We start from the raw sequence: 111,894 nt of genomic DNA on the forward strand, positions 1-111,894 counted from the left end.
GGCTTGTCCACGACCTGATCGGTGACCGTCACGACCGGCCTCTCGATCCGGCGACCCACCGTCATCGGCTTGTCCACGACCTGATCGGTCACGGTGACGACCGGCTTCTCGATCCGGCGCGAGACATTCACCGGCTTGTCCACGACCTGATCGGTGACCGTCACGACCGGCCTCTCGATCCGGCGACCCACCGTCATCGGCTTGTCCACGACCTGATCGGTCACGGTCACCACCGGCTTCTCGATCCGGCGGGTCATCTTGACCGGCTTGTCCACCACCTGATCGGTGACCGTGACAACGGGCTTCTCGGTCGTACGCGTCATCTTGACCGGCTTGTCGATCACCTGATCGGTCACGGTGACAACGGGCTTCTCGGTCGTACGGGTTACCTTGACCGGCTTGTCGATCACCTGATCGGTCACCGTCACGATCGGCTTCTCCACCCGGCGGCTCACGGAGACGGGCTTGTCCACCACCTGATCGGTGACGGTGACGCGCGGCCGCTCGACCACGCGGCTGATCTTGACCGGCTTGTCGCGAACGTCGTCCGTCACCGTGACCACGGGCCGCTCGACCATGCGGCTGACCCGGGCCGGCTTGTCCACCACCTGATCCACGGTGTCCACGACCAACCGCTCGATCACTCGCTCCATCTTGACCGGCTTGTCGACGACCTTTTCGACGGGATGCTCGACCAGTCGTTCGACGGTGTAGGGGCGATCCACCACCTTGTCGACTACATGCAACGGTTCATTGAGTGGCTTACGGCGTTCGCTGTTGGCCATGATGCCTCCATTGATCAGTTGGTCCCGGCCTTTGCCCGCGTCCCCTTGTTGTGGGCAAATGAGAAATTGCTGAAAATCTGGTTCCGCACTCGGCCATTCAAACACAGAAGCCGACTTTGTCCAGGAAACGTTTTGGCTACCTTTCTGCATACTGACGTTGCATTTCGCATCTCCGAAGCACACAGGATGCCCTGTATCACGTGGGTCATAGGTGGGTTCCGGAATATGGGGCGTACACCAGTCAGTGTCGAACTTCGTGGAAATGCCGACACGAGCAGGGAGAATTAGTGAAATAAATACTCCGGAACCGCTTCCGAATCACAAATATGTAATTCGATTCAAAGGGAGGATAACCCTGCCCTAACGACCTGTCGATGAAATTACATCGGTGCAATTATCTGCAAAGAAATAAGGCCACAGGCGCATTTCTCGCAAATGGAGAAATCGGGCGATCGACGGCTCGAAACCTCAAGCCGGACAGCCGAAGCAGGGTTCCGGATCCAGTCCCGAACTGCTACGGTCGGTCTCGAAATAGAACTAGTTCCCGGCCCGCGCCGGGTCGACGCAAAGGGGTGGGCCCATGCCCGGCCACGATCAGACCGCCGACGCCACCACCCTGGCCCGGCTGCTCGACGACCGCTGGACCTGCCGGCAGTTCCGGCCCGACCCGGTCCCCCGCGCCACCATCGAAGCGCTGCTGCGCCTGGCCCAGCGCACCCCGTCCTGGTGCAACACCCAGCCCTGGCAGGTCACGGTGACCGAGGGCGCCGGCACCGACCGCTTCCGCAAGGAACTGCTCGAGCACATCCAGACCGCGGGCGCGGAACCCGATCTGCCCTTCCCGGCGCAGTACACGGGCGCCTACCGGGACCGGCGCAAGGCGTGCGGGCTACAGCTGTACGAGAGCGTGGGTGTGGTCAAGGGCGACCAGGCCGGCACGATGCGGCAGATGGTGCGCAACTTCGAACTCTTCGACGCACCCCACGTCGCGATCATCACCACCGAGGACGACCTGGGCGTCTACGGCGCCGTCGACTGCGGGCTCTACATCGGCAACTTCCTGCTGGGCGCGCAGGCGCTCGGACTCGGGGCCGCGCCCCAGGCGGCGCTGGCGACCTACGCGCCGTTCCTGCACAGCCACTTCGGGATCCCCGCGCAGCGCAAGGTGGTGGCGGGCATCTCGTTCGGCTACCCGGACCGCGAGCACGCCGTGAACGGCTTTCGCACCGCCCGCGCCGATCTCGACGAGGTCGTCAGCTGGCGCACCGACTGAGCGCCCTCACCCCGCCTGGGCGGAGAGCCCGGGGCCCGGCTCGGGCGTGACCTCGCGCGCGGTGAGTTCGCTTCCGCAGCAATCACATTCGAGCCGGATGTGGGCCTCGCCGGTGCAATCCCGGTGCCGGTAGTGCACCGGCGGCCCCTCCGGCGCCATGTAGGCGTCGCCCCAATCCCGGATGGCCATCAGGATCGGGTAGATGTCGTGGCCCTTGGGGGTGAGCCGGTACTCCTCGTAGACGCCGACCGCGGCCTTCTGCTTCACCAGGATGCCGTGCTCGAGCAGCCGGTCCAGCCGATCCTGCAGGCGCCCGCGGGAAATGCCGAGCGCGCTCTGGAAAGCGTTGAAGCGCCGGATACCCGAGAAGGAGTACTTCAGGATCAGCAGCGTCCACCGGTCACCGAAGATCACCAGCGGCCGTGTGATCGAGCACGGCTCCTCGGCAAGTTCTTCGTAGCGCACGCAGACGATGCTACCCAGACCGAGCGGCGGTGGCGGCACAAAAGGACTGGGCCCCGGGGTTTGCCCCGGGGGCCCAGTCCGTTACGTCACGTTACAGCGGAATGTTCTTGTGGTGGCTGGCCCGCGCGGGCGCGGCGGCCAATGCGGCGGCGATGATGCTGCGGGTCTTGGCCGGATCGATGACCTCGTCCACCACACCGATCGCGACCGCGCGGTCGACGCCGCCGGCGATCTGCTCGTGCTCGAGGGTCAGGCGCTCGTGCAGGGCCTCGCGCTCGTCCTCGGGCGCGGCGGCCAGCGCCTTCTTGTGCAGGATGCCGACCGCGGCCTTGGCGCCCATGACGGCCACCTCGGACCCGGGCCAGGCGTACACCGCGGTCGCGCCCAGCGAGCGGGCGTTCATGGCGATGTAGGCGCCGCCGTAGATCTTGCGGGTCACCAGGGTGACGCGCGGGACGCGGGCCTCGGCGAAGGCGTGCAGCAGCTTGGCGCCGCGGCGCACCACGCCCTCCCACTCCTGACCGACACCGGGCAGGTAACCCGGGACGTCGGTGACCACGATCAGCGGGATACCGAACGCGTCACACAGACGCACGAAACGCGCGGCCTTCTCGGCACTTTCGGAATTCAGGCAGCCGCCCATGCGCAGCGGGTTGTTGGCCAGCACGCCGACGGTGCGGCCGCCGAGCCGACCCAGACCGACCACCATGGAACGGGCATACCCGGCCTGGATCTCCTCGAAGGTGCTCTCGCCGTCGACGTTGTCGAGCAGCTCGTGGATCACCGGCTTCACGTCGTAGGCGCGCTTGGCCGACTCCGGCAGCATGGCCTTGAGGTCGATATCGCCGTGCGCGGCGGCGACCAGGTCGAACTCGCCCTGCTCGGCGAACATCGAGACCAGCCGGCGCGCCCGATGCATGGCATCGGTTTCGCTGTCGGCCACGATGTGGCAGACGCCGGACTTCTTGCCGTGGGTGACGGGACCGCCGAGGGTCTCCATGTCGACGTTCTCGCCGGTCACCGAGCGCACCACATCGGGACCGGTCACGAAGATCCGGCCCTCGGGCGCCATGATCACCAGATCGGTGAGCGCGGGACCGTAGGCGGCGCCGCCGGCGGCGAAGCCGAGCACCACCGAGAGCTGGGGCACCCGGCCGGACGCGCGGACCATGGCCTCGAAGACCAGGCCGACCGCGTGCAGGGCCTCCACGCCCTCGGCCAGACGGGCGCCGCCGGAATGCCAGATGCCGACGACGGGAACGCTGGAATCGATGGCGGTGTCGATCGCGTCGACGATGTGCTTGCACCCTTCCACGCCCATCGCGCCACCCATGACGGTCGCGTCCGAGCAGTAGGCCACGGTGCGCACACCGTCGACCTCACCGATCGCGGCGAGCACGCCGGACCGGTCGCGCGGGTGCAGCGGCAGCACGGTGCCGGGGTCGAAGAAACGCTGGAGCCGGCCCATCGGATCGCGGGGGTCGGTCGCGGTATCTGGTTGCAACGCGGGTGCCATGATCGTCATCGCGTTTGTCTCCTCGAATGAGAGTGCGCCGCTGCCGCGGCTGCTTATGGCGATCCCCGGTCAGGGTCGGACATGAGGTGCCCGACCCTGACCGGGGATCGTTGTATATGCAGTCGTGCCAGCCTGTGAAGTCAGGCCCCGGAGGCGGTAGCTTGCGTAACCATGTAGGGGCCCTGAGCAGGCTGAATCGGCGACAGCCTATGCGCGACCGAAGGTGAGCGCGACGTTGTGCCCACCGAAACCGAAGGAATTGTTGATCGCGTACTCGATCTCCTGGCGCCGGGCTTCCCCGTGCACCACATCGAGATCGATCTCCGGATCCTGGTTCTCCAGGTTCAGAGTCGGCGGCACGATGCCGTCGCGGATCGCGAGCACGGTGAGCACGGACTCGAGGGCGCCGACAGCGCCGATCGAATGGCCCAGCGCGGACTTCGGCGCGTAGACCGACGCGTGGTTGCCCACGGCCTTGCTGATCGCGTTCGCCTCGGCGGTGTCGCCGATCGGCGTCGCGGTGGCGTGCGCGTTGACGTGGGTGATGTCCTTCTTGGTCAGACCAGCGGTCTGCATCGCCCGGGTCATCGCGCGTGCCGCTCCGTCGCCCGAGGGATCGGGGGCGACGAGGTGGAAACCATCGGAGGTGATGCCCGCGCCGAGCAGGCGCGCGTGGATGGTGGCTCCACGTGCCTTGGCGTGCTCCTCGGTCTCGATGACCATGAGCGCACCGGCCTCACCGAATACGAACCCGTCACGATCCCGGTCGAAGGGACGCGAGGCGCCCTTCGGGTTGTCGTTGTTGGTGCTCATGGCACGCATCATGCTGAACGCCGCGATCGGAATCGAGTCGATGTAGCCCTCGACGCCACCGGTGACAACGATGTCCGCGTCACCCATGACGATCATCCGCCATGCGTTGGCGATGGCCTCGGAGCCGGACGAGCATGCCGAGACCGGAGTGACCACTCCTGCCCGGGCCTTCAGTTCGAGACCGACCACGGCCGACGGGCCGTTCGGCATGACCATCTGAACGGCCAGCGGCGAAATCTTGCGATAGCCACCGGTCTTCAGCTTGTCGACCGAATCGATGAGGGCATCGCCACCACCGAGTCCGGTACCGATAGCCACACCCAGCCGCTCCGGATCGACCTCCGGGGAGCCCGCGTTGCGCCAGACCTCGCGGCCCAGCACCATCGCGAGACGTTCGACATACGCCATGCGACGGATCTCGACCCGGTCGAGCAAGGTGTCCGGGTTGACCTTCAGGTGTCCGCCGATGCGGACCGGAAGGCCGTATTCCTCGACGAAGGAATCCTCGAGAACGTCGATGCCGCTCTCGCCGTTGAGGAGTCCCTTCCACGTCGCATCGACGTCGCCCGCGATCGACGTGGTCGCCGCCAGGCTAGTGACGACGACGTTGGGGAAATTCCCATTCAAGGTGGAAGGAGTGGTCACAGTGTCGGCCCTACTCGGAGTCGAACTTGGCCTTGAGCTCCGCGGCGGCTTCGCTGTTCTCCGCCTCGAGCTTCTGGATGTAGTTGACGGCGTCGCCAACGGTCTTCAGGCTGGCCAGATCCTCGTCCGGGATCTTCACGCCGTACTTGTCCTCGGTCTGCACGGCGATCTCCACCATGGACAGGGAGTCGATGTCCAGGTCGTCGACGAAAGACTTCTCGACGGTCACCTCGGAGGGTTCGATACCCGTAACCTCTTCGATGATCTTGCCGAGTTCCTCGACGATTTGTTCCTGGGTCAGAGCGGCCACTGGGTGGCTCCCTTCTTGTTTCCTATTGCAGGGTCTTGGTGTGTTTCGTATCGAGCGCGGCGATGGTTATCACCGACTCGGTCACAACTGCGCGCTCGCACGCAGTCGCCGGAGGAAAGCTAACCGGAGGTGGTGAACCCCGCCAACGCGGGGAGGTCTTCCGGAGTCTTCAGGGCCAGTGTGGGCGTGCCCTTCAGTTCCCGCTTCGCGATGCCGACCAGCGTGCCCGCCGGCGGCAACTCCCACACCGCGGAAACACCGGCGGCGCGGACGGTTCGGGTGCACAGATCCCACCGGACGGGCCGGGTGACCTGGGCCGCGAGTTTATCGATCGCGTCCTGGCCGGAGGTTACCGGCTTGCCGTCGAAATTGGAGAGCAGCGTCCGGACCGGCGCGTTGGGGACGATCTCGGCGATCGCCTTCGCCACCGCGTCCTGGGCCGGAGCCATGAACTCGGTGTGGAAAGCACCCGCGACGGGCAGGGCCCGCACACGCGCCTTCTCCGGCGGGTTGGCGGCCAGTTCGGCCAGTGCCTCGAGCCTGCCCGCGGCCACGATCTGCCCGGCCGCGTTGCGGTTGGCCGGAACCAGATCGAGTTCGGCGAGCCGGGCGAGCACGGTGGCCTCGTCGCCACCGAGCACCGCGGACATGCCGGTCGGCTCGAGCGCGCACGCCTTGGCCATCTCCGCACCACGGAGGGCGGCCAGGGCTACCGCGGCGTCGGAGGAGATGACTCCGGCGACCGCGGCGGCGGCGAGCTCGCCGACCGAATGTCCGGCGACGATGGTATCGGCCGGGATCACGTCCTGGTCGATACGGGAGAACGCCAGCAGCGCGGCGGCAACCACCAGCGGCTGGGTGACGGCAGTGTCGGTGATCTCCTCGGCCGTCGCGGTGGTGCCGAGACGGACCAGATCCAGGCCGGAGGCCATGGACCAGAGGGCAAGTCGATCGTTCGCGCCAGGAAGGTCGAGCCAAGGCGCGAGCATGCCGGGTGTCTGGGACCCCTGTCCAGGGGCGAACATCGCAATCACGCCTCTAAGAAAACACTGTGTGGTGCGTCTCGAGAGATGTCGACGCGAATGAAGGTTTGGAAGGGCTTTTGTGGGGGTCCCACAAAAGCCCTAGTGGGTTGTCCGGATCGACCGACTCCACGAATGCGTTACACGCCCTCGTGACCCACTGGTAGATGCGGGGTTTCTGGGGCTGAAGTAGACGGTTCGTTACGAGTTCGTGTCAAACGACCCACTGTTGCCGCGATCCGGAGCACATAGGCATCCCGCGGATTCATCGGATCGCGACCCGTGACCTCGCCGATCCGCTTGAGGCGATACCGCACCGTATTTGGATGGACGTACAGCTGACGGGCACACGTCTCGACCGCGCCACCGCAATCCAGATAGGCATCGAGCGTGTCCGCGAGCGACGATCCCGCTGCGGCCAACGGGACCACAAGATACTCGTTCAGCGCGTCGACCGCAGCCCGATCACCCAACAAGGCGCGTTCGGGCAACAACTCCGTGGCGTGCACCGGACGCGGCGCTCCGCGCCAGCCCACCACGGCCTCCATTCCGGCCAGCGCCTCGACCGCCGAGGCATGCGCGGCGCCGAGGGTGCGCATGGTCGGGCCGATGACGACCGGGCCGTCGGAGAAGACCTCACCGAGGAGATCGGTGAGAAAGGGCGTGGCGTAACCGTTCTCGCCGAGATGCCCGCTCACCACCATCACCAGCCGGGCGCCCTGCACCACGGCCAGCGCGGAACGCCCGTGCTTGGCCGCGATGGTGTGCACCGAGCCCACCATGCCCACGCCCTGATCACCCGGCGGCGTACCGACGAGCACCGTGGCCGCGGCGGCCGCGTCCCAGTTCAAGGTGGCGGCCCGCGAGAGCATGTCGGGGCCGGTGTCGCCGCGCACCACGGCGTCCACCACCAGGGCCTCCAGGCGGGTGTCCCACGCGCCGCGCGACTCCGCGGCGCTGGCGTACACCGAAGCGGCCGCGAAGCCGAGCTCTCGCCCGTATCGCAGCACCGCCTCGGTCAACGCCACCAGCTGGCGGTCGTTACGCGCCAGCGCGGGCAGCCACTGCTCGAAGAACTCCATGGCCACCCGGACCATGTCCACGGTCTGCCGCAGCGTCAGCCGCCGCGCCAGATCCTGCGGAATCACCTGGAAGGCATCGAGGGAGAACCGGATATCGCTATCCGGATCCTGTAGCCACTCCAGGAAGTTCACCACCGCGGTCTGCACCAGCATCTGGACGCCGGCCCGCTGGGCGGCGTCCAGATCGGCGAAGAACGGCAACCGATCCTGCATCGACCCGACCGCCTCGGTAGAGAGGCGTCCGGAGAACTGCTTCACACGTTTGAGCAGCGTGTCCGGGAGTGGGTCACGGGTTTGCCGGTTCGGGGAGAGCGCGCCCGTTGGCAGATACACCTCGTGCTCGGAAGAGCCCTCGGAGATCCTTCTCGGCCGCGGCGGTTTACGGTCCACGTTCCTAATAGTCCGCTACGCCAGATCTTCCGCGGAATCCACGGCCGGTTTCGGCGCGGCGTCGACATCGGCGATGCGGTACTTCGCGGCCGCCTCGACCACCTTGGCCGGGTCCAGCCGACCCGTGCGGGCCAAGCCGTCCAGGGCGGCGACCGCGATCGACTGTGCGTCGACGTTGAACACGCGACGCGCGGCCGGGCGGGTGTCGGAGAAGCCGAACCCGTCGGTGCCCAGGGTGGTGAAATCGCCCGGCACCCACTTGCGGACCTGGTCCGGCACCGCGCGCATCCAGTCGGTCGCGGCGATGTAGGGACCTTGGACGCGCGACAGCGCCTCGGTCACATACGGCTGCTCGATGTCGGCGCTCGGGTCACGCAACTGGGCGATCTCCTTGCCCAGCGCCTCCTTGCGCAGCTCACCCCACGAGGTCACCGACCAGACATCGGCCTGCACACCCCAGTCGGCGGCGAGCAGTTCCTGCGCGCGCAGACCGTCGGGCACCGTGACGCCCGAGACCAGGATCTGAGCCCGCACGTCACCCTCGCCACCACGCTTGTAGAGGTAGAGGCCCTTGAGCAGACCGGCGATGTCGAGGTCTTCCGGCTCCGACGGCTGCTGGTATGGCTCGTTGTAGAGGGTGATGTAGTAGAAAACGTCCTCGCCACCGAAGGTGTCGGTCTCGGGACGCTCCCGCAGCTCGGTGCCCGGCACCGCGTAGGGCAGGGCCTCGGGCTTGCCGCCGCCGTACATCCGGCGCAGGCCGTCGCGCACGATATGGGCCAGCTCGAAGGAGAAGGCCGGATCGTAGGTGACGACCGCCGGATTGGTGGACGCCAGCAGCAGCGAGTGGCCGTCGTTGTGCTGCAGGCCCTCACCGGTGAGCGTGGTTCGCCCGGCGGTAGCTCCGAGCACGAAACCGCGCGCCAGCTGATCGGTGGCGGCCCACAGGCCGTCGCCGGTGCGCTGGAACCCGAACATCGAATAGAAGATGTAGAGCGGGATCATCGGCTCGCCGTGGGTGGCGTAGGAGGTGCCCACCGCGGTGAACGACGCGGTCGAACCGGCCTCGTTGATGCCCTCGTGCAGAATCTGCCCGACGGTGCTCTCTTTGTAGGCAAGCATCAATTCCGCGTCCACGGAGGTATACAACTGCCCGTTGCGGTTGTAGATCTTCAACGAAGGGAACCACGAGTCCATACCGAAGGTCCGGGCCTCGTCGGGGATGATCGGCACGATCCGCTTGCCGATCTCCTTGTCCCGCAGCAGCTCCTTCATCAAGCGGACCAGCGCCATGGTGGTGGCGACGCTCTGCTTGCCCGAGCCCTTGCGCACCGACTTGTACGCCTCGTCGCCCGGGAGTTGCAGAGGCTTTGCCGAAGGCCGGCGTTCGGGCAGGAAGCCGCCCAGGGTCTTGCGCCGATCCAGCATGTACTGGATCTCCCGCGCCTCCATACCGGGGTGGTAGTACGGGGGCAGGTACGGATCCTTCTCCAGCTCGGCGTCCGAGATCGGGATGCGCTGCAGATCGCGGAAGTCCTTGAGGTCCTGCAACGTCAGCTTCTTCATCTGATGCGTGGCGTTGCGACCCTCGAAGTGCTTACCGAGGGTGTAGCCCTTGATGGTCTTGGCCAGGATCACCGTCGGCTGGCCCTTGTGCGCCATCGCCGCCGCGTAGGCCGCGTACACCTTGCGGTAGTCGTGGCCGCCGCGCTTGAGGTTCCAGATGCCGTCGTCGGACAGATCCTGCACCAGCGCCTTGGTGCGCGGGTCCCGACCGAAGAAGTGATCGCGGACGTAGGCGCCGTCGTTGGCCTTGTAGGTCTGGAAATCGCCGTCGGGCGTGGTGTTCATCAGATTCACCAGCGCGCCGTCGCGGTCCGCGCCCAGCAGGGCGTCCCACTCGCGGCCCCAGATCACCTTGATGACGTTCCAGCCGGCGCCGCGGAAGAACGACTCCAGCTCCTGGATGATCTTGCCGTTGCCGCGCACCGGGCCGTCGAGACGCTGCAGGTTGCAGTTGATGACGAAGGTCAGATTGTCCAGGCCCTCGTTGGCGGCCACCTGGATGAGGCCCCGCGACTCCGGCTCGTCCATCTCACCGTCGCCCAGGAACGCCCACACATGCTGATCGGTGGTGTCCTTGATGCCGCGATCGTTGAGGTAGTGGTTGAACCGGGCCTGATAGATGGCGTTCATCGGGCCCAGGCCCATGGACACCGTCGGGAACTCCCAGAAGTTGTTCAGCAGCCGCGGATGCGGGTACGACGGCAGGCCGTGGCCCGGACCGCCGTGGCTGTACTCCTGGCGGAAGCCGTCCATCTTGTCGGTGGACAGCCGGCCCTCCAGGAAGGCACGCGCGTAGATGCCCGGCGAGGCGTGACCCTGGATGTAGATGGAGTCACCGCCGCCGGAGTGATCCTTGCCGCGGAAGAAGTGGTTGAAGCCCACCTCGTACAGCGCGGCCGAGGACGCGTAGGTCGAGATGTGGCCGCCCACGCCGATACTGGGCCGCTGCGCGCGATGCACCATGATCGCGGCGTTCCAGCGGATCCAGGCGCGGAAGCGCCGCTCCACCTCCTCGTCGCCGGGGAACCACGGCTCGTTCTCGGTGGGGATGGTGTTGACATAGTCGGTGGACGTCAGCGACGGGATGGCGACACGACGTTCGCCGGCCCGTTCCAACATGCGAAGCATCAGGTAGCGCGCGCGCCCCGGGCCCTCCCGGTCGAGCATCTCATCGAACGACTCGAGCCATTCGCTGGTCTCCTCCGGGTCGATGTCCGGTAGGTAGGACGCCACCCCTTCGCGGATCACCCGAACCCGGGCCGCCGCCTGGTGCGCCTTGGGCGCGCCGTCGGCGGTGGCGGGGTCGGTATTCGGCGCAGCGGGTTGCGCTGCGGCGGAAGAGTGGATCAGGTCGGTCAAATCTGCTCCTCGTACAGGGGGTGGACAAGCTGGTTGGCGTCTGTATCCCCGAGCGGGTCGCTGTGGTGTGCGAACCACCCGTCTACGTAAGGTTCGGGCGCACCCTCCATCCTTGCCGAAGGCGCGTCCCAGGTCATCATGTCAGCAGGAAATCCAGTACGGTTTCCTCCGCAGCGGGTTACCCGGTAGTTTTCCGGCGCGAGCTTGTGCTGATCGATACCGCCCAGACACCCAAGAGCGGGGAGAGTGATGAAGCTGCTGGATCCACGCCGATTCGGACTGCTATGCGCGGCCACTGCCGTCGTCGCAGGCCTGACCGTCGCGGGCTGTGCGAATCGGGTTGACGGCGTGGCCAATCCGAACACCGCCGATCTGGCCGCGTATAAGACCGAGGCAGCGGCCTCCTCGGCCGCGGCGACGTCTTCCCGGCAGGCCGCCGCCCAGGCGCAGGCGGTCACCGAGAATTGCGCGCAGTTCCCTACGACGACCGGGGTCGGCGTCAAGGCCTACAACGATTTCGTGGACGCCCACGATTCGAACGCCCCCGACTACGCGGCCAAGCGCGACGGCGCCGCGCAGACCCTCGACGATGCCGCCAACAAAGTCGAAGCGGGCATGCACAGCATCGCCGGCGGCGCGCTGCCGGATGATCTTGGCGGTAAATTTTCGGCATACGTTTCCGCGGCGCGTCTGCTCGCCGAGGAGACCCGGAAAATGACCTACACCGCGCCCGTCGGCGGCCTCAACGAGGCAAGTAAGCAGGTCAACGACGCACGCACCGCGGTGCGCGACTCCTGCCCGAAACGGTGAAAACCGACCAAAAGCCCGAGATTCACCCGCGACATTCGGTAGTAATTCGGGCGATCGGCTTGCGCTCGGGGCGATAACCATGTTCGCTTGCAACTACTTATTGTCTCGGGAGTTGAGGAGGACACCACCGTGGTCGCCGCGGCGGACGCGCAGAACTACGCTCAGAAGCTTGGCATTACACACGGCATGGTTGTCCAGGAACTGGGATGGGACGAGGACACCGACGACGACCTGCGGGCCGACGTCGAGGAAGCCATCGGCAGTGAAATGGTCGACGACGACACCGATGAGGTGGTCGATACCGTTTTGCTCTGGTGGCGCGAAGGAGACGGCGATCTGGCCGACGAGCTGATGGAAGTCATCAGCCCGCTGGCCGACGACGGCGTCATCTGGGTCCTCACCCCCAAGACCGGAAAACCTGGCCATGTCGATCCGAGCGAGATCGCCGAAGCCGCGCCCACGGCGGGCCTGACGCAGACCTCTGCGATCAGCTTGGGTTCCTGGACAGGCAGTCGCCTGGTCCAGCCCAAGGCGCCAACCAAGCAGCGCTGAGTACAGGCAACGCTGACCCATTCGCTATGGTTTTCGCCGGGCGGTGCTACACCGCCCGGCGAAACTCGACACGATGGAGGACTCGCGGATGCCCCTGGAGGGACCCTTGGAGATCGGTGCGCTCGCACCCGATTTCACGCTGAAGGATCAGAACAACCAGGACGTCACGCTTTCGTCTTTCCGGGGCACGAAGAACGTGCTCATCGTGTTCTATCCGCTCGCCTTCACCGGCATCTGCCAGGGCGAGCTGTGCAAGGTGCGCGACGAGCTGCCCAAGTTCCAGAACGACGCCGCCGAGATCCTCGCGATCTCCGTCGGCCCGCCGCCCACCCACAAGATCTGGGCGGCCGAGCAGGGCTACGTCTTCCCGCTGCTCTCCGATTTCTGGCCGCACGGGGCCGTCGCCCAGTCCTACGGCGTCTTCAACGAGAAGTCCGGCTACCCCAACCGCGGCACCTTCGTCGTCGACAAGTCCGGTTACATCCGCTTCTCCGAAATGAACGGCCCCGGAGAGCCCCGTGACCAGGCGGCTTGGGAGAAAGCGCTCGCCGCGCTAGATTCATAAACCGCACCGTCGGTCCGCCGACGGAAGTACGGGCGTATAGCTCAGTGGTAGAGCTCTGGTTTTACACACCAGCGGTCGGGGGTTCGAAACCCTCTGCGCCCACCATCAGGTCGCCGTTCCGGCGACCGCCATGCCTGCTTTGCCCGGTTCGGGTGCAGGATGACACCTGTGACGAATCGTGTTCAGGAGTTGCTCGGGGTCGAGTTTCCCGTCGTTCAAGCGCCGATGACCTATATCGCCCGGGCCGAGTTGGCGGCGGCGGTGTCCGAGGGCGGTGGGCTCGGGATGATCGAGACGCTGACGCCCGAGGGGCGGGCGGATCTGCTGCGGGTGCGGGAACTGACCGATCGGCCGGTGGCGGCGAATCTGATGATTCAGGGGTGGAAGCGGGATCCCTCGATCGTCGAGGTGCTCGCGGCGGCCGGGGTGCGGCATGTGTTCACCTCGGCGGGCGATCCCGCGTTGTTCACCGATCGCCTGCACGACGCGGGGATGACCGTCGTGCACGTGGTGGGGTCGCTCAAGGGCGCGCTCAAGGCGGTCGACGCGGGCGTCGACGCGTTGGTGGTCGAGGGGGTCGAGGGCGGCGGGTTCAAATCGGCGCTCGGCGCCTCGACGATGGTGCTGCTGCCCTTGATCTCTCAGCGCGTCGAGCTGCCGCTCATCTGCGCCGGTGGCATCTGCGATGCGCGGTCCGGGGCGGCGGCCGTCGTCCTGGGGGCGGAGGGGGTGCAGATGGGCACGCGGATGCTGGCCAGTATCGAGGCCGCGGTGCACACCAACTTCAAAGACGCGATCGTCGCCGCCGACGACGACGGGACGGTGCTGCTCGATCTCCCGGGCAATCCGACCATGCGGGTGCTCCGGGTCGGGATGGCGGCCCGGGTGCGCGAAAACCCCGCCGACGCACGGCTGCTCGGCGGGATCACCGAGCTGTACTTCGCCGGGGACATGGAAGCCAGCGTCGCCAACACCGGCCAGGTCTCGGCGCGGATCACCGACCTGCAGCCTGTCGCGGACATCGTGCGGGACACGTGGGGCGAGATCGAAGCGGTGCTCGACGGGGCTCGGGCCCGGCTGGGCTGAGCCGCTGAGCCCATCACTCAGGCGGGCGCGCCACGCGGCCTGCGGTGCGGCCGTGCGGGTCCCGAGCCAGCGCGCCACCGGCCCGCGTCGTGCGACTGCCACAGCAGCGCCCAGACCACCAGAACGAGCACACCGTAGACCATGCCGAGCGGGCCGATGCGCGGAGCGAACACGCCGAGCAGCACCGCACCGAGTGCGCCGGGGATCGGATAGGCGATCGCGGTGCGTCGGCCCGATCCGCTGCGCAGCACACCGAGAGTGAGCACGGCGAAATACGCTGCGGCGCCGCCGCACAGCACCCAGCCGATACCGCTGCTGAGGTGGCCGTCCGCGTGCTCGACGCACATGCCGAGCCCTGCGGCGACGGTGGCGATCGCACCGGTGAGCGCGCAGTGGGTGGCCATGATGTGCTGCCACGGCACCCGCTCGGCGGGCTCCGCGCCGCTGATCAGCCGCGGCACCGGGCCGAACCCGAGCGTCAACTCCCACAGCCCGGCCAGGATCAGGAAACTGCCGAAGCCCACGGCGAGCACCGGGAAAGTCCAGGCCGCCACGCTCACCGCGGCGATCACCACGATGACGCCCTCACCGAGCACGATGATCACGAACAGGCCCAGCCGCTCACCGAGATGTTCCGGATCCGCGTGGATCGCTTCGAGTTTCGGCGCGTCGACGCCGGCGAACCGGGACGATCGGCGCAGACGCTGTCGCATGACGCGCCGGCCTCGGGCCAGCATGCGGTCGCCGCTGATGGCGAACATCAGGTACAGGTCGATGATCAGCCCGGCGGCCCAGAACCAGTATTTGCCGGGCTCCCCCACCCACAGCGAGACGACCCACGGCAGCACACCGGTTCCCATCTGCACGGTCGGCCAGTCCACCAGGATCCGCCCGTTGTGCCACACCTGCTTGATACCGACCCGCACCATCACATACACCGCCGCGAAGGTGGTGGCGTGGCGATCCGGTATCCCCGCCACCGCCGCCGCCATCACCCCCAGCCCCAGCATCGCCGAGAGGATGAGCCCGGTCTGGGTGTGGTCCCCGGCGATGTCCCCGTACACCGTGATGCACGCCCACGCCATCCAGAACGCCACGTAGAGCACCACATACAGCGCGATGTCGCCCGCCGCCGGCCCGCCGTGCAACAGGTGCGTCAGCTGCCCGATCCCGGCCACCGCGACCAGATCGAAGAACAACTCGATCCAGCTCGCATGCCGCCCGTGCACCGCCTGCGATTCCGTACTCCCGGCGATGACAGCCTCGCTCCCTGCACCATGAAAGAGCCCCTGACCAGCGCACCCTAGCCACGCCGCCGAGCCCGCAGCGACGCAACACGCGCCACTGCCCAGTCACGGTCCCGCGCCGCTGAGCGAGCGATTTCAGGACAGCAGGACCGTCGCGGTGGCGCGGCCGAAGATCTTGCGGTCCTGGTGGGTCGCGGTCATGGCGATTACCGCGGTGCGGGTGGCCGGGTCGAGGGATTTGACGCGGCCGGTGAAGACGACGTCGCTGGGGATGTCGGTGACGTAGACGGGGCTGGTGAAGCGGACGCTGTAGTGGCGCAGGGCGGTGGGGTCGCCGAGCCAGTCGGTGAGGTAGCCGGCGCCGAGGGACATGGTGAGCATGCCGTGGGCCACTACGCCGTGTTCGAGGCCGACGAGGTGGGCGGCGCGGGTGTGCCAGTGGATCGGGTTGGCGTCACCGGCGACACCCGCGTAGTTGACGAGGTCGCCCAGGGTGAGAGTGCGGGTGCGGGTGGGTATTTCGTCGCCGGGGGCGAGACCGGCGAGGGGGCGGGCGTGCGCGCCGATGCGGGGGTCGATCGGCGGGACGGGCAGGTCGTCCGCGAAGTGCCGGGTGATGTCCGGGGCGCGCGGCGAGAGATCGTGGCGCACGACGCCGGCGACCAGGGTGTTCAGTTCCGCGTTGGCTTCGGGCTCCGACCGCGCGATCAGGCTGGTGTCGCTGATCAGCACGATCTCGTCGTGCTGGTTGGTGATGGTGTTCCGCAGCACGATCAGATCGCCGCCGAACGCTTGGCGGAACGAGCGCAACCCGATGCAGCTGTAGAGCCGGTCGCCGACCAACGCCGGACGGTGCAACTCGAGCACCTGATCGGTCTGCACGCACGCGCCCAGGTTGTAGCCGGCCAGCAACCCGGCCAGCGCCCGCTGCACGACCCCGGCGAGCAGCGAGGTGAAGGTCGGCGAGCAGACCAGCGCCGGGTACCCGTAGTCGGCGGCCGCGGCCTCCTCCCAGTGGATCGGATGTGTGCCGCGCACCGCGGCGGCGTACTCACGCACCTTTTCCCGGCCCACCTCGTAGTAGTCGGTGAGACGGTAGGTTTCGCCGACTATCGAGCGAGCGTGCGCGGCCGGGTCGAATGCGCCGTCGATTTCGGGGTGCGCGGTTTCGGCGACATCCACGGTGGACTCCTGACAGGGTGAGCAACGGATGAGCAACCGGACGGATTCTGCCGGACCCGCGCGCTCGCGACGCCTTGGGCGCGCCGATGTTTCGAAGGCGTCCACCCGGCGGACCGCGAGCGATACATTGGAACCGGCCCGGCCAGGGGGATGGAGGCTCAGTGATGAAGCGCTCGTTCGGCAGGAAGCTCGTAGCGATCTGGATTGCGGCGGTGTTGCTGGCTGCGCTCGGCTGCGATTCCAGCAGCGGCGATCAGGCGTTCCGGTTCCAGGTCCAGGAGGGCCAGAACCTCAACTACCTGTTCCGCGATGGCGATACCGCGGCGCATCTGGTGCTGCGCTCGGGTCCGAATCCGCGGATCATCGTGGCGTTCCCCGCCGGGAACAGCGGCGTCGGAGCATGGTTCGAGCCGCTGGGGGCGCCGGCCGAGTGGGCGTTGGACGCGCCGCCGAAGGCGGTGGCGGACAAGGATTCCCAGGGCCGTCCGCGGACCGGCATCCAGTTCACCGTCTCGATCAAGACCCAGAACCTGGAGTTGCGCGAGACCGTGCTGTCCAACCTGCGGGTGCTGCGCGACTACAACCAGAAGGGTGTCGCACCCGCCGAAGTCCTGGTCCGGCCACAGTCTTCGGACAACCCGATCGTCTGGGAGCGCAATCGCCTGGACGGCGGCCCCGGCTATCGCCTGGAGATCGACGTGCTGAGCGGCACGTCGACGGCGGGCAAGTTCTTCACCGCGGGCCGGGACGGCATCCGGCTGCGCGTGACGGCCGCCACCGGCGACACTCCCCTGACCCCGCTGTCGGGCGACGCGCTGTTCAACGGCTCCGAAGCGGAAAACGACAGCGCGCGAAACACACTCACCTTCCTCAGCTATCGGGAGAAGTTCGTCGGCGGGTCCTGGCAGTACCTGACCTACTTCGGGCGCGACACCTTGATCTCGACCATGCTGCTGCTGCCGGTCCTGGCCCCGGAGGCGGCGGAGGCGGGAATCCACTCGGTGCTGGCCCGGCTCGGGCCGAACGGGGAAGTCGCGCACGAGGAGTCGCTGTCGGAGTACGCGCTGCTCGCCCGCGAGCAGGAGCACGCGCCGCCGGGCGACGCGCCGATCCTGGACTACACGATGGTCGACGAGAACTATCTGCTCGCGCCGGTGGCCGCCGCCTACCTGCTGGACGACCCGACGGGCACCCGGCGCGCCGCCGACTATCTGAACGGCGCGAACGGCGCGGCGCTGGTCCGCAATCTGCGACTCGTGGTCGCCAGTGCGGCGGCCTTCGCCGGGGAACCGCGCTACCAGAACCTGATCGGCCTGCTGGCGGGCCGCGATTCCGGCCAGTGGCGCGACAGCGATATCGGCATCGGCGGCGGCCGCTATCCGTATGACGTGAACGCCATCCTGGTGCCCGCCGCCCTGGAGGCCACCACCCGGCTCCTGGAGAGCGGGCGGCTCGACCGCTTCCTCACCGACGCGGATCGACTGGACCTGTCGGCGGCGGCCGCCCAGGCGAAGGTCTGGCGCGCGGAGGCGCCGCGCCTGTTCACCGTGACGCTCGACCCGCGGCAGGCGCAGGCGGCGGTCACCGGGTACGCGGCGCAAGTCGGTGTGCCGGCGGCCGAGGTCGGCACCGAACCCGTGGTCTTCCCGGCGGTTTCGCTCGCCGCCGACGGCAGGCCGATACCGATCGTGCACTCCGACGACGTCTTCGAGCTGCTGTTCGCCCGGCCCGCGCCCGCGGATCTGGACCGGCGGGTCGCCACTCTGATCCGCCCGTTCCCGCTCGGCCTCATGACGGGTGCCGGAATGGTGGTCGCCAACCCGGCTTTCGCCGATCCCGGGCTCCAGGCCCAGTTCACCACGCACGACTATCACGGCACGGTGGTGTGGTCCTGGCAGCAGGCCGCCTTCGCCGCCGGACTGGAACGCCAGCTGCGGCGCACCGATCTCCCCCAGCCGATCCGCGACCGGCTGGTCAGCGCGCAGCGCACCCTGTGGGACGCGATCGACGCCGCCCGGGCGATGCGGAACTCCGAGTTGTGGACCTGGAGTTTCGACGACAACGCCTTCCGGGTGGTGCCCTTCGGCGCCCGCACCGCCGACGTCACCGAATCGAACGCGGCGCAATTGTGGAGCAGTGTCTATCTCGCAGTGCGGCGCCCGCACTGACACGGCCCAGTGCCCGATGTCCTGAGCACAGGCGGGACGGGGTAGAAAAGGGGTGGGGCGCGGTTCGCGCGGCCAGCAACGACACCTGAAGGAGAGAAACTCTTCATGGCGACCTCTGAAGCGCGCGCACAGATCGGTGTGACCGGCCTCGCGGTGATGGGCAGCAACATCGCCCGCAACTTCGCCCGCAACGGCTACACCGTCGCGCTGCACAACCGCAGTGTCGGCAAGACCGACGCACTGCTGGACGCGCACGGCGGCGACGGTGATTTCGTGCGCACCGAGACCATCGAGGAGTTCGTCGGCGCCCTGGAGAAGCCGCGCCGCGTGCTGATCATGGTGAAGGCGGGCGAGGCCACCGACGCGGTGATCGAGGAGCTGGCCGCGGCGATGGAGCCGGGCGACATCATCATCGACGGCGGCAACGCGCTCTACACCGACACCATCCGCCGCGAGAAGGCCATGTCCGAGCGCGGCCTCAACTTCGTCGGCGCGGGCATCTCCGGTGGCGAGGAGGGCGCGCTGAACGGCCCCGCCATCATGCCGGGCGGCCCGAAGGAGTCCTACGACTCGCTGGGCCCGCTGCTGGAGTCGGTGGCCGCCGAGGTCGACGGCGTGCCGTGCTGCACCCACATCGGCCCGGACGGCTCCGGCCACTTCGTGAAGATGGTGCACAACGGCATCGAGTACGCCGATATGCAGCTGATCGGCGAGGCCTACCACCTGTTCCGGGACGCGCTCGGCTTCGACGCCAAGCAGATCGCGGACGTGTTCACCGACTGGAACTCCGGTGACCTGGAGAGCTACCTGATCGAGATCACCGCCGAGGTGCTCAATCAGGTCGACGCGAAGACCGGCAAGCCGCTGGTCGACGTGATCGTGGACGCCGCCGAGCAGAAGGGCACCGGCCGCTGGACCGTGAAGTCGGCCCTGGATCTGGGCGTGCCGGTGACCGGTATCGCCGAGGCCGTGTTCGCGCGCGCCCTGTCCGGTTCCCGCGCCCAGCGCAAGGCCGCGGTCGGCCTGGCGTCCGGCACGCTGGCCGAGAAGCCGACCGACGTCGCGCAGTTCACCGAGGACATCCGCCAGGCGCTCTACGCCTCGAAGATCGTGGCCTACGCGCAGGGCTTCGACCAGATCGCGGCCGGTAGCGCCGAGTACGACTGGAATCTGCAGCCGGGCGACCTGGCGACGATCTGGCGTGGCGGCTGCATCATCCGGGCCCGCTTCCTGAACCGCATCAAGGACGCCTACGCGGAGAACCCCGAGCTGCCCAGCCTGATCCTGGCCCCGTACTTCCGCGAGGCGATCGAGACGGCCATCGACAGCTGGCGGCGCGTGGTGTCCGCGGCCACCCTGCTGGGCATTCCGGTGCCGGCCTTCGGCTCGTCGCTGTCGTACTACGACGCGCTGCGCGCCGAGCGCCTCCCGGCCGCGCTGACCCAGGGCCAGCGTGACTTCTTCGGCGCGCACACCTACGAGCGTGTCGACGCCGAGGGCAAGTACCACACGCTGTGGAGCGGCGACCGCTCCGAAGTCCAGGCCTAGCCGGCCGTTGCGATGGCGGGGCCGCGCGGCCCCGCCATCGAGCCGCCAGCCGCCGTGTGTCGCGGATTCATCCGGTGTTACCCGCCGTGGCTACCCTCACGGGTACTCCTGAGGAGGCGGCATGGAATTCCGGCATCTCGTTTCGTTTCTGGCGATCGCCGAAGAACTGCATTTCGGCCGGGCCGCGCAGCGGCTGCATCTGACCCAGCCGAGTCTGAGCGCGCAGCTGCGCAAGCTGGAGGGTGCGCTCGAGGTGCTGCTGGTGGAACGCAATTCGCACGAAGTCCGGCTGACGCCGGCCGGGCGGGAGTTCGAACTTCAAGCCCGGCAGATCGTCGCGCAGCTGGAGCGCGCCGCGCAGGCGGCCAAAGCGACCGCGGCGGGGCGGGCGGGCACGCTGAGCGTCGGCTACAACCTGCCGGCGAGCCGGCATGTGCTGCCGGAGGCCTTGGCGCGCATGACCGAGCGCCACCCCGATATCGCGGTCTCGCTGTGGGAGAAGCGCACCGGGCCGCAGTTGACGGCGCTGGCGGCGGGCTCGCTCGATATCGCGCTCGTGTACGGGCATCCCAGCACCTCCGAGTTCCGCTATCAGCGACTGCTGGCGCGGGTGCCGCTGGTGGCGGTGGTGGGCCGGCGGCATCGGTGGGCCGAACGGGCGAGTGTGCCGTTCGCGGAGTTGCAGGGCCAGGAGTGCGTGCTGTTCGCGCGCGACCAGTGCCCGGCCATGTACGACTCCATTTTCCGTGCGGCGGCGCAGAATCGGATCTCGCTGACGGTCGCCCGGCATGCCGACGATCCGGGCGCGACCGCGCACATGGTGTCGGTGCGCCCGCTGGTCGGGTTCGCCTCCGCGGCCCGCGCCACGGCGATGGGGCTCGGCGTGCACGGCAACGGCCCGGTGGCGGTGCGACTCTCGAACCCGGTACCCACCCTGGATCTGTACGCGGTGTGGCGGGCCGAGCAGACCAATCCCGCGACGGCGCTGTTCCTGGACTGTCTGGCCTCACTTCAAACCCGAACGGACGAAGGCGTTCACGATGTGGCGCTGGAGCACCAGGTAGAGCAGTAGCACCGGCAGGCAGGCCAGGCTCGCCAGCGCCATCAGCGGCCCCCACTGGTCACCCTCGGTACCCATGAAGCTGCGCAACCCCAGTTGCAGGACGCTGTTGGATTGACGCAGAACCACTGCGGGCCAGAAGTATTCGTTCCAGGCGTTGATGAACAGCAGGATGCCCAGCGCCGCGAGTGCGGGCCGCAGGTTCGGCACCACCACGGTCCACAGGATCGACCACGAGGAGCGCCCGTCGATCTTGGCGGCGGCGATCAGCTCCTTGGGGAAGGCGGCCATGTGCTGGCGCAGCAGCAGCACTCCCAGCGCCGAGCACAGCGTCGGAAGCACCACGCCGATCAGCGAATTGATCAGCCCCAGCCGGGTGAGCAGGATGTAGTTGGGCAGCATGGTCACCTGGAACGGCACCAGCCAGGTACCGACGAAGGCCAGGTACAGCAGCTTTTGCAGGGGGAAGGTGTACATCGCGAAGGCATAGGACGCCAGCAGCGCGATGAGCAGCTGGCCCACCGCCGACAGCACCGCCACGAAGAAGGTATTCGCGATCAGCCCGGTGACATCGACCTTGTGCGCCGCGTCGGCGTAGTTGCCCAGTGACAGCGGCCACGGGATGGGCGCGAGTGAGGTGACGTCCTCGGGGCGGCGCAGGGCGGTGGCGAACAGCCAGTAGATCGGCAGCACGCACAGCAGCGAGGTGGCCGCGAGGAGCAGGTGGCTGCCCGCGGCACGGAGGCGGTCAATCATCGTGGAACGCCACCTTTTCCGAGATCCAGACCAGAATTCCGGCGATGACGCCGAAGCCGAGGAACAGCAGCACACCCGCCGCCGCGCTGAGCCCGGCGTCGAAACTGTGGAAGGCGTAGTCCCAGAGCAGGTAGTAGATATTGGTGGTGGCCTGCGCCGGACCGCCCTGGGTCATCGCGTCGATGAGCGGGAAGGTCAGTGTGGGACTGAGCAATACGGTGGTCAGCACGAGGAACATCAGGGTCGGGGTGAGCAGCGGCAAGGTGATCCACCGCCGGATCTGTCCCGGGCTGGCCCCGTCGACCCGGGCCGCCTCGTCGTAATCGCCACTGATACCGGCCAATCCGGCCCACACCACCAGCACCGCGAAGCCCAGCAGCTGCCACCCGGTGATCCCGATGATCACCGCGTGCGCCGTGCCCGCGTCGTACACCCAGTTGCGGTGCGACCCGAGCACCTGGTCCACGAACCCGCTGCCCGGGTGCAGCAGCCAGCGCCACACCGCCGCCGCCGCGACCGGGGCCACCAGGAACGGCGCGAAAACCAGTGCGTGATAGACGGTCCGGGCACGTCCGCGTACCCGGCGGCTGGCCAGTGCGAGCAACACCGGCAGCAGCACCGTGAACGGCAGCAGACCGGCGATGAGCGCGGCGGTCCGTCCCAGCGAGGCCCGGAACGCCGGAAGCTCCAGCAGGCGGGCGTAATTCGCCGCGCCCACCGAGGTCATCGGCGAGCTGGGCAGCAGGTTCCAGGAGTAGGTGGACAGCTGAAAGGCCTGAACCAGCGGCTGATACGTCCAGACGACAAGGAGGAACAGGGCGGGTGCGAGGTACAGATACGGCACACACCCGCGCCCGATGCGCCGCCATCGCGGCGACGACACCGCAGCGCCACTGGACACCGCAACCGCTTCGGGCCGCTCATCGATCACGAACACCGGTGCCCTCGCATGGTGCCCCGCGTAGCTCGAACAGCACGATGCCCCCGGAGGGAAGTCCTCGTCATCGGACCTCGACCCGGTCGATGGCTCGCAGGCGCGCCACCATCTCGTCCTCGGTGCGTTCATAGACCGCCGCGGCCGGGGTGGCTTCCACCGCGCTCACCACGAAATCCAGGCCCAGGACATCGATCCTGCTGTAGCCGAAGCCCTGCACGGCGCGGATCCGGCCGACCGGCGGCATCGCGTCGAAGCGGTAGGCCAGGGCCGGGCCGATCCACACCGGAATGCCGGCCAGCGTCCCGGCCGAGGTCATGTGGTTGTGCCCGCACAGGACCAGGCGCACATCGGTGCCGGCGATCACCTCGGCCAACCGGTCCGGCTGCTCGAGATTCAGCAATTCGGCGGCCGGCAGGCCCGACGGCAGTGGCGGATGGTGCAGGACCAGCAACGTCCCACGCGCGGCGGGCCGGCGCAGCTGCTCCCCCAGCCAGGTGAGCTGTCCGCCGTCCAGTACGCCCAGGTGCCGGCCGGGAACAGTGCTGTCCAGCACGATGATGCGCAAGCCGGAGACCTCGACGACCTGGTCGTGCGGCTGCTCCACCGGCACCGAACCCGGTGCATGATCCAGCAATTCGACCCCGAAGGCGGTGCGCTCGTCGTGATTGCCCATGACGTAGACCACCGCCGCCCCGAGCTCGGCCGCCACCGGCTCGACGGCCGCCCGCAACCTGCGATAGCCCGCCGGCGCGCCGCTGTCGGTGAGGTCGCCGGACAGCACCAGCGCATCGACCGGACCCGAGGCGCGCAGCCGGTCCAGCACGTGGGTCAGGTTCGCGTAGGTGTCCACCGTGTCGTAGAGCAGTTCCCCGGCGGGGCGGATGTGGGTGTCGGTGAGCTGCACGATCCGCAGATCCCGCATCGACGCGGACCTCATGTCGCGGGGAGGAGTTTCGCGCCCTCGGCGCGGGCGGCGGACAACGTCGACTGCGGGTCACTGCCCTGGAACACGATCGCCTCGACCGCGTCCATCATGCCGTCCCGGACTTGCAGATAGTTGTTGCCGGGCATGGCGACCCAGGGCTCCATCGCGGCCAGCTGTGCGACGTTCGGGGCCAGCAGCGGATTGGCCGCCGACCAGGCGCCGAGCGACGCCGCTTCGTTCAGCAGGCCGGTGCGCAGCGGCAGATAGCCGATGTTCTGCGAGATCTTCACGTAGGACTCCTCGCTGCTGAGAAACTTGATCAGCTCCCAGGCCGCGCGCTGCTTGGCCGGGTCGTTGGACAGGATGTGCAGGCCCGCACCCGAATTCGTGGATACCGCCGGCTTGTCGCCGAACCGCGGCATGACGGTCGAGCGCAGGTCCCACTTGTCCTTGGCCCCTGTGACAAATGTGCCTTGGACAGCGCTACTTTCGAGGATCATGCCGATCTCGCCGCGCGCGAACGACTCGTAACCCTGCTTCTGCGCCAGCTTGGGCATGCCGCCGGTGTTGACGAGATCCTGTGCCATCCGCGTGACTTCGACCGCGGGCGCGTCGGCATAGGTGAGCGTGCGCCGGTCCGCGGCGATGACCTGCCCGCCGTTGGACCGCACCAGCGACTGGAAGCACCAGTCCTTGGCCGCCTTGGTCAGGCAGTCGATGTAGACGCCGCCCTTACCGGTCTTGGCGTTGATGGCCCGCGCCGCCTCGCCGACCTGCTGCCAGGTGGCGGGCGGCTGGTTCGGGTCGAGTCCGGCCGCGGCGAACAGGCTGGCGTTGAAATACAGCACCGGCGTGGAGAAGACGAACGGCACGCCGTAGGTGTGCCCGTCGGCGTCGTCGAGGGTGCGGGCCCGCGGGTGGTAGGGCAGGCGCCCGTCGAAGTTGCGCTGCACCGCCTCCTTGCCGAACAGCGCGTCCAGCGGTTTGGCGCGCAGCTGCTGAATGGTGAAATCCAGGTCGCTGAAACCCAATTGGGCCACATCCGGCGGGGTGCCCGCGACCATTTGGTTCTGGATGCTGGAGACGGTGTCGGTGGCCGGGTTCGGGCTGTTGCCCTGCGGCTTCTGCGCGGTCACCTCGATGTTCGGGAACTTCTTGCCGAAGTCGGCGATCAGGGTGTTGAAGGTGTCGGTCCAGGCCCCGGCCAGGCCGTAGTTGTAGGACTCGAAGACGATCGAAACCTGCTGTCCCGGTGCCAGTTCCGGCACTCGATCGGCGGCGGAGGGGTCGCTGGCGGTGGTGCCGCCGAGGCCGCAGCTACTGACTGCGACGACGGTGGTGAACACCAGGCCCAGCAAGGGCAGGGCGCGTTTCACGGAGTTCTCCTCATCGGATGGTGGTGCGAAGGTCAGGGGACGAGCACGGCCGGCCGCGGCGCAACCGCGTCCTGCCAGGTCAGGCGCAACCCGGAGGCCGGGTCGAACAGGTGGATGTGCGCGGGGTCGACCCGGAAGGCGACGTCGTCGCCGGTCCGCACGCCCGCGGGCCGCGGCAGCCGCGCGCACAGCGTGTGCGCGCCCGCGACCACGTGCACGAGCTCCTCGCTGCCGAGGTTCTCGACCATGCGCACGCGCCCGCGCACCGCGCTGCCCGCGGCGTCGAGCCGCAGTCGCTCGGGGCGGATTCCGGCGAGGACGGCGGTGTCGCCGCCGGAATCCGCCGTGATGTCCAGGTCGGCGTCGATGCCGTCGGACAGCACCCGCAACCCGCCGTCGCGGGCGGTGACGACGGCGGGAAACAGGTTCATGGGCGGCGATCCGAGAAAGCCCGCGACGAAGGCGGTCCGGGGCCGGTCGTAGAGCTCCTCGGGGGTGCCGACCTGCTCGACCCGTCCCGCGTCGAGCAGCGCGATGCGGGTGGCCATGGTCATCGCCTCGACCTGATCGTGGGTCACGTACAGGAAGGTCGCGCCGAGCCGCCGGTGCAGCGCGATGAGTTCGGCGCGGGTGGCGCTGCGCAGTTTGGCGTCCAGGTTGGACAGCGGCTCGTCCATCAGGAAGGCGCCGGGATCGCGAACCATGGCCCGCGCCAGCGCGACTCGCTGCCGCTGCCCACCGGAGAGCGCCCCCGGCCGGCGCTCGAGCAGCGCCGAGAGCTCCAGGGTTCGCGCGACCTCGGCGACCCGTTCGGCGATGTGGGCGCGGGACCGCCGCCGGGCGCGCAGCGGGAACCCGATGTTCTTGGCCACCGTCAGGTGCGGGTACAGCGCGTAACTCTGGAACACCATCGCCAGGTCCCGGCGCTGCGGCGCCGCCTCGGTGATGTCGTTGCCGTCCAGCCGGATCCGGCCCGACGTCGGCTGTTCCAGGCCCGCGATCATGCGCAGCAGGGTGGATTTGCCGCAGCCGCTGGGGCCGAGCAGCACCATGAATTCGCCGTCGGCGATGTCGAGGCTCACCTCGCGCACCGCGTAGTCCGCGCCGTAGGTCTTCGATACCGTGTCGATGTGTAGCCGGGCCACCAGGGCTCCTCCGGTCGGGCTGAGCTCGTACACCGGAAGTCTGGCGTCGCGGCCACCCGCGGGGCCGCGGCGATAGGCGATTCCGATCGGGCGATCGACGCGCCCGGCGCACAGCGAACCGCCGCGGGGCCCGAGGCCACCGCGGCGGTTACCGGAGTGCCGCTACCGGCGCGCGCCCACCCACTGCGCGATTCGCCCGCCGAGGCCGGCGAGCCCACTGGGCGCGAGGTACATGACCGCGATGATCAGCAATCCGAAGACGGCGCCCGGCGCGGCCTGGTTGATGTCCTGGGCCAGGCTCGGCACGAACAGCACGAACAGGCCGCCCAGCAGCGGTCCCCACAGCGAGCCGAGGCCGCCGACCACCAGCCCGGCGAGCAGGGTGATCGAGAGTCCCACCGCGAACGAGTCCGGGGAGACGTAGGCGATCACCCAGGTGTAGACACAGCCCGCGACCCCGGCGAGCAGCGCGCTCCAGGCGAAGGCCAGGGTCTTGTAGTAGGCCGGGCGCACGCCCATCACCTCGGCGGCGGTCTCGTTGTCGCGAATCGCGTTGAGCGCCCGCCCGACCCGGGAACGCTGCACCCCGGTGACCACCAGGAGGCAGACCACCGCCGTGATCAGGCAGAGGAAGTACAGCCACTGATCCTCGGCGAGCCCGGACCACACCGGCGGGGCGGGCTTGTCGAGGGTGAGCCCCATCGAGCCCCCGGTGACCGATTCGAAGCGCTTGAGCAGCGGCACCACGAAGATCGCGATGGCCAGGGTGACCAGCGCCAGATACAACCCGCGCAGCCGCAGCGCGGGCACGCCGAGGGCGAGACCGAGCACGAAGCACACGGCCGCGGCGACCGGCAGCGTCGCCAGGTGCGGCACCGCCCAGCGATCCTGGAGGACCGCCGCGGTGTACGCGCCCACCGCGAGGAAGGCGCCGTGCCCGAGCGAGATCTGACCTGCTTGTCCGACAAGCAGATTCAGGCCCAGCAGGGCGATGGCGTAGACCAGCGCCATGCTCAGCTGGAAGGTGTGGAACGGCGAGAGCTGCAGTGGTGCGCAACAGGCCGCGAGGAACAGGACCGCGACCGCGATAGTTCTGCGATGCGCCAGAATTCGGGCGAGCAGTGATTTCGGCTGTGCGGCGGCTACTTCCGGTGCGTCCACCACGATGTCCTTGGTACTCATACTCGTTCCACCGCCGCGCTTCCGAAGAGACCCTGGGGCCGCAGCAGCAGCACGCCGAGGATGATGGCCAGTGGCACACCGATTTTGAGTTCGGTGCCGATGAAGTCGACATAGGCGCCGGTGAGCGTCTCCGCGACGCCGACGATCAGGCCGCCGGCGACCGCGCCGCCCGGGCTGTCGAACCCGCCGAGGGTGGCCGCCGCGAAGGCATAGATCAGCACGCCGCCCATCATGTTGGGTTCCAGGAACAGCAGCGGCGCGGACAGCACGCCGGAGACCGCGCCGACCAGGGCGGCCAGGCCCCAGCCGAGGGCGAGCACCACGCCCACCCGGATCCCGACCAGCCGCGCCGAGGCGGGATTGCACGCGACCGCGCGCATCGCCAGGCCGATCCGGGTGTAGCGGAACATCAGATAGAGCAGCGCCATGACCACCGCGACCACGGCGATCACCCCGATGCTGCCGTAGCCGGCACTGACGCCGCCCGCGCGTAATGACCCGTCCGGGAACGGATTCGGGAACGACTTGACCTGGAACGACCAGATCCACCCGGCCGCGGCGTTGATGAAGAAGAACAGTCCGACGGTGACGATGACCAGGGTCAGTTCCGCGCCGCCCTCCACCGGCCGGATCAGCACGCGCTCGATGAGCATGCCGCCGGCGAAGGAGACCGCCAGGGTGATCGGCAGCGCCAGCCAGAACGGCATACCGCTCTCGACGCACTGCCAGGCCAGGAACGCCGAGAACATGGCCAGCTCGCCCTGGGCGAAGTTCACGATCCCGGTGAACCGGTAGATCAGCACCAGCGCCAGCGCGAGACCCGCGTAAATCGCTCCGGCACTGAGACCTTCGATGAGTTGCTGTACGAATCCGCTCATGGTCACACCCGGTATCCGAGGTAGGACTGCACGACCTTCTCGTCGGACCGGATCTCGGCGGCCGTGCCGGACAGCACGATCCGGCCGGTCTCCAGCACGTGCGCGTGACTGGAGATGCCCAGCGCCAGATGCGCGTTCTGTTCGACGACGAGCACGGTGATTCGTTCCTGTTCGTTGATGGTGGCGATGAGCCCGAACAGCTCCTGGGTGACCAGGGGCGAAAGTCCCAGCGACGGTTCATCCAGCAGCAGCAGACGCGGACGCAGCATGAGCGCGCGGCCGATGGCGAGCATCTGCTGCTGACCGCCGGACAGACCGCCCGCGACATCGCGGCGCTTGTCCCGCAGCACCGGGAAGAAGTCGAAGACGCGGTTCAAGTCCGTTTCCACCCCGGCGCGATCGCGCCGCGGGTAGGCGCCGAGCCGCAGGTTCTCCTCGACGGTCAGCGGGCCGAACGTGCCGCGCCCCTCGGGCACGTGGGCGACGCCGCGGCGGGCGATGGCCTCGGGGTTGCGGCCCGCGATGTCGGCGTCGTCCAGCCGGATCCCGCCGCTGGTGCGCACCATGCCGCTCAGGGCGCGCAGCAGAGTCGTCTTCCCGGCGCCGTTGGGTCCGAGGATGGCGCAGATCTCGCCGCGGTCCACCGAAAAGCTCAGGCCGTGCAGCACTTTGGCCGCACCGTACCCGGCGTGCAGGTCGGTGATGGTGAGAAAAGGCTCGCTCATGCCGCGGTTCCCAGGTAGGCGGCGACAACCTCCGGGTGCTGCTGCACCTGCTCCGGTGTGCCCGCGGCGATGACGCGGCCGAAGTTCAGGCAGACGACGCGGTCGCACAGCCCCATCACGAAACCCATGTGGTGTTCGACCACGATCACGGTGAGGTCGAGTTCGGCGCGCAAAGCCCGTACCAGGGCGGCGAACTCGTCGACCTCGCCGTGGCTGAGCCCGTTCACCGGTTCGTCGAGCAGCAGCAGTGCCGGGTGGATGGCCAGGGCCCGCGCCAGCTCGATCCGCTTGAGGGTGCCGAAGGGCAGTCCGGCGGCCGGATGCTCGGCCACCCGCGCCAGATCGAGGCGCTCCAGCAGCGCGTCGGCCTCGGCGCGCAGCTTGCGCTCCTCCCCGCGCACCCGCGGCAGGTGCAGGCCCGCGGTCCCGAAACCGGCGCGCGCCCGATGATGCGCGCCGACGAGGACGTTGTCGCGCACCGACATCCGGCTGAACAGGCCCAGGTTCTGGAAGGTGCGGGCGATGCCGAGACCGGCCAGGGTGTCGGGCCGGGCCGTCAGCAGATCGGCGCCCTGGTAGCTGATCGTCCCGCTGTCGGGGGTGTAGCGCCGGGTGAGGCAGTTGAACAGGCTGGTCTTGCCCGCCCCGTTCGGGCCGATCAGCCCCACCAGTTCCCCTGATGCGACCTGGAATTCGACGTCGGTGAGGGCGGTGATGCCGCCGAAACTGAGCGTCAGCTGGGAAATTTCGAGCATATGTCCTCCGGCCCGCGTCGCGGAGGGCGGACAGCGGGCGAGCAGTGAAAACCGGCGGCGTGCTGGCGCGGGCGAATGGTCCTGCAAAGCGTAAAACCGCTGGTGAAGGACTACATCGGGCGTGGCGGACCAATTTCGCGGCGGCACTTTGTCCGCTGCGGACAGTCCGTCGTCCAGCTACCGTCCGGCATCACTCACTACAGCCGTCGGCCGCCATCGACATAGAGGGTCTGGCCGGTGACGAACGAGCTGTCCGCCGAGGTGAGGAACGCGACGACACCGGCGATGTCCTCGGGCCGGCCGACCCGGCGCAACGGCGTGATCGCCGCCGTCTTGGCCTGCAATTCCGCTGCGGTGACCCCGGTTCGGGCGGCGGTCTGCGCGGTCATCTCGGTGGCGATGAAACCGGGGGCGACCGCGTTCACGGTGATGCCGAACGGGCCGAGCTCGATGGCCAGGGTGCGGGTGAAGCCTTGGATACCCGCCTTGGCCGCGGCGTAGTTCGCCTGCCCGCGCGTGCCGAGCGCCGAGACACTGGAGGTGTTGACGATGCGGCCGTAGCGCTGCTCGACCATGTATTCCTGTGCGGCCCTGGCACAGAGGAACGCGCCGCGCAGGTGCACGCGCAGCACGGTGTCCCAGTCCTCGACCGACATCTTGAACAGCAGGTTGTCGCGCAGCACGCCGGCGTTGTTCACCAGGACGTTCGGCGCGCCCAGCTCGGCGGCGGTCCGCGCGAACGCGTCCTGCACCTGCTGTTCGTCGGTGATGTCGCACCCGAGGCCGAGCGCGGTGCCACCGGCGGCCGTGATCTGCGCCGCCGTCGCCCGGCTCGCGGCGTCGTCCAGGTCCAGCACCGCGACGGCGGCGCCGTCCGCGGCGAGCCGGGCCGCGGTGGCGGCCCCGATTCCGCGGGCCGCGCCCGTCACCACAGCGACCTTCAGCATGGGGATCTCCTTGTCAGACAATGGCGTTCACACCCGTCAGGGCGCGGCCGATGAGCAGCTTCTGAATCTGGCTGGTGCCCTCGTAGAGGGTGAGCACGCGGGCATCGCGCAGATACTTCGACACCGGGTACTCGTCGATGTAGCCGTAGCCGCCGAACACCTGGATCGCGTTGTTGGCGGCGCGCACCGCGGTCTCGCTGGCGTAGAGCTTGGCCATGGACGCCTCGGTGCCGAACGGCTGCCCGCGATCGATGAGATCGGCCACCCGCCAGGTCAGCAGCCGCGCCGCGTCGGTCTCGACGGCGATGTCGGCGAGCATCTGCTGCACGAGTTGATAGGAGGCGATCGGCTTGCCGAACTGCGTGCGCTCCCCCGCGTAGCGCACGGCGGCCTCCAGGCAGGCACGCGCGACGCCGACGCAGCCCGCCGCCACGCCCATCCGCCCTTTGTCCAAGGCGGACATGGCGATTCGGAAGCCGGAGCCTTCGGCGCCGAGGCGCGCGGTGTCCGGGATCCGGACCTGCTCGAAGCGCAACTCCGCCGTCGCCTGACCGCGCAGACCCAGCTTGCCGGTGATCTCCGTGCGGTGGAAGCCGGGGGCGTCGCCCGGAACCAGGAACGCGGTAATGCCTTTCGGTCCCGGGCCGCCGGTGCGGGCGAAGACGAGCGCGACGTCGGCGTGTGTTCCGTTGGTGATGAACATCTTCGAGCCGGACAGCACCCAGTCCGCACCCGCGCGTTCGGCTCTGGTCACCAGGCTCGCAGCGTCGGAGCCCGTGCCGGGTTCGGTCAAGCCGAAGCAGCCCAGGGTGCGGCCCGCGCACAGATCCGGCAGGAATTGCCGCTTCTGCTCCTCGGTGCCGTAGCTCGCGATGCTCTTGGCCACCAATCCCAGTGACACCGAGACGATGCCGCGCACCGCGCTGTCGCCGCGGCCGAGTTCCTCCAGCAGCAGGCAGTAGTCGAGCGCGTCACCGTCCGAGCCGCCGTAGGTTTCGGGCACCCCGATGCCCAGGAAGCCCATCGCCCCGAGCTTGCCGACGATGGCCGGGTCGACCGCCTCGGCCCGATCCCAAGCCGTGGCGTTCGGGACGACCTCTTTGTCCACCCAGGTGCGAGCCAGATCGCGCAGATCGCGATGGGTCTCGCTCAATTCGAGATTCATGCGGTACCTATCCTGAACCAAACAGCGTTAGGTTTACCGGCCGGACGCTATCCGAACAGCGTTAGGTAGACAAGGGGCCGGTGGTAGGTTCGACGGGCTGTCGAGGAGGTGAGGACATGGCACGACCCCGGGTACCGCTGCTGAGCCGCGAGCGCATCAGCGCCACCGCGCTCGCGCTGATCGACCGCGACGGGCTCGGCGAGTTGTCCATGCGCAAACTCGCCGCCGAGCTCGGCGTCCAGGCCGCCTCCCTCTACGGCCACTTCCCCACCAAGGACGACCTGCTCGACGACATCGCGCACACCATCATGAGCCGCGTCGACGCCTCGGCCTTCGAACACGAGACCTGGCGCACCGCGCTGGTGTCCTGGGCGCGCTCGTTCCGCGCCGCGCTGGCCCAGCACCCCAATTTCGTTCCCTACCTGGCCATCTCCGGCCCCGGTCGCCGCGACGAGGCACTGCGCGCCGCCAACGCGGTGCACGGCGGGCTGGTCCGGGCCGGGTGGCCGCCCCGGCAGGCCACCATGATCGGCGCCGCCGCCCGCTACCTGGTGCTGGGCTCCACCGTCGGCTCCTTCGCCCGCGGCTTCGTCGACGATGTCCAGGTCTACCGCGACCGCTACCCCCACCTCGACCAAGCCCACCTGCTGCGCGACAAAGCGGCGGAAATCGACTCCGACAGTTTCGAATTGGCGCTGGAAGCCTTCCTGGACGGGCTCGAGACCAAGTTCGACCGCCGTTCCCCGGCTACGGGGAACGGAACCAACGAGCCCTGAACTCAGCCGACGTCGCGACGCAGCCAGGTGATCTCCGCACCCAGCCCGTCTTCACCGAGCCGGAAGATCTCGAGGTCGTCGTCCCAGGCGGTGCCCAGGGCGCGGTCGATTTCGGCGGCGAGGTCGTAGCTGTTGTATTTGCCGAGTTCCTGGGCCGCTTGCAGCATCGCGCGCAGGCGCATCTCGCCCAGGGCCACATCGCCGTTGGCGGCGGTGGAGCCGTGCCAGAGGCCGAGGCCGGGCACGAAGCTGTAGCGCTCGCCGTCCACACCTTCGCTGGGTTCCTCGGTGACCTCGAAACGCAGCACCGGCCAGGATCGCAGGGACTGGGCTATGCGCGCGGCGGTACCGACCGGGCCGACCCAGTCGCTGGTCGCGCGGAGTTGACCGTCGGCGGGCTGGGCGGTCCAGCGCAGCTTCGCCGGGGAGCCCAGGGCCGAGGCCAGTGCCCATTCGATATGCGGGCACAACGCCGCGGGCGACGAGTGGATCCAGACCACACCCGCCGTCGCGTCCGCGAACTGACTTGATGCACGCACCACTAAAACCTCCAGCGTCGACGAGGACCGTCTTCCCCAACGACCCGTTTCGGCTGGCTGACAATTCGTAGCGACTGCGAGCAGTCGCTACGGTGCCTGAGTGTACTGGAGTGTCCGATGTTACGGGTGTTACTTCGCGGCCGCGTTGCCCATTCCCGCGTACCCGCACTGGACAGTGCAGCTCGAATTACCCCTGCGAGACTTCCGCAATCACCCCGTCGCTGAAAACCGGCCAGGCGGCCCGGGCCCAGTCACCGAAATTCTCGTCGGCGAGCGCGACGCACGCCACCTCGATTTCCGGATCAACCCACAAGAATGTGCCCGACTGGCCGAAATGTCCATACGTACGAGGCGAATTCGTTTGCCCCGTCCAGTGCGGGGTTTTCCCGTCCCGGATCTCGAAGCCCAGGCCCCAGTCGTTGGGCCGCTGCGAACCGTAGCCGGGCAGCACACCATTGCTTCCCGGAAATTGCACGGTGATCGATTCGGAATGCATCTCCGCAGAAAGCAATTGCGGATTCAGCAACTCCGCAGCGAAAAGCAGAAGATCATCGACAGTTGATCGTGCGCCGTGCCCGGCGGACCCGGTGAGTGCCGAGTTCTTCATACCCAGCGGCTCGAACACCGCGTCTCGGAGATATTCGTCGAAGGCGATACCGGTCTGTTCCGCGACGAACTGCGCGAGCACGTCGAATCCGGCACTGGAGTAAATCCTTTTCGCACCCGGCTTCGCCAGCACGGTGGTGGTGTCGAAGGCGATGCCCGAGGTGTGGGCGAGCAGATGCCGCACGGTGGTGCCGGGCGGGGCGGCGGCACTCTCGACCGGCTGGTCCAGCTCGATCGCGCCCTCCTCCACCGCGACCAGCACCGCGTAGGCAACCAGCGGCTTGGTCACCGAGGCCAGCGGGAACACCCGGTCGGTGTCGCCCGCGGAGCTCGTACCCGCGCGGGTGACGACGCCCGCGCCCGCATGCCGGACCGGCCAATCCTTGATCTGCTCGAGTGATCGCACGCAGCGAGCCTACGAGACCGCTGACCGGGCGGAGCACAGCTAGCCCGAATTCCGGGCCATCGCCACGCGGTACCGCCGGTACCATCGACTCACTATGAGTGTGCGACCCCCGATCCACGGCGATGTGGAGGCCGGATTCGGCCCCGTCGCCGATGCTTTCCGCCGCAATTTCGACCAGCACGGCGAGATCGGCGCGGCCGTCGCCGTGTACGCGGGTGACCGGCCGGTGGTCGACCTGTGGGCCGGGCATCGCGACCGCCGGCGCACCAAGGCGTGGGAGCGCGAGACCATCGTGCCGGTGTTCTCCTCGACCAAGGGCATGGCCGCGTTCGTGGTCGCGGCGGCGGTCTCGCGCGGGCTGCTCGATTACGAGGCGCCGGTGGCGCGGTATTGGCCGGAATTCGCGGCACAGGGCAAGGGCTCGATCACCGTGCGCCAGCTCATCGATCATCAGGGCGGGCTGAGCGGGCTGGATCAGGTCGTCAAGCTGGATCAGGTCGCCGACCTGGACGGGCTCGCGAAGATTCTGGCGGCGCAGCGACCCGCGTGGAAGCCCGGTACGCGGCACGGCTATCACGCCATCACCCTGGGCCTGTATCAGGGCGAGCTGGTGCGTCGCGTCGATCCGGCGCACCGCTCGCTGGGCCGGATCTTCGCCGAGGACATCGTCGAACCGCTCGGCCTGGATTTCTTCATCGGCCTGCCCGCCGAGGAACCGATCGAGCGGGTCGCCCAGCTGGCCGCGACCGGCGGCCTGGACATCCTGCGCTACGAGCGCGATCTGCCGCTCCGGATCGGCGCGGAGGTCTACGCCAAGCGCGGGCACGCCTATGCGGCGCTGACGAATCCGCGCACCGGCGCACCGGCGCGGGCCGCACGGCGGGAATTCCTGGAGGTCGAACTGCCCGCGTCCAACGGCGTCGGCAACGCGCGTGCGCTGGCCCGGGTCTACGGCGCGGCCGCCGCGAAGACCGGCGCGCTGCCCATCGACAATGCTGTGCTGGAACAGCTTTCGTCCGCCGACACTGCCGACGACGTGCCCGCCTACGACCTGGTACTGCACACCAAGAGCCGATACCACCTCGGATTCCGCAAGTCGCGCGGCACGTTCCGCTTCGGCACCGACAAACGCGCCTACGGCACAACGGGTCTCGGCGGTTCCTTCGGCTTCGCCGACCCCGCAACGGGTCTGGGCTTCGGCTACACCATGAACCGGCTCGGCATGGCCGTGCTGGACGACGTCCGCAGCCGCAACCTGCGCGAGGCGCTGCTGCGCTGCAATCCCTGAGCGCGCGGCACGCCGATCCGGGCGCGATGCGGGCCCGGATCGGCGGCGGGGCGCGATACTGACCGCGACCGTGGTCGCCGATCAGGAATCGAGGGAGTCCCGTGGCCGAACAGCCCGCCGACATCGACAGCTACATCGCCGGCTTCGAGGAGCCGGTGCGCGACATCCTCGCCGGCATCCGCCGCACCATCGCGCAGGCGCTGCCCGCGGCGTCCGAGGCGATCAGCTACCAGATCCCGACATTCAAGCTCGACGGCCACAATGTCGTGCACTTCGCCGGGTGGAAGGGGCACGTGAGCCTGTATCCGATTCCGGCGGGCGACGCGGCCTTCGAGGAGGCGATCGCCCCGTACCGGGCCGGCAAGGGCACCTTGAAATTCGAGCTCGGCGAGCCGGTGCCCTACGACCTGATCGCTCAGGTCGCGACCCGGCTCGCCGCGCGCAGCTAAATCACCAGTCGTTCTCGGTGTAGCGGATGATGCCGCGAATGTTCTTGCCGTCCAGCATGTCCTTGTAGCCCTGGTTGATCTCCTCCAGCGAGTACTGGCGGGTGACCATGTCGTCCAGGTTGAGCTGGCCGGCCTTGTACAGCGCCAGCAGGCGCGGGGCGTCCTGACGGGCGTTGCCGCCGCCGAAGATGCAGCCCTTGACCGTCTTCTGCAGCATGGACAGCAGGAAGCTGTTCATCTTGACGTCGCCGTCTTCCATCCGGCCCATGGAGGTGATGACCATGGTGCCGGCCTTGCCGGTGAGGATCAGGCCCTCTTCGACGTAGCGGCCTTCCATCTCACCCATGGTGAGGATGACCTTCTCCGCCATCCGGCCCTCGGTGATGTCGATCATCGGCATGATCGCCTCGGCCATGCTCGGGTAGGTGTGCGTGGCGCCGAACTTCTGCGCCTGCTCCAGCTTCCACGGGTTCGGGTCGATGGCGATGACCTTGGAGGCGCCGGAGAGCACCGCGCCCTGCAGCGCGCTCATGCCGACGCCGCCGATGCCGACGATCACCGCGGTCTCGCCGGGCTGCACCTGCGCCACATGGGTGGAGGAGCCGAAGCCGGTGGGAACGCCGCAGCCAACCAGGCAGGCGACCTCGAACGGGATGCTCGGATCGATCTTCACCACCGAGGTGTGGTGCACCGTCATGTACGGCGCGAAGGTGCCCAGCAGGCACATCGGGATGACGTTCTCGCCGCGCGCCTGGATCCGGTAGGTGCCGTCACTGATGGCCTGGCCCATCAGCAGGCCCGCGCCCAGATCGCACAGCGCCATGTTGCCCGACACACAGGACGGACAGCGACCGCAGGCGGGGATGAAGGACAGGATCACATGATCGCCGACCTCCAGGTCCGCCGGGCAGTTCGGGCCCAGCTTGGTGATCACACCCGCACCCTCGTGCCCGCCCATGACCGGGTAGCCCGGCATCGGGGTCGCACCGGTGACGATGTGGTGGTCGGAGTGGCACATGCCGGCGGTTTCCATCCGGATCTGCACCTCGCCGGAAACCGGGTCACCGACCTCGATCTCCTCAACCGACCAATCCTGGTCGATCCCCCACAGGATCGCGCCCTTCGTCTTCATTCCTGTCGACCTCTCGCGTGCACGTGTACTGATGTGACTGCACACACACTACGAGAAAAGTAGAACTCGTTCTAGTGCCGGGGTGGAATTTCCTGGGCAGCGCCTGGTGAAGTGGGCTTTCAAGCCCGGACGTCGTGCGCGTGATGGACGACATCGTGCAGGAAGTAGATCGCCAGTGACTCTACGGTGAAACCCGAGCCGTCGCCGCGCCGAACGGCGAATCCAAGATCGGCGGCCGGCACGGATTCGATGGCGTGGGCGACGGATTCGGCCGCCTCGGCCAGTTCGGCGGCCACCACGGCGGGGTCCTGCGCACCGTAATCGTCGGCGAGCGCCGTGACGTCCTGGTCCCAATCGGAGAACAGCGGCAGGCCCTCGGCGCTGCCGGTTTCGGCGTCGAAGCCGGGCACCCGCGGGTCCACCGCCGCGCGACGCGCGGCGATGTCGGTGCGGTAGGCGAAGATGCGGCACACGTCGCGGACGTGCGCGGCATATTCCAGTGCCGACCAGGTGCTCGCGTCCGGCCGGACGGCGGCGTCGTCCCGGGTCAGGGCACCGGCCAGGCGGGCCGCGTAGTCGCGGGTCAGCCGGGGCACCTGGGCGTAGGCCGTCGCGGGTGCGTCGAAACCGCACTCCGGACAGGTCTTTTCCAGCACCCAGGTCCAGTTCTTGTCATCGGGGACGATAGCCATGCGAAGCACCTTATGCGTGGCGGAATATCTCTGGCCAGAGATATTCCGCCACGCGTCGTCGAGATTCAGCCGACCAGGCGCCAGCCCTGCGCGCGTTCGCGTTCCCGCCAGAAGTCCTGGTAGCGGCCGGGCCGGTCGATCAATTCGGTGTGCGTGCCGCGCTGGACGATGCCGCCCGCACCCAGGACCAGGATCTGGTCCGCGGTGGCGACGGTGTGCAGCCGGTGTGCGACGACCAGCAGGGTGCGCTGCTCGGCCAGGGTGCGCAGCGCGGCCGCCACGGCCGCCTCGTTGTCCGGATCGAGCGCGGCGGTGGCCTCGTCGAGCAGCACGATCGGGGCCTGCTTGATCAACGCGCGGGCGATCGACACCCGTTGCCGCTCACCGCCGGACAGGCTGACACCGCCCTCGCCGACCCGGGTCTCCCAGCCGTCGGGAAGCCGGTCGACGATCTCGTCGACGCGGGCCAGCCGGGCCGCCTCGCGCACTTCCGCGGGGGTGGCATCGGGACGGCCGATGCGGATATTGGCCTCGATGGTGTCGTCGAAGAGGTAGACGTCCTGGAACACCATGGCCAGCTGGCCCATCAGGGCCTCGGTGGACAGCTCGCGCACATCCACCCCGCCGACCCGCACGGCGCCCGAATCGACCTCCCAGAACCTGGCGACCAGCCGCAGCAGCGTGGTCTTGCCCGCGCCGGAGGGGCCGACGATGGCCGTGAGGGTGCCCGGCCGGGCGTCGAAAGTGATGTCGCGCAGCACCGTTCGTCCGTCGTAACCGAAATCGACCTGATCGAAGGCGATCTCGCCGGGCGCTACCGGCCGGGTCCGCGTGCCCTCGGGCAGCGGCGGGACGTCCAGCACCTCGTCGATGCGATCGAGGTTCTCCGCGGCCATGCGCAGGGCCGCCGCGTGGTCGACCAGCTCGAGCAGCGGGCCGGCGAACCGGGTGATGAGCACCAGCAGCGCGATCAATTCGGCGGCGTCGAGCGAACCGCCCAGGGCCAGCGTCACACCCACGGCCAGCAGCGCGAGGAAGGCGGCCTGCACGGCGACCGAGAAGAGGAGCAGGGCCGACACCGCGTTGCGATTCATCGCACCGTAGGCCTGGCGTTGCCCGGTCAGGGCGTCGTCGAGCAGGCGGTTGCTCTCCCCGCGCCGCCCGAAGGCCCGCAGGATCGGCTGGTTCTGCGCGAATTCGACGATGCGCCCGGCGGATTCGACGGCGGTGCGATCGATCGCGCCGAAGCTGCGCGCGATGGCGGTCTGCGCCATGCCGTGGGTGGCGACCAGCACGATCCCCGCGACGAGCAGGGCGGCGCCCAGCCGCCAGTCGAAGGCGAACATGCCGACGGCGACGACCGCGGGCGTGATCGCGCCGCTGACCACCGGCTGCATCAGGTGGGCGGGCACCGCGCCGATGCTCATGGTGCCCTGGGACACCGAATGGGTCAGGCGCCCGGTGCGATCGGTGCCGAACCAGCCCAGCGGCAGCCGCGTCAACTGGTCGCCGATGCGGTGGTGCATGCCCAGCAGCAGGTCGTTGGCGATCTGCTGACCGTCCATCGCCTGGGCGTAGAACACCACGGCCGTGGCGGCGGTGGTCGCGGCGAGCACCGCCAGCCAGGCGAGCGCGGTGTCGCGGTCACCGGCCAGCAGCGCGCGCAGCACGGGCACCACCAGCAGGACACACAGACCCTGCAAGACCGAGAACGCCACGATCAGCCCGAGCCAGCGCCGGAAGCGCGGCCGGTCGGCGGGGTCTACGAGACGGAACAGCTTGCGAATCATCAGAATTCCTTTCCCGACTGGGTGCGCCACAGGCGCGCGTACATGCCGTCGGCGGCGAGCAGGGCCTCGTGCCTGCCGGATTCGAGCACCCGGCCGCGGGACAGGACCACGATGCGGTCCGCACCGCGGATGGTGTGCAGGCGGTGCGCGATCACCAGCAGGGTGCGGCCGGCGACCAGGCGCGACAGCGCGTCCTGCACGGCCGCTTCGGATTCCGGGTCGGCGAAGGCGGTGGCCTCGTCGAGGACCAGCACCGGAGTGTCGGCCAGAAGCGCGCGGGCGATCGAGACCCGTTGCGCCTCACCGCCGGACAGGTGCGCGTCCGCGCCGATCTCGCTGTCGTAGCCGCGCGGCAGCGCCAGGATGCGCTCGTGGATCTGGGCGGTGCGGGCCGCGGCGTGGATCTCCGCGAGCTCGGCCTCGGGGCGGCCGAGCGCGATGTTGTCGCGAATCGTGGTGCGCAGCAGAGAGGTTTCCTGGAAGACGAAACCCACGCGGCGATAGAGGTCGGCCTCGGCCAGCTCCCGGATGTCGACGCCGCCGATCCGGATCGCCCCCTCGGTCACGTCCCAGAACCGCGGCAGCAACCGCGCCAGCGTCGACTTGCCCGAGCCGGACGGGCCCACCAGCGCCGTGACGGTGCCCGGGGCCAGATGCAGATCGATGCCGTCCAAGACCTGGGTGCGACCGTCGTAAGAGAAACGGACACTGTCGAATTCGATGTCCGCACCGGCCGGGGTCCGGGGTGTGGCGTCGCGGCGCAACTCGGGTGTCGCCAGCAACTCGGCGATCCGGCCCGCCGCCTCGGCCGCGGCCTGCATGGCCATGGCGCCGAAACCCAGCGCCATGATCGGCCCGCCGAGCCCGACCGCGAGCATGACGAAGGCGATGACCTCCACCGGATCCGCACGTAGCCAGATCCCGCCGGCCAGCGCGACGAGCAGCAGCATCGGCGGCGCGATCAGCGTGTTCGCGATCGACTCGAGGCGGCGCATCGGCCCCTGCCACTCGCCGAAGAACCGGGCCAGGTCGTCGCCCGCGCGCCGGTAGCGGTCCTGGGCGCGCCCGGCCTGCCCGAACGCCTTCACCACCGCGATGCCGTCGACGAATTCGACGGCCGCGGCGTTGACCTTGTCGAATTCCGCGCTCAGTCGCTTCATCTGCGCGCCGCCGTCGCGCAACTCGAAGGCCGTGGCGGCGAACCACAATCCCAGCGGGACCAGGCAGATCAGCGCGAGCCGCCAGTCCAGGACGAACAGGTAGCCGATCGCCACCAGCGGGGTGACGAGCGCGGCCACCAGGTCGTTGAGCGCGTGCGCGACCGCGTGGTGGATCGCGCCGACGTCGTCGGCGAGTACCCGCTTCACCCGCCCGGAGCTGCGCTCGGTGAACCAGCCCAGCGCCACCCCGCCCAGCCGATCGGCCATGCGCCGCCGGATCCGCAAGCCGAGATCGGCGTCGGCGATGTGACTGATCGTGTAAGCGGCTGCGGTACAGAGGGTTCGGAGCACGAAGCCGCCGACGGCGATCGCGACCCAGGTCCACACCGCGGCCCGGTCCGCGCCGCCGAGGAGTTCGCGGGCGATCTCGACGACCGCGATGTAGGGCGCGAGTCCGGCCAGCGCGCCCACCAGTTGCAGCACGCCCGCCGCCGCGAGGCGACCGCGGACGGGCGCGAGCACCACCTTCAACCCGCCGGGTTTCGCTTTCGGCGGTTCTTCCTCGACCGTGACCGGATCCACCAGCGCAATACTCATCGGACTCCCCGCAAATTAGATCAGTGTTCTAATTTGCAGTGTAGCGAGGACTCCGACTGCGGTACAGAGGGTTCGGGTTACAGCGCCGCGGAGCGGATCAGCTCGAGGCGGGCCGACATGCCGTCGAGCATCCGTGCCAAGGCGTATCGGCACTGCTCGCGGTGCGCCACATCGCGCTCGGCGGGATCGCCGACGTAGCGGCGCACCATGCGCAGCATTTCCTGCGCACCCGGCCCGGCATCCGGATGCGCCGTCAGCAGGGCTTCCAGCCCGGCCATCCCCCGCTCCCCCGCGTCACTGGACCGCTGGTCACCGAGCGCGATCAACCCGAGGCAGGTGTTGAACGCCGTCGAGAACGCGATCGCGGCCTCCGCACCCCACCCCGCCTCGAGCATCCGCGACATCCCCGCGTCCAGCGACGGCAGCAACTGCTCGGTCTGCGGCCCGTTGCGCAGCAACCAGGTCGCGGTGCCCGGATACCGGGACAGATGCTCGATGACCTGCGACAGGATCCCGTGCAAGAGCGCACGCCAATCGGGTTCGTCCAGCCGCAACTCGAACTCGGCGAAGATCCGATCGATCACCGCCGCGCTCACCCGCTGCCGATCCCCCACATGGTGATAGATCACCGACAGCGACGTATCCAACCGCGCGGTCAGATCCCGCATACTCCACCCGTCGAGCCCCCGCTCCGCCGTCAACCCCAGTGCGGCCTCGACGATCACCCCCCGCGACAGACCGGTCTTGTACGCCCGCCGAGCACCCTTCGTCACAGCTCGACCCTAGCGAGCGCGGGCGGCTACTCCGCGCCGGCGGCCTCGTGCTCGCCCTCGCACCACTGCTCGGCCGGGACCAGAGCGCGGACCTCGGCGACGTGCTCGCCGCAGCCGTCCCATGTCGTCTTCCCGCAGCTGGCGCAGGTGACCGGATAACACATCAGTCGTCCTCCAAACGGTCGTCGGTGATCGCGAGCCAGCGTACCGGCGGGCGCTCAGGCGTCCGGATGGGAACCGGTTTCGTCGCGGCGCAGCCAGTCGCCGAGCAGGTCGACGAGCGGGTCGACGGCTTCCCGCTGAACCAGGGTTTCGTAGAGGCGGCGCGAGGCCACGGTGCGGGAGTCGTAGGGACCGAAGACCGCTTCACGGCCTTGCACGGCGATGGACGCGTGGGGCAGCGCCTCGGCGGTCCGGTCGGTCCAGCCGAGCACCTCGGCCAGTTTGTGGTGCCAGTGCAGCGCGTTGTCGCTCAGCGGCCCCTCGAGCTCGGAGCATTGCAGCAGCATGTCGCGGATCGGCGGGATCGCCGCGGGATGGGACCCGGCGGCGAGCAGCCGGTAGATCCGGTCGACCTTGCGGCGCGCGGCGCGATGCGCCCAGAGCCCGCTCAGCACGCCGAGCACCACGAAAACGACGGCGAAAAGGCCCAGATCGACCCACGGCCGCGGCCACGAGTCCGCGGCGAAACGGTCCAGCAGCCATTTGAGGCCGATGGCCAAGCCGAGCCAGAAAACGAATTGAACAGAAAAAGTACGTGCGGAAATCCGCATCGCCAACCCCCCGGTCGCGGTGGCGCGGTGTCCTCGCGCCTACGCCGACGATCCCACGGCCGGCCCGGCGGGACAAGGGATTTAGGTCCGGGGGTGGACCCGGCAATTGGTGTGCAGGTAGCGGGCCCGGCCGTCCTGGAAGTCGTAGATCGCGACGGTTTGCGGGTCCTCCAGCGGGTCCGCGGACGGCATGAGGAAGTGGGTCTGCGAGATCGGCAGGAGTTCGTAGCGGAGGTGATCGGGTTTGCCGAGGAACCGGGCGTGCATCGGATCGAGCGCGAGAGTCAGGAACAGGCGATCGGCTTCGGCGTGCACGACGTACTCGGTGCCGGGGCGGGCGTAGACGCCTTCGTAGCGGGCGAGTTCGAGGACCAGACCCGGGTCCGGCTTCGGCAGCGGCGGGAGTGCGGGCAGGCCGAGGTCGGCCAGGATTTCCTGGAAAACCTTCTGGTAGAAAGTTTCTCGCGGTCCACCGTTGGTGAGCAGGGCGATAGCGGTGCCGGATTCGGGCAGGATGCGCAGCCGGGCGTTCTGGCCGATGGTGCTCCCGTCGGTGGCGTAGACGGTGTGGCCGGACCAGTCGCAGATGATCAGGCCCAGCGCCCATTCCGGGCCGAACAGGTAGGGGTCCGGGACCGGGACCCGCGAGGTGGTCATCTCCCGGATGGCGGCCGGGGAGACGATCCGGACGCCGTTGGGCGCCACCCCGTCGTGCAAGAAGACGTGCGCCAGGGCGAGCAGATCGCGCATCGTGCCGGTGAAGTTCCCGCCGGGCCCGTAGCACCGGAGCAGGTAGGGCACCGGGGAAACGATCGGGCCCTCGTCGAGCGAGCGGAGCAGATGGCCGGTGGCCGCGCGAGCGGGGTCGACGTCTTCGTGCCAGGTGCTGGTGTCGGACAGGCCCATCGGGGTCAGGAGGCGGTCGCGCACGAGTTCGTCCCAGGGGCGGCCGTCCAGAACTTCCATCAGCCGGGCCAGCAGCGCATAGCCCAATGCCGTGCTGTAGCCGTGGGTTTCGCCCAGCGGGAAGACCTGGGGCGCGCCGGCCAGCTCGGCGACCATGCGGGCGTACACATCCGGCTCTTCGCCCGGGTCACCGAAGGCTTCCTCGATCCCGTGCGTGTGGTTCAGCAGCTGACGCGGGGTGACCCGCGCGCTCACCTCCGCGTCCGCCACCGAGAATTCGGGCAGGTGCTCCCGGATCGGATCGTCCAAGCCGATCCGGCCCGCGTCGACGAACTGCATGAAGGCCAGGGCGGTAAAGGTTTTGGTGATCGAGCCGAACTGATAGACGGTGCCGGTGGTCGCGGGCTCCCCGGTCGTCACGTCCTTGACGCCGGTGGCGAATTCGGTGATCTGCCCGTCGTGCAGCACGCCGAGCACCGCGCTGGGAATTCCGTACTCCGACAACAGCTCCCGGATACGGGTCGAGTCGAACTGCATGATGCTGTTTCCGATCGTCAGGCTTCGGTGAGGGCTTCGCGGACCCGGGTGATCAGCGCGGCGCGGTCGATCCCCGCGAAAGTCAGTGCCCGCGGCACCGTGCCGACCTCGCCCTGCAGGATTGCCAGCAGCAGATTCGCCGGGCGCAGTGCGCCTTTGGCGTAGGCGCCGGCCATCCGGTCGATCGTGAGCTTGCCGGTCGCGCCGATCGTGGGCGATTTGGCCGCGGCGGGGCTGGGGCCGGGCAGGTTCGCGGTCGAGACGCCGGCGACCGCGAGACTCTGCTCGAATTCGCGGTCCAGCGCGGCACGAATCGCCTGCGGGTCCAAGCCGGCGGCGGCCAGCAGGCGCTGCGGCTCGGTGCCGTCCTGAGCGGCGATCGCCAGCAGCAGATGCGGCGCTTCGATCGTCGTCGATCCGTCCCGGCACGCTTCTTCGCCGCCCCGCACGAGGACCGCGTGCAGATACTTGTCGAACTCATGGTTGCCGAACATCGTTCAGCGCCTCCTCAACCGGACACCGGCGGCGATCAGCCGCTTGGCGTGTTTCTTGTGCACCGCCTGGCGGGTGACGCCGAGCGCCTCGGCCACCTGGGGCCAGCCCCAGCCCGACCGCAACGCCTCCTCGACGGCGAGATCTTCCAGCCGATCGGCCAGGCGGCGCAACGCGACAGCGGCCGCGAGACGCCCGGCGGGATCGGTGGAGTCGGGGATTTCCAGGTCGGCCATGCAAGCAACCTTAGTTGACAATCTTCGAGTTAGTCAACCAAAGTTGCTAACCCGGAAAACGAAAAATCCGGCCCTGCTAGCCAGGGCCGGATTCGCCGCGAAGTGCGAGACCTACTGCATGACGCGATGCGCCCGCTCGAAGAGTTCGAGGGTGCACGCGTGCAGGAAGTCGCCGATCTGCTTGGGCGCCTTGCCCGCGAACGCGCGAGCGTAGGTGCCCTCCAGGACGATGCCGAGCTTGAAGCAGGCCAGCACGGTGTACCAATCGACGGCGCTCAGGTCGCGATCGGAGAATTTCCCATAGTGGGCGACCATCTCCGCCGGCGTGGGCAGCCCGCCCGCCGAACCGAGCTTGCCGGTCAGCGAGCCGATGACGCTGCCGGGTTCGGGCCGGGTCGCGATCTGCCAGCCGAGATCGAGCAGCGGGTCACCGATGGTGGACATCTCCCAATCGACCATGGCCGCGACCTGCGGCTTGTCGTATTCGAACATCATGTTGGCCAGATGGCAGTCACCGTGCAGGATGCCGGGCCGCCACGCCGACGGCCGGTTGCGCTCGAGCCAGTCGCCGACCTCGCGCACGCCCGGAATCTGCGGGCCGGGGTAGCCCTCGTTGGCCGAGTACGAGTCGAGCTCGCCCAGCCAGCGCGGCACCTGCCGCTCCAGGAAGCCCTCGGGCTTGCCGTAGTCGGCCAGGCCGAGCTTCTCGTAGTCGAGCATGCCGAGCTGGGCGATGGATTCCACCGCGGACAGGCCCATCTCGCGCCGGGCCGCCGGGTCGTCGGCGTATCGCTCGGGCAGTTCGTTCTGCGGGTTGAAGCCGGTGATCGGCTCCATCAGATAGAAGACGGCGCCGAGCACGGACTCGTCGGGACAGGCGGCGATGACCCGCGGCGCGCGGATCCCGGCGCCGTCGAGCGCGCCCAGCAGCCGGGCCTCGCGGCGGATCACCTCGTTGCTCTTGGCCCGCAGATGCTTCGGGCCGCGCCGCAGCACGTACTCGCGCCCGCCGCGCGCGAAGCGCAGCATGATGTTCTGGGTGCCGCCGCCCAGCTCACGCACCTCCTCGAACGCCCCGCCGGGCAGGCCCTGCTCGTCCATCCACTTCCCGACGACGGCGAAATCGACGACGTCAGGATCCACTCCGACCGGTTGCGCTTGCTGCATCCCCACATTGTGCACCACGGGTCCGCAGTAACTGAAGGCAAGTGACAACAGTTCGCACGCCCGGGCTCGGCGTAGGGTTTTGCACACCATGCGCACGCTGCTCATCGACAACTACGACTCGTTCACCTACAACCTTTATCAGCTGATCAGTGAGGTGAACGGGGTCGAACCGACCGTCGTGCGCAACGATGCCGCGGCGAGCGTGGCCGAGCTGGGGCTCGAAGCCTTCGACAATGTGGTCATCTCGCCCGGGCCGGGCCGGCCCGACGTGGCCCGCGATATCGGCATCTCCGCGGCGGTGCTCCGGGAGACGGCGTTGCCGCTGCTCGGAGTGTGCCTCGGACATCAGGGCATCGTTGTAGCCGCGGGCGGCACGGTCGGGCGCGCCCCCGCCGCCCGGCACGGATACCTGGATCAGGTGCACCACGATCAGCGGGATCTGTTCGCGGGGCTGCCGCAGGAATTCACGGTGGTGCGCTACCACTCGCTGTGCGCGCTGGAACCACTGCCCGCGGAGCTCGAGATCACCGCCACTACCTCCGATGGCGTCATCATGGGGATCCGGCACCGCACCCGGCCGCAGTGGGGCGTGCAGTTCCACCCCGAGTCGATCGCCGGGGACCACGGCGCCGCGCTGCTCCGCAACTTCGCCGAACTGACTGCCGCGCATCGGATTTCGCAGCCTCGCAGCTCGCGGTCCGCCGGCGTTCGAGCGGCCGGGGGTGGGACTGCGCTTCGTGCGGCCTGCGCCGAAACAACGGGGCCGTCGACCTCCGTCCTCGACGGAACGCCGCTCCCCGAACCCGGCTTGCTCACGCACACCGCCGCCCCCGAGATCGGCCCCGGCACCGTCCCCGGCGGGTGGCAGCCACTGCTGGACGACCCGCCCGAAAGCCCTTATCGACTAGGCGAACTCGGCCGGCCGTGGCAGGTACGCCATCAAGTCATCGAACGGGCGATCGACGCCGAGGCGGCGTTCCTGCGGCTCTACCGCGAGTCCGGCACGGCTTTCTGGCTCGACAGCGAGCATGTCGAACCGGGCCTGGACCGCTTCTCCTTCCTCGGCGATGCCAGCGGGCCGTACGCGGAGGTGGTGCGATACCGGGTCGGCGACGGGTCCGTCGTCGTCGAGACCGCGGACGGCGAACGGCGCACCGTACCCGGCGACGTGCTCACCCACCTGGCCCAGAAACTGCGTTGGCGCGAGGCCGAAATCCCGGACCTGCCCTTCGATTTCGCGTGCGGATACGTCGGATACCTGGGGTACGAGGTGAAAGCCGACTGCGGCGCGCACGCGGCGCACCGATCCGCGGTGCCGGACGCGCAGTGGATCTTCGCCGACCGGCTCGTCGTGGTCGACCACGTGACCGGCCAGACCCACCTGCTCGCCCTCACCGATCCCGGCTCCGAAGTCGCGCGCGACGCCACCGCGGATTGGCTACGCGATACCGCCGAGGCGCTGGAATCGCTGCCGACGTGGGCGAATCCACCCGAACTCGCGGTGGACTCCGACCTCGGCGCGGTCGAGGGTCTGCTCACCCGCGGCCGCGAGCAGTACCTCGCGGACATCGCGGCGTGCCTGGACAAGCTCCGGGCGGGCGAGTCCTACGAGATCTGCCTGACCGACAGTGTCACCGTCGCCGCGGACGACTCGGACGGCCTGGACTTCTACCGCACGCTGCGCCGCTGCAACCCCGCCCCGTACGCGGCCTACCTGCGCTTCGACGATCTCGAAATCGCTTGCTCCTCACCGGAACGCTTCCTCAAGATCGATCGGGCGCGCACGGTGGAGAGCAAGCCGATCAAGGGCACCGCACCGCGCGGCGCGACACCCGCCGAAGACGAGCGCCTGCGCCGCGAGCTGGCCGCCGACCCGAAAACGCGGGCGGAGAACCTGATGATCGTCGACCTGCTGCGCAACGATCTGGGCCGGGTCTGCCAGATCGGCAGCGTGCACGTCCCGAAGCTGATGGCCACCGAGACGTATACGACACTGCACCAACTGGTTTCGACCGTGCGCGGCACCCTGCGCGCCGACGTCGACGTGATCGACTGCGTCCGAGCGTGTTTCCCCGGCGGATCGATGACCGGCGCCCCGAAACTACGCACCATGGAGATCATCGACGAACTGGAAACCGAAGCGCGCGGTGTCTATTCGGGCACCATCGGCTTCCTCGGGCTCGGCGGCACGGCCGACCTGAACATCGTCATCCGCACCGCCGTCCGGCACGACGGCCACTGGCGCATCGGCGCGGGCGGCGCCATCGTGCTGGACTCCACCCCCGAGTCCGAGTACCACGAGGTACTCCTCAAAGCCGCCGCCACCTATCGCGCCCTGCACCGCGGAACCGGCGACGGTGGCCCCGCGGCCGATGCCGCCACCGGTTCCGGCCGATCATGAAACCAGTTCGGCCAGTGCCGAGAAGGGCCCCGGGAGGGCGGCCAGATGGTTCTTGATGCCGGTGGCGATGGGGTTGGGTGTGGCGGCGCGCAGCCGGTCGAGTTCGGTTTGCATGGTGCCGACCGTGTCGTCGTAATAGGACTCGACCAGGGCGGTGTCGTCGGGGTCGCCCGGCTGGGTCGACCAGTCCAGGGCGGGTAGGAAGCTCACGTCGACGGTGGCCGGCAGCGGCAGCTGCGGGACGATCGGGGCGACGCCGAAGGGCACGCCCACGGTGTAGGGAAAGACCTTCGCGCGGAACAGTTTGTCGAGTTGCAGCAGCTTGGCGCTGCGTTCGCCACGACTGAGCACGAAGATGGAATCGTGGCCGCCGTTGGCGACGGCCGGGATCACCGGGACGCCCATTTCCAGGGCGAGGCGGATGAAGCCCTTGCGGCCCGCGAAATCGATCTTGGCGCGATCGGTCCAGGGGCGGCAGGCTTCCCAGTCCCCACCCGGGTAGACCATGACCGCGCCGCCGTCCTTGATGCCCGCCGCGGCGGCGTCCCGATTGGCCGGGATGACGCCGAACTGCCGGATGGAGTCCCCGAAGATCGGCGTGTTCAGGATGACGTCGTGTGCCACCCCGAACGAGGGTTCGACCGGCCGGCGCTCCAGCATCGCCATGAAGGTGATCCATACCTCCGGCATCCAGTAGATCGACGAGTGGTTGCCGATCACCAGCGCGGGGCCCGACGTGGGCAGATTCTCGATGCCCGTGACGGTGGGCGTGAAGTAGTTCGTGTAGGCGCGAGCCGCGACGAACAGCGGGTGGTTCAGGTGATTCTGCTTGGTTTCGCTCATAGTGCCGTCCTTGATCGGTCACGATGCCGGAGAAACGGCGGCGGCCCACGACGACACGTAAAGCTGAATTGTCCCCGGTCACATCCCCATTGATATCTCCGACGGTCTCGCCTCGACGCGGACCCGAACGGCGTGCTGGTCGCGGCCTCTCGACCGTTCCCCGACACCTCCTCCTGCCCCTCCGACGTTACCAAGCCAAGCAATTGCTTGGTAGCGATTGTGCGATAGTCAACATCCCCGCCAATCCCCCGGCGACCCAGCCGATCCTGTGCGAGACCGGCCGCAGCGCCGAGTGAACGGGTCGGGGAATTCGGCGTGTCGGTGGGTCGTGGCAGTATTTCCAGCACGATGAAACTCAGCAAAGGCGCTAACACAGCGGTACCGACATCCCTACTGGCCGTGGTCGTTTCATGGCGGTCGGCCCATGTCGTCGACGCGCACGCCTTGCTGCTCACCGAGGCCGGCACGGTCCGCACGGACCGGGACCTGGTGTTCTACAACGCCCCCCGCCACATCTCCCAGGCCGTGATCCTCGATCAGGAACCGGAACCCGGGACGGCACGGCTGAGCGTGTCGCTGCCGCGCACCGAAGCCGAGATCGATCGCATCGTGCTCAGCGGCTCCCTGGACGACGGAACCTTCGGCGCCGTCGCCGGCCTGACCGTAACTGTGTTCGATGCCGACGGCCCGGTCGCGGAATACGAGATCGCCGACGCCGACGCGGTGTCCGCCATGATGTTCGGCGAGTTCTACCGGCGCGATGGGCGCTGGAAGTTTCGCGCTATCGGGCAGGGGTGGGAGCAGGGGCTGGCGGGGTTGATCGCCGAATTCGGGGTGGAGGTGGACGAACCCGACGCCGAGCCACGCCGCAACCCGGTAGCGCCCCGTGCCCAATCCGTCACACCCGAACCCGCCGCGATGCCGCCCGCTCCAGCCGAGCAGGTCGCATCCACCCGTCGCCTGCCCGTCAGCAGCCACACCCCTGAATTCGGCACGGGTTCCGACTCACCGCCTAGAGCCGGTGACGATTATCCCGTAGCGCCCGAGGGTCGCCCCACCATGGATCCGAGTGGCGGGCCCGCACCAGGCCGCACCGCACCGGGTTACGACTCGCCGCACAGCGTCGACCGGGGCGAGTACTCGACCGAACCCATCCCCGCGTTCGGCGAGAGTGGCGATCGCGCGCGGCGCCCGGTAGACCTCGGGCGGCGCACGGTGGACGCGCCCGAACCACCGCCCGCTCCCCCGGCGAATCCCGAACGGGCGGATTGGCATCTGGATCCGGAAAACCCGATTCGCCTGCGGTGGTGGGACGGCGCGGAGTGGACCTCCGCCTGGCGTGAGCCGGTCCCGTCGAATCCGCGGCACTGCGAACGGTGCGGAAATCCGCGGCGGCGCAAACTGTTCGGGCGGCTCGCGCCGTGCGCGCGGTGCGAGGTGGAGATCGAGGAATTTCTCACGCACTGGCACACCCAGGCCTGGCGGGTGCTCACCACCTCCGGGCCCAGCGGTCCCGAGTGGGATGCGCTGTGGGCCTCCCTGCGCTATCAGCGCATCCAGGAGGACGCGGGTCGTCTCGCGCTGCGGGACGCGGCCCTGAGTTATGTGGAACGCCTGGTGACTTTCGCCTTCGCCGACGGCGAGATCGCGCAGCCGGAGTTCGACGCGTTCGAGGACGCCATCGTCGAACTCGACCTGCGCGGCCCGCTCATCGACGATCTGCATCGGCGAATGGCCCGGGGCCGCTTGCTCTCCCGGCTGCGCGAGGGCGAACTCCCCGCGATCCGCACCCCCGGCCTGCATCTGGACCCCGAGGAGCGCGTGCACCTCGACCTCCCCGCCACCCACGTCCGGCAGCTCGCCCGCGGCCCAAGACTCAGCGAAGGGCGACTGATCGCGAGCAACAAGAAGCTGCGTTTCGTCGGCGCCGGCGCGGGCACCGAACTCCCGTGGAGCCGCGTCGTTTCCGTCGCCATCGAGGACAGCCTGGTCGTCCTGTCCGCCACGTCCGCACGCGGCGGCGCCAGCTTCGAAGTGGACGACCCCGACTACGTCGCGGCCGCCCTGGAGGGTGCCCTGCGCGTCGCCAAACGCCTGGTTCTCACACCGGGTCAACGTGATTCACGCAGCATCTCCCAGGAGGTGAAAGCCGAAGTGTGGCAACGCGACGGCGGCCGCTGCGTGGAATGCGGCAGCAGCCACTACCTGGAATTCGACCACGTCATCCCGCTGTCCCGCGGCGGCGCCACCAGCGCCTCCAACCTCCAAATCCTCTGCCGCGCCTGCAATCGCGTCAAAGGCGCCCGCATTTGATCAAGATCGTGAAGTTGCCGGCATAGCGCAGGTGACAGCGTGCGAGGAAGGGGTTGTGGCGGAGGCGATGTATGGGATGACGCACGTTGAGGGGTGTCGGCGCTGCGCCGTAACGTGCGTCCTACCGAACGGAGCTGTTGGGAGAGGGAGCGGAGCATGCGGGTAGCGGTGATCGGCGGAACCGGAGTGCTGGGGAGCGCCGTGGTGCGGGAGGCGACTGCGCGGGGGCACGAGGTGCGGGTGGTGAGCCGCACCGCGCCCGAGGAAGCGACGGTCGAGCATCGGGCCGCCGATCTGCGGACCGGCGCCGGGCTGGACGAGGCGCTGGCGGGGTGCGAGGCGGTGGTGAACGCCGCCAATGCCATGACCAAATCCAATGCCGTACTGGTGGACGGCGTCCGCATGCTGCTCGACGCCGAACAACGGGCGGGCGTGGGACACCACGTGGAGATCTCGATCGTGGGCTGTGATGTCGTACCCTTCGGCTACTACCGGACGAAGGTGGCCCAGGAGCAGGTCGTGACCGGCGGGCCGGTCCCGTGGACCCTGTTGCGCGCCACCCAGTTCCATCACCTGATCGCGGACTTCGTCGGGCTCGCGACCCGTTTCCACCTCGCACCACGCACCGCCGCGAAGACTCAGCCGATCGATGTCGACGTGGTCGCCGCCCGCATGGTCGAGGCGGTGGCGGCCGGCCCGTCCGGGCGCGTGCCCGATATCGGCGGACCCGAGGTCCTCACCTTCGCCGACGCGGCCCGCATCTACCGCGCGCACGCCGGACGCTCGGGAATACCGGTGCCCCTGCCGATTCCGGGTGCGATGGGCCGCGCCCTGCGCGCGGGCGGCCTCTGCGTGGGCCCGGACGGCGAGACCGGCGGCATCGGCTTCGCGGAGTGGCTGTCCCGCGGCGAGCGCTGACCGTCAGCCGGGAATCAACCCCGCATTGCGTCCCAGATCCGTCAGCATCGCATCGAACAGGATCTCCGGGTGCGACACCGGAATCGGATAGTTGCCGAACACCTCGAGGGTGACGTGCCCGTACAACCGGGCCCAGATCTGGATCATCAGATAGGTGACGCCGAGGTCGAGTTTCTCGGCGGGGAACTTCTGCCCGGACTCGGACAGCGTTGTCAGCAGCTCGGTTTGGAACTGCACGAGGTCCTCGCGCAGTTCCTCCGGGATGACATCGGTCGGCGGGGTGACGACGTCGTAGGTGGCCAGCAGTCGCCCGGCCGCGGCCAGGAAGATCCGGCCGAAGGGTTCGTCGAAGCGGCGCATCATCGTCGTCGCGCCGGTGCCGGGCGAGGCGAAGACCAGGGTGAATTCCCGGGTATGCGCCAGGGCCCAGCGCCGGAAACCCTTGCAGATGGCGAAGAACTGCTCCGCGCCGTCCTCGGGCAGCGTCGCGATCTCGTCGGACAGCTGCGCCGCCAGTTCGGCGCAGTAGTCCAGGCGCATCCGCTCGAGCAGGTCGTCGCGCGAGTTGTAGTGCCGGTACAGCGCCGGCGCGGTGATCCCGAGTTCGCGCGCGATCGCGCGCAGGGTCACCGCTTCGACGCCCTCCGAGGTGAGCAACATCCGCGCGACCCGGCGGATGTCCGCGTCACTCACCACGGGCGCGCGCCCTCGCGACTTGGCCTCACTCATTCCGCCACCTCATCACGAGAGCGCAGCACCACGCGAATGCGTGATCGGCCGGAGCCGCCGCGTCAGTTGTATTCGACCTGCCAGCTCTTGATGGCGTTGAGCCATCCCGAGCGCAGCCGGACCGGCTCGGAGACCTGCTTGATATTCGGCATCACGTCGGCGAGGACGTTGAACATCAGGTCGATCTCCAGGCGGGCCAGGTTGGCGCCGACGCAGAAGTGGGTACCGGTGCCGCCGAAGCCGACATGCGGGTTCGGGTTGCGCAGCACGTTGAACTCGTAGGGGTTCTCGAAGTGGCGCTCGTCGAAGTTGGCGGCGCTGTAGAACATGCCGACGCGCTGGCCCTTCTTCAGGTCGTGGCCGCCGAGCACGGTGTCCTGCATGATGGTGCGCTGGAAGGCGATGACCGGGGTGGCCCAGCGCACGATCTCGTCCGGCGCGGTGCGCGGGCGCTCGGCCTGGTAGAGCTCCCACTGCTCGGGGAAGTCGACGAAGGCCTTCATGCCGTGCGTGATGGCGTTGCGGGTGGTCTCGTTGCCGGCAACCGCGAGCAGGATGACGAACCAGGCGAATTCGTCGGAGGCCAGGGATTCGCCCTCGACGTCGGCGTTGAGCAGCGTGGACATGATGTCCTCGGCGCCGCCCAGGTCGACCGGGCACTTGCGCTTCTCTTCGGCCAGGTTCCAGGAGTAGCCCATGACCTCGGCGGTGGCGACCTTGTGGTCACCTTCGAAGGAGGGATCGTCGTAGGAGATCATCTCGTTGGTCCACTTGAAGATCTTGCCGCGATCCTCCTGCGGGATGCCGATCAGCTCGGCGATGGCCTGCAGCGGCAGCTCGCAGGCGATCTGCTCGACGAAGTCGCCGCCGCCGGTCTTCTTGGCCTCGTGCACGATCCGCTCGGCCCGCTCGCGCAGGGTGTCGCGTAGCGACTCGACCGCGCGCGGGGTGAAGCCCTTGGAGATGATGCGGCGCAGCTTGGTGTGGCGCGGCGGGTCCTGGTTCAGCAGCAGGAAGCGCTGGACCTCGATCTCCTCGCGCAGGATGTCGCCGTAGAAGCGGATGACCGCGGTGTTCTCCTCCGAGGAGTAGACCTCGGGGGTCTTGGAGATCTCCTTGATGTCCTCGAGCTGGGTGACCGCCCAGTAGCCGTCGTCCTGGAATCCACTGCCGGCCTGGGGAACCCAGTGCACCGGCGCGGTGCGGCGCGCCTCGGCGAACTCCTCGACCGGCAGGCGCTGGGCGAGCAGGTCGGGGTCGGTGAAGTCGAATCCTGCGGGGACGGATGTGGTCACGGCTATCTCCTACCGGTCCGGGCTGCGGACCTCACAACGTTGTGTAGAACACGTTCCAGTGAGGAGATGAAACCACACGGCGATGCCGTGTGAACAGTGTTTAGTAAAACCTGTTTAGTTTTACCCGGTCAGGCGGCCACGAGCGCGTTCATGATGGTGCCCGCGCTGGTCGCGATCACTCCGCCGACCATGGCGCCGGCGATCATCTTCGGCGACGTCATCGCGCCACCGGTCCATTTCTCCCAGGCGAACTTTCCGCCCGCGAAGATGATCGCGAGGATGCCGGACAGGATGGCGAACCAGGTCAGCCAGCGGACCATCGTCATGATCTTGTCCGCCAGCGGGGGCGTCTCCGGGGTCGGATTCCCGATCTGCGCAAGCAGGGTCTCACCTATCGCCGTCAGCATGCTCACCACCAACTCCTCATCGCGGCCAAACCTCCATCATCGCCAGGAATACCCACTGCCGCCAAGAGATCACATGCCAGTCCCATTGACAGATCGATTGCGCCGCAGGGGAGGTCAGCCGATTCGTAATCGGGGAGGACCTGCGTTCGGCTGCGGAAGCGGATACCATCGTCGTGAAACCCTGTCGGCACGAGCGGAATGAGCAGCACTGGCGATGATCCTGGTCACCGCGTTCGACACCCTGGCACAGATCGGCAACCCCGCCCCCGAGGCGCCGCCGATCGCTGACAAGTTCCAGCAGATGGTCAGCTACTTCACCTGGTTCGTGCTGCTGGCCGGCATCGTCGCGATCATTTTCGCGGGCGGCAAGTTCGCCTGGGAGAAGTGGACCGGCGGCGGTCTGGAATCCCCGAAGATGGTGGCCGGAGCCATGATCGGCGGCGTCATCGCGACCAGCGCCGGCACCATCATGAACGCGCTGATCGCCTAGGCGTTCGGCGCTGCCCGGTAGCCGGATTCGATCTGCTGGCGCAGGCTTTTCTCGGTGTGCCGGATGGCCGGTCCGATGAACGCCTGGATCAGCCGATCCAGCGCGCGACCGGCCAGGCCGCCGGGCACCTTGTAGTCACACACCACATTGATCTTGGTGGTGTCCGCACCGAGTTCCTCGAAGTGCCAGCGCATCCGGCCCTCGATGCCCTTGACCGCCCGCAGCGCGATCACCGAGTTCTCTTCCCACTCCACGACATCGCCGCGCACGTGCAAGGTCATCGGCCCGAGGTTGATCGCGGTGTCGAACACCGCGCCCACCCCTCGGGTCTGCTCGCCCACCGGCGTGAAGTGTTTGACCCCGAACATCCAGCGCGGCACATTGCGGTAGTCGTCGATGAACGCGAACGAGTACTCGCGCGGCGCGTTTCCGATGGCGGCGTGCTCGACATGACCCATTGCTGATCCCCTTCCCGAGGCCACTCCGATGGTATTGGCTCTGTAGGTAATGCCGCGGCGCGTGTGATCGAAACGGTCAGCGATCGGCGAGCCAGCTGCCGTGGAAGCCGAACGGAACCCGTTGCGGCAGATGGATGGACGCCACCGGTGTCCGCAGGTCGTCGGCGTCCAGGATCACCAGATCGCTGCGGTCGGTGGCCGCGTCGTGGACGTAGGTCATGAGATAGCCCGCACCGCCCGGGTTTTCGTCGGCCGCCGCGAAGACCGCCTCGGCCGGGCTGCGGCCGGGACCGAACTCGTGCGCGGTCGCGGCGCCGGTGGCCAGGTCGTAGCGCAGCAGCGCGCCGCCGTTGTCCCTGCCGGACACGGTGACATGGCCGCGGCGCGCGGGCAGGCCGGTCAGCCGATCGTCGATACGCGGGAATTCCGCTGCGCGGTCGTCGATCTGGCGTTCCTCGACGGTGCCCGCGGCGAGGTCGAGAGTCCAGCGCCAGAGCGCGGCCTCGTCGTCGAAGGCCCCGCCGGCCCGCCACAGCTCCGGATAGCGCATGACCTCCAGCACGATTCGGCCCGGTTCGTCGTAGGCGTTCAGGGTGTGGAACACGTAGCAGGGATCGATGTCGAACCAGCGGATCTCGCCGTGCGGGTCGGCCCGGCGGAGCACGCCGAGGCGGGCCGGATAGTCGTCGCGCCACCCGAAGGCCATGCCCGCACCGGAACTCGCCGTCTCCGCGTCGAAAACCACCGGCAGATCCATGAATACGACGTGCTCGGCGGTGAGGTTGAAGTCGTGGTGCATGGTCGGGGCGGGCACCTCGATCGGGCGGCTCACCACGAGGTTCCCGTCCGCGTCGGCGCGGTGATAGGTCAGGAACGGCTCCCCCATCACCTCGTAGCCGAAGAAATGCAGTTCACCGGTGGCCGGGCAGGTCTTCGGATGCGCGGTCATCGCGGTGGTCAGTCTGCCGTCGAAGTCGTGCGGGCCCAGAGTGTCCAGCTCGCAGGTGATCTCGTACGGGAAAGAGGATTCGACCAGTGCGAGCGTGCGGCCCGCGTGCCGGATGACGTGCGTATTCGCCACGCCCGCGGTGCGATCGCGCCCGTCCGGGCCGTAGCCGCGGACGCCATCGGTGAAGGTGGAGGTGCGTACCCAGCGATTCCGGTAGGAGACCGCGCGACCGTTCTCCAGGCGCACGCCGTGCACCATCCCGTCGCCGAGGAACCAGTGCTTGGAGTCGGCGGCCTGCGGATTCGGGCCGTTGCGCAGGTACCAGCCGGTGAGCTCGGCCGGAATCCGGCCGGTGACGGGCAGGTCGAAGGCGGTGAGTTCGTCGGCGACCGGGGCATAGTTGCCGGTCAGATGTGGGACAGCCATGGTGGGCAACCGTTCTGGATCAGGCGGAGGCGCCGAGCGCCGCGGCTCGGGCCTGGACATGGGCGACGTAGCGCAGGGTGAACACGACCGGGATCACGAACACGGCGACCATGGCCGCGAACCGCGGGCCCGGTGCATGGGCCAGGACGGTCAGCGCGACGGCGCCGATCCCGAAGCACGCCGTCCAGACCGAGGTGAGGACGTAGTTCAGCCGGATGAACAGCGGCTCCTCCCAGACCTCCTCCGGCGCACTCTGTTTCGCGATCGCCAGGGTGAACGGGACGCCGATGGCCAGCGAGACGCCGGCGATGAGCGCGAGCATGCTGTGCGACATCGCGGGCACGTAGGCGTGCAGCGCCGTGTGCGGATCGAGGAAGGCGAGCACGGCGATCGCGGCGAAGAACAGCGCCGCGCCGATCTCGATGACCAGGGCCGCCGGCCGGCTCCCGGCCCGCACCCGGATAGCGAGTTCGAGCACCGCCAGGAGGAGCGCGGTCAGCGCGGCCCACTGCCAGTACGCGCTGGGGACCGCCGCGAAGACGATCCAGGGGGCGAAGGTACGCAGGTAAGACATGTCCGGGGTTCTCCTCGACATTCCAGTTTTGACATGTCGAATGTAGAGACTCTGTTCTCGACCTGTCAATAGTGGAAGGTATGCTGCTGCCATGAGTCTTCGATACGCCGCGCTCGGCATGCTCGCCGAGGGCCCCGCCAGCGGCTACGACCTGCTGCAGCGGTTCAAGGGCTCGCTGTCCAACGTCTGGCCCGCGACCCAGAGCCAGATCTATACCGAACTGACCAAACTCGCCGACGCGGGCCTGATCGCGGTCTCGGACGAGGGGCCGCGCGGGCGCAAGGAGTACACGCTCACCGCCGACGGGCGCGCGGATCTGCGGCGCTGGCTCATCGACACCCAGCCGAAGCCGGTGGCGCGCAACGAAATGCTGCTGCGCGTGTTCTTCCTGGGCGTGCTCGAGCGCGAGCAGGCCCGCGAATACCTGCGCAGCATCGAGAACCGAATGACCAAGGCGGGCGCCGGACTCGCGGAGCTGGAAGCCGCGATCGACTGGGACGACGACGACTTCTCCGTCTACGGCCACATGGCCCTGGAATGGGGCAAGCGGTTCTACGCGATGAACCAGGAATGGGCGCAATGGGCCCTCACCCGAATGCCCACCACAGAGCGCTGAAGGTTTGCCTCCGAGCCGTAGGGGTAGCTCACAAGTGGTGGTGCAGACCGGTCGCCACCGCTCCGCAACCTTCGAACGGAGGACGTAATGGCTGCTACGCCACGAGGTTTCGCGGCAATGGACCCTGAGCAGCAACGCAAAATCGCCAGCCAGGGTGGCAAAGCCAGCAGCGGCAGCTTCGACAACGATCCGAAGCGTGCGAGTGAAGCGGGCAAGAAGGGCGCCGCGGCGCAGCCCGTCGAGGCCAAACGCCTGGGCGGCACGCACAGCCACCGCAACCGCTGACCGAAAAACCACTGGGAAGAGCGAGGCCACCGGCCTCGCTCTTCCGTGCTGTCGGCCGACGACTCCCTCATCTCAGCTCTGCCACGCTATCTTTGGAACGAATTCCCTCTCCGTGAAAGGGGCAGTAGGGTGATAGCTCACGACCTATTGATTGATCATGTATTCCAGGGGGGATCATGTCTGATCTGAATGTCGACCCCGAGGCCGTCGCCACCTATGCCGCAGCGGCCGCCGAAGTCTCCGGGCTGCTGGGCACCACGGCCAGCAATACCGATACCGCCGCCGGCGCGGACCTGTCCGGCCTCGGCCTGCTCGGCGCCGATTTCGCGGCGGCCTGGACCGGCGCGGCGCAATCACACGCCGACACGGTGCGCACCGCCGCCGCCTTGATCGACGCGCACGCCACCTTGATCAGTGCCTTCGCCGACCGCGTGCAGGGAATCGACGCGGCCGCCGCCGCGGCGCTGGCCCGGCTCACCGACCAGGAGGGCTGAGTCATGCCGCCTGCCACCAGCTCCGACCATGCCACCGTGCAGGCGCTGATCGCACCGCTACTACAGCTGCGGGACGCGGTCGGCGACGGCACCGAGCCGAGCGCGGAGACGACCGCGGCCCTGGCCGCCGCCGCGTCGGCCGCCGAATCCACCGAATCCCCCGTGCGCACCGGCATTTACCAGCTGGAGTCGACCGACAGCGCCGAAGTCGTCCTGCCCACCGTGAAGAAGACCGGTTCCCAGGTGTCGCACCTGGGCTCGAGCAGCACGGCGCTGCGCACCCTGCTCACCAAGGCCTACAGCACCCGCTCGACGGCGGCGAGCAAGCTGGACAATCTGATCGCCGAATTCCGGCGGCGCGCCAATCCGATGGCGAAATCCGCGCAGTCGCAGGCCGATGTCGACAAGATCATCCGGCTGGCCCGGGATTACATCGCCGACGGCATCAGCGTGGTCGACACCGCCCGTGACGAGATGTCCACGCTGCAACGACAGGCCAACGCGCTCACCAACACCAGCGCCGAAGACAGTTCGACCTTGCAGCAGTACCTGTCGCAGAGCGGGATCGGCGGCGACGATTTCGACGACGGCCAGAACGACGACGACGTCTCCGACGCGCAGACCGCACTGCAGAAGGCGCTGATCAGCGCCGGTGTCACGCTGGGCAAAGAGGTGATCAGCGCCGGCGTCACCCTCGGCACCGAGATCATCGACGCGCTGGTCTCGCTGGGCACCGAAGCCATCGACAAGGCGGCGGGCCTGGGCGAGAAGGTGATCGACCAGGCCGCGACCACCGCGCAGCAGGCGATCCTGCCCGACACCTCCACCACCGGGACCACCGGCACCGCTCCGAATACCGGCGCCGCCAACCCGAATACCGGCAACGGCACCGGCACCGGCCCGTTCGGCGTGGGCGCCAACAACGGCGGCACGGGCACCCAGAAGCCCACCGAGTCCTCGCCGTCGGCACAGGCCAAGCCGACCACCCAGGACCCGGTCCCGGATTCGTCAGCGCCCGCGCCCGCCGCGCCCCGGATCCCCAACCCCGCGCCCGCCGCGCCGCCGAACGGCATGGTGGTCCCACCCGTCGTCAAGCCGAACGACCAAGGCCAGGACCAGGAGCGACCCAAGCCGCGGGCGGGGCAACTCGGCGTCACCCCGCAGCACTCGTGAGGTGAGGCTGGATGGCCCGCCGACTCACCCGCCGCAAGAAACGCCCGCCCGCACCACCGGCCGACCCGGCCGCCACCGCGGATAACCCGTTCGTCCTACCCGGCCTGCCCGCCTTCCCGGGGCTGAAGCGGCCGGGTGCGGCGTCGTCCAAGCGCGCCAAGAAACGCAAGCGCCACCCGGTCCCGGATTACGAGGAGCCCTGGGACTCGGCGAAATTCGCCGATCAGTGGAACCACTCCACGCCCCCGCCGGTACTGCCGCCGGCCGACGGCGCGGCGGTCTGGGCCGGTGAATGGGCGGACTGGGTCAGCGATCCCGCGCACCGCGCACCGGAATCCGAGGGGCCCGAAGAGGATTCGGATCCGCCCGAGGACGAACCACGCCACACCGAGCCCGAATGGGATCTCCCCGACTACGACAGCACCACCGACTACAGCGACAACGGCACCGCCGCCCGCGCGGCCTTCCGGGACCGTTCCGGAGGCCGCGGCATCCTGCGCGCGCCCGTCGACCGGACCCGTGGCGCGCAGGTCGAACGCGGTGGCACGTCGAATACGGTGCGCATCGTCGCCGTGCTGCTGGTGTGGGCGGTGGTGGTCGCCGTGGTGGCGCTGGTGATCACGTCCAACCGGCGCGACAAGCAGCCTGTCGCGGCACCCAGCGCCTCGGCCACCCCCGCGCCGACGTCCACCGTCGCGACCTCCCCCTGGGGCCATGCCACCCCCGGCTGCACCAAGACCCGCACTCCGGGTGCGGCGGTGGGCGCCGAACCCGGCTCCACCGCCAGCGCGGTCGATGCCATCTTCGGCTTCGAGTGGGCGTACTACGTCGACCGCAGCGCCGCCAAGGCCCGCTCCTACACCACCCCCGACGCGAAACTGCCTGCCGTGGAACTGATTCAGAAGGGCATCGATCAGCAGCCGCGCGGCACCAGGTACTGCGTGTACCTGACCCAGGCGGACCGGGACGGCAATGTGTGGAATGTCGAACTGCACGAGAAGTGGCCCGGCGACGGCGAGCCGCAGAAGTACGGCCAGACCATCGCCACCGCCCGGGTCGGCGACCGGACGCTGATCACCGCCATCACCGCGAAGTGAGCGCCTTGCGCCGTTGCTCGGCGCGATGGGCGAGCGTGCGGACGATCCGCTGCCAAGCCGGGGACGCCTCCGAGATCCGGGAGACGACCAGCCGCACCCCTTCGTCGTTGTTCTTGTACTTGATCTCCCAGGCGTCCAGATCCTCGATCAGCCGATCCAGGCGCGGGTCATCCGGAGCCCAGTCGACCGCCGCGTCACAGGCCAGATAGAGCCGGATCGTCTCGGGATCGGCCAGCCCGGCGAGCTTGTCCCGGATCCGGCGCGGCAGGGAATCCGGGTCCAGCGCCTGCGCCAGGATCCAGGCGTCCCGCTCGAGCTGCACCCGCTGCTCCCCGACCCCGAGCTCACGCATCCGATCCAGGAGGGCGACCACCTCGGGCGGCAAAACCAGCCTTTCGCCGCTCTCCAGTGCGGCGATCCGGCGCCGGTGCTCGGTCAACTGATCGACCTTGCCGCGCAGCTCGGCGTCGATCGTCGCGATGGCCGCGGCGAATTCGTCCGGTCGCGCCCGCAGCAGCGCATCGATCCGGGACAGCGGGACACCGGCGTCGGCCAGGGTTCTGATCCGGATGAGGTCGACCGCGGCCTGGGCGCTGTAGCGGCGGTAGCCCGAGGCGTCGCGTTCGGGCTCGGGCAGCAGGCCGACCTGGTGATAGTGGCGCACAGTGCGCACCGTCACCCCCGCGGCGTTCGCGAGCTGCCCGATCGTCAACACCGCGCCGAGTCTAGGGGCGCGGCACCCGGTCCACGACATCGCGGATCGCCTGGACCACCACGTCGGGGCGGTCGAAGCAGAGGCGGTGATGGAACGTGTCGGTGACGCGGCGCTGTTCGCCGTGCGACACCGTGCGCACCAGGGCCGCGTCCATGCGCGTCTTCGCCTCGTTGATCTCCCCGGTGCCCACGCCGACCACGGTGAGCGCCACCACGGGGACGTCGGGCAGGCCCGGGCCCGCGCGCAGCTCGGCGGCGAGGTCGATCAGGTGGCCGCGCTCGGCGATACCCACCCGCAGCCAGGCGTCGCTGTCCTTGGCCTCGATCAGCGGCTGCCGGATTTCCGCCGGATAGTCCGCGAGCAGTTCGGTATTCATCTCGTGCACCATCGAGCGCAGGGGTTCGAGTTGCTCCGGATCCGGGGCCATCCGCTCGGCCTCGGCCAGACCCGCCGCGGGCGGCATGAAGTCGTCCCAGGCGTGGTGGAAACCGTCCAGCCAGACCAGGCCCGCCACCTGCTCGGGGTACAGCTGCGCGAACCGATACGCGTAGGCGGCGCCGAGCGAATGCGCCGCGAAAACGTAAGGGCCGGTGAGGTGCTGTGCGCGCAGGACCGCGAGCAGTTCTTCGGCGACCGCCGCCGCCGTGCGCGGCAACGGCAGCGCATCGCTGTAGCCCGTGCCCCCGCGGTCGTACAGCACCGCGGTGGCGAACCGCGAGACCTCCTGGTGCACACCGAAATAGTCCAGCCCGATCGCACTCGCGCCCGGCAGGAACACGACGGTGGGTCCCTCGCCCGCGCGATGCACGAAAATGCGCCGCCCGTCGATCTCCTGAAATCCGCCGATCGGCGGAACCAACTGTCCGGTGTCATCGATGCTCTGTGTCATGGGACAAGCCTCCAACCCTGACGCTGCGTCAGGGTCAAACGCCGAGCTATACGGCCTGCCATCGCCGCACAAGGCGGTGGCAGGCGTCTACCAGCTCGGGTGGTTGCACCTCGGTGAGGTCGGCGTCGAAGGTGGCCAGGATTCCCGCGATACCAGCCCAGGACCAGGCTCCGAGGGTGAGGCGGCAATGCCGGGCGTCGAGGTGCTCCACGACCGATCCACCGGGCGCCCAGCGGGCCACCGTCTCCGCCGCCAGCTGTAGGCGTGCGCTTCCTGTGCATTCCCAGGTCGCCGGGACATCGCCGCGTTCGTGGCTGGTCATGACGAAGTGAGCCACGTCGCCGCCAGGAAGGTCGCGGCGGGTGAACGGGGTGCCGGGCGGTGTGTGCAGGTGCAAGCGATCGACGCGGTGCACCCGCCAATCGCTGGTCGCGAGGTCGTAGGCGACCAGGTACCAGCGTCCGGCCCAGACGACCAGGTGATGCGGCTCGATGCGGTGCGGCGGGGTGAAATCGGCGTCACGCGGGTCCAGCCGTGTGCCGTCGGGGCGCAGTGATTCGACGATGAGCACCTGCTGTCGGCGGACCGCACTACCCACGGTTTTCAGCGCACCCGGGGCGATCGGCGGCGCCGGGAACTCCCAGTAGTTCTGCAACCGGGTCAGCCGCAGTGCCTCCATCTCCGCCCGCAACCTCGGCGGCAGCACCTGTTCGAGGGCGTCCAGGGCGCGGGCCGCGTCCTGGCCCAGACCGAAGACCGTGCCCGGGGCGGTCTGCAACGCGACGGCGACGGCCAGCGCCTGCTCCTCGTCGAACCGCAAGGGCGGCAGGGTGTTTCCAGCACCCAGTTCGTAGCCGCCGTCCGGCCCGTGGATGGTGGCGACCGGATAGTCGAGTTGCCGCAGGGTCTCGATGTCGCGCCGGACGGTGCGTTCGCTGACATCGAGCCGGGCGGCCAGCTCGCTCAGCGACCAGCGTCGGCGGGTGCCGAGCAGTGACAGCAGGCGCAGGGCTCGGCGCGAGGTATCGGCCATCGACACATCATGTCCGGTAGTGGCCATTCGATGTCCACTACCGGTGGCATCGTCACGTCCCAGAGGTTGTTCGACAGCTGGCGAAGGAGCCGAAACAGTATGCGCATCATCATCATTGGCGGTGGGATCGGCGGATTGGCATTGGCGGCCGGGCTGCGCCGCTACGCGTTCGACGTGACGGTCTTCGAGCGCGATACCGATCTCGCCGCGACCGGCGGGTACCACATCACGCTCGACGGGCGGGCGCAGTCCGCGCTGCGGGAACTCGTCTCGCCGGAGATCTTCGAACGGCTGCTGGGGTCGGCATCGGCTCTGCGCCTGCGGGATCCGGACGCGCTGTGGGATCGGCGCGGGCGACTGCTCGGCCATGGGCCGTACCTCGGCGACAGCGCGAGCGTGGACATCGACCGCGTCACCCTGCGGACCCTGCTCGCCGAAGCAGTCGGCGCCGATCTGCGCCCAGGACGGACCGTCACCGGGATCGGACGCGACGAAGACGGATCGCCACTGGTGATGTTCGCCGACGCCGCACCGGTTCGGTGCGACCTGCTGGTAGGCGCGGACGGCACCCATTCGCTGGTAGCCCGCCACCTGGCCGGTGTCCCCACCAACGCGCCCGCCGGCATCATCGGCTTCTCGGGCCGGACCCGCGTCGACGACCTCGGCCCTGCCGAGCGCGCCCGGCTCGGACCGCGATCCGGGTTGGCGATCGGCCCCCGAGGCGCCGCCCTCTACATCGGTTACCTCGACCCGGTAGGCAATGCCGTCCTCGACACCCCCGCGTTACGGCAAGCGGTCACCACCGGCCCCACCTACATCTGGGGAGCCATGTTCCCCGACTCCGGCGACACCATGCGCGACGCTCGCGGCGCAGCCCTGCAATCCGCACTGCTGGCCAGATTTCGCCGCGAAGGCTGGTCACCCAAATCCCTCGAAGTCCTCGCCCGCGCCGACCCGAACACCGTGGCCGCCTTCCGCTTCCACGCCGCCTCCACCCACGCCCCCGACCTCGCCCCCTGGCCCGCCGGCCCCATCACCGCCCTCGGCGACGCCGTCCACGCCACCCCACCCACCGCCGGCATGGGCGCCGGCGCCGCCCTCCGCGACGCCGCCGCCCTCCTCACCCACCTCCACCCCGTCGCCGCCGGCACCACCACCCTCACCGTCGCCATCAGCCACTACGAGGCCGAGATGCGCCTCCGCGGGAGTGAAGTCCTGACCCAGGCCATGAAGACCGTCCGCTGGATCCTGGCCACCAACACCCCGTTCGGAGCGGTCGCTACCCCGCTCCTTGCCGCCGCCCACCGGCTGAGGTACCGCACTGACAAGACTCGGTCTCGGCCGCGCACAGCACGCCCCTGATCACTCACCAGTTCTTGATCACTGTTCCTGACCCGACTCGTGTCGGGACAACACCAGCGAGTGCCAAACCGCGCGAATCACAATAACTTTGAGGCTGCAGCCCAGGAACTCGACCCGAAATACACGCTTCCGAGTACCCATTGGCGTCGTCGCCAGTTGAGTTTCCAGGCAATTCGCTCCGCCGACGGCGATCACATCGCAAGGCGGTCAGCGCACGCTCTATCTTGACTATATTCCGGCTGACGAAGACACTTCGGTCGAATCAGTTCGAAGTCACCTCCACCGCAGCACACAGCAACACAGTGGAGTTCGGTTCCTGGCTATGACCAGACCATGGATTCATCAGCGAGACAACATCGTCACTGCCGTCATTGAGATTCAGTCTTTCCGGCGCTGTTCTTGCCATTCTTCGTACTCGGTGCCCGACAGGTCATCCCAGAACTTGCGGTTCTCCTCGGTGCGCGGTTCAGGGTTGCGCGGCGGCAAGCTGGCCTTATCAGCGTTCCACGCATCGAACTGCGCGAGAATCGCGGCGCGCTCCTCTTCACTCATCTCCGGGTGGCCAGTGTCCTCGCCCGGTGCATGAAAGATCTTTCCTGCAATCTCTTCCGGCATTGTCAGTGCTCCTATACTTCAGCCATCTGGATAACGGTTCGCCCGTTGCCGTCCACATATCGGCGCAGCACCTTGAATGGCGTATCTGTCTTGAATAGAACCTCCGCCTCATCCGGATGTAGCGAGTAGGGGGAGACGTCTTTTCCGGTTTTCGACATGATCTGAAATTCGACTGGTCCGGAGAATCTGTTGGGGTCCTTGGATGTCGAGGTGAACGACTTCTCCGTGACAGTTGCGCCCTCTACGTACTTGTCCAGCACCTCTTGTGGGAGCTCGGTTCGACGTGTCACCGGCCCAGCGTGGTTAGGCAGCTTGTCAAGCGCTTCATTGATCGACTCGACGCGAAACTTGTGGCCATCTGACAAATCTTTTCCTGACCTTATTGCAGTGTTCAGTTCATTGGCCCCGGAACCGGTGTAGTCCCGCAGCATGTCCAGATCCTTTTGAGACAGATTCGCCTTCGGGACGGTAGGCGTTTCAACCTTCTTAGGCTCGTGCTTCAGCTGGTTGATACGCGCCATCTCGGCTTGGTTCTCAGCAATTTTCTGTTCAGTCTTCACCGCTTTCGTAGCCGCGCTGCGCGATTTCCATGCCTCGATGGACAGACGGATCGGACGCGCGTAACGCGCCGCGATCGCCGCCGCACCTGCCACACCGACCGCTACGCTCACACCGAACGTGATCCAACTCGACGCAATCGAGAGCGCGGCGTTGATCGCCAACTCCATCAGCAGCGCATCCCGGCAAGCTATCAGTTGCACCATCATCTCGGCACGTAGCTCGTCGAGCGAAACCCGGTGTGCGCGACACGCTGCCGCCAGTTCGCCAAACACCGCAGTAGTCGATACTGCCGATGCCTTCAGCGAACGGAGATCTTCATCGATGGCTGCTGACTCGGCGGCGGTCACCGACTGGAACGCGGCGGCGACAGCCTCGAGGACATCCGGCAACATCCGCACACCGTCGGAGTTTTTAATTCGATCCCACGCGTCCGCGGTGTTGCTGAGTTTGGTCGTGTCACCGTCTGGAATGGTGATACCGATTTTCTCCGCTAGCTGGATAGTGTCAGCGACGAGCGAGTCTGGGTCGCCGGACAAGCCGTTGCCGGGACCGCCCGCAGACGGCAGTGGAATACGGGAACGGACGTTCGGAGATGCTGGATCAGCAGGCCTTTCCGGCTCAGCACCAACCTTGCCGGCTGCCTCCCATTCAGCGAGTGCGTGGTTGTAGCCGAGGGTGATCATGACCTTGGCGTAGTGATGCGCTGCATTAGCGGCCATTCGAGCCATCAACAGCGCGTCACCGGCGATGCTGTCGTAGGAATCAGCAAAGACGCGCGCCTCATCATACGAGCCGCACATTTTCGCGCCTTCATGCAGCGTGGGCCATTCGGCGTCGACTGCGTTGAACCAGGCGACTGCCGCGTCGTTGATCTTGACGGCGCTCTCGTAATAGATCGCGACGTTCACATCCACAATGGTCAACTGCCGCTGCTCCCGCGCCCCAAAATACGCAGATTCGTGTTGCCGACTTCAACGTAGGCCGTATGCGCAGCGGCCGCAGCAGCGCGCATCTCCCCGATCCCGTCACGTACCGCCGCACCCGCCTTGGCCCAGTCGGCGTGCGCCTCGGCGTGTGCGTCGGCGGCCTTCCCCGACCAAGCCGCTTGGACGGTCGCGATGCGTTCCTCGATCTCGGCCAGCGATGTGGTCAAGAATGACTCCAGCCCACTGATTTTCGTGGTGACGTCATCTAGGTGCGCAAGATCCACCTGATACTCGTCCATGCTGTTGCTCCTATCCCAATTCGGCGCTCAGGGGAGCGACAGAGACCCGAATTCACCAGCGCGGCTCTGGTCGACTTCAGGCAGCTTGGCAGCCACTACACCAAGGAGCTGGGCCATATCCGCCAACGCCTCGAGCACCTCTACAGCACCTTGGCGCGTCTCCTGCCACCCTTCCCAGTATCTGGTCGCAGCGGCACCCTTCCATGACGACATCAGCGCGGATACTTCGGCATCGGCAGATCGGATCCCGCTGACAAGGGTTTGCGCAGTCTCCTGCACATACCGTCCCGCATCACTGACATGCTCCGGTACCACCGCGAACTGCACACTGGTCATCACCGGCCACCACCTTCTCTGCACGATCTTGCGAACCGATCCGTACGACCCTTTGACGCATCAGGATCACAAACAGTTCCATACCTGCTCAAAGTGACGGTGTACAGCCATCGCTGGCGCTGCGTCTGAACCAAACGCGAAACCCGCCAATCTATTACTCGACGCATGTAATGCGGGATCGAAAAGTAATTTCTTCTCGAATTTCCGCTGTTCAGCGGGTGTTTGTGGGGCGGGTGGGGCTCGAACCCACGACCAATGGATTATGAGTCCACGGCTCTAACCGACTGAGCTACCGCCCCGTGCCGCGTGTGGCGCGGCGTGGGGGATGCTACCGGGCGGGGGTGGTGGGAGACCACTCGGATGTGGGAGTGGCGTTAGGGTGGGGTGGTAGTCCGGGAGACGGCGGTGGAGGTCGGGATGGCCAATCTGTTCGCGAAGGTACTGAAGGTGCATCAGTGGGTGTACGAGAACAGTGGGGGGCTGGTGGGGCATCGGCTGCTGTTCGGGAATCCGACGTTGCTGCTGCGGACCACGGGGCGCAAGACGGGGCAGGTGCGGGTCTCGGCGCTGACCTACGGCCGGGATGGGGACGCGTATCTGGTGACGGCGTCCAATGGCGGGTCGCCGCGGCCGCCGGGGTGGCTGGCGAACGTGAAAGCCAAGCCGGAGTGTGAGATTCAGGTGGGGCGGAAGCGGGTGGCGGCGGTCGCTCGGGCGACCTATCCCGATGATGCCGACTACGCACGACGGTGGGCGGTAGTCGACAAGGTCAATCAGGGTCGGTACAGCGCTTATCAGAAGTTGACCAAACGGCCTATTGCGGTAGTTGTGCTCACCCCGGTGAGCTGAGTTCTAGTCGTCGTCGCCCCAGTCCCTGGTGTTCACCGGTTCTTTGCTGTCCCAATAACTTCGGACTTTCGGTGGTCTGCTGGCGAACTGGACCACAGCGAATACGAGGACGAGGACGCCGATGACGACCCCCACGACGATCAGAGTTTGCACGCAGGCACCCTAGCGTTCAACCAGGGCGCCTGCTCGGTGTGAAACGTGGATCACATCAGTTGGCGAGAAGTGTCCGTCCGACGGCGGCGCGGCCGTCGATCGCCGCGTGCGCGTCGGCAGCCTTTTCAAGTGGAAATGTCTGTCCGATAACGACTTCCACTTCGCCACCGGCGACCGCCGCGAGGGCCCGGCTGGACAGCGCGCGCCAGTCGGTTTCGGCGCTGGTGATGTCGAAAAGCCCGATCACTTCGATTCCCCGCTCGGCCAGGGCGTCGTGGTCCACGGCGGCGAAATCACCTGCGGCGGAGCCGTATCCGAGGAAGCGACCACCGTCGGCCAGCGCGGCGGTGGCGGCCGCGCCCAATTCGCCTCCGGCGCCGTCCAATACGACGTCCACCCCCGCGCCGCCGGCGGCTTCGCGCGCCTTGTCGGCCCAGCCGGGCTCGGAGTAGTCGACGACGACTTCCGCGCCGAGCCGGGACGCCAACTCCAGCTTGGCCCGACCGCGCGCGGCCGCGATCACGTGCGCGCCCGCGGCCCGGGCGAATTGGGTGAGCAGCGTGCCGAGTCCGCCGCCGGCGGCGGTGATCAGCACCCACTCCCCCGGGCGCAGGGCGACCCGGTCCATGACGGCGAGCGAGGTCTTGCCGTCGTGGGTCAGCGCGACGGCCTGCTGGAAGGACAGGGCGTCGGGCACCTCGGCCAGGGTGTCGACCTTGGCCAGCGCCTTCTCCGCGTATCCGCCGATGGGCAGCCCGCCGCCGACACCGCTGGCGGCGGTCTGCGCGCCGACCCGCTTGCCCAGCCAGGACTGCTCGACCTCGGGGCCGACCGCGCTGATCACGCCGGCGATCGCGCCGCCGGGCACATACGGCGGCTGCACCTTGAAGTACTCGGTGCCCCAGCCGCTTCGGAGCCGGGTGTCGAGGAACATGACGTCGGCCGCGGCCACCTCGACGAGCACCTCGCCGGGCCCGGGGATCGGATCCGCCACCTCGCGAATCTCGAGCACCTCTGGTCCACCGAATTCCGTAACCTGCACTGCCCGCATCATCTGCTCCTTGCGTCTTGGGTCCCCTTACCTTTCAACCCAAACCATGGTTGAGGTCAAACGACCGGTGGGTCGATCCGCTCACAGCGAAACTGGATCTCAGAGAATCCTTAGTAAGCACACATTCAGCAATCAGAAAAATGCGGATTCAAGTGATGGTTGACACTGATTGCAGCCATATGGCTAATGAATTTCCGTTCCATTGCGATACCTCGGCATACTTCTAGCAAACCTTCTGCATATCGCCTTGGAGTGAAATCTTGCGTAAGTTCTCGCGCCTCGCGCTGTCCCTGGCCGCCGCCGTAGCCGTCACCGCGGGCGCCCTCGGCACCACCGCCACCGCCCTGGCCGCGCCCACCACCGTGACCGCGGTCACGCCGCTGACCGCCGCCGAACAGGCCGAACTGATTCAGCTTTCGGATCTGTCGACCCTGCGCGATCTGCACGACGGCGAGCAGCGCATGGAGCGGATCGCCGAGATCTACATCGGCCACCACGACCGCGCCGGCATCTTCGCGGTCTTCTATCGCAACATCCTGCGCGACGCGAACCCGCTCCTGGACGCGGGCGACTTCGACGACCCCACCTGGGCGCGCAACGTCAGCGCCGCGTTCTTCCACCGCTACCTGACCAACCTGCACGGCCACCTCACCGGCGGCCCGGTCACCCCGCAGTGGCAGCGCTACTACGCGATGGCCGCCGACCCGGCGGTGTCCGCGGGCCGGGTGGCCGGTACCGGGCTCGACGCGCACCTGCTCATCGACTTCCCGGCCGCGATCGCCGAGACCCACACCACGGTCGCCAACACCCGGGACTTCTTCGCCATCGGCGACTCACTGATCGGCACGACCGACCACATCACCGACGAGCTGGAGACGCTCTACGGCGCGAAACTCGCCGACTTCTTCCACCTGTACTTCGTCGGCTCAGCCGCCGACCTGGTCATCGGTCAGCACCAGACCACCTACGTGCTGTTCCAGGGCATTCGCGGCACCAGCCTGGCCTCGGGCATCGCCATGGAAGACCCGATCACCGCGGGACCGGCCGAACTCTCGATGCAGGCGCTGTACGTCACCGCCGAGACCGTGTTCGACGGCTTGGCGGCGCTCGGCCAGATCTGACCGATCAGGAACTGCCGCCACCGCAGCTGCTACTGCTGCCGCCACCGCAGCTACTGCTACTGCCGCCCGAGCAGCTACTGCTGCTGCTACCGCCGCTACAGCTGCTGCTACTGCCACCGGAGCAGCCACTGTTGCCGCCCGAGCAACTCGAGCCGCCGCCGCACCCACTACCCGAATTCCAGTCGTGGGAGTCGCTGCCACCGGCCACCCACGGCGAGTAACCGCCGCCGTGCTGACGGCGCCGCGGGTCGAAGGGCGGCCGCGGTGACCGGTTGACGGACTTCACGATGGCGACGACCACCGCGACGACAATCCCGATCATCGCGAGAAACACGAAAAGCACGAGCAACAGCGCGACAATACTCATGGCCGAATGCTAACGGCACCGCAGGATTCGGGGAATGCGTCGGCGCACGGAAAACGATTAGAGTGAATCGTGGTGATTCTGCGTTACCGAAACCGCTCCCGCCGGGTCGATCTGCGCGAGGTCGACAAGGCCGTCGCGGCGCTGGAACTGCCCGAGGCGATCTTCAAGACCTGCCCCTGGCAGCCGCGGGAGCTGGTGGAAACCGGGCTGCGCCAGTGGTTGCGGTGCTGTGGCGCGGCGATGCGCGACGATCAGGTGATCGGCATGCCCTCGCACGCGGTGGACGAGGCCTGGCACGGGCTGATCCTGTGCACGCAGCGCTACGCGGCGTTCTGTGACGCGGCCTACGGCCGGTTCCTGCACCATTTCCCGGACGGGGACAATTTCGCGGCCAAGCCGGCGCGGCAGGGCACCGCGCACGGCTCGATGTCGGATCAGCTGGGCCGCACCGTGGTCGCCTGGTCGATGGTGGCCGCGGCCGGGGAGGACTGCGTGCTCTGGAATCTGGACAGCAAGGTGGGTGTCGAGCACCCGTGGGGCATCGGCGCCGGGCGAGTCGCGGCCATCGAGGCCGAACTCGCCCGGTCGCCCAGGGTCTAGGTCAGCTTCACCCGCGCGGCGAAGAACCGCACCGCCGCGGGCGCGAACCGGTTGAGCTGCAACTGCAACCGCGCCTCGGGGGTCACCGGCACGATGGCGCGGTTGTCCTCGACGGCCCGCACGATCTGCGCGGCCACCTTGTCCGGGGTGTAGCGGCGCATCCGGTAGAGCTTGTCGTACTGCTCCTGCTTGCGCTTCTCCTCCTCGGCGCTGACGCCCGAGAACTTGGTGGTGGCAACGATATTGGTGTGCACGATGCCGGGGCAGACGGTGTGCACCGAGATGCCGCGCCCGGACAGCTCAGCCCGCAGGCAGTCGGAGAACATGTAGACCGCCGACTTGCTGGTGGAGTAGGCGCTGAAGCCCTGCTGCGGGCTGTAGGCGGCCATGCTGGACAGGTTCACGATGTGCCCGCCGAGGCCGTGCTCGGCCATCGCCGCGCCGAAGGCACGGCAGCCGTTGACGACTCCGCCGAGGTTGATCCGCATGACGCGGTCGAATTCCGCGGACGGGGTGTCGAAGAACCCGCCCGCCTGGCCGATGCCCGCGTTGTTGATCAGGATGTCGGGCACGCCGTAGGCCGCGATGACCTCCTGCGCGTGCGCCTGCACCGCGGCCTCGTCGGCGACGTCGAGCTGGAAAGCATGGGCCACACCGTTTTCGGCGGCGATCAGCTCGGCGGTCTCCTTCGCGGCGTCCAGATTGATGTCGGACAGCACGATCTCGGCGCCGCGGCGGGCGAAGGCCAGCGCCGTCTCCCGGCCGATGCCGCTGCCGCCGCCGGTGATCACCAGCAGCTGGTCCTCGAACGGCTTTCTGGTGCGCCCGATTTCGGCCCGGCGCAGGCCCCGGGACAGGGTGCCGCCGTTGAGCCCGTCGATCAGCTCCGTGGTGGCGGTGGCCAGCAGCTCGGGGTGCGAGAACGGCATCCAGTGCCCGGCGGGCACGTCGCGGCGCCATAGTCGCTGGGTCCACTTGCGCTCGTCGTCGTAGCCGGCGGGCCGCACCGCGACGTCGCGCCCGGCCACGATGAGCTGCACCGGCACCTCGGTGCGGCGCTCGCGCGGCGACAGCATGCGCTGCACGATATTGGCGCGGTAGATGAGCAGGCCGTCCACGCTGTCACGCCGGAAGGTCGGGCCCAGCTTCACATTCGAGGGCGCGGTCTCGTTCATCAGCGAGACCACCCGCTGCCACCGCTCCTCGGTGCCGAGCAGGTTGAACGCGGCGCGCGGCAGGCCCGGGGTCATGAAGAAGAAGGTGTACGCCGAGGACATCAGCTGGGTGAAGGGCTGCCACACGTTGCGCGGGGTGGGCCGGGACAGCCGGTCGCGCATCCACTTGCCGACGTGGTCGAGGTTCGGGCCCGAGACCGAGGTGAACGAGGCGACGCGGGCCTTGGCCTGCGGTTCGCACACCGCCTCCCAGACCTGCACCGAGCCCCAGTCGTGGGCGAGCACATGCACCGGGCGATCCGGGCTGACGGCGTCGGCGACGGCGTAGAAGTCGGCGGCGAGCGCGTCCAGGCGGTAGTCGGCGGTGCGCTGGGTGCGGGTGGAGCGGCCGTGCCCGCGGGTGTCGTAGGCCACCACGTGGAAACGCTTGGCCAGCAACGGGACCACGGAATCCCAGAGATGGTGGGTATCGGGCCAGCCGTGCACGAGCACGATGGTCTCGGCGGCCGGATCGCCGTATTCGTATACGGCCAGCTCGAATTCGCCGGAGCGCACGACCCGTTCGGTCGCGATCGAGTCGATATCGGTCGTCGTCATCGACAGTTCTCCTATTTTCGGGTCAGAGGTCGAGCACGAGACGGCCACCGGCACAGCGTGATACGCAGATCAGCATGGCTCCGGCGTCGTGTTCGGCGGGGGTCAGCACGGTTTCGCGGTGCTCCGGCTCGCCGGCCAGCACCCGCACCTTGCAGGTGCGGCAGAAACCCTGGCGGCAGGAGTACGGGCGGTCCGGGCGCTGCTCGAGAATGGCGTCGAGCGCGGACTTGTCCGCGGGCACCTCGACAACCTCTCCGGTGGAGGCGAATTCGACCTCGAACGGCTTGCCGTTCACGATCGGGGGCGGCGAGAAACGCTCGGAGTGCAGTTCCACCCCGGGCATCGCGCGCACCGCGGTGGCGATGGTCGTGATCATCGGCACCGGACCGCAGCAGTAGACTGCGGTGTCGGTGCTGATGCCGGGCAGCAGCGCGGCCGCACCCGGCAGGCCGTGCTCGTCGTCGGTGCGCACGGTGACCCGGTCGCCGAAGCTCTCGATCTCGTCGAGGAAGGGAATCGTGTCGCGGCTGCGCCCGGTGTAGACCATGGACCAGTCCAGCCCGAGCCGCACGGCCAGTCGCACCATCGGCAGGATCGGCGTGATGCCGATGCCGCCCGCGACGAAATGCAAACGGGTAGCGGGTGATCCGTGGCCGGGCACAGCGAACGGGAAGGCGTTGCGCGGGCCGCGCACCGCCAGCGGCGTGCCGACCGGCAGTTCGTCGTGCACCTCGTTCGACCCGCCGCCGCCATCGGGGATGCGGCGCACCGCGACCCGGTAGGTGCTGGAGTCGGCGGGATCACCGCACAGCGAGTACTGCCGCAGCCGACCCGAGGGCAGCTCCAGGTCCAGGTGGGCGCCGGGCCGCCACGGCGGCAGCTCACGCCCGTCCGGCGCGCGCAGCAGCAGGCTGACCACGTCCTGGTCGTGCGCCTCGATCCGGCGCTCGGTGACCACCAGCGCCAGCCGGTGGTCGACGGAACGCGGGACCAGATCCTTGCGGTTGACGATCGCGGTCCAGCGCATCCGGGTCGTAGCGACCACATCGAGGACCTTGATCGCCCGGTCCTGCTTCGGCTTACCGAACAGGTCCGCCGGCAGCTGCTCCGGAACGGGCCACATCGTCACGACGCGACGGCCTGTGCCGCAGGGGATTTGGCGAGGTAGGCGACGGCCTGCGCGGTGGACCCGACCGAGCCGGGGTTGTAATTGGGCTTGAAGGTCGACAGCGCGCTGATCAGCAACGAGGGCACGCCGGGCAGGGCGCCGCGCCACATCGAGCCGAACACCTTGGTGATCAGGCGCGGGTACCCGTAATCGGGCAGCTCCGGATCCTGGTGCACCATGAACTTGGTGCCGCGCACGACCAGGGTGAGGAAGATCGGGAAGGTCAGCGTCATCAGCGCCGCGCGCCGGACATAGCCCGCGCCGAAGTAGACCGCCACGTCGTGGGCGACATGCCGGTGCTCGACCTCTTCGGCGCCGTGCCAGCGGAACAGGTCGGCCATGCGGGGTTCGGCGCCGAACTTCTCCAGGTCGGCATTGAGGATCCAGTCGCCCAGGTAGGCGAAGAAGTGCTCCAGACAGGCGATGAACGCGAGCCGCTCGACCAGGACCTGACGCTGGGCGACGTCGTCACCGGGGCGCGGGCCGAGGGTCTTGCGGAAGAGGTATTCGGCTTGGCGCAGGTAGCGGTCGGGATTGATGCCGTTGGCCGCGAGCACCTCGTGCAGCACCTTGTCGTGCGTTTCGGCGTGCATGGATTCCTGGCCGATGAAGCCGAGCATCGCCTCGCGCAGCTTCTCGTCCTTCACGAACGGGAGCGCCTCGGCGTAGGCGGCGCAGAACATCCGCTCGCCTTCGGGCAGCAGCAGATTCAGCGCGTTGATCAGGTGCGAGCCGATGGGCTCGGCCGGCATCCAGTGCAGCGGGGTGTCGGCCCAGTCGAACTGCACATTGCGGGCATGCAAAGCGACTTCACCCGGATCGAATTCCGGTCGCCGTTCCCACCAGCGAAGTAGCTTCATCGATACTCCCTCGATCCTGACGAACACACTGCGGCCCGGACCATGCCGCAACGCTGCGCACCTTGCTGTGGTCCCGATCATACACATATGTAGGACTGCGAGTAACACACATAGCGCCGACCACATCGACGACCAGATTCGGGCAATCGAACACACATTCGACTTCATCGTCGAAAAGCCCCAATAGCCCTCGCTACCTTGATATTTCCTGCCACCATGGAGTCGTTCCGGCCCGCAACGGCCATGAAACTAGAACACGTTTCAGTAGGCTTCGGCTATGGAACGACTCACCGGACTGGACGCCAGCTTCTTATATCTCGAGACCGCGACCCAGCATCTGCACGTGTGCGCGCTGCTGATCCTGGACCCCGCGACCGGCGGCTACTCGTTCGAGGAGTTCAAGGCCGAACTCGGCCGGCGAATACCCCTGATCCCCACGATGCGGCGACGGCTGCACGAGGTGCCGTTCAATCTCGACCATCCGGCCTGGGCCGACGACCCGGACTTCGACCTCGACTACCACGTGCGCCGCGTCGGCATCCCCGGCCGGGGCGGGCGGCGCGAACTCGCCGAACTCATCGCCGACATCGCCAGCCGGCCGATGGACCGCGACCGCCCGCTGTGGGAGATGACGGTCGCCGAGGGTCTCGACGACGGCAAGGTGGCGGTGATCTCGAAATACCATCACGCCGCGGTCGACGGCATCACCGGCACGAACATGATGATGCACCTGTGCGATATGGAACCCGGCGGCAAGCAGAGCCCGGCCGTCGAGGAGCGCAAGGTCGACTCCGCGCCGAACGAACTGCGGCTGCTGGCCGAGGCCGTGGTCCGGTTCCCCGGTAAGGCGGGCATCGTCGGGATGGTGCCGAAAACCCTCGGGCTGGTCGCCGGTTTCGCGAACCGGCGGCGAAACAACGAGGCGGGCATGGCTTTACCGCTGACCGCGCCGCGCACCCCGTTCAACATGGCCATCACACCGCACCGGTCGATCGCCTTCACCGAAGCCGACCTGGACGCGGTCAAGCAGATCAAGGTCGCCTTCGACGTGAAGATCAACGACGTGGTGCTCACCGTCGTCGGCGGCATCCTGCGCGAGTATCTGGACAAACGCGGTGAGTTGCCGGACCGTTCGCTGATCGCCTCGGTGCCGGTGTCGGTGCACGAGCAGTCCCGGCATACCGCGGGCATCAACAAGGTGTCCTCGCTGTTCTCCGAGCTCGGCACCGACATCGCCGACCCGGTGCAGCGCTTGCGCACGGTGGCCGCGGCCAATCAGAGCGCCAAGGACGAGCACGACCTGGTCGGCGCCGACTTTCTGCAGGACTGGTCGAAGTACGCCCCGCCCAACACCTTTCAACTCGCCGCGCGGGTGTACTCGTCGCTGAAGCTGGCCGAGCACCATCCGGTGGTGCACAACCTGGTGGTCTCCAACGTGCCCGGCCCGCCGATGCCGCTGTACTTCCTCGGGGTGAAGGTCGAGGGCATGTATCCGTTCGGCCCGGTGTTCCACGGTGCGGGACTGACGATCACCGTGCTGTCCAACAACGGCAATCTCGACTTCGGCTTCATCGCCTGCAAGGAACTGGTGCCCGACATCGCGGCACTGGCCGACGCCGTTCCCGGCGTAATCGACGAATTGCTCAGCGCTGCACGCGCTTCGGGCTGACCGCCGACCGGGCGGCCACCTCCTCGCAGGCCTGCGCCAGCACCGGCACGAACTTGTCGGCCGCGAAGGCGCAGGCCGTGTGCCCCGCCTTCACCAGATGAATACTGGCGCCCGGGATCATGGTCGCCATCTCCAGCTGCCGGTACACCGGAATCGCCTTGTCCCTGGTGGTGATCACCACCGCGGTGGGCGCGGTGAGCTCGGAAAGCCAGGCGCCGCTGTCGAATCGGCCGACCGCCGCGATCACCTGCGCGATGGCCCAGCCGCTGGTGCTGCGCAGCTCGGTCATCGCCCAGCGCTGCATGCCGCCCTTGGTCCAGGTGTGCTCGGGCACGTCCGGCAGGCGCCGGAGCAACTGGCGCGCGCGGCGTAGCGAATACGGGCCGACCGCGTCGGCGAACGTGCCCCAGGCCAGGTGGAAGGCGCGCTCGCGCCACTTCTCCTGGAAGCGATAGGGCGTGGCGCACAGGACGAGTCCGCGCACCCGCTCCGGATGCCGGTGTGCGGCAAGCTGAGCCACCACCCCGCCCAGGGAGTAGCCGACACAGATCGGGTCGCGGATGTCGAGCGCGTCGGCCACGGCGAGCACGTCGTCGGCGCAATCCTCGACGGTGAAGCGCTCGGATTGGATGCCGCGGCCGTGCCAGCGCTGATCGAACAGCACGACCCGGAAGGTTCGCGCCAGCACCTGGAGCGCCGGGAACCAGGTGAGATAGGCCGTGGAGGCGGTGCCGTGCAACAGGATCAGCGTGGGCGCGCCCGCGGGGCCGGGGATGTCGACCACGTAGGTGCGGCCACGGCCCGGCAGATCCACCAGTTGCCCGCCGGGCACCTCGGCGATATCGGGAACACCGGCTCGGCCGAACTTTCGCATCGGCACGGCCGCGGCATTTCGATCGGGGTCCATCGTCGGCCTCCTAGAACACGTTCTACTCGATGATGCCACAGCGGACGATCCGGCGCGCCCGCGGCGAATTCGCCGAAGAAGCCTGGATTTCGCTGCAACCGTCCCAGTGAGCGGTAACCGATCCGCGAGGAAATACACGAAGATTCTGTAACGTGTCTCACCGAAACAGCTGCGATAAACGGAGGTAACCCGCATGGGTCGATTGACCGGCAAGGTGGCACTGATCAGCGGCGGCGCGCGGGGCATGGGCGCCGCGCATGCCCGGGCGATGGTGGCCGAGGACGCGCGGGTGGTGCTCGGCGACATCCTCGACGACGAAGGCGCCGCGCTGGCCAAGGAACTCGGCGACAACGCCGCCTACGTCTCGCTCGACGTGCGCGAGAAGCAGCCGTGGATGGACGCCGTCGCGGAGGCGGTGCAGCGGTTCGGCGCACTGAACGTGCTGGTCAACAATGCCGGCATCGTCAACGGGAACCTGCTCCCCGACTTCGAGCTGGCCGATTGGCAGCGCATCATCGACATCAATCTCACCGGCACCTTCCTGGGCATGCAGGCCGCGACGCCGGCCATGATCGCGGCCGGCGGCGGCTCGATCATCAACGTCTCCTCGGTGGAGGGCCTGCGCGGCAGCCCCGGCCTGCACGGCTACACCGCGACGAAATTCGCGGTGCGCGGGCTGACCAAGTCGACGGCACTCGAATTGGCGCCGCACAAGATTCGCGTCAACTCGGTGCATCCGGGTTTGATCACCACGCCGATGACCGAGGGCATCCCCGCCGACTTCTTGCAGATCCCGCTGGGGCGCGCGGCCGATCCGTCGGAGGTGTCCAACCTGATCACCTATCTGGCCAGCGACGAGTCGTCCTACTCCACCGGCGCCGAGTTCGTCATCGACGGCGGGCTCACGGTCGGGATCCCGCACAAGACGTTCTAGGCGGGCATCAGCCGCACGAGCAGCAGCACCACCGCGGGCAGGGCCAGGCAGGCCAGGCAAGCCAGCCCGTGCGTCCAGCGGTGCTCGACGAGGACGCCGACGAACTCGCGCAGCGCCGCGCTCGGCAGATAGTAGAAGGCGGTGCGCGAGCCGACGGCCTCGGCGTCCAGGCCCAGCCGGCGGGCCAGGATGGCGGTGCGCAGGATGTGGAAGTTGCTGGTGACCAGCACCATCGGGCCGGCCAGGCCGCGCGCCGCCAGCAGATCCCGGGTGTACTCCAGGTTCTCCCGGGTGGTGGTCGAGCGATCCTCCAGCAGCAGCGCGTCGGCCGGGACACCCCGCTCGGTGAGGTAGCGCGCCATCGCCGCGGCCTCGGACACGGCCTCGTCGGAGCCCTTGCCGCCGCTGGTCACCAGCAGCGGATGCCGGCCCGCGGCCACCTCGGCGCGGTAGACATCCAGCGCCTTGTCGAGCCGGCCCGCCAGCAGCGGCGGCACCCGGTCACCGGCCAGCCCGGACCCGTGCACCACGATCGCCGACATACCCGGGTGATAGGCCGCGCGCCCGTAGACGAAGGAGTACAGCAGGAACGCGACCAGCAGAAAGCTCAGATAACTCACGGCCACCAGGACCGAGATGACGGCGAACGCGAACCACTCGCTGCCGGTCGCCACCGCCACGATCAGCAGCGCGTAGGGCAACAGCAGCGCGACGCCGAGCCCGAACGAGAGCAGGTTCGCCACCCGCGGCCCCTCCCGCCGCACCACCTGCACGCCGTTGACGATCAGCAAACCCGCCAGCACCAGGACCAGCAGCGGCGAGAGCACGATCAGCACACCCGCCAGCAGACCCAGCGCGGTCTCACTGTCGTCGGCGGCCAGCCCCACCCAGACGAAGACGAGCCCGAGCAACAGGAAAACGCCGTTCCCGAGCCGCCGCCGATCACCCCGGAAACGCAGCGCGAACACACCCAGCAGCAGCACTCCGATCAGCAGCAAGATCACACCGTGACGGTAGCCGAATCGGGCCGCAGCAAACCCGCGGCGCGTGGCTGGTAGTTGTAGCACCTGGATCCAGTCCGGCCCGCGCCGCAGGATGGTTGCTATGACCACGCTCGCGACCCATCCCGCACGACGCACCGAGTTGACCGCGTTCCTGCGCAGCCGGCGGGCCCGGATCCGGCCCGGGGAGGTGGGGATCACGCCCGGGATACGGCGGCGCACACCGGGTTTGCGGCGCGAGGAAGTCGCCATGATCGCCGGGGTCAGCGTCACCTGGTACACCTGGCTGGAGCAAGGACGCGAGATCAATGCCAGTGCGCAGGTACTCGACGCGGTGGCGCGGGCGTTGCGGCTGGATACGGCCGAGCGGGCGCATCTGTACGAGTTGGTCGGGCCCGGGGCCGGGGGTGAGGTCGGAGAATCGACGCCGACCGCCGAGACGCTGGCGGTGCTGGCCGCGCTCGATCCCAATCCGGCCTGTGTCTACAACGGGAAGTTCGATCTGCTGGCCTGCAACGCGACCTATCGCGCGCTCTTCCCGGAATTGGCCGAGGCGACCGGCGCGGAGCGTAATGCGCTGTGGCAGTTGCTCGGTCGCGATCACGAAGGCGGCCCGTTCGGGAACCGTCATCTGCTGCCGCGGATGGTGGCCATTCTGCGGGTAAACTATGTGCGCCACCTCGGGGAGCCGGACTGGGCCGAATTCCTCGACCGGCTGTGCGCGGCGAGCGGCGATTTCGCGGCGCTCTGGGCGGATCATCAGGTGGCCGAGCCGCTTCCGGAGATCACCTCGTTCCATCGGCCGCCGATGGGCACGATCGATATGCGGCCCGCGAGCTTCGGCGTCACCGACCAGCCGGAGAGCCGGCTGATGGTCTATCTCCCGGTCGGCGCGTCGGATGTCGGCAAACTCGACGCGATCCGGCGCGACGGCCTGGCCTGAGTCAGGCGGAGGTGACCAGCGCGACGGCCAGCACCAGCATGATGACGGCGATGACGGAGTCCAGGACGCGCCAGGCGGCGGGGCGTTCGAAGAACGGGCCCAGGCGGCGGGCGCCGTAGCCGAGGGCGCTGAACCAGACGACGCTGCCGAGCATCGCGCCCGCGCCCAGGAACCATTTGTCCGGCGAGGTGTAGGTGTTGGCGAAGGAACCCAGGAGCAGCACGGTGTCCAGGTAGACGTGCGGGTTCAGCCAGGTCAGCGCCAGGCAGGTGAGGACGGTGGCGCCCAGGGCCACCGACGCGCCCGCGGCCTCGGTGATCAGGGCCGAGGAGGCGAAGACCCGCTTGGCGGCCAGGAGCGCGTAGCCGAGCAGGAACGCGGCGCCCAGATAGCGCACGACGGTCAGCAGGCCGGGCATGGATTCGACCAGCACCCCGAAACCGCCGACGCCCGCCGCGATCAGCACCGCGTCGGAGAGCGCGCACACCGCGACGACCGGCAGGATGTGCTGCCCGCGCACGCCTTGGCGCAGCACGAACGCGTTCTGCGCGCCGATCGCCACGATCAGCGACAGACCGAACCCCAATCCCGAGAGGGCGGCGGTGGCCGCGGAAGTAACCGTCACCCGATCGACGATATGGTCCCAGCTAACCCCAGACCAGCTAAAGATTCTGAAGTATCATTACGATATCTTAATGGACCTCCAGCTCGATCAGCTCCGCGCGCTCGACGCCGCGATCACCGAGGGCACCTTCGAGGCCGCCGCGCGACGCCTGTCGGTCACCCCGTCCGCGGTCAGCCAGCGCATCAAGGCCCTGGAGTACGCGGCGGGCCGCATCCTGGTGCAGCGCACCAAACCGGTGCGGCCCACCGAATCCGGGACGGCGGTGCTGCGCCTGGCCCGGCAGGTCGCGCTGCTGGCCGGGGACACCGCCCGCGAACTCGGCGACGCCGAGCAACCCGCCGAGCGCCCGGTGCCGGTGCCGATCGCGGTCAACTCCGATTCGCTCGAGACCTGGGTGATGCCCGCGCTGCGCGCTGCCGGGCCCGGCGTCTGCTTCGACCTGCACCGCGAGGACGAGGACCACACCACCGAGTTGCTGCGCGACGGCACGGTGATGGCGGCGATCACCACCACCGCCCGGCCAGTGCAGGGCTGCACGGTGACCAAGCTGGGCGAGATGCGCTACCGGCCGCTGGCGACACCCGAGTTCGCGCGGACCTGGTTCGGGCCCGGCGCCAAGGGGTACGCGCACGCCCCGGTCGTGATGTTCGACCGTAAGGACGACCTGCAGGATCGCCAGATCCGCCGCCGCACAAAGAAACCCGTCGACCCGCCGCGGCACTACGTCCCGTCCTCGGGCGGGTTCGGCGCGGCGGTCCGGCTGGGCCTGGGGTGGGGCATGCTTCCCGACCTGCAAACCGACGCGGAGCGCGCCGCGGGCGGGCTGCTGTGCCTCGACGGCGACGACTACATCGATCGCCCGCTGTATTGGCAGCAGTGGCGGTTGGACTCCCCCGCGCTCAGCGCCGTCGCCGCCGCGATCGCCTCGGCGGCCGCCGAGGCGCTGCGCTGACCTGCGATCATGGTCTGATGGCAACCGCAATCTATCTGGTCACCGGCATCCAGGCTTCCGGAAAGTCCACGGTGGCACAGGCTTTGGCCGAGCGCCTGCCACGGTCGGCGCATGTGCGCGGGGACGTCTTCCGCCGCTTCGTGGTCGGCGGGCGAGTGGAGATGAGCCCCGATCCGGACCCGGAAGCGCTCGAGCAGCTGCGCCTGCGGCACCGACTGGCCGCGCAGGCCGCCGACGAGTACGCGGCGGCGGGTTTCACCGCCGTCCTGCAGGACAACATCTTCGGCGACATGCTGCCCTGGACGATCGAGCAGATTCGCACGCGCCCACTGTATGTCGTGGTGCTGGCCCCGCAGCCGGCCGCGGTCGCGGCCCGGGAGGCCGCCCGGGGCAAGAGCGCCTACGGCGCGTTCACCGTCGAGGATCTCGACACCGGGCTCCGCGAAACCACGCCCCGCCTGGGACTTTGGCTGGACACCACGGATCTCACCGTGGCCGAGACCGTCGAGCAGATCCTGGCCCGGGCCCAGCCGCACTCCTGAAAGCGAACGGCCCGGCACCCCTGGGGTACCGGGCCGAATCACGGTGTCGCTCAAGCGGTCTTGGGCAGCTCCGAGGTCGGGATGAACCGGGCCCACGGGCGCAGTTCTTCCTGGCTGGCCCGGTGCTCATCGCACAGGAGCAAGTAGCCACGGCGGACGTAGGCGGGATCCAGTCGCTGTTTGAAGGTCAGGTTGTCGCGGCGCCAGCAGTCACCGCACGCGATCTTGTTCATCTCGGCCTCCCTTACACCTGAGGTGGTTGCCCAGGAGTTCCCGATCTTCCCGGTATCGAAGCCCGCGGAAACGAATATCGGCCGAATCGTTACCTCGCCTCAAATCCCGGGACGAAAGCTGTTCGCGGCGCGCGGGTTTCATTCCTCGCCGGATGACACGGCCCGGGGGCGTCCGGGCCGTCTCGACCGGCGAGGAATGCGCTGCACCCCGAGTTCCGGTGCGGTATCGCGGGACTCGGGGTGCGCGGCGGCTATCGATCTGGAATGCGGCGCTGAGTGTCGGCGCATCGCATCTACCTCGTTTCTCGGTAGTAGGACCAGGCGGTCTAGGTGTAGAGCCTGGCGATGAACGCGGTCAGGTTCTCCCGGACCCGCGCGATCTTGTCTTCCTCGGGCATGTCCTCGCGATAGCGACGACCCGCACTCGGGCTGCGCTTGTTGCGCGCGTAGAGCGAGCAGGCCAGATCGGTGCACATGTAGGTGCCGATCGTGTTGCCTTTGCGCCCGGAATCCCCCGCCTTGGCGGCGGTCAGCAGCGAGACGCCGCTACCGGTGTGCGTGGTCTTGCAGATCGAGCACATCTGGGCGCGGCCGGAACCGCCGGTCTCGTGCCGCAACGCGACGCCGACCAGGCCGTCGTCCTGCGGGAAGACGAGGTAGCTGCGGCCGGGGTAGGACGGGTCGCTCCAGCCGAAGAAGTCCAGGTCGTCCCACGGTGGGGCATCCAGATCCTTCGGGACCGGCAGGCGTTTGGCGTCGCCTTTGGAACAGTTCACGAACGACGATCTGATCTCGCGTTCGGTGACGGGTTGCATGACTGGCACTCCTTCTCGATAGGGGTGAACAAAGCGGAAGCGACGGTACGGGCCAACAGTTAGCTGAGCAAACTATTTTTGGCCACCCCGGGCGGGGTCGGCGTCGGTAGGGTTGGAACACCACCAGTTAAGGGGGCGTGATGCTCGAAGTCGCAGATTTGGTGCGGCGGTTCGGGGACAACATCGCCGTCGACGGCGTCACCTTCACCGTGCCGGCCGGCGCGCTGACCGGCTTCGTCGGCGGTAACGGCGCGGGCAAGACCACGACTATGCGCATGATCATGGGCGTGCTCGCCATCCACGGCGGCACGGTGCGCTGGGACGGGCGGGCGGTCAGCACCGCCGATCGGCGGGCCTTCGGGTACATGCCCGAGGAACGCGGGTTGTATCCCAAGCAGCCGGTGCTCGATCAGCTGGTCTACCTGGCCCGGTTGCGCGGTCTGGCCGCGCCCGCCGCCCGGCAGCGGGCCGCCGCGCTGCTGGACCGCTTCCAGCTCGGTGAACGCGGCAAGGACAAGCTCGAGGCGCTGTCGCTGGGCAATCAGCAGCGGGTACAGATCGCGGCGGCGGTGATCGCCGAGCCGAAAGCGCTGATTCTGGACGAACCGTTCTCCGGTCTGGATCCGCTCGCGGTCGACTCGATGGCCGACCTGCTGCGGGAATACACCGCCCAGGGCGTGCCCGTCCTGTTCTCCTCGCACCAGCTCGATCTGGTCGAGCGCCTCTGCGATCAACTGGTGATCCTCGCGCGCGGCAAGGTGGTCGGGCACGGCTCCGCCGACGAGCTGCGCGCCGGCGGCCGGACCCGCTACCGGCTGGCGCTGGACGGAGATCCCGCCTGGCTCGACGACTTCGGGGGCGTGCGCGTCATCGAGACGAACGGGCGGGGCACCCTGCTCGAACTCGACGGCGTGAGCACCGACGACCTGCTGGCCGAGGCGCTGCGGCGCGGATCGGTACGGGAACTGGCCGCGGTGCGGCCGACGGTGTCCGAGATCTACCGGGAGGTGACGGCATGAGCTCCGAACCGGCCACCGGCGGGCTGTGGCGGATCGTGGCGCAGCGCGAGATCGTGGTGAAGCTGCGCGACCGGAACTTCTTGGTGTCCACCGTGATCACCATCGTGGTGATCGTCGCGACGCTGGCGATCAGCGGTTTCATGAGCAACCGCACCGAGCAGGTCGAGGTCGCGACCAGCGGCGCCGGCACCGGTCAGGTCATCGAAGTCGCCAACACGCTGGCCGCGGGCAAGAAGGTCGAGTTCACGGCGCGGCCCGAGGCCGACACCGCGGCGGTGGAGCGAGCCGTGCTCGACGACCAGGCCGACGCCGGGCTGGTGCCTGCCGATTCCGGCTGGCGGCTGATCGGGCGCGCCGCCGAGAACGACGACGCCAAGACCTACCTGACCGCCGCCGCCCAGCAGATCGCTCTGCAGCGCAACGCGGCCGCCGCCGGCACCTCGATGGACCAGCTCACCAGCGGCGCCACCGTCGGCTACGACCTGCTCGACTCCACCGGCATCGATCCCGGGCTGGCCAAGATCGCCTCGTTCATCTTCGCGTTCCTGTTCTACATGGCCTCGACCATGTTCGGCATGACCATCGCGCAGAGCGTGCTGGAGGAGAAACAGAACCGGATCGTGGAGATCCTCGCGAGCGCTATCCCGCTGCGGCAGTTGCTGATCGGCAAGGTCGTCGGCAACGCCATCATGGCCTTCGCGCAGCTCGCCCTGTTCGTCACGGCCGGGTTGATCGGCCTGTCCGCCATCGGCAAGGGCGATCAGATCACCCAGATCGGCAGCGCCGCGGGCTGGTTCATCGTGTTCTTCCTCGTCGGCTTCCTCGCCCTGGCCAGTCTGTGGGCGGTGGCGGGCGCGCTCTCGACCCGCGCGGAGGACCTGCAATCGACCGCCATGCCGGTGTCGATGTTCATCATGCTCGTGCTGTTCGCGGGAATCTTCCTGTCCGGCACCGCCTTGACGGTCGCCAGCTACATCCCGATCGTCTCCATCGTCGGCATGCCCGGCCGCCTGGCCGCCGGTACCGCCGCCTGGTGGGAGCCGTTCGTCGCGTTGGCTCTGATGTCGGTCGCCAGCTACGCCATCGTGCTGGTCGCGGAGAAGATCTACCGCCGCGGCCTGATGCAGACCCAGGGCCGGTTGACCATCCGGCAGGCCTTGGAGGTCGAGGACTAGCGGTACTCGGGGTTCTCGAAGTCGAAGCGGGAGCCCGCATCCCAGGCCGAGCGCTGATTGCCGTAGGCCGGGATGCCGCCGTTGTCCTTGAGCATGCGGGCCAGGTGCAGCAGGTTCCACGTCATGAACGTGGTGTTGCGGTTGGTGAAGTCGTTGTCCGGACCGCCGGAGCCGGGATCCAGGTAGGACGGGCCGGGGCCCGCCTCGCCGATCCACCCGGCGTCGGCCTGCGGCGGGATGGTGTAGCCGAGGTGCTGCAAGCTGTAGAGGATATTCATCGCGCAGTGCTTGATGCCGTCCTCGTTGCCGGTGATCAGGCAGCCGCCGACCCGGCCGTAGTAGGCGTATTGGCCCTGGGCGTTGAGGACTCCGGAGTTCCCGTAGAGCCGTTCGATCACGCGCTTCGTGACAGAGCTGTTGTCGCCCAGCCAGATCGGGCCGGCCAGCACGAGGATGTCGGCGTCCATCACCCGGCTCTGCAACTCCGGCCATACGTCGGTGGCCCACCCGTGCTCGGTCATATCGGGGTAGACGCCGGTGGCGATGTCGTAGTCGATCGCCCGGAACCGGTCGACCCGCACGCCGTTCTGCGCCATGATGTGCGCGCTCGCGTCGATCAGGCCCTGGGTATTGCTCGGCTCCGGTGACCGTTTCAGCGTGCAGTTGATGAACAGTGCCCGCAGGTCGTCGTACGTGCTCATAGCTCCCCAGTGCTCGCGGCGGATCGGGTGTGCCCGGCCCCGCGACGGAGCCGGGCACGTCCGGAATAGCTAGTGGGCGCCGGCCATTTCGCCGCGCAGGATGGCATCGGCGGTGTTCTCCGGCCATTCCAGACCGGCATCGAGCTTGGCCAGGGTGTCCGCGGCGGGCTCCTCGCTCAGGCAGCGCTCGATCTGGCTGATGGTACCGGCCGACGGCCCGCCGTTCTTGGCGACATCGGCTTGGGTCCAGCCCTTTTCGCGGCGCCGCGCCTTGACCTTGTCGGCGAGGGCTTCGATGTCGAGGCGATCGCCGGCGCTCGCAACAGGGTCCGGCGCCGCGGCGGCGGGTGCCTTGGCGGCGGGTGCTTCGGCCTTGGGCGCGGGCGCCTTCGCGGCCTGCTTCGGCGGGGCGGCTAGCTGCTGCTGCGGGCGCGCCGCGGCCGGTGCCGCTTCCGCCGTCGAGCGCACCTTGTCCGGAGCCATGAGACCCGCCGTGATGAGCCTCGACCGCTTCCGCCTACCCATTTTCGCCATACACACACCCCTCCTGTGGACTGGCTCCGTCTGGAGCACAGGGAAGATTGCCATGCGATCGCTCAAAAACCCGACAGGAGCATCGTTTCGGCGCGCCGCTGGCCGCCGTCAGCGCGGAATTCGCACCATTCGCGCCGTCTGTACCGATATCACCCGATCAGAAGAGTAGCCCCTCCTGCCGACTGTCTGTCGCGAAAGTGACTGGCCCGCACAGCGTGACTCGCTGAAGGTTTGCTTAGCCCCCTAGTTCGACGGCGTGTCATCGCCGGGGATCCGTGCCACGCCTTGAATAATCCGTGCAATGACATCGCAGGCGGTGTGCCGCAGGTCCGTACTGACCTGGGCCGTCGCGCTGCCGCTCGCGGCCGGACTCCCGGCCCGCGCCACTGCCGCCGAAACGTCTATGCGCTACACCATGACCGCGTTCACCACCGGCAGCGAACACGACCTCTACGTCTACGAATCGTCGGACGCGACCGCCTTCGAGCTGGTGCGCGGCCGGGCCTACCGGCCGCCCACCGGGGTGATGCGCGATCCCAGCGTCTTTCGGCACGGGGACGGCGCCTACTACCTCGCCTACACACCTTCTGGCAGCGGCAACAGCATCGGCTTCGCGCGCAGCACCGATCGCGTCTCGTGGACCCATCTCTACGACTATCCGATGCCGGTGCCGCGCATCGAAGCCTGCTGGGCCCCGGAATGGTTCGTCGACGTGGACGGCCGCGTCAGCGTGCTCGTGTCGCTGGGTGACGGGTGCCGGTTCACCCCGTACCTGATCACGGCCACCGACGCGGCCCTGCGGTCCTGGACCGCGCCCGCGCCGCTGGCCGGACTGGTGCCCGCGCCGCTGGACCTCCTCGCGATCGGCTACATCGACACCACCCTGGTGCGCGTCGAGGACCGCTACTACGCGTTCGTGAAGAACGAGTCGACCAAGTTCATCGAACTGGCGGTCGCCTCGAACCCGTTGGGCCCCTACACCTTCCTCGGCGTCGGCGACTGGGCCGGTTGGGGTGCGCCCCGGGAAGGACAGTCACTCGTCCCGCTGCCCGAGGGCGGCTGGCGCGTCTATTTCGACGCCTACACCGAAGGCAAGTACTTCTACAGCGACAGTCACGACCAGTTCCGCACCTGGACCGCGCCCACCGAGCTCCCGGGTCTGTCCGGAACCATCCGTCACGCCACCGTTTTCCCGGAAGGCAGCAGCTGATGAGGGCACCACACGCACCCGGCACCGTTCTGCGCTGGACCGAGTTGCCGCGAGACCTCTGGCCGGTGCACGCGCTGGCCGCCTATCGCGTCTTCTATCGCGGTACCGACTACGCCGGCCGGCCGCAGATCGTCACGGCGTCGGTGTTCGTGCCGAAAGGCACCGCGCCCGCGGACGGGTGGCCGGTGATCGGGTACGCGCACGGCACCACCGGGCTCGGGACCGCCGCGGCGCCCTCGCGCACCGGGTTCCTGCGGCTGGAGCGGGACCACATCGACGGCTGGCTGGCGGGCGGAAATGTCGTGGCCGCCACCGACTACGAGGGGCTCGCGGCCCCCGGCCCGCACCCGTACTTCAACGGCGAGGCCGTCGCCGACGACGTGGTGGACGCGGTCCGGGCCGCGCGCGGGCTGAATCATCCGGTCAGTTCGCGCTGGATGGTCGTCGGGTTCTCGCAGGGCGGGCATGCCGCGCTGCATGTCTCGCTGATGGCCACCGGGTACGCGCCGGAACTGGACTTCCGCGGCGGCGTCGCGCTCTGCCCGCCGGTGTACCTCTCGGAGTTGATCGGCCAGCTGACCAGCAACCCGAAAGCACAGCTGAGCCCGATCGTGCCGCTGCTGCTGGCCGGCCTGACCACCAGCCACCCGGCGTTCGACCCGGGCGCGCTGCTGTCCGGGCCCGGCCGCGAATTGATCGACCGCGCCAAGGAACTGACCTTCGTCGAGATGATGCGGGCCTGCGCGGGGGTGACCAACGCCGCCGCCGGGGTGGTCGACCTGACCGCCGAGCCGATCGTGCAGACCGTGCTGACCGCGGCCACCGTCCCCGTCGCCCGGCTGGACCGCCCGATGTTCCTGGCCGGCGCGGAAATGGATCTGATCGTGCCGGAGGCCCTGGTCGACCGCTACGCCGCCGCCACCGCCGGCTCGGGCACCGCGGTGCACTACGTGCGCTGCGCCGATTCCGACCACGCGCAGGTGCTCGATCACGCCCGCCACGACGCGGTCGACTGGGCGCGTACCCAGCTCACCGAGGACGCGATCAGCGAACCCGCCTACCGCGGCTTCCACGCCCTGGACGCCACCCACGACGGCTACCTGCGCCGCGACGATTTCGAGGCGTTCGCGCTGCGTCTGGTCCAGGCGCTGCGCCAGTCCCCCGGCACGCCCGCCGCCCGGTCGGTCCGCAACGGCTATCTGAACCTGTGGCGCGGCCTGTCCACGGCCGACACCAACGGCGACGGCCGGGTCAGCGCCGCGGAGTACCGGGAGTGGGTGCAGCGCCTCACCGCCGCCGACTTCGACCAGTTGCTCCGCCCGCTGGCGGAATCCGTTCTCACCCTGGTCGATACGAACGGCGACGGCGTGCTGAGCCGCGCGGAATTCGGCGCGCTGTGCTCGGCCTGCCGCATTCCGGTGCCGCTCGCGGATCGCGAATTCGACCTGCTCGACACCGACGGCAGCGAGAGCATCGACGTCGACGAGATCGTGGTCGGGTTGCGCGAGTACTGCCGGGGCGCGGACGCACCCGGGCAGTGGCTGTTCGGGCGGTTCTGAGCCGGCTCAGGTCCCGGCGCGGCCGGTGGTGGGCCGGCGCTGGTAACTGCGCGCCACGATCGCCGAGCGCAGGTACCACAGGCCCGAGGCCTGCGTCGCGTCCAGACCGGTCAGCTGGCTGACGCGCTTGAGCCGGTAGTCGATCGTGTTGGTGTGCACGTGCATCGCCCGCGCGGTGCGCTGCCGGTTCAGGTTGTTCGCGATGTGGGACTCCAAGGTCTCCAGCAGGTCCGGGTGTTCCTCGAGCGGGTCGAGCAGGTTGCGCAGATAGTCCAGCGCGGGGCCGGGCCGGGTGAGCTGGTATTCCAGGGCCAGCTCGTCGAAGCGGTAGAGCTTGGGCGGGGACTTCAGGCGCGAGACCATGTCCAGGACCTGGTGCGCGCGATCGGCGGCCTCGGGCACGTCGGCCGCGGGCGCGAGGACGACACCGGCCGTGATCGGCACCCGGGCCGCGCGGGCGAGATCGGCGACGAACTCGTCGAGTTCGTCGGCACCGAGCAGTGTCGCCGGCAGCAGCACGGTGCCGCCGTCGACGCTGAGCAGCGACAGCACGGCCTGGCCGAAATGGGTCGCCAGGGCGGCCTGCACCCGCCGTAACTTGCGGCGCGCCACCACCTCCCGGTTCAGCGCCGGGTTCTCCTCGTCCGGGTGGATGCCCAGCGCCACCGCGAACACCTGGTATTCGTCGGCGATATCGATGCCGCACTCGCGCGCCATCGTCGAGTTCGCGTGCCCGCTCAGCAGCGCCGAGGTCAGCGTGTGCGCCGCGGTGTGATGCTCGCTGACGACGGTGCGCAGCTCCCGCACGTAGGCGCGCGCCACGGTGGAGGTGATGGTGTCCAGGACCTCCATCAACCGGCGGGTGAGGATCTTCAGGCTGTCGAAATCCTCGGCGGTGGCGTCGGTCAGGATGAGGTCGAGACCGAGCTTGATCCCCTCGTGCACCGCGTGATGGATGGTGTCGATCGGAATGCCCTCGCGCGCCCAGGCCGCCGCGGTGTGGCCCAGCTGCTGGGTCTTGCCCGGGATGTCGGAGCCGTCGAGCATGCTCACCGCCAGCTCCAGGCAGACCCGGGTAATGGTGGTCACGTCCCCGTTCAGCGCCTCCCCGGGCAGGGTCCGGCACGGGACCACCGTCTCCAGGAAGTGCCCGACCATCTGCTTGGACAGCGTCCGGACATCTTTCAGCGACGTGGTGACAGGTTGACCGGACATCGTCAGGTCCGACGGATAAGAACTGCTGACCGACACAGTGACTCCCTTCCCCGCGGCCCGAGGCAGCGGAGCTGCCCCACGCTAGCGCCGGTGCCCCGGCAATCCGAGGGCTCCGGCCGAACCTCGTGCGACACAACAACGCGCGCGGCCCGCGTTGTGATACCTCACGAAATGCGCTCCCCAGAGCGAATGGCTATCCCGCACCTCATAGGGTCTTGCTCCAGAAAGTGCGGGCCAGACCGGAGGGAAGCGCGTGCGTCCACCAGCAGACGATGATCATGCCCGCCACGACGCGCTGCTCCGCGACCGGCTCGGCCTCGCATTGGCCCTGGTCGAGGCGGTCGAAGCCGATCTCGGCGGCGCGGCCGGCCTGCGTTCCCTGGAAACCCTCGCCACCCGCTGCGCCGCCGGCGGCGTCCCCGCCGAAACCGTGCACCGCATGGTCGACGACGGCGTGCTGGACGCGGTCGGCGCCGCCGGCGACAACCCGCATCCGGTGACCAGAGTGGCCGGACTGCTACACAACACCGTCGCCCGCGCCTATTCGCGCTGACCCGGCGACGGTAGAAGTCCGGTTGTTGCCCGGGGCCCGGTGAAAGGGGTTGGCCCCGGCTTGGATTCGTGCAGAATGCGGGGTAGCGATGCGAGATCGATCAGCGGAAGCGGGTGTTCGGGCGGTGCGGACGGAAGAGGATCGGAATCGGGGCGGGGTGGCCGGGGCGGCGGCGGTCGGCGTGGCGGCACTGGGCCTCGGCGAGGCGATCGCCGCGGCCCGGGGCGGGTCACTGATCGACACCATCGGGCGGGCGCTGATCGACACGGTGCCGATTCCGGTGGTGGAGGCGACCGTCGTGATTTCCGGGCGGCACGACAAGGCCGCCACCCGAGCGGGCGTGGGTGCCGGTGCGGTGGCGGCTACGGCCGCGATCAGCGCGTTGCCGCCACGGCTGCGCTTGCCCGGCGTGGTCGCGGCCGGCGCGGCCACCGCGGCGCTGGCGACCCGCCAGTCCACGCGCTCGGCGTCGGCGATGCTGGGCGCGGCGGCGGCCTCCGGGGTGCTCGCGGCCGGGCTGCGCAGGCGGCCGCGCGGTGTGCTCGGCACGCTGGGGTGGACGCTGGCGGGCGCCGGACTGTTCGCGGCCGCGCACACCTTGCAGCGGGATCTGGATCGCAAGCAGGACGGTGTGATTCGCCGGCTCGGCGCGATGGGCGCGCCCGGCACCGTGCCCGAGGACGGGCTCGAAGGCGAGGCGGGGCTGTCGGCGCTGGTGACGCCCGAGCACAAGATGTATGTCGCCGATGTGAGTCTGCGGGCGCCGCGGATCGATCCGAATCGGTGGCGGTTGTCGGTCAAAGGCATGGTGGCGCACACGCTCCGGCTCTCACTGGCCGATCTGGCGGCCGACGCGGTGGAATTCGACGCGGTGCTGGTGTGCGTGCACAACCGGGCCGGAGAGGGCCGGGCCGGTAACGCGCGCTGGCTCGGGGTGCCGCTGGTGCGCCTGCTCGAACACGCCATCCCGGACGACAACGCCACCCACCTGGTGACGCGGGCGGTCGACGGTTACACCATCTCGCTGCCGCTGGACGCGCTGCGTTCCGGCGAGTTGCCCGGCTACCTGGTGGTCGGCATGAACGGCCAACCCCTCTCCCCCGCACACGGTTTCCCCGCCCGCGTCTTCGTGCCCGGCCTCTACGGCCAGTACACCGGCGCCAAATGGCTGAGCGAGCTGGAACTCACCGACGACAGTCACTCCGACTACTGGGTGAAGCGCGGCTGGACCCGGGAGCTGCTGCGCGTGCACCCGCACGCCCGCATCGACAGCACCCTGCCCGGTCGCGAGATCGCGGGCACCACCTCGGTCACCGGCGTCGCCTGGGCGCCGCCGCACGGCGTGGACGCGGTGGAAATCCGGGTGGGGCAAGAGGATTGGCAGCCGGTCGAGCTCGGTACCGAGTTGTCCCCGTCGTCCTGGCGGCGCTGGCGCACCACCTTGAAGCTGCCCGCGGGCGCGCACACGATCCAGGTGCGCGCGATCAGCCGGTCGGGTCAGACCCAGGACGCGGTCGATCGCCCGCCGTTCCCGGTGGGGCCGACCGGTCTGCACACGGTGACGGTCGACGTCTGAGCCGTTAGAAGCGCCCGCCGCGGCTGATGCGCCGCGAACCCGAGGAGCCACCGTAGGACCCCGCGCTCCAGCCGCCGGAGCGACGGGAACCGCCCGCCCCGCGGAGCATGTCCTCGAGCAGGATTCCGCCGAGTACCGCACCGCTGCCGCCGAATCCGCCGCCGAACGGGCCGCGGCCGTAGGAACCGCTGTGCTGGGTCTGGCTCGATTCCCAGGCCTGCACGCTGGATTGCGCTTCCTGGAGCGCGCGGCCCGCGAGATCGGCGGCGGACTGGGCGTTGCGCAGGGCCTCGGCCGGTTCGGCGGTGCTGAGTTGTTGTGCCGCATCGAGTTTGCGCTGCGCCTCCGACAGGCGGGTGCGAGCGTCCGCGTCGACGCCGCCGCGGCGAGTGCCGATGTAGTCGGCGGCCTGCTGCACGCGCGAGCGGGCGTCGGTGAGCGCCTGACCGAGGCGGCGGGCCAGGTCCTCGGCGGCGAGTTTGCGGTCGGTGGCGGCGGCGATCGCCTGGTCCAGGGTGCCGTCGGCGGCGACGGCGGCGTGGAAGGAGCCGAGCGGGTCGGCGTCGCCGGTGGCCTCGGCGTGGGCCAGGGCCTGCTGCGCGACGGTGCTCGCGGCGGCCAGTTCGGGGCCGCCGTGCGGAGCCAGGCCGGCGGCGTCGGCGAGATCCTTGCGCAATTCGGCCAGCGCGGCGGGCAATCCGGCGCGGGCCTGCTCGATGTCGGTGGACGCGTTGTCGACCGCGTCCAGCAGCGTGCGCGCCTGCCCGACCGCCGCCTCGGCCGACCGGATCGCGGGGACCGCCGCGCCCTGCTTGCCGACCGGCTGTACCAGCGCGTCGCGGCCGATGTCGATGTTGTGCTCGGCGAAGGCGATGCGCTCGCGGGCCATGCCGACGTTGTCCCGGATCGGGGCCAGCACGCTCGCCGGGTGCGCCGCGGTGAGCTCGGCGAGTGCGGCTTCGGACGCGGGCAGCCGTCCGGTCAGGTCGACGAGGTTCTGGGTGAGGGTGTCCAGCCGGCTCGGCGCGTTGATCAGCAGACTGCGCATCTGGTCGAATTCGGTGACGCGGGCGTCGAGCTCCTTGTCCGCGCGCCCGACGGTGCTGAGCAGTTCGAGCAGCAGGGTGCGCTGCTCGTCGGGCGTCTCGGGGATCTCGTCGTCGAGTTGCTGACGGATCGAGAAGGCTTTGGAGGCGGCGGCTTTCGCGTTCTCCAGCGCACTGGTGAACGGGCTGACCGCGGTGGCGCCGAACTCGCCGGTGGCGATCTCCAATTCCTCGTGCGAGGTGCGGACCGCGTTGTCGATGTCCACCAGCGCTTCCCGGGACCGCGCGTGCAGCGTGTCCAGCGGCAGGGCAGCGAGGGCGGTGGTGTCGCCGAGATCTAGTTTGCGGGCGGCGTCGAGGTGCGCGCGGCCGAGGTCGCCGCGGCGCTTGCGCCGCCACAACCAGTACCCGCCGAACCCGAGGAGGCCGAGCCCGACCAGCCCCCACAGCACCAGCGCCGTACGCCCACCGCCGGTGCCGCCGCCGCTCATCGCCGAGCCGAGCCCGTCGGCCGTCGCGATACCCGCGGCTGCCCACTGACCGTTGTGCAGGTCGGGTTCGACCTCGCCGGTCAGCAGATCCTCGAGTTCACCGTCACTCACGCCGTTCGGCAGGTCGCCGTAGAACCAGTAGTCGCGCGACTGCGTCGCGACCGCCAGCAGCAGATCCCTGCGCCCGAAACCGGATTCGCTCGCGGTGCGCTGCGCCCAGGATTCCGCGCCGAGCCCGCTGAAATCGGGCACGTAGGTGACCCACAGCCGCACCTGATGGTCGGTGTAGAGCCGCTCGACCGCCGCCCGGACCCGGTCCAGCTGCCCCGGACCGAGCGCTTGCGCGTCATCGATCACGTAGGAATCCAGCCGGCCCGGCGGCGCCGCCGACACCGGCGCGCTCAGCAGCGCGACCCCCGCCAGCACGATGCCGGCGAGGAGTGAAGCAGACCAGCGGGCGAGGCGGCTCCATGGCAGCTGCATACCTTGAATCTAACTGGATAGGCTGCGGTAATGATGACGATCGACCGTCCGTACACCGGCCACGTGTCGCCGGGCGGCAATCCACAGCAGCGCGACCTCCCCGACGCCCGCATCACCAAGATCTCCGTCGGCGGCATGGACAACAACTGTTATCTGGTGCAGTGCGTGACCGGCCCGGCCCTGCTGATCGACGCCGCCAACGAGCCCGAGCGCCTCCTGGAGCTGATCGAGCAGGAAGTCCCCGGCAAGGTCGCGCTGATCGTCACCACGCATCAGCATCCCGATCACTGGTGGGGCCTGAAGGACGTCGCCGCCGCCCTGAACGTCCCGACCGCCGCACACGAACTCGATGCCGAACCCCTGCCGATCCAGCCCGACCGCCTGCTGGCCGACGGCGACACCCTCGAAATCGGCGAGCTGCGCCTGCGGATCGCGCACCTGCGCGGCCACACCCCCGGCTCCGTCGCCCTGGCCCTCACCGACGAATCCGGCCGGACCCACCTCTTCACCGGCGACTCGCTGTTTCCCGGCGGCCTCGGCAAGACCAAATCCCCCACCGACTTCGACACCCTCTACACCGACGTCACCACCAAACTCTTCGACGTCTACCCCGACGACACCATCGTCTACCCCGGTCACGGCGACGACACCACCCTCGGCGCCGAACGCCCGCAGCTCGGCGAGTGGCGCGCCCGCGGTTGGTGACAGTTTGTCAGTGGGACCTGACCGAGGACGTTTGCCACGGTCATGTCCCACTTCCCGACCGCACTCCCGGCGGCGTCGTACGGGCGCGGTGTGGCGCTTGTGGGGGCGGTGTCGGTGGATGCTGGCAGACTTGGTCTGGTGAGTTCGCCAACCTTGCATCCCGGAGCCGACGCGGCTTCCAGTCCCGGCGTGCCACGAGGGTTCTGGGCCGGGCTAGTCCGGTGGGCACGCCGGTTGGTGCTCGGGACCGTGCTGATGGGGCTGGTGCTGGTGGGTGGCACCGGTTTACGGGTCTGGCAGGTCGCGCGGATCGAGGATTACCGCAAGGCCGACGCCATCGTGGTGCTCGGGGCCGCGCAGTACTCCGGGACGCCGTCCTCGGTGTTCGAGGCGCGGCTGGATCAGGCCGCGAAACTGTTCAAGCTCGGCGTCGCGCCGCGGGTGATCACCGTGGGCGGCAAACAGCAGGGTGACCTGTACACCGAAGCCGCCTCCGGCAAGAACTACCTCGAAACCCTCGGCGTGCCCGGCGAGAACATCCTGGCCGTGGAAACCGGCTCGGACACGCTGCGCAGTGTCGAGGCCGTCGCCGACGCGATGCACGAGCGCGAGCTGTCCTCGGCCGTATTGGTCAGCGACCCTTGGCATTCCCTGCGCACCCGCACCATGGCGCGGGACGCCGGCCTGGACGCCTGGACAGCGCCGACGCGCACCGGGCCCGCCGTCTACACCCGCGAATCCCAGGCGCACGGCATCGCCCGCGAGACCGGCGCGCTGCTCTGGTATCAGCTCACGCATTTCTCCGCCGACTTCAAATACACAGCGGGGCAGTGATATTCGATGACATATACCGCACACGACCAGGAGCGGATGGTGGCCGAGCAGGCCAAGACCGCCGCCCTGGGCCCCTCCGAACGCGAGACCGGGCATCGCACCGAGTTCGCCCGCGACCGCGCCCGCGTCCTGCACTCGGCCGCCCTGCGCCGGCTCGCCGACAAGACCCAGGTGATGGGCCCGCGCGACGGTGACACCCCGCGCACCCGGCTCACCCATTCGATCGAGGTCGCCCAGATCGGCCGCGCCATCGCCGAGGGTCTGGGCTGCGATCCCGACCTGGTGGATTCGGCCGGGCTCGCGCACGACATCGGCCACCCGCCCTACGGCCACAACGGGGAGAAGGCTCTCGACCAATTCGCCGACCGGCACGGCGGTTTCGAAGGCAACGCGCAGAACCTGCGCATCCTCACCCGCCTCGAACCCAAGGTGCTCGCGCCCGACGGCACCAGCGCCGGCCTGAACCTGACGCGCGCCGCGCTGGACTCGGCGCTCAAGTATCCCTGGGCCAGAACGGGTCCCGGCACCAAGTACGGCGCTTACGCGATCGACGTGGACCGCCTGGCCTGGGTCCGCTCGGGCGCGCCCGAGCGCACGCAGAGCCTGGAATGCCAGGTCATGGACTGGTCCGACGACGTCGCCTACTCCGTGCACGACGTCGAGGACGGCGTGATCGCGGGCCGGATCGACCTACGCGCCCTAGCCGATTCCGCGGTGCAGACCGAACTGGCTCGCGTCGGGCACCAGCGCCATCCCACGCTCTCGGTCGACGACCTGGTCGCCGCCGCCCATCGCCTCTCCGATCTTCCCGTGGTCGCCGCGGCCGCCGACTACGACGCCGGCTTCGCCAGCTCGGTCGCCCTGAAACAGCTCACCAGCGAACTGGTCGGTCGCTTCGCCACCGCCGCCATCACCGCCACCCGCCTGATCGCCGGGCCCGGCCCGCTCACCCGGTACGCCGCCGACCTCGAGGTCCCCGCCGTTGTCGCCGCCGAGGTCGCGATGCTCAAAACCGTCGCCCTGCACTACGTGATGTCCGATGTGGCGCACCGCCGCCGCCAGGACGACCAGCGCGCCCGCGTGCACGCCGTCGCCGCCCATCTGCTCGACATCGCGCCCCTCGGGCTGGACCCGGTGCTACTGCCCTGGTGGAAGGCGGCCGACGACGATACGGCCCGCGTTCGCGTCATCGTCGACCAGATCGCCTCCTACACCGAAAGTCGGCTCGAGCGGGTGGCCGCGGGCCTGGGTCGGTGACGTAGCCGGTGGGCGTGTCGGTGATCGATTGGCCTAGACTCTTGCCGTGACCGGACGAATCCCAGATCGCGATATCGCGGCGATACGCGAACGGGTTCGGATCGAAGACGTCGTCGGTGAGTACGTCGCCCTCAAGCGCGCGGGCGCCGACTCGGAGAAGGGGTTGTGCCCCTTCCACGACGAGAAGTCACCCTCGTTTCACGTTCGCCCGCACATCGGCGTTTTCCACTGCTTCGGTTGTGGTGAGGGCGGCGATGTCTACAAGTTCCTGCAGAAGATCGAACACGTCGGGTTCGTCGAAGCAGTCGAGCAGATGGCCGATCGCATCGGCTACCAGATCAACTACGAGGGTGGCGGCACCTCGGTGCAGCGCGACCGGGGCACCCGCACCCGGCTCGTCGCCGCCAACGCCGCCGCGCACGAGTACTACATGGCCAAGCTGCGCGAACCCGAGGCCGAGGCCGCCCGCAAGTACCTGACCGACCGCAACTTCGACGGCAACGCGGCCCAGCAGTTCGGCTGCGGCTACGCCCCCGACGGCTGGGACACCCTCACCAAGCACCTGCTGCGCAAGGGTTTCGAGTTCAAGGAGCTGGAAGCCGCCGGCCTGTCCAAGCAGGGCAAACGCGGCCCGATCGACCGATTCCACCGCCGCCTGCTGTGGCCGATCCGCAATCTCGGCGGCGAGGTCATCGGGTTCGGCGCGCGCAAGATCTTCGACGACGACACCATGCCCGGCAAGTACATCAACACCCCGGAAACGGTGCTGTACAAGAAGTCTCAGGTGCTGTTCGGCCTGGACCACGCCAAACGCGATATCGCCAAGGGCCATCAGGCGGTGGTCGTCGAGGGCTACACCGACGTCATGGCCATGCACCTGGCCGGCGTGAAAACCGCCGTCGCCTCCTGCGGCACCGCGTTCGGCGAAGAGCACATGGCGATCCTGCGCCGCCTGCTGATGGACGACAACTTCTGGCGCGGCGAGATCATCTACACCTTCGACGGCGACGCCGCCGGTCAAGCCGCCGCCCTGAAAGCCTTCTCCGGCGACCAGCGCCTGGCCGGGCAGACCTACATCGCCATCGCCCCCGACGGCCAGGATCCGTGCGAGCTGCGCCAGCACTCCGGCGACGGCGCGATCCGCGATCTGATCGCCCGCCGAACCCCGCTGTACGAGTTCGTGATTCGCGGCCTGCTCGCCGACCACAACCTCGATCAGGTGGAAGGCCAGGTGGAGGCGCTGCGGCGCGCGGTCCCCGTGGTCGCGCAGATCAAGGACAACGCCACCCGCAAGGCCTACGCCACCCGGCTGGCCGGCTGGGTCGGCTGGGACGACATCCAGTCCATCGTCCGCCGGGTCGGCGACGAGGCCAAGCGCTCCCGCACCGGCCCGCCCGCCCGCGGCTCGGGCCGCGCCGCGGCGTCGAACGCACCCGCGGTCGCCGAGCATCCCGCGGCCCGCCCGAATCCGAACGACCCGGTCCTGCGCCCGCAACGCCAAGTGCTGTGCGCGGCCCTGCAGTACCCGTCGATCGCCGGTCCGGTCTTCGACTCGCTGGATCCCGAGGCCTTCACCCACCCGGCCTACTCCGCGGTGCGCGCCATGATCGCCGAAGCCGGCGGGGCGTCCAGCGGGCTCGGCGGGGCCGAATGGATCAACGCCGTCACCGACGGCACCGACGACCTGACCCTGCAGGCGTTCGTCTCCGAGCTCTCCAACGAGTCGCTGCCGGTGAAGTCGTCCAACGACATCCCCCGGTTCATCACCGGCGTGCTGGCCCGCGCTCAGGAGGCCTGGGTCGGACGCCAGGTCGCGGAGCTGAAATCCCGTCTGCAGCGGCTGTCGTCCACCGATGAGCCCGACACCTACATGGCCCTGTTCGGCGATCTCGTCGCCCTGGAGCAGTACCGCAAGAGCCTGCTCACCCAGGCCATGGGCAACTCCGACGACTTCGTCGCGGGCTGAGTCACACCCGGACGAGGTCGGTGAACGGCCCAGTCGTGGTCTGCATGAAGCCCGGTAGCTGGCTGGGATGGAACGGCCGGCCGCCGGGCGCGAACGCCACGTCGTCGCGCGCGCAGAAGTAGAGGGTGTTCCACACCTGCCAGATCGCTCGACGGCGCGGCAGATCGGCGTTCAGGCGGCGCGAGCGCAGCAGATTGACCGTCAGCACCAGTGCGCTGGGGACGATGAACCACACCGACAGCCACAGCGGCGCGAAGACGGCCGCGGCCAGTGCGTCGCCCGAGTCGTGGATCATCGCGCCGACACACAGATGCGCGAACAGGCCGAGCGCCAGCATCATGACCGCCCGGACGGCGCCGGTGACATCAGAGTGCAGCACCGGCGGTGACAGCCGCGCCGCCAGCGCCGTCTGACTGACGGTCGTGGTGTGGCGGCGGCGCCGATGGTCATAGGTATAGCCCCGCGCCCGCGCCGTCCCGGCCGCGTGGATCGCGGATACCTTCTGGCACTGATCATTTCGCCCACACACCGGGCAGTTCCCCGCATACATGCGGTCAGATTAGAGACCGCCGATGTGCGGGCGGGTTACAAATTCCTTGCAGCGCCGCCGAATCAGATCAGCGGCGCAGCTGATCGTGCGGCACCAGCACGGTGGTCCGCTCGTCCAACGGCTCCATCGGCTCCAATTGCGGCCGCGTACTCAGCCGATCCGACAGCTTCTGCCGCCCGACCTGCACCAGCTTCCGAGTCACCGGACTGCCCGTCACCGCCCGCGTCGCCGCGCTGATCTGCTCATACCGGACCCGGCCGGCCTTGGTACCGAGCACGTACCCGGCAGCCACGCCGATAATCAACCGCAGCATCTCGTAGAGCTCCTCCCAATTCGCCTGTGCGCGCCCCTATCCTGCCCGAAGCCACCGACAACTGTCGATCCGCCCAGGGCGCGTCGGCAACTCTCTCGCCCGCCCCCACCAACTCACCGACGTAACATTGCTCACAGACCCCACCAATCAGCCCCGGGTGCGGCACCGCACCACCGCAGCAAAGCACACGTTCCCCCAGGTAGACCCACGATTTGGGAACCACCGCAACCGTACGCTAAAGTTTCATCTCGGCCCGCCCAGCACGGACGAGCCGCCAAGTAATCCCCTATAGCTCAATTGGCAGAGCAGCCGACTGTTAATCGGCAGGTTTCTGGTTCGAGTCCAGATGGGGGAGCCGAATTGGCCCCTGACCAGCGCGAAAGCGGATTGGTCAGGGGCCGAAATCGTATCAGAGAACGACGAACTGTCGATAGGTTGTCGTTAAGTCACCGGATGCCCTTCCGGGCCGGTGATCGGGTTCCCACTTCATGAGCGCGGCGTGGATCACCGCCGCGGCATCTTGGCGCACCCTTTCCCGCCGCACGCACTTGCGCTGAGTGGGTGGATAGAGCTGCCACTGGTCGAGAGTGCACGGCAGGCGTGGTGCCGTACATCGGGGTGGTCCGCGGGTTCGGAGTTATCCCTCGCGCGTCCGACTAACGGGGAAAAGCGATCGACTACTCGGCCGTGATCGGAAAGGTCACGCCGGTCAGCTTCTCGGAAGCGCTCCAGAGTTCCTGCGCGAGTTCGGAATTCGATGCGTCATCGGAGCGGCCCACCGGCTTCGGGTAGCCGCGGTATTCGTAGAAGCCGTCGGGGCCGATGTAGGCGGCGGGCGGGAGGTCCTGGGTGGCGGCGAACAAGGTCGGCAAGGCGCCTGCGGTGGCGTCCTGGGCGATCAGCTTGTTGCCCACAGACATTGCGAGGTGTGCGATCGGGTTCTGGGTGTGGCCCTGCAAATTCGTCGCCGCCCAGCCCGGGTGCGCGGCGACCGCACGCAGCGGTGCGCCGACGGCGGTCAACCGGCGCTGCAATTCGAGGGTGAAGAGCAGATTGGCGAGTTTGGACTGGCCGTACGCGCCACTCGGACTGTAGGGCCGTGTCTTCCAGTTCAGATCGGCGAGGTCGATCCGGCCGCGGCGGTGCGCCTGCGAGGACACCGTCACCACGCGGTCGGTCAGGTGCGGGAGGAGCAGATTGGTCAGGGCGAAGTGACCGAGATGGTTGGTGCCGAACTGGCGCTCGAAACCGTCGGCGGTGCGGCCCTCGGGGACCATCATGATTCCGGCATTGTTGATCAGCACATCGATCGGTTCGGACCACTGCTCGGCGAAGGCCCGGATCGAGCCGAGATCGGCCAGATCGAGTTTTCGCACCTCGGTGGCACCACCGATCTCCCGTGCCGTGGCCGCACCGCGTTCGGTGTCCCGCACCGCGAGTACGACCCGCGCGCCGACTTGCGCCAATTCCCGGCTCGTCACCAGCCCGAGCCCACTGTTGGCCCCGGTCACGACGACGGTGCGGCCATCCATGCGCGGTAGATCCCGTGTAGTCCAGCGTGTATTCGACATACCGCCAATGTAGACACTGCCCACAAAGTGGTCAATGCCCACATCGACTAGGCTGCATCCGTCATGAAAGTCTCCCGCTCGTATCACCACGGCGACCTGCGCGAGCAGCTGCTCCAGCGCGCCGAGCAGACGCTGCGCGAAACCGGGGTGGATCAGCTCTCGCTCCGGCAGCTCGCCCGCGACGTGGGCGTCACCCACAACGCGCCCAGCCGTCACTTCCGGGACAAGCAGGCACTGCTGGACGCCTTGGCGCAGTCGGGCTTCGAACGACTCGGGGCGGCCTTTCGCACCTCCGACGCAGACCTCCCCTTCGTCGAGCGTTTCCACCGGCTCGCCCGCACATATCTGGACTTCGCCGTGGACAATCCGGCGTTGCTGACACTGATGTTCGCGCGCAAGCACAGCCCCACCGCCGGCGCGGAAATGGCGGCCGCGACAGCACTGGCCTTCGCCGTCCCAGTGACCTTGACCGCCGAAGCGCAAACACGCGGCGAGATCGTGGCAGGCGATCCCCTGCGCATCGCCATGTCCGTCGCGGTCTCACTCCAAGGCCTGGCCAGTTTCGTCATCTCCGGAATGGTCACCCCGGACGCCGCCGAACAACTTCTCAACGAAGTCGTCACCAACCTGACCCAGGGCCTGCTGCCCCGCACCACCTGAGATGGCGCACCCCCAGAGTCGATCAAAACAACAGCACTCACTGCATGAAACCCGGCATAACAGTGCGCTGCCAGCCGAGCCGAGCTGGCGCTGCGTCCGGCCGTGCGGCGGCGAGCGCGCTGCAACCGATTCGGCGAATCCTCTTGCCAAGTGCAGAGAAGTGCGGCGCGGTCCCAGGTCGCGAAAACACTGTCATCGGCTAGTTAGAGACCGTGACCACCATGCGGTAGCTGCCTACGCAATCCGAGCGAGGTGCAGGTCTGGCGCTTCTTGCGATCATTGGCCTCCGGCCAGCCCTCACATTTCTTCGTGAAGTTCGGCGATTGATGGACTGGATCCCGCGCCGCTGTTCGGCCTGGCAGTGCGCATTGACGACCGGTTCGACTAGGGTTCAGGCCCGGAACCAAAGGGCGGGTCGGCTAGGTCGGGCTTCCGATGGCTCCATTGCCCGAAACATCGAGGAGTATCACTTGACCCGGATCTCGGATCGCCCGAAGTCACCAGCGCAATTGTTCATTGTCGCGCTGGCTGCCGCTGCGACGTTGGCTGGGTGCTCCGAAGACAGCGAGCCGACAACTCCGCCCGAAGCCACCGCGACGGTTCCCGGGATCACAGGTACGCCACCTCCATCAGAGTGGTATCAGCCGCCCGCAGCTTTCGAGGGACTCGATCCCTGCTCACTCGCCACGGACACAGAAGTGTCCGGCCTGATTGGCAAATCGGGCCTGCGACCATCACGCAACGAAGGGCTGCAACCGGATATGACGATCGTCGGGAAGGTCGACACCTGCAGTTGGATCGCCGACGGCTTCGACCCGATGGCGGTGACGCTCGGGATAGAAGACCCTGCACGGGGCGGGGTACAGCAAGGGCAGGATTCCGAATCATTGTGGATGGCAGAACAACTCGGCCACCCCGCCAAACTGACTTTCGGCAAAAACCCTGCCGAGCTCGGCGTCGAGGACTGCGTAGCGTTCGTCGGTTACAGCAACAATCGCTCGGCCAGCATCCTGCTCCGATTGCGTGCGACCGCCTCCACGCCAGTACCTACCGACAGCGATAACCTCTGCACCCGAAACCGGGCGACTGTTCGCGACATCCTTGCCCGCGTCCCGTGGAAGTGAGCCGCAAGCCCGTCAGCCTCGACGGTCGATACGCGTGAATTTATCGAGCGCGGGTTTGACGACGCCTCCCCTCCATCGTAGGGTTTCCCGCAACGAGTGAAGTCTCTTGTTGGGGGTGCATCGAATCCGGCGTCCGCTACCTGAAGTACGAAGTGTAAGTCGTCTAATCAGGGCGAACAAGAAGAGTTCGGCCGAAGTTTGAGATTTAGAATTCCGGGGTTCGAATGAGTGAAACATTTCTAGCCGTACCGAGTGAAATCGGTGGCCTAAGTGTACTCGTCAAAGAAATCGGCGAAGATTGCACAGCCGCTTCGAACTACATTGCCAAAAATGGGCCAGCTGCCGACTGGCTGTCGGGTCCGATCATCGACGAGTTGATACCATATATCGAAGCAGCCGCGACGGCTACTCAGCGGCGAATGGGCGATATCGCCATCATAACTGGCGAATCTGCCAGCGAATTAAAAACTGCAGCCTGGATGTACCATAGCAAGGACCAGCAAACCTACGAAGCGCTGAACAAGCACAAGGTGAATCTGGCCACCCGCGAGTCGGTCCCAGTATCGAGCGATCAGGAATCTGCCGGCTATACGCTGGAGTATGAGGGCTCGGCCTCGTATCCTAAAGCCGAAAATGTCGATCTCGCAGTACCCACTGCCAATAAAGAAGACACCGCCGCACTGATCGCCGAGGTGTTTCCGCCGCTTGGCCAGATTAATGACGCAATCAAGAGCATTACCCGTATGGCCGGGAATGAAATCGATGTCATGGGCAAAGCATTGAATCCGATTCCAGGAAACTGGAATGAGGTGCGACGCATCGGCGAAGCCTATAAAATCGCCGGAAATGCAATGGAAGCATCCGGTAAAAATTTGGATGCCGGCCTGGCCAAAGTGGACCCACACTGGGACGGAAAGGCCCGCCTGGCTTTCGGCGATTGGGCAGTAGCTCAATCTGCCGCAATGAAGTGGGAGGGGCCCGTCGGGCGCATTATCGCTGACATCCTAGGGCTGGCCGCAGACAAAATCCGCAATGCCGTAAAATGGATCATCGAGCAGATAAAGAAACTTCTCGAGTCGCGGATCAAAATAACCAGCCTCGAAGGCGCTCTCCGGTTCGTCGCCAACAAGATCCCCGTCGTGGGAACAGCAAATGAGATTCGCGAGATCGGCACCCGTCTTTACGAAATCATCAAGGGCACCATCGATATGGTTTTGGAGATAACCAAACTTCGCGATCAGATCATGCACCTCTTGGAAGTCATCAAAGATCCCGCCGCTGCTGGGAAAGCCAAGGTCACAGAAGTGTTGGAGCAGAAGATTCAGCCGTATCTCAAACGCGCCGCCGTGGCAGACGATGTGGCAAAAATTGCCAATTTGAACAGCACGCTGAACCGGCCGAAGAACGACTTCGAGGTCGGGTCCGGCAGAGACCCCTGGGCGGATGCATGAAACCGGTATGGTCGAGCGATCGGGAGCCGGACCTTGATCCGGCCGTAGAAGAAGCCGTTCGCGCGGTCCGGGCCGCGATCGCCGATCTCGACACAGCGGTGATCAGGGCGCAGAATCTCGACGTCCAGGCGATACTCGAGGAGCCGGCCGAGGTGAACGACAGATATATGTCCAGCCTTGCCACGATGCCGGACGCCTCCCCTGCGCTGCAGGCGTACGCCGCCCGGGTGCAACGTGGCGAGTCGAAGTGGTCCGACATTGAGCTTGCACGCCCGCTGCCACCAGAGGTGCTGGAACTCAAGAATTCGCCTTTATTCAGCTGGCAACTGTTCCCGGAGCCCGAACCTCAGCAGATCCCCTCGCCACCGCAAAACTATCAACATTTATATGATGACTACGATGAGGAGAACCACACTCCTGACAGCTGGCTGGTATAGAACTAAAAGACGTTCGGCCTCTACTTCACCTGTGCGATAAGGACTACCAGATATCGGTCCAGGTTGGACGCTCTGACAGGTCCAGCGCCATGGCCCGCCCGCGCAGGAGGACAGGAACCATGCTTCCTTGCGAAAGTCTCGCTTGGAACGCTGTAGCCCGCCTTCGTCGAAGATCTGAGAAGATGTAATCCTTCCGTAGTCGCTGATCGACTCCTGTTTCTGGATGCGTAGCCGTGGCTTCTATACTGACGCGGTGCTGATGGAAACCGCTGGCTCTATACACCCGCCGATAGGTAGAAACATCCACCAGCGCCGTAACTCTCGCGCCTGTCCGATGTAGATAAGCTCGTCTGCATCGCCACACTATGCCCAATATCAAGATCCATAGCAGCATCCCGATCCCAGCACTAATCGGCAGCGCGAGAGTCACAGCGAAATCCTGATCGGTCAGCATCGCGAGCGCGACACCGAGGCCCACGACCGCCGCTACGAACAGGACGGCCCCCAGGCCTGCAATCAGCACCCACAATGTCTTCGCGATACCGGTCAAAGCTGCACTCCCCACCCTACGCACTCCCAGTATGGCGAACACTCTATGGCTTCACCGCGATCTTCCGGCCGACCTTACCGGACTGAAGATGCGCACAGCCAGGCCAGTGATCATGCTTGTTCTGCATGTGTTCCTCAACATTGATGCATTCCCGAAGCACGCTATTGACTAGGCGGCCATTCCCGCCACGCAGCCTCTAGAACCGTGAGGCATGTGGTCCACCCGGCACGACCGCACGCACCACACCATAGGCTCGCCCGCTCCCGTTCCGACTTACCCAGCAGCCTCGACTGAACTAGGTCAGATGCGGCCTACGTGGGTGATCCAGGGATACGTCGGTCACATCGACTCGTTCGGCGGGCGCGGGATAATTCGGCCGGCTGCGACGAGAACGTTCCACGCCGTGGCCTTGCGCGGACACTGCCATCGCTCGCACGCTCGGTGCAGTTGTAAGACCATGTGCGCTTGGTCGATCGTCAACGCATTCCGCGGCGCGCGGTGGTCGAGCACCGGGGATGGTCGGCCCTGCTGCTCCGCTTCGCGCGCCAACCGGTTGATGATGTCCCATACGGTCGGTTGCTTCGGTATCGATGAGTTCTGGCCCCACACTGTTTCGCCCTCTCTCGTGGATGGACGCTCGACCCGGCCACGGGGAGCCAGGCCAACACTGCGTGTCGACGATGTGTTGCCGCGACGACGATGCGGGTGTCGATCAGGCCGTATTCGGGGCGACATTTGGGCGTCATTCGGGTTACCGTGGCAACCATGCGGACCATTCCGAATACGGCACTGCGCGCCGCGCGTACGGCCCGGATCATGAGTCAGGACGATTTGGCCCGGGCGCTGCGCGAGGCCGGATGCGCCAGTGCGACGAAGCGGCTCGTACAGCGCTGGGAGTCCGGAGCGACCACACAGCCGCGCCCGACCCACGCCCGAGCTCTGGAAAAGGTGATGGGCCTGCCGATCGAAACCCTCGGGTTCGGCATCGTCCGCGCCGGGCGCGACATCGGCGGCGTGTTCGACCGCAGCCACGAGGTCGAGTCACCGAGCGGAGGGGCCGGCACTGCCGCGGCGCCCCTGGCTCGCGCTACCGGCGACTACTCCGGGGTGTGGCTGTCGCGCTACAAGTACTACTCCAGTGGACGCGAATCCTCTTTCACTGTCACGCATTACGCGGTGGCGCTGCAGCACGGAAGTCAGGTCACCGTTCGCAGCCTGCCCGGTTCCTCGCCGTCGACGATCGAACTCGATCTCACGCTCGAGGGCAACGTCGGCACGGGCACCTGGGCTGAGCGCACTGCCGTGGATGGCTACTACCGCGGCGCTCGCTACCACGGCGCACTCCAACTGCTTGCCGATCCGACGGGCAATCGGCTGGCCGGGAAGTGGCTCGGGTTCGGCAAGGATTTCGAGATCAATTCCGGCCCATGGGAACTGGTGCTGCAGAGTCCGAGCACGAGCAAAGAGACGATCGACGCGTACCAGCGTCCGCCGGGGTAGCCGAGACTGTCGCATTTGCGCGAGCAGGTGTCGGCGTGCGCCGCTCGATGATCCATCGACGCCGGGCCAGTGAGAGCATGGGAGTTCGCTTGGTGGGCAACGGCAGTGGGGGCGGGACGCATGCGGATCGAAGTAGTGGTGGCGCTGATATCGGCCGGCGTCGCGGTATGTAGCGCGGCGGTGACGACTTTCGCGGCCGGGCGCTCGATCCGCTTGCAGCACAAGCTGACGCTGAACCGGGCGAGCATCGACCGCCGAGAAGCCTCGGACGGACTGGTGCGCCGGTATCGCGAGCCGATACTCCTGGCCGCCTTCGACCTGCAAGCTCGGCTGTACAACATCGTCGAGACAGACTTCATGCGGCGGCACATGAACAGCTCCGACCCCGAGGAGCGTCTCTACGCTCAGATCAGCACGCTGTACCGATTGGGCAGCTACTTCGGGTGGATCGAGATATTGCGACGCGGGTTGCAGTTCATGGATCTCCAGGAACAGGGACGGACCCACGAGCTGGTCGAGCGCCTCGACCGGATCAGCCACGCGTTCGGCGACACACATCGCTTCCCCACCAGCGCATTACGCGTCTTTCGAGACCAGCAGCGCGCTATCGGCGAGATCATGCTGGAACCGATCGAGGACGAGCTTCGAAGGCACGACTGCATCGGCTTCGCGACGTTCGTCGAACGGTTCGACGGCGAACCTACGTTCACCCGCTGGTTCGCCCGGCTCGGCGCCGAGGTCGCCGATCTGATGGAACCAGCTCCCGCCCGCCTCGACCGCATGATCGAACTGCAAAGGGCCCTGGTGGATCTCATCGTCTTCCTCGATCCCCGAGGCGTGCGTTTCCCAGCCGCTCACCTGAAGCGTCTGACACCCCGGCACCAGCGATCCGCACTACCCACACCCGCGCAACCGCCGGCCGGCTGAGGCACTGGGCACGCCCCGCGGTGTCATAACGCTGCTACCAACTAGCCGGTAGCGCTCTGACGCCGCCGCTCCCCGGAAGCCACACGGGAGCGGATCGTCCCCGCTAAGCCGATCCTGCCACTCCGGCCCGCCGAGCCCACGCCCGCGACCTGGCCTTTCTCACTCGATGTCCGATTTGTGAAGAGTTAGCCAGCAAATCGACCAAAAGGTATGTAATTAATTTGCCGGAAGTTGTTGCTTCAAAGCGTTGGGGCTGCCAGGATGTTACCCACACCGGCTGAATAACTCGGAGCCGGGACCATTTCGATTCTTTGCGGATCGTATTTCTACAATTTCTGGGGACGTTTGATGAATAGCTTATGCATGCGACCATTACCTGATTTATAACGCTCTGACGGGGCCGTTGGTAAACCGACCGGCCCGTCTGAGATCGACATCAAGCCGATCGAGTCGTCGATGCCGGGCGGCTGCGCTACCTGCTACCGGAGTCGAATCATGACGACCGGCCCCGCTGCCCGCACCGGGCGGCCTGCGGTATCGGAAAGTCCGACCATCGACAGTGTGATCGGAATATTGACCGGTGCGTCGAGAGAACGGCGCAGCGGAATATTGCGAGTCACCGGTGAGCCGGGCGGCGAATTTCATGTGCTGCGCGGAATCATAATCGCGGTGAATTCACCAGGCGCCCCCGGTGTGCCCGAATTATTGGCACAACCGGGGCGCCGGGCGCCGGGTTCGGTGGAATTGCGGGTACTGCATTCGACGGCGACGCTGGATGCGGCATTCGCGGTGGCGGCCGGCTGGATCGGTGACTGTTTCTGGGCGAAGACCGAGGCCCAGCGGGCAGTCCCCGATCCCGGCTCCGGCCTGGAGCCCGAACTGCTCGAGGCCGAGATCACGCGGCGGCTGCGCGGTATCGCGCCCGGCCACATCGCCCCGCATCGAGATCACCTGGTGCGTACGGCGCTGGGCGAAACAGCGCTCCGGGACGAGGAAGCCGGACCGCGGCGCGAGATCCTGCTGCGGATCAACGGGCGGCGCACCTGCCGGGACCTCGCGTTCCTGCTGGGCCGCGGCCTGTACCCGATCACCGTGGAGGTGTCCTGGTGGAACGCGAAAGGTGTTGTGGGGGTGACAGATCGAGATCCCTACGTCGACACCGCGACG

Annotated in this window: 111 protein-coding genes, 3 tRNA genes and 1 pseudogene (1 of these 115 cut by a window edge); 48 read left to right on the forward strand and 67 right to left on the reverse strand. The window is 68.0% G+C overall.

Annotated elements, in window-relative coordinates:
* Nucleotides 1-935, reverse strand: a pseudogene (locus tag AB0H76_RS29355) (hypothetical protein); the annotation flags it as partial.
* Between the two features lie 430 nt (nt 936-1,365).
* On the opposite strand from AB0H76_RS29355, the gene AB0H76_RS29360 reads away from it, so the two are divergent.
* Nucleotides 1,366-2,058: a nitroreductase gene (locus AB0H76_RS29360; protein ID WP_357330260.1), complete on the forward strand. Its 693-nt coding sequence runs from the start codon at nt 1,366-1,368 to the stop codon at nt 2,056-2,058.
* A 6-nt stretch (nt 2,059-2,064) separates the two neighbouring features.
* On the opposite strand, the gene AB0H76_RS29365 is transcribed toward AB0H76_RS29360, so the two are convergent.
* The 7 genes from AB0H76_RS29365 to aceE all read right to left on the reverse strand — a co-directional run bounded on the left by AB0H76_RS29365 (nt 2,065) and on the right by aceE (nt 11,115).
* Nucleotides 2,065-2,523, reverse strand: a complete 459-nt coding sequence (locus AB0H76_RS29365) for a helix-turn-helix domain-containing protein (RefSeq protein WP_357330261.1) — start codon at nt 2,521-2,523, stop codon at nt 2,065-2,067.
* Nucleotides 2,524-2,614: 91 nt separating this feature from the next.
* A complete protein-coding gene (locus AB0H76_RS29370; protein ID WP_357330262.1) occupies nt 2,615-4,048 on the reverse strand; it encodes a carboxyl transferase domain-containing protein in 1,434 nt (477 codons plus the stop codon).
* 198 nt (nt 4,049-4,246) lie between these two features.
* A complete protein-coding gene (locus AB0H76_RS29375; RefSeq protein ID WP_357330263.1) occupies nt 4,247-5,497 on the reverse strand; it encodes a KasA/KasB family beta-ketoacyl-ACP synthase in 1,251 nt (416 codons plus the stop codon).
* A 10-nt stretch (nt 5,498-5,507) separates the two neighbouring features.
* Nucleotides 5,508-5,807, reverse strand: a complete 300-nt coding sequence (acpM, locus tag AB0H76_RS29380; RefSeq protein WP_357330264.1) for a meromycolate extension acyl carrier protein AcpM — start codon at nt 5,805-5,807, stop codon at nt 5,508-5,510.
* A gap of 119 nt (nt 5,808-5,926) precedes the next feature.
* The gene (locus AB0H76_RS29385; RefSeq protein WP_357330265.1) at nt 5,927-6,841 is read right to left on the reverse strand and encodes an ACP S-malonyltransferase; all 915 of its coding nucleotides are present in this window, start codon (nt 6,839-6,841) and stop codon (nt 5,927-5,929) included.
* Between the two features lie 128 nt (nt 6,842-6,969).
* Nucleotides 6,970-8,244, reverse strand: coding sequence for a helix-turn-helix domain-containing protein (locus AB0H76_RS29390; protein ID WP_357330915.1), 1,275 nt, complete (start codon nt 8,242-8,244; stop codon nt 6,970-6,972).
* Nucleotides 8,245-8,316: 72 nt separating this feature from the next.
* Entirely contained in the window at nt 8,317-11,115 is a 2,799-nt protein-coding gene (gene aceE / locus AB0H76_RS29395; RefSeq protein WP_357330916.1) for a pyruvate dehydrogenase (acetyl-transferring), homodimeric type, read from the reverse strand.
* 360 nt (nt 11,116-11,475) lie between these two features.
* Here aceE and AB0H76_RS29400 point away from each other — a divergent pair, with 360 nt between their 5' ends.
* The 5 genes from AB0H76_RS29400 to AB0H76_RS29420 all read left to right on the forward strand — a co-directional run bounded on the left by AB0H76_RS29400 (nt 11,476) and on the right by AB0H76_RS29420 (nt 14,239).
* On the forward strand, nt 11,476-12,036 hold the full coding sequence (locus AB0H76_RS29400; RefSeq protein WP_357330266.1) for a hypothetical protein: 561 nt from the start codon (nt 11,476-11,478) through the stop codon (nt 12,034-12,036).
* 129 nt (nt 12,037-12,165) lie between these two features.
* Nucleotides 12,166-12,588: a DUF3052 domain-containing protein gene (locus AB0H76_RS29405; protein ID WP_357330267.1), complete on the forward strand. Its 423-nt coding sequence runs from the start codon at nt 12,166-12,168 to the stop codon at nt 12,586-12,588.
* Nucleotides 12,589-12,676: 88 nt separating this feature from the next.
* Nucleotides 12,677-13,153 (forward strand): peroxiredoxin, encoded by a 477-nt coding sequence (locus AB0H76_RS29410; RefSeq protein WP_357330268.1) that lies wholly within the window; start codon nt 12,677-12,679, stop codon nt 13,151-13,153.
* Between the two features lie 30 nt (nt 13,154-13,183).
* Nucleotides 13,184-13,258: transfer RNA gene (locus AB0H76_RS29415), tRNA-Val, on the forward strand.
* 63 nt (nt 13,259-13,321) lie between these two features.
* Nucleotides 13,322-14,239, forward strand: a complete 918-nt coding sequence (locus AB0H76_RS29420; RefSeq protein ID WP_357330269.1) for a nitronate monooxygenase — start codon at nt 13,322-13,324, stop codon at nt 14,237-14,239.
* Nucleotides 14,240-14,256: 17 nt separating this feature from the next.
* Here the strand turns inward: AB0H76_RS29420 and AB0H76_RS29425 are convergent, their stop codons facing one another.
* Complete coding sequence (locus AB0H76_RS29425) at nt 14,257-15,468, reverse strand: low temperature requirement protein A (RefSeq protein WP_357330270.1); 1,212 nt, start codon at nt 15,466-15,468, stop codon at nt 14,257-14,259.
* A 153-nt stretch (nt 15,469-15,621) separates the two neighbouring features.
* Nucleotides 15,622-16,668, reverse strand: coding sequence for a fused (3R)-hydroxyacyl-ACP dehydratase subunits HadA/HadB (locus AB0H76_RS29430; RefSeq protein ID WP_357330271.1), 1,047 nt, complete (start codon nt 16,666-16,668; stop codon nt 15,622-15,624).
* Nucleotides 16,669-16,832: 164 nt separating this feature from the next.
* Here AB0H76_RS29430 and AB0H76_RS29435 point away from each other — a divergent pair, with 164 nt between their 5' ends.
* The 3 genes from AB0H76_RS29435 (at nt 16,833) to AB0H76_RS29445 (ending at nt 21,456) form a co-directional block, all read left to right on the forward strand.
* Nucleotides 16,833-18,836, forward strand: a complete 2,004-nt coding sequence (locus tag AB0H76_RS29435; protein ID WP_357330272.1) for a hypothetical protein — start codon at nt 16,833-16,835, stop codon at nt 18,834-18,836.
* Nucleotides 18,837-18,941: 105 nt separating this feature from the next.
* Nucleotides 18,942-20,384, forward strand: coding sequence for an NADP-dependent phosphogluconate dehydrogenase (gene gndA / locus AB0H76_RS29440; RefSeq protein ID WP_357330273.1), 1,443 nt, complete (start codon nt 18,942-18,944; stop codon nt 20,382-20,384).
* 121 nt (nt 20,385-20,505) lie between these two features.
* On the forward strand, nt 20,506-21,456 hold the full coding sequence (locus AB0H76_RS29445; protein ID WP_357330274.1) for a LysR substrate-binding domain-containing protein: 951 nt from the start codon (nt 20,506-20,508) through the stop codon (nt 21,454-21,456).
* Here the strand turns inward: AB0H76_RS29445 and AB0H76_RS29450 are convergent.
* The 11 genes from AB0H76_RS29450 to AB0H76_RS29500 all read right to left on the reverse strand — a co-directional run bounded on the left by AB0H76_RS29450 (nt 21,391) and on the right by AB0H76_RS29500 (nt 32,235).
* The gene (locus AB0H76_RS29450; protein ID WP_357330275.1) at nt 21,391-22,200 is read right to left on the reverse strand and encodes a carbohydrate ABC transporter permease; all 810 of its coding nucleotides are present in this window, start codon (nt 22,198-22,200) and stop codon (nt 21,391-21,393) included. The two genes, AB0H76_RS29445 and AB0H76_RS29450, sit on opposite strands and share 66 nt — an antisense overlap.
* Complete coding sequence (locus AB0H76_RS29455) at nt 22,193-23,083, reverse strand: sugar ABC transporter permease (protein ID WP_357330276.1); 891 nt, start codon at nt 23,081-23,083, stop codon at nt 22,193-22,195. The genes AB0H76_RS29450 and AB0H76_RS29455 overlap by 8 nt, the downstream gene beginning before the upstream one ends.
* Before the next feature lie 118 nt (nt 23,084-23,201).
* Nucleotides 23,202-24,059: a metallophosphoesterase gene (locus AB0H76_RS29460; protein ID WP_357330277.1), complete on the reverse strand. Its 858-nt coding sequence runs from the start codon at nt 24,057-24,059 to the stop codon at nt 23,202-23,204.
* A gap of 11 nt (nt 24,060-24,070) precedes the next feature.
* The gene (locus AB0H76_RS29465; protein ID WP_357330278.1) at nt 24,071-25,438 is read right to left on the reverse strand and encodes an ABC transporter substrate-binding protein; all 1,368 of its coding nucleotides are present in this window, start codon (nt 25,436-25,438) and stop codon (nt 24,071-24,073) included.
* 32 nt (nt 25,439-25,470) lie between these two features.
* Nucleotides 25,471-26,583, reverse strand: a complete 1,113-nt coding sequence (locus AB0H76_RS29470) for an ABC transporter ATP-binding protein (RefSeq protein ID WP_357330279.1) — start codon at nt 26,581-26,583, stop codon at nt 25,471-25,473.
* Between the two features lie 162 nt (nt 26,584-26,745).
* Entirely contained in the window at nt 26,746-27,765 is a 1,020-nt protein-coding gene (locus tag AB0H76_RS29475; protein WP_357330280.1) for a branched-chain amino acid ABC transporter permease, read from the reverse strand.
* Complete coding sequence (locus AB0H76_RS29480) at nt 27,762-28,643, reverse strand: branched-chain amino acid ABC transporter permease (protein WP_357330281.1); 882 nt, start codon at nt 28,641-28,643, stop codon at nt 27,762-27,764. The genes AB0H76_RS29475 and AB0H76_RS29480 overlap by 4 nt, the downstream gene beginning before the upstream one ends.
* Nucleotides 28,644-28,645: 2 nt before the next feature.
* Nucleotides 28,646-29,368 (reverse strand): ABC transporter ATP-binding protein, encoded by a 723-nt coding sequence (locus tag AB0H76_RS29485; protein ID WP_357330282.1) that lies wholly within the window; start codon nt 29,366-29,368, stop codon nt 28,646-28,648.
* Entirely contained in the window at nt 29,365-30,123 is a 759-nt protein-coding gene (locus AB0H76_RS29490; RefSeq protein ID WP_357330283.1) for an ABC transporter ATP-binding protein, read from the reverse strand. Before AB0H76_RS29490 ends, AB0H76_RS29485 begins: the two co-directional genes overlap by 4 nt.
* A gap of 197 nt (nt 30,124-30,320) precedes the next feature.
* Nucleotides 30,321-31,070 carry a 3-oxoacyl-ACP reductase FabG gene (fabG, locus tag AB0H76_RS29495; protein ID WP_357330284.1) on the reverse strand — a complete coding sequence of 250 codons (750 nt, stop codon included), beginning with the start codon at nt 31,068-31,070 and terminating at the stop codon, nt 30,321-30,323.
* Nucleotides 31,071-31,083: 13 nt separating this feature from the next.
* Nucleotides 31,084-32,235, reverse strand: a complete 1,152-nt coding sequence (locus AB0H76_RS29500; protein ID WP_357330285.1) for an acyl-CoA dehydrogenase family protein — start codon at nt 32,233-32,235, stop codon at nt 31,084-31,086.
* Nucleotides 32,236-32,351: 116 nt separating this feature from the next.
* Between AB0H76_RS29500 and AB0H76_RS29505 the strand changes: the two genes are divergently transcribed.
* Nucleotides 32,352-33,011, forward strand: a complete 660-nt coding sequence (locus tag AB0H76_RS29505; RefSeq protein ID WP_357330286.1) for a TetR family transcriptional regulator — start codon at nt 32,352-32,354, stop codon at nt 33,009-33,011.
* 2 nt (nt 33,012-33,013) lie between these two features.
* Here the strand turns inward: AB0H76_RS29505 and AB0H76_RS29510 are convergent, their stop codons facing one another.
* Together AB0H76_RS29510 and AB0H76_RS29515 are read right to left on the reverse strand one after the other, a co-directional pair.
* Nucleotides 33,014-33,550, reverse strand: a complete 537-nt coding sequence (locus AB0H76_RS29510) for a DUF3145 domain-containing protein (protein WP_357330287.1) — start codon at nt 33,548-33,550, stop codon at nt 33,014-33,016.
* 187 nt (nt 33,551-33,737) lie between these two features.
* On the reverse strand, nt 33,738-34,562 hold the full coding sequence (locus tag AB0H76_RS29515; protein ID WP_357330288.1) for a serine hydrolase domain-containing protein: 825 nt from the start codon (nt 34,560-34,562) through the stop codon (nt 33,738-33,740).
* A 94-nt stretch (nt 34,563-34,656) separates the two neighbouring features.
* Here AB0H76_RS29515 and AB0H76_RS29520 point away from each other — a divergent pair, with 94 nt between their 5' ends.
* Nucleotides 34,657-35,850: a serine hydrolase domain-containing protein gene (locus AB0H76_RS29520; RefSeq protein ID WP_357330289.1), complete on the forward strand. Its 1,194-nt coding sequence runs from the start codon at nt 34,657-34,659 to the stop codon at nt 35,848-35,850.
* A 101-nt stretch (nt 35,851-35,951) separates the two neighbouring features.
* Nucleotides 35,952-36,299 (forward strand): DUF1801 domain-containing protein, encoded by a 348-nt coding sequence (locus AB0H76_RS29525; RefSeq protein ID WP_357330290.1) that lies wholly within the window; start codon nt 35,952-35,954, stop codon nt 36,297-36,299.
* 1 nt (nt 36,300) lies between these two features.
* On the opposite strand, the gene AB0H76_RS29530 is transcribed toward AB0H76_RS29525, so the two are convergent.
* From AB0H76_RS29530 to AB0H76_RS29580, 11 genes are all read right to left on the reverse strand, one after another.
* Nucleotides 36,301-37,431, reverse strand: a complete 1,131-nt coding sequence (locus tag AB0H76_RS29530; RefSeq protein WP_357330291.1) for an NDMA-dependent alcohol dehydrogenase — start codon at nt 37,429-37,431, stop codon at nt 36,301-36,303.
* Between the two features lie 119 nt (nt 37,432-37,550).
* Nucleotides 37,551-38,123: a DinB family protein gene (locus AB0H76_RS29535; RefSeq protein WP_357330292.1), complete on the reverse strand. Its 573-nt coding sequence runs from the start codon at nt 38,121-38,123 to the stop codon at nt 37,551-37,553.
* A gap of 65 nt (nt 38,124-38,188) precedes the next feature.
* Entirely contained in the window at nt 38,189-39,913 is a 1,725-nt protein-coding gene (locus tag AB0H76_RS29540) for an ABC transporter ATP-binding protein (RefSeq protein ID WP_357330293.1), read from the reverse strand.
* Complete coding sequence (locus AB0H76_RS29545) at nt 39,913-41,670, reverse strand: ABC transporter ATP-binding protein (RefSeq protein WP_357330294.1); 1,758 nt, start codon at nt 41,668-41,670, stop codon at nt 39,913-39,915. Before AB0H76_RS29545 ends, AB0H76_RS29540 begins: the two co-directional genes overlap by 1 nt.
* A 77-nt stretch (nt 41,671-41,747) precedes the next feature.
* Nucleotides 41,748-42,443, reverse strand: a complete 696-nt coding sequence (locus tag AB0H76_RS29550; RefSeq protein ID WP_357330295.1) for a TetR/AcrR family transcriptional regulator — start codon at nt 42,441-42,443, stop codon at nt 41,748-41,750.
* Nucleotides 42,444-42,469: 26 nt separating this feature from the next.
* A complete protein-coding gene (locus AB0H76_RS29555; RefSeq protein ID WP_357330296.1) occupies nt 42,470-42,607 on the reverse strand; it encodes a hypothetical protein in 138 nt (45 codons plus the stop codon).
* 54 nt (nt 42,608-42,661) lie between these two features.
* Entirely contained in the window at nt 42,662-43,216 is a 555-nt protein-coding gene (locus AB0H76_RS29560; protein WP_357330297.1) for a hypothetical protein, read from the reverse strand.
* 81 nt (nt 43,217-43,297) lie between these two features.
* Nucleotides 43,298-44,659 carry a serine hydrolase domain-containing protein gene (locus AB0H76_RS29565; protein WP_357330298.1) on the reverse strand — a complete coding sequence of 454 codons (1,362 nt, stop codon included), beginning with the start codon at nt 44,657-44,659 and terminating at the stop codon, nt 43,298-43,300.
* A gap of 17 nt (nt 44,660-44,676) precedes the next feature.
* On the reverse strand, nt 44,677-45,153 hold the full coding sequence (locus AB0H76_RS29570; RefSeq protein WP_357330299.1) for a Clp protease N-terminal domain-containing protein: 477 nt from the start codon (nt 45,151-45,153) through the stop codon (nt 44,677-44,679).
* Between the two features lie 3 nt (nt 45,154-45,156).
* Complete coding sequence (locus tag AB0H76_RS29575; RefSeq protein ID WP_357330300.1) at nt 45,157-45,387, reverse strand: hypothetical protein; 231 nt, start codon at nt 45,385-45,387, stop codon at nt 45,157-45,159.
* Nucleotides 45,388-45,498: 111 nt separating this feature from the next.
* Nucleotides 45,499-46,554, reverse strand: a complete 1,056-nt coding sequence (locus tag AB0H76_RS29580) for a phosphotransferase family protein (protein WP_357330301.1) — start codon at nt 46,552-46,554, stop codon at nt 45,499-45,501.
* Nucleotides 46,555-46,642: 88 nt separating this feature from the next.
* On the opposite strand from AB0H76_RS29580, the gene pabB reads away from it, so the two are divergent.
* Nucleotides 46,643-48,955: an aminodeoxychorismate synthase component I gene (pabB, locus tag AB0H76_RS29585; RefSeq protein WP_357330302.1), complete on the forward strand. Its 2,313-nt coding sequence runs from the start codon at nt 46,643-46,645 to the stop codon at nt 48,953-48,955.
* Here pabB and AB0H76_RS29590 read toward each other — a convergent pair.
* The gene (locus AB0H76_RS29590; protein WP_357330303.1) at nt 48,950-49,798 is read right to left on the reverse strand and encodes a lysophospholipid acyltransferase family protein; all 849 of its coding nucleotides are present in this window, start codon (nt 49,796-49,798) and stop codon (nt 48,950-48,952) included. The genes pabB and AB0H76_RS29590 overlap by 6 nt on opposite strands.
* A 348-nt stretch (nt 49,799-50,146) precedes the next feature.
* Here AB0H76_RS29590 and AB0H76_RS29595 point away from each other — a divergent pair, with 348 nt between their 5' ends.
* Both AB0H76_RS29595 and AB0H76_RS29600 read left to right on the forward strand, forming a co-directional pair.
* Nucleotides 50,147-52,111, forward strand: a complete 1,965-nt coding sequence (locus AB0H76_RS29595; protein WP_357330304.1) for a TerD family protein — start codon at nt 50,147-50,149, stop codon at nt 52,109-52,111.
* Nucleotides 52,112-52,267: 156 nt separating this feature from the next.
* On the forward strand, nt 52,268-53,029 hold the full coding sequence (locus AB0H76_RS29600; RefSeq protein WP_357330305.1) for an SDR family oxidoreductase: 762 nt from the start codon (nt 52,268-52,270) through the stop codon (nt 53,027-53,029).
* A gap of 3 nt (nt 53,030-53,032) precedes the next feature.
* Here the strand turns inward: AB0H76_RS29600 and AB0H76_RS29605 are convergent, their stop codons facing one another.
* The 3 genes from AB0H76_RS29605 to AB0H76_RS29615 form a co-directional block, all read right to left on the reverse strand.
* Entirely contained in the window at nt 53,033-53,758 is a 726-nt protein-coding gene (locus AB0H76_RS29605) for a TetR/AcrR family transcriptional regulator (RefSeq protein ID WP_357330306.1), read from the reverse strand.
* A 62-nt stretch (nt 53,759-53,820) separates the two neighbouring features.
* Nucleotides 53,821-55,053 carry a cytochrome P450 gene (locus AB0H76_RS29610; protein ID WP_357330307.1) on the reverse strand — a complete coding sequence of 411 codons (1,233 nt, stop codon included), beginning with the start codon at nt 55,051-55,053 and terminating at the stop codon, nt 53,821-53,823.
* A gap of 128 nt (nt 55,054-55,181) precedes the next feature.
* Nucleotides 55,182-55,460: a hypothetical protein gene (locus AB0H76_RS29615; RefSeq protein WP_357330917.1), complete on the reverse strand. Its 279-nt coding sequence runs from the start codon at nt 55,458-55,460 to the stop codon at nt 55,182-55,184.
* Between the two features lie 214 nt (nt 55,461-55,674).
* Here AB0H76_RS29615 and AB0H76_RS29620 point away from each other — a divergent pair, with 214 nt between their 5' ends.
* Entirely contained in the window at nt 55,675-55,950 is a 276-nt protein-coding gene (locus tag AB0H76_RS29620) for a hypothetical protein (protein ID WP_357330308.1), read from the forward strand.
* Here the strand turns inward: AB0H76_RS29620 and AB0H76_RS29625 are convergent.
* From AB0H76_RS29625 to AB0H76_RS29635, 3 genes are all read right to left on the reverse strand, one after another.
* Nucleotides 55,947-56,408, reverse strand: a complete 462-nt coding sequence (locus tag AB0H76_RS29625; RefSeq protein WP_357330309.1) for an SRPBCC family protein — start codon at nt 56,406-56,408, stop codon at nt 55,947-55,949. The two genes, AB0H76_RS29620 and AB0H76_RS29625, sit on opposite strands and share 4 nt — an antisense overlap.
* 76 nt (nt 56,409-56,484) lie before the next feature.
* On the reverse strand, nt 56,485-57,783 hold the full coding sequence (locus AB0H76_RS29630; RefSeq protein ID WP_357330310.1) for a carotenoid oxygenase family protein: 1,299 nt from the start codon (nt 57,781-57,783) through the stop codon (nt 56,485-56,487).
* Between the two features lie 19 nt (nt 57,784-57,802).
* The gene (locus AB0H76_RS29635) at nt 57,803-58,357 is read right to left on the reverse strand and encodes a hypothetical protein (protein WP_357330311.1); all 555 of its coding nucleotides are present in this window, start codon (nt 58,355-58,357) and stop codon (nt 57,803-57,805) included.
* 91 nt (nt 58,358-58,448) lie between these two features.
* Between AB0H76_RS29635 and AB0H76_RS29640 the strand changes: the two genes are divergently transcribed.
* The 5 genes from AB0H76_RS29640 (at nt 58,449) to AB0H76_RS29660 (ending at nt 62,022) form a co-directional block, all read left to right on the forward strand.
* Nucleotides 58,449-58,973: a PadR family transcriptional regulator gene (locus AB0H76_RS29640; protein WP_357330312.1), complete on the forward strand. Its 525-nt coding sequence runs from the start codon at nt 58,449-58,451 to the stop codon at nt 58,971-58,973.
* Between the two features lie 87 nt (nt 58,974-59,060).
* Nucleotides 59,061-59,258: a general stress protein gene (locus tag AB0H76_RS29645; protein ID WP_357330313.1), complete on the forward strand. Its 198-nt coding sequence runs from the start codon at nt 59,061-59,063 to the stop codon at nt 59,256-59,258.
* A 176-nt stretch (nt 59,259-59,434) separates the two neighbouring features.
* The gene (locus tag AB0H76_RS29650; protein ID WP_357330314.1) at nt 59,435-59,752 is read left to right on the forward strand and encodes a hypothetical protein; all 318 of its coding nucleotides are present in this window, start codon (nt 59,435-59,437) and stop codon (nt 59,750-59,752) included.
* 3 nt (nt 59,753-59,755) lie between these two features.
* Complete coding sequence (locus AB0H76_RS29655) at nt 59,756-60,925, forward strand: hypothetical protein (RefSeq protein WP_357330315.1); 1,170 nt, start codon at nt 59,756-59,758, stop codon at nt 60,923-60,925.
* An 11-nt stretch (nt 60,926-60,936) separates the two neighbouring features.
* Entirely contained in the window at nt 60,937-62,022 is a 1,086-nt protein-coding gene (locus tag AB0H76_RS29660; protein WP_357330316.1) for a hypothetical protein, read from the forward strand.
* On the opposite strand, the gene AB0H76_RS29665 is transcribed toward AB0H76_RS29660, so the two are convergent.
* Genes AB0H76_RS29665 through AB0H76_RS29675 form a run of 3 tightly spaced genes read right to left on the reverse strand, consistent with a single transcriptional unit; the run spans nt 62,009 to nt 64,659 of the window.
* Nucleotides 62,009-62,737 (reverse strand): MerR family transcriptional regulator, encoded by a 729-nt coding sequence (locus AB0H76_RS29665; RefSeq protein ID WP_357330317.1) that lies wholly within the window; start codon nt 62,735-62,737, stop codon nt 62,009-62,011. The genes AB0H76_RS29660 and AB0H76_RS29665 overlap by 14 nt on opposite strands.
* Nucleotides 62,738-62,747: 10 nt before the next feature.
* Entirely contained in the window at nt 62,748-63,626 is an 879-nt protein-coding gene (locus AB0H76_RS29670) for an alpha/beta hydrolase (RefSeq protein WP_357330318.1), read from the reverse strand.
* A gap of 46 nt (nt 63,627-63,672) precedes the next feature.
* Nucleotides 63,673-64,659 carry a WYL domain-containing protein gene (locus AB0H76_RS29675; RefSeq protein ID WP_357330319.1) on the reverse strand — a complete coding sequence of 329 codons (987 nt, stop codon included), beginning with the start codon at nt 64,657-64,659 and terminating at the stop codon, nt 63,673-63,675.
* A gap of 99 nt (nt 64,660-64,758) precedes the next feature.
* On the opposite strand from AB0H76_RS29675, the gene AB0H76_RS29680 reads away from it, so the two are divergent.
* On the forward strand, nt 64,759-66,021 hold the full coding sequence (locus tag AB0H76_RS29680) for an FAD-dependent monooxygenase (RefSeq protein ID WP_357330320.1): 1,263 nt from the start codon (nt 64,759-64,761) through the stop codon (nt 66,019-66,021).
* A gap of 378 nt (nt 66,022-66,399) precedes the next feature.
* Here AB0H76_RS29680 and AB0H76_RS29685 read toward each other — a convergent pair whose 3' ends face one another.
* From AB0H76_RS29685 to AB0H76_RS29705, 5 genes are all read right to left on the reverse strand, one after another.
* Nucleotides 66,400-66,636, reverse strand: a complete 237-nt coding sequence (locus AB0H76_RS29685) for a hypothetical protein (protein WP_357330321.1) — start codon at nt 66,634-66,636, stop codon at nt 66,400-66,402.
* A gap of 11 nt (nt 66,637-66,647) precedes the next feature.
* Nucleotides 66,648-68,111, reverse strand: a complete 1,464-nt coding sequence (locus AB0H76_RS29690) for an ADP-ribosyltransferase (protein ID WP_357330918.1) — start codon at nt 68,109-68,111, stop codon at nt 66,648-66,650.
* A gap of 5 nt (nt 68,112-68,116) precedes the next feature.
* The gene (locus AB0H76_RS29695; RefSeq protein WP_357330322.1) at nt 68,117-68,422 is read right to left on the reverse strand and encodes a WXG100 family type VII secretion target; all 306 of its coding nucleotides are present in this window, start codon (nt 68,420-68,422) and stop codon (nt 68,117-68,119) included.
* Nucleotides 68,423-68,449: 27 nt separating this feature from the next.
* Complete coding sequence (locus AB0H76_RS29700; protein ID WP_357330323.1) at nt 68,450-68,758, reverse strand: WXG100 family type VII secretion target; 309 nt, start codon at nt 68,756-68,758, stop codon at nt 68,450-68,452.
* Between the two features lie 225 nt (nt 68,759-68,983).
* A tRNA-Ile gene (locus tag AB0H76_RS29705) sits at nt 68,984-69,057 on the reverse strand.
* 118 nt (nt 69,058-69,175) lie between these two features.
* Between AB0H76_RS29705 and AB0H76_RS29710 the strand changes: the two genes are divergently transcribed.
* Entirely contained in the window at nt 69,176-69,607 is a 432-nt protein-coding gene (locus AB0H76_RS29710) for a nitroreductase family deazaflavin-dependent oxidoreductase (RefSeq protein ID WP_357330324.1), read from the forward strand.
* 3 nt (nt 69,608-69,610) lie between these two features.
* Here AB0H76_RS29710 and AB0H76_RS29715 read toward each other — a convergent pair whose 3' ends face one another.
* Nucleotides 69,611-69,760 (reverse strand): hypothetical protein, encoded by a 150-nt coding sequence (locus AB0H76_RS29715; RefSeq protein WP_357330325.1) that lies wholly within the window; start codon nt 69,758-69,760, stop codon nt 69,611-69,613.
* Between the two features lie 55 nt (nt 69,761-69,815).
* Nucleotides 69,816-70,811, reverse strand: a complete 996-nt coding sequence (locus tag AB0H76_RS29720) for a zinc-binding dehydrogenase (RefSeq protein WP_357330326.1) — start codon at nt 70,809-70,811, stop codon at nt 69,816-69,818.
* 260 nt (nt 70,812-71,071) lie between these two features.
* Between AB0H76_RS29720 and AB0H76_RS29725 the strand changes: the two genes are divergently transcribed.
* Nucleotides 71,072-71,932, forward strand: coding sequence for a DUF5995 family protein (locus AB0H76_RS29725; RefSeq protein ID WP_357330327.1), 861 nt, complete (start codon nt 71,072-71,074; stop codon nt 71,930-71,932).
* 4 nt (nt 71,933-71,936) lie between these two features.
* Here the strand turns inward: AB0H76_RS29725 and AB0H76_RS29730 are convergent, their stop codons facing one another.
* Nucleotides 71,937-72,299 (reverse strand): hypothetical protein, encoded by a 363-nt coding sequence (locus tag AB0H76_RS29730; protein WP_357330328.1) that lies wholly within the window; start codon nt 72,297-72,299, stop codon nt 71,937-71,939.
* Nucleotides 72,300-72,368: 69 nt separating this feature from the next.
* Between AB0H76_RS29730 and AB0H76_RS29735 the strand changes: the two genes are divergently transcribed.
* The gene (locus tag AB0H76_RS29735) at nt 72,369-72,899 is read left to right on the forward strand and encodes a hypothetical protein (RefSeq protein ID WP_357330329.1); all 531 of its coding nucleotides are present in this window, start codon (nt 72,369-72,371) and stop codon (nt 72,897-72,899) included.
* On the opposite strand, the gene AB0H76_RS29740 is transcribed toward AB0H76_RS29735, so the two are convergent.
* The 3 genes from AB0H76_RS29740 to AB0H76_RS29750 are packed head-to-tail and all read right to left on the reverse strand — an operon-like array spanning nt 72,896 to nt 76,699.
* Nucleotides 72,896-74,671 (reverse strand): SDR family oxidoreductase, encoded by a 1,776-nt coding sequence (locus tag AB0H76_RS29740; protein WP_357330330.1) that lies wholly within the window; start codon nt 74,669-74,671, stop codon nt 72,896-72,898. The genes AB0H76_RS29735 and AB0H76_RS29740 overlap by 4 nt on opposite strands.
* A 22-nt stretch (nt 74,672-74,693) precedes the next feature.
* A complete protein-coding gene (locus AB0H76_RS29745; protein ID WP_357330919.1) occupies nt 74,694-75,794 on the reverse strand; it encodes a PDR/VanB family oxidoreductase in 1,101 nt (366 codons plus the stop codon).
* 2 nt (nt 75,795-75,796) lie between these two features.
* Complete coding sequence (locus AB0H76_RS29750; RefSeq protein ID WP_357330331.1) at nt 75,797-76,699, reverse strand: metal-dependent hydrolase; 903 nt, start codon at nt 76,697-76,699, stop codon at nt 75,797-75,799.
* Nucleotides 76,700-76,976: 277 nt separating this feature from the next.
* Between AB0H76_RS29750 and AB0H76_RS29755 the strand changes: the two genes are divergently transcribed.
* Nucleotides 76,977-78,368, forward strand: a complete 1,392-nt coding sequence (locus tag AB0H76_RS29755; protein ID WP_357330332.1) for a wax ester/triacylglycerol synthase family O-acyltransferase — start codon at nt 76,977-76,979, stop codon at nt 78,366-78,368.
* Here the strand turns inward: AB0H76_RS29755 and AB0H76_RS29760 are convergent.
* Nucleotides 78,343-79,275 carry an alpha/beta hydrolase gene (locus AB0H76_RS29760; protein ID WP_357330333.1) on the reverse strand — a complete coding sequence of 311 codons (933 nt, stop codon included), beginning with the start codon at nt 79,273-79,275 and terminating at the stop codon, nt 78,343-78,345. The genes AB0H76_RS29755 and AB0H76_RS29760 overlap by 26 nt on opposite strands.
* A 193-nt stretch (nt 79,276-79,468) precedes the next feature.
* Here AB0H76_RS29760 and AB0H76_RS29765 point away from each other — a divergent pair, with 193 nt between their 5' ends.
* Nucleotides 79,469-80,209, forward strand: a complete 741-nt coding sequence (locus AB0H76_RS29765; RefSeq protein WP_357330334.1) for a glucose 1-dehydrogenase — start codon at nt 79,469-79,471, stop codon at nt 80,207-80,209.
* On the opposite strand, the gene AB0H76_RS29770 is transcribed toward AB0H76_RS29765, so the two are convergent.
* Nucleotides 80,206-81,213 carry a YdcF family protein gene (locus AB0H76_RS29770; RefSeq protein WP_357330335.1) on the reverse strand — a complete coding sequence of 336 codons (1,008 nt, stop codon included), beginning with the start codon at nt 81,211-81,213 and terminating at the stop codon, nt 80,206-80,208. The two genes, AB0H76_RS29765 and AB0H76_RS29770, sit on opposite strands and share 4 nt — an antisense overlap.
* Nucleotides 81,214-81,313: 100 nt before the next feature.
* On the opposite strand from AB0H76_RS29770, the gene AB0H76_RS29775 reads away from it, so the two are divergent.
* Entirely contained in the window at nt 81,314-82,153 is an 840-nt protein-coding gene (locus AB0H76_RS29775; RefSeq protein ID WP_357330336.1) for a helix-turn-helix transcriptional regulator, read from the forward strand.
* Nucleotide 82,154: 1 nt separating this feature from the next.
* On the opposite strand, the gene AB0H76_RS29780 is transcribed toward AB0H76_RS29775, so the two are convergent.
* Entirely contained in the window at nt 82,155-82,778 is a 624-nt protein-coding gene (locus tag AB0H76_RS29780; RefSeq protein WP_357330337.1) for a LysE/ArgO family amino acid transporter, read from the reverse strand.
* A gap of 70 nt (nt 82,779-82,848) precedes the next feature.
* Between AB0H76_RS29780 and AB0H76_RS29785 the strand changes: the two genes are divergently transcribed.
* Entirely contained in the window at nt 82,849-83,730 is an 882-nt protein-coding gene (locus tag AB0H76_RS29785; RefSeq protein WP_357330338.1) for a LysR family transcriptional regulator ArgP, read from the forward strand.
* Between the two features lie 17 nt (nt 83,731-83,747).
* Nucleotides 83,748-84,272, forward strand: coding sequence for an AAA family ATPase (locus AB0H76_RS29790; protein WP_357330339.1), 525 nt, complete (start codon nt 83,748-83,750; stop codon nt 84,270-84,272).
* A 50-nt stretch (nt 84,273-84,322) separates the two neighbouring features.
* Here AB0H76_RS29790 and AB0H76_RS29795 read toward each other — a convergent pair whose 3' ends face one another.
* Nucleotides 84,323-84,505, reverse strand: a complete 183-nt coding sequence (locus AB0H76_RS29795; RefSeq protein WP_357330340.1) for a hypothetical protein — start codon at nt 84,503-84,505, stop codon at nt 84,323-84,325.
* A gap of 326 nt (nt 84,506-84,831) precedes the next feature.
* The gene (locus tag AB0H76_RS29800; protein ID WP_357330341.1) at nt 84,832-85,320 is read right to left on the reverse strand and encodes an FBP domain-containing protein; all 489 of its coding nucleotides are present in this window, start codon (nt 85,318-85,320) and stop codon (nt 84,832-84,834) included.
* A gap of 140 nt (nt 85,321-85,460) precedes the next feature.
* Here AB0H76_RS29800 and AB0H76_RS29805 point away from each other — a divergent pair, with 140 nt between their 5' ends.
* Together AB0H76_RS29805 and AB0H76_RS29810 are read left to right on the forward strand one after the other, a co-directional pair.
* Nucleotides 85,461-86,339, forward strand: coding sequence for an ATP-binding cassette domain-containing protein (locus tag AB0H76_RS29805; protein WP_357330342.1), 879 nt, complete (start codon nt 85,461-85,463; stop codon nt 86,337-86,339).
* Nucleotides 86,336-87,514: an ABC transporter permease gene (locus tag AB0H76_RS29810; RefSeq protein WP_357330343.1), complete on the forward strand. Its 1,179-nt coding sequence runs from the start codon at nt 86,336-86,338 to the stop codon at nt 87,512-87,514. Before AB0H76_RS29805 ends, AB0H76_RS29810 begins: the two co-directional genes overlap by 4 nt.
* Here AB0H76_RS29810 and AB0H76_RS29815 read toward each other — a convergent pair.
* Together AB0H76_RS29815 and AB0H76_RS29820 are read right to left on the reverse strand one after the other, a co-directional pair.
* Entirely contained in the window at nt 87,511-88,215 is a 705-nt protein-coding gene (locus tag AB0H76_RS29815; RefSeq protein WP_357330344.1) for a flavodoxin family protein, read from the reverse strand. The genes AB0H76_RS29810 and AB0H76_RS29815 overlap by 4 nt on opposite strands.
* A 69-nt stretch (nt 88,216-88,284) precedes the next feature.
* A complete protein-coding gene (locus tag AB0H76_RS29820) occupies nt 88,285-88,698 on the reverse strand; it encodes a helix-turn-helix domain-containing protein (protein WP_357330345.1) in 414 nt (137 codons plus the stop codon).
* 352 nt (nt 88,699-89,050) lie between these two features.
* On the opposite strand from AB0H76_RS29820, the gene AB0H76_RS29825 reads away from it, so the two are divergent.
* Together AB0H76_RS29825 and AB0H76_RS29830 are read left to right on the forward strand one after the other, a co-directional pair.
* Nucleotides 89,051-89,959: a glycoside hydrolase family 43 protein gene (locus AB0H76_RS29825; RefSeq protein WP_357330346.1), complete on the forward strand. Its 909-nt coding sequence runs from the start codon at nt 89,051-89,053 to the stop codon at nt 89,957-89,959.
* On the forward strand, nt 89,959-91,518 hold the full coding sequence (locus tag AB0H76_RS29830) for a lipase family protein (protein ID WP_357330347.1): 1,560 nt from the start codon (nt 89,959-89,961) through the stop codon (nt 91,516-91,518). Before AB0H76_RS29825 ends, AB0H76_RS29830 begins: the two co-directional genes overlap by 1 nt.
* Before the next feature lie 6 nt (nt 91,519-91,524).
* On the opposite strand, the gene AB0H76_RS29835 is transcribed toward AB0H76_RS29830, so the two are convergent.
* Nucleotides 91,525-92,769: a helix-turn-helix domain-containing protein gene (locus tag AB0H76_RS29835; RefSeq protein WP_357330348.1), complete on the reverse strand. Its 1,245-nt coding sequence runs from the start codon at nt 92,767-92,769 to the stop codon at nt 91,525-91,527.
* A gap of 217 nt (nt 92,770-92,986) precedes the next feature.
* Here AB0H76_RS29835 and AB0H76_RS29840 point away from each other — a divergent pair, with 217 nt between their 5' ends.
* On the forward strand, nt 92,987-93,286 hold the full coding sequence (locus AB0H76_RS29840; RefSeq protein WP_357330349.1) for a hypothetical protein: 300 nt from the start codon (nt 92,987-92,989) through the stop codon (nt 93,284-93,286).
* Nucleotides 93,287-93,410: 124 nt separating this feature from the next.
* Nucleotides 93,411-94,862, forward strand: coding sequence for a molybdopterin-dependent oxidoreductase (locus AB0H76_RS29845; RefSeq protein ID WP_357330350.1), 1,452 nt, complete (start codon nt 93,411-93,413; stop codon nt 94,860-94,862).
* 4 nt (nt 94,863-94,866) lie between these two features.
* On the opposite strand, the gene AB0H76_RS29850 is transcribed toward AB0H76_RS29845, so the two are convergent.
* Nucleotides 94,867-96,882 carry a TPM domain-containing protein gene (locus tag AB0H76_RS29850; RefSeq protein WP_357330351.1) on the reverse strand — a complete coding sequence of 672 codons (2,016 nt, stop codon included), beginning with the start codon at nt 96,880-96,882 and terminating at the stop codon, nt 94,867-94,869.
* A gap of 30 nt (nt 96,883-96,912) precedes the next feature.
* On the opposite strand from AB0H76_RS29850, the gene AB0H76_RS29855 reads away from it, so the two are divergent.
* The 4 genes from AB0H76_RS29855 to dnaG all read left to right on the forward strand — a co-directional run bounded on the left by AB0H76_RS29855 (nt 96,913) and on the right by dnaG (nt 101,644).
* Nucleotides 96,913-97,587 carry an MBL fold metallo-hydrolase gene (locus AB0H76_RS29855; RefSeq protein ID WP_357330352.1) on the forward strand — a complete coding sequence of 225 codons (675 nt, stop codon included), beginning with the start codon at nt 96,913-96,915 and terminating at the stop codon, nt 97,585-97,587.
* A 255-nt stretch (nt 97,588-97,842) separates the two neighbouring features.
* Nucleotides 97,843-98,421, forward strand: coding sequence for a YdcF family protein (locus AB0H76_RS29860; RefSeq protein WP_357330920.1), 579 nt, complete (start codon nt 97,843-97,845; stop codon nt 98,419-98,421).
* Between the two features lie 6 nt (nt 98,422-98,427).
* A complete protein-coding gene (locus tag AB0H76_RS29865) occupies nt 98,428-99,678 on the forward strand; it encodes a deoxyguanosinetriphosphate triphosphohydrolase (protein ID WP_357330353.1) in 1,251 nt (416 codons plus the stop codon).
* A gap of 46 nt (nt 99,679-99,724) precedes the next feature.
* Nucleotides 99,725-101,644, forward strand: a complete 1,920-nt coding sequence (dnaG, locus tag AB0H76_RS29870) for a DNA primase (protein WP_357330354.1) — start codon at nt 99,725-99,727, stop codon at nt 101,642-101,644.
* Between the two features lies 1 nt (nt 101,645).
* Here the strand turns inward: dnaG and AB0H76_RS29875 are convergent, their stop codons facing one another.
* Nucleotides 101,646-102,194: a hypothetical protein gene (locus AB0H76_RS29875; RefSeq protein WP_357330355.1), complete on the reverse strand. Its 549-nt coding sequence runs from the start codon at nt 102,192-102,194 to the stop codon at nt 101,646-101,648.
* Between the two features lie 67 nt (nt 102,195-102,261).
* Nucleotides 102,262-102,507, reverse strand: coding sequence for a hypothetical protein (locus AB0H76_RS29880; protein WP_357330356.1), 246 nt, complete (start codon nt 102,505-102,507; stop codon nt 102,262-102,264).
* Nucleotides 102,508-102,789: 282 nt separating this feature from the next.
* Here AB0H76_RS29880 and AB0H76_RS29885 point away from each other — a divergent pair.
* Nucleotides 102,790-102,862 (forward strand) — tRNA-Asn (locus tag AB0H76_RS29885).
* 322 nt (nt 102,863-103,184) lie between these two features.
* Here AB0H76_RS29885 and AB0H76_RS29890 read toward each other — a convergent pair.
* On the reverse strand, nt 103,185-104,078 hold the full coding sequence (locus tag AB0H76_RS29890; RefSeq protein WP_357330357.1) for an oxidoreductase: 894 nt from the start codon (nt 104,076-104,078) through the stop codon (nt 103,185-103,187).
* 63 nt (nt 104,079-104,141) lie between these two features.
* On the opposite strand from AB0H76_RS29890, the gene AB0H76_RS29895 reads away from it, so the two are divergent.
* The 7 genes from AB0H76_RS29895 to AB0H76_RS29925 form a co-directional block, all read left to right on the forward strand.
* Nucleotides 104,142-104,738, forward strand: a complete 597-nt coding sequence (locus tag AB0H76_RS29895; protein ID WP_357330358.1) for a TetR/AcrR family transcriptional regulator — start codon at nt 104,142-104,144, stop codon at nt 104,736-104,738.
* A gap of 470 nt (nt 104,739-105,208) precedes the next feature.
* Nucleotides 105,209-105,862 carry a hypothetical protein gene (locus AB0H76_RS29900; RefSeq protein WP_357330359.1) on the forward strand — a complete coding sequence of 218 codons (654 nt, stop codon included), beginning with the start codon at nt 105,209-105,211 and terminating at the stop codon, nt 105,860-105,862.
* A gap of 224 nt (nt 105,863-106,086) precedes the next feature.
* On the forward strand, nt 106,087-107,313 hold the full coding sequence (locus tag AB0H76_RS29905) for a hypothetical protein (protein ID WP_357330360.1): 1,227 nt from the start codon (nt 106,087-106,089) through the stop codon (nt 107,311-107,313).
* Nucleotides 107,310-107,750, forward strand: a complete 441-nt coding sequence (locus AB0H76_RS29910; RefSeq protein WP_357330361.1) for a hypothetical protein — start codon at nt 107,310-107,312, stop codon at nt 107,748-107,750. Before AB0H76_RS29905 ends, AB0H76_RS29910 begins: the two co-directional genes overlap by 4 nt.
* 1,315 nt (nt 107,751-109,065) lie before the next feature.
* On the forward strand, nt 109,066-109,800 hold the full coding sequence (locus AB0H76_RS29915; RefSeq protein WP_357330362.1) for a helix-turn-helix transcriptional regulator: 735 nt from the start codon (nt 109,066-109,068) through the stop codon (nt 109,798-109,800).
* 120 nt (nt 109,801-109,920) lie between these two features.
* Entirely contained in the window at nt 109,921-110,727 is an 807-nt protein-coding gene (locus tag AB0H76_RS29920; RefSeq protein ID WP_357330363.1) for a hypothetical protein, read from the forward strand.
* A gap of 669 nt (nt 110,728-111,396) precedes the next feature.
* A protein-coding gene (locus AB0H76_RS29925; protein ID WP_357330364.1) for a hypothetical protein crosses the window boundary here: on the forward strand, nt 111,397-111,894 show its 5' portion. The gene runs 84 nt beyond the window's last position; 498 of the gene's 582 nt are visible here — the first part of the coding sequence; its start codon is at nt 111,397-111,399; the stop codon falls past the right edge of the window.

The sequence above is a fragment of the Nocardia sp. NPDC050712 genome (assembly GCF_040654295.1).
Classification (GTDB): Bacteria; Actinomycetota; Actinomycetes; order Mycobacteriales; family Mycobacteriaceae; genus Nocardia.

Excerpts from the sequence above, each read along its gene's own strand:
- AB0H76_RS29450 (WP_357330275.1), bottom strand. The coding sequence starts at position 22,200 with ATGATTGACCGCCTCCGTGCCGCGGGCAGCCACCTGCTCCTCGCGGCC.
- AB0H76_RS29435 (WP_357330272.1), top strand. The coding sequence starts at position 16,833 with ATGAAGCGCTCGTTCGGCAGGAAGCTCGTAGCGATCTGGATTGCGGCG.
- AB0H76_RS29445 (WP_357330274.1), top strand. The coding sequence starts at position 20,506 with ATGGAATTCCGGCATCTCGTTTCGTTTCTGGCGATCGCCGAAGAACTG.
- AB0H76_RS29615 (WP_357330917.1), bottom strand. The coding sequence starts at position 55,460 with ATGCTGACGGCGATAGGTGAGACCCTGCTTGCGCAGATCGGGAATCCG.
- AB0H76_RS29810 (WP_357330343.1), top strand. The coding sequence starts at position 86,336 with ATGAGCTCCGAACCGGCCACCGGCGGGCTGTGGCGGATCGTGGCGCAG.
- AB0H76_RS29740 (WP_357330330.1), bottom strand. The coding sequence starts at position 74,671 with ATGACGACGACCGATATCGACTCGATCGCGACCGAACGGGTCGTGCGC.
- AB0H76_RS29805 (WP_357330342.1), top strand. The coding sequence starts at position 85,461 with ATGCTCGAAGTCGCAGATTTGGTGCGGCGGTTCGGGGACAACATCGCC.
- AB0H76_RS29400 (WP_357330266.1), top strand. The coding sequence starts at position 11,476 with ATGAAGCTGCTGGATCCACGCCGATTCGGACTGCTATGCGCGGCCACT.
- AB0H76_RS29730 (WP_357330328.1), bottom strand. The coding sequence starts at position 72,299 with ATGAGTATTGTCGCGCTGTTGCTCGTGCTTTTCGTGTTTCTCGCGATG.
- AB0H76_RS29710 (WP_357330324.1), top strand. The coding sequence starts at position 69,176 with ATGGCCAATCTGTTCGCGAAGGTACTGAAGGTGCATCAGTGGGTGTAC.
- AB0H76_RS29680 (WP_357330320.1), top strand. The coding sequence starts at position 64,759 with ATGCGCATCATCATCATTGGCGGTGGGATCGGCGGATTGGCATTGGCG.
- AB0H76_RS29850 (WP_357330351.1), bottom strand. The coding sequence starts at position 96,882 with ATGCAGCTGCCATGGAGCCGCCTCGCCCGCTGGTCTGCTTCACTCCTC.
- AB0H76_RS29775 (WP_357330336.1), top strand. The coding sequence starts at position 81,314 with ATGACCACGCTCGCGACCCATCCCGCACGACGCACCGAGTTGACCGCG.
- AB0H76_RS29650 (WP_357330314.1), top strand. The coding sequence starts at position 59,435 with ATGTCTGATCTGAATGTCGACCCCGAGGCCGTCGCCACCTATGCCGCA.
- AB0H76_RS29865 (WP_357330353.1), top strand. The coding sequence starts at position 98,428 with ATGACATATACCGCACACGACCAGGAGCGGATGGTGGCCGAGCAGGCC.
- AB0H76_RS29660 (WP_357330316.1), top strand. The coding sequence starts at position 60,937 with ATGGCCCGCCGACTCACCCGCCGCAAGAAACGCCCGCCCGCACCACCG.
- AB0H76_RS29675 (WP_357330319.1), bottom strand. The coding sequence starts at position 64,659 with ATGGCCGATACCTCGCGCCGAGCCCTGCGCCTGCTGTCACTGCTCGGC.
- AB0H76_RS29800 (WP_357330341.1), bottom strand. The coding sequence starts at position 85,320 with ATGCAACCCGTCACCGAACGCGAGATCAGATCGTCGTTCGTGAACTGT.
- AB0H76_RS29500 (WP_357330285.1), bottom strand. The coding sequence starts at position 32,235 with ATGAATCTCGAATTGAGCGAGACCCATCGCGATCTGCGCGATCTGGCT.
- AB0H76_RS29625 (WP_357330309.1), bottom strand. The coding sequence starts at position 56,408 with ATGGGTCATGTCGAGCACGCCGCCATCGGAAACGCGCCGCGCGAGTAC.
- fabG (WP_357330284.1), bottom strand. The coding sequence starts at position 31,070 with ATGCTGAAGGTCGCTGTGGTGACGGGCGCGGCCCGCGGAATCGGGGCC.
- AB0H76_RS29905 (WP_357330360.1), top strand. The coding sequence starts at position 106,087 with ATGAGTGAAACATTTCTAGCCGTACCGAGTGAAATCGGTGGCCTAAGT.
- AB0H76_RS29895 (WP_357330358.1), top strand. The coding sequence starts at position 104,142 with ATGAAAGTCTCCCGCTCGTATCACCACGGCGACCTGCGCGAGCAGCTG.
- AB0H76_RS29530 (WP_357330291.1), bottom strand. The coding sequence starts at position 37,431 with ATGAAGACGAAGGGCGCGATCCTGTGGGGGATCGACCAGGATTGGTCG.
- AB0H76_RS29700 (WP_357330323.1), bottom strand. The coding sequence starts at position 68,758 with ATGACCAGTGTGCAGTTCGCGGTGGTACCGGAGCATGTCAGTGATGCG.
- AB0H76_RS29600 (WP_357330305.1), top strand. The coding sequence starts at position 52,268 with ATGCGGGTAGCGGTGATCGGCGGAACCGGAGTGCTGGGGAGCGCCGTG.
- AB0H76_RS29580 (WP_357330301.1), bottom strand. The coding sequence starts at position 46,554 with ATGCAGCAAGCGCAACCGGTCGGAGTGGATCCTGACGTCGTCGATTTC.
- AB0H76_RS29490 (WP_357330283.1), bottom strand. The coding sequence starts at position 30,123 with ATGCTCGAAATTTCCCAGCTGACGCTCAGTTTCGGCGGCATCACCGCC.
- AB0H76_RS29485 (WP_357330282.1), bottom strand. The coding sequence starts at position 29,368 with ATGAGCGAGCCTTTTCTCACCATCACCGACCTGCACGCCGGGTACGGT.
- AB0H76_RS29595 (WP_357330304.1), top strand. The coding sequence starts at position 50,147 with ATGAAACTCAGCAAAGGCGCTAACACAGCGGTACCGACATCCCTACTG.
- gndA (WP_357330273.1), top strand. The coding sequence starts at position 18,942 with ATGGCGACCTCTGAAGCGCGCGCACAGATCGGTGTGACCGGCCTCGCG.
- AB0H76_RS29830 (WP_357330347.1), top strand. The coding sequence starts at position 89,959 with ATGAGGGCACCACACGCACCCGGCACCGTTCTGCGCTGGACCGAGTTG.
- AB0H76_RS29915 (WP_357330362.1), top strand. The coding sequence starts at position 109,066 with ATGCGGACCATTCCGAATACGGCACTGCGCGCCGCGCGTACGGCCCGG.
- AB0H76_RS29370 (WP_357330262.1), bottom strand. The coding sequence starts at position 4,048 with ATGACGATCATGGCACCCGCGTTGCAACCAGATACCGCGACCGACCCC.
- AB0H76_RS29795 (WP_357330340.1), bottom strand. The coding sequence starts at position 84,505 with ATGAACAAGATCGCGTGCGGTGACTGCTGGCGCCGCGACAACCTGACC.
- AB0H76_RS29875 (WP_357330355.1), bottom strand. The coding sequence starts at position 102,194 with ATGTATGCGGGGAACTGCCCGGTGTGTGGGCGAAATGATCAGTGCCAG.
- AB0H76_RS29475 (WP_357330280.1), bottom strand. The coding sequence starts at position 27,765 with ATGAGTACCAAGGACATCGTGGTGGACGCACCGGAAGTAGCCGCCGCA.
- AB0H76_RS29765 (WP_357330334.1), top strand. The coding sequence starts at position 79,469 with ATGGGTCGATTGACCGGCAAGGTGGCACTGATCAGCGGCGGCGCGCGG.
- pabB (WP_357330302.1), top strand. The coding sequence starts at position 46,643 with ATGCGCACGCTGCTCATCGACAACTACGACTCGTTCACCTACAACCTT.
- AB0H76_RS29890 (WP_357330357.1), bottom strand. The coding sequence starts at position 104,078 with ATGTCGAATACACGCTGGACTACACGGGATCTACCGCGCATGGATGGC.
- AB0H76_RS29785 (WP_357330338.1), top strand. The coding sequence starts at position 82,849 with ATGGACCTCCAGCTCGATCAGCTCCGCGCGCTCGACGCCGCGATCACC.
- AB0H76_RS29825 (WP_357330346.1), top strand. The coding sequence starts at position 89,051 with ATGACATCGCAGGCGGTGTGCCGCAGGTCCGTACTGACCTGGGCCGTC.
- AB0H76_RS29880 (WP_357330356.1), bottom strand. The coding sequence starts at position 102,507 with ATGCTGCGGTTGATTATCGGCGTGGCTGCCGGGTACGTGCTCGGTACC.
- AB0H76_RS29815 (WP_357330344.1), bottom strand. The coding sequence starts at position 88,215 with ATGAGCACGTACGACGACCTGCGGGCACTGTTCATCAACTGCACGCTG.
- AB0H76_RS29545 (WP_357330294.1), bottom strand. The coding sequence starts at position 41,670 with ATGAGTATTGCGCTGGTGGATCCGGTCACGGTCGAGGAAGAACCGCCG.
- AB0H76_RS29560 (WP_357330297.1), bottom strand. The coding sequence starts at position 43,216 with ATGCGGATTTCCGCACGTACTTTTTCTGTTCAATTCGTTTTCTGGCTC.
- AB0H76_RS29920 (WP_357330363.1), top strand. The coding sequence starts at position 109,921 with ATGCGGATCGAAGTAGTGGTGGCGCTGATATCGGCCGGCGTCGCGGTA.
- AB0H76_RS29520 (WP_357330289.1), top strand. The coding sequence starts at position 34,657 with ATGAGTGTGCGACCCCCGATCCACGGCGATGTGGAGGCCGGATTCGGC.
- AB0H76_RS29645 (WP_357330313.1), top strand. The coding sequence starts at position 59,061 with ATGGCTGCTACGCCACGAGGTTTCGCGGCAATGGACCCTGAGCAGCAA.
- AB0H76_RS29745 (WP_357330919.1), bottom strand. The coding sequence starts at position 75,794 with ATGTGGCCCGTTCCGGAGCAGCTGCCGGCGGACCTGTTCGGTAAGCCG.
- AB0H76_RS29555 (WP_357330296.1), bottom strand. The coding sequence starts at position 42,607 with ATGTGTTATCCGGTCACCTGCGCCAGCTGCGGGAAGACGACATGGGAC.
- AB0H76_RS29590 (WP_357330303.1), bottom strand. The coding sequence starts at position 49,798 with ATGAGCGAAACCAAGCAGAATCACCTGAACCACCCGCTGTTCGTCGCG.
- AB0H76_RS29695 (WP_357330322.1), bottom strand. The coding sequence starts at position 68,422 with ATGGACGAGTATCAGGTGGATCTTGCGCACCTAGATGACGTCACCACG.
- AB0H76_RS29565 (WP_357330298.1), bottom strand. The coding sequence starts at position 44,659 with ATGCAGTTCGACTCGACCCGTATCCGGGAGCTGTTGTCGGAGTACGGA.
- AB0H76_RS29410 (WP_357330268.1), top strand. The coding sequence starts at position 12,677 with ATGCCCCTGGAGGGACCCTTGGAGATCGGTGCGCTCGCACCCGATTTC.
- AB0H76_RS29910 (WP_357330361.1), top strand. The coding sequence starts at position 107,310 with ATGAAACCGGTATGGTCGAGCGATCGGGAGCCGGACCTTGATCCGGCC.
- AB0H76_RS29480 (WP_357330281.1), bottom strand. The coding sequence starts at position 28,643 with ATGAGCGGATTCGTACAGCAACTCATCGAAGGTCTCAGTGCCGGAGCG.
- AB0H76_RS29575 (WP_357330300.1), bottom strand. The coding sequence starts at position 45,387 with ATGGCCGACCTGGAAATCCCCGACTCCACCGATCCCGCCGGGCGTCTC.
- AB0H76_RS29635 (WP_357330311.1), bottom strand. The coding sequence starts at position 58,357 with ATGTCTTACCTGCGTACCTTCGCCCCCTGGATCGTCTTCGCGGCGGTC.
- AB0H76_RS29505 (WP_357330286.1), top strand. The coding sequence starts at position 32,352 with ATGGCACGACCCCGGGTACCGCTGCTGAGCCGCGAGCGCATCAGCGCC.
- AB0H76_RS29670 (WP_357330318.1), bottom strand. The coding sequence starts at position 63,626 with ATGACACAGAGCATCGATGACACCGGACAGTTGGTTCCGCCGATCGGC.
- AB0H76_RS29630 (WP_357330310.1), bottom strand. The coding sequence starts at position 57,783 with ATGGCTGTCCCACATCTGACCGGCAACTATGCCCCGGTCGCCGACGAA.
- AB0H76_RS29640 (WP_357330312.1), top strand. The coding sequence starts at position 58,449 with ATGAGTCTTCGATACGCCGCGCTCGGCATGCTCGCCGAGGGCCCCGCC.
- AB0H76_RS29750 (WP_357330331.1), bottom strand. The coding sequence starts at position 76,699 with ATGAAGCTACTTCGCTGGTGGGAACGGCGACCGGAATTCGATCCGGGT.
- AB0H76_RS29760 (WP_357330333.1), bottom strand. The coding sequence starts at position 79,275 with ATGGACCCCGATCGAAATGCCGCGGCCGTGCCGATGCGAAAGTTCGGC.
- AB0H76_RS29755 (WP_357330332.1), top strand. The coding sequence starts at position 76,977 with ATGGAACGACTCACCGGACTGGACGCCAGCTTCTTATATCTCGAGACC.
- AB0H76_RS29570 (WP_357330299.1), bottom strand. The coding sequence starts at position 45,153 with ATGTTCGGCAACCATGAGTTCGACAAGTATCTGCACGCGGTCCTCGTG.
- AB0H76_RS29620 (WP_357330308.1), top strand. The coding sequence starts at position 55,675 with ATGATCCTGGTCACCGCGTTCGACACCCTGGCACAGATCGGCAACCCC.
- AB0H76_RS29605 (WP_357330306.1), bottom strand. The coding sequence starts at position 53,758 with ATGAGTGAGGCCAAGTCGCGAGGGCGCGCGCCCGTGGTGAGTGACGCG.
- AB0H76_RS29860 (WP_357330920.1), top strand. The coding sequence starts at position 97,843 with ATGGGGCTGGTGCTGGTGGGTGGCACCGGTTTACGGGTCTGGCAGGTC.
- AB0H76_RS29720 (WP_357330326.1), bottom strand. The coding sequence starts at position 70,811 with ATGCGGGCAGTGCAGGTTACGGAATTCGGTGGACCAGAGGTGCTCGAG.
- AB0H76_RS29535 (WP_357330292.1), bottom strand. The coding sequence starts at position 38,123 with ATGGCTATCGTCCCCGATGACAAGAACTGGACCTGGGTGCTGGAAAAG.
- AB0H76_RS29790 (WP_357330339.1), top strand. The coding sequence starts at position 83,748 with ATGGCAACCGCAATCTATCTGGTCACCGGCATCCAGGCTTCCGGAAAG.
- AB0H76_RS29685 (WP_357330321.1), bottom strand. The coding sequence starts at position 66,636 with ATGCCGGAAGAGATTGCAGGAAAGATCTTTCATGCACCGGGCGAGGAC.
- AB0H76_RS29460 (WP_357330277.1), bottom strand. The coding sequence starts at position 24,059 with ATGCGGGATCTGCGGATCGTGCAGCTCACCGACACCCACATCCGCCCC.
- AB0H76_RS29655 (WP_357330315.1), top strand. The coding sequence starts at position 59,756 with ATGCCGCCTGCCACCAGCTCCGACCATGCCACCGTGCAGGCGCTGATC.
- AB0H76_RS29360 (WP_357330260.1), top strand. The coding sequence starts at position 1,366 with ATGCCCGGCCACGATCAGACCGCCGACGCCACCACCCTGGCCCGGCTG.
- AB0H76_RS29820 (WP_357330345.1), bottom strand. The coding sequence starts at position 88,698 with ATGGCTCCGGACAAGGTGCGCTCGACGGCGGAAGCGGCACCGGCCGCG.
- AB0H76_RS29540 (WP_357330293.1), bottom strand. The coding sequence starts at position 39,913 with ATGATTCGCAAGCTGTTCCGTCTCGTAGACCCCGCCGACCGGCCGCGC.
- AB0H76_RS29855 (WP_357330352.1), top strand. The coding sequence starts at position 96,913 with ATGATGACGATCGACCGTCCGTACACCGGCCACGTGTCGCCGGGCGGC.